The 115,343-nt window shown below is 64.3% G+C and carries 84 protein-coding genes (2 of these 84 cut by a window edge); 44 read left to right on the top strand and 40 right to left on the bottom strand.

Annotated features, from left to right (window positions below; genetic code table 11):
- The 3 genes from AB8717_RS20055 to AB8717_RS20045 all read right to left on the bottom strand — a co-directional run.
- Nucleotides 1-72 carry the start of a hypothetical protein gene (locus AB8717_RS20055; protein ID WP_443751294.1) on the bottom strand. Its footprint begins 213 nt before the window's first position, so only the first 72 of its 285 coding nucleotides appear in the window; it begins with the start codon at nucleotides 70-72; the stop codon falls past the left edge of the window.
- 87 nt (nucleotides 73-159) lie between these two features.
- Nucleotides 160-888, bottom strand: a complete 729-nt coding sequence (locus AB8717_RS20050) for an SDR family oxidoreductase (RefSeq protein ID WP_443751293.1) — start codon at nucleotides 886-888, stop codon at nucleotides 160-162.
- Between the two features lie 93 nt (nucleotides 889-981).
- Nucleotides 982-3,156, bottom strand: coding sequence for a hypothetical protein (locus tag AB8717_RS20045; RefSeq protein WP_443751292.1), 2,175 nt, complete (start codon nucleotides 3,154-3,156; stop codon nucleotides 982-984).
- A 327-nt stretch (nucleotides 3,157-3,483) separates the two neighbouring features.
- Between AB8717_RS20045 and cyoA the strand changes: the two genes are divergently transcribed.
- From cyoA to AB8717_RS20020, 5 genes are all read left to right on the top strand, one after another.
- Nucleotides 3,484-4,314 (top strand): ubiquinol oxidase subunit II, encoded by an 831-nt coding sequence (cyoA, locus tag AB8717_RS20040; protein ID WP_443751291.1) that lies wholly within the window; start codon nucleotides 3,484-3,486, stop codon nucleotides 4,312-4,314.
- 2 nt (nucleotides 4,315-4,316) lie between these two features.
- A complete protein-coding gene (locus tag AB8717_RS20035; RefSeq protein WP_443751290.1) occupies nucleotides 4,317-6,329 on the top strand; it encodes a cbb3-type cytochrome c oxidase subunit I in 2,013 nt (670 codons plus the stop codon).
- Nucleotides 6,326-7,018: a cytochrome c oxidase subunit 3 gene (locus AB8717_RS20030; RefSeq protein WP_443751289.1), complete on the top strand. Its 693-nt coding sequence runs from the start codon at nucleotides 6,326-6,328 to the stop codon at nucleotides 7,016-7,018. The genes AB8717_RS20035 and AB8717_RS20030 overlap by 4 nt, the downstream gene beginning before the upstream one ends.
- Nucleotides 7,015-7,404 carry a cytochrome o ubiquinol oxidase subunit IV gene (gene cyoD, locus AB8717_RS20025; protein WP_443751288.1) on the top strand — a complete coding sequence of 130 codons (390 nt, stop codon included), beginning with the start codon at nucleotides 7,015-7,017 and terminating at the stop codon, nucleotides 7,402-7,404. The genes AB8717_RS20030 and cyoD overlap by 4 nt, the downstream gene beginning before the upstream one ends.
- A 115-nt stretch (nucleotides 7,405-7,519) precedes the next feature.
- On the top strand, nucleotides 7,520-9,910 hold the full coding sequence (locus AB8717_RS20020) for a membrane-bound PQQ-dependent dehydrogenase, glucose/quinate/shikimate family (protein WP_443751287.1): 2,391 nt from the start codon (nucleotides 7,520-7,522) through the stop codon (nucleotides 9,908-9,910).
- Here AB8717_RS20020 and AB8717_RS20015 read toward each other — a convergent pair whose 3' ends face one another.
- Together AB8717_RS20015 and AB8717_RS20010 are read right to left on the bottom strand one after the other, a co-directional pair.
- Complete coding sequence (locus tag AB8717_RS20015; RefSeq protein WP_443751286.1) at nucleotides 9,911-10,384, bottom strand: VOC family protein; 474 nt, start codon at nucleotides 10,382-10,384, stop codon at nucleotides 9,911-9,913.
- 11 nt (nucleotides 10,385-10,395) lie between these two features.
- Nucleotides 10,396-11,007, bottom strand: coding sequence for a peptidylprolyl isomerase (locus tag AB8717_RS20010; protein ID WP_443751285.1), 612 nt, complete (start codon nucleotides 11,005-11,007; stop codon nucleotides 10,396-10,398).
- Nucleotides 11,008-11,137: 130 nt separating this feature from the next.
- Between AB8717_RS20010 and AB8717_RS20005 the strand changes: the two genes are divergently transcribed.
- The 5 genes from AB8717_RS20005 (at nucleotide 11,138) to AB8717_RS19985 (ending at nucleotide 19,426) form a co-directional block, all read left to right on the top strand.
- Nucleotides 11,138-11,845: a DUF4197 domain-containing protein gene (locus AB8717_RS20005; RefSeq protein ID WP_443751284.1), complete on the top strand. Its 708-nt coding sequence runs from the start codon at nucleotides 11,138-11,140 to the stop codon at nucleotides 11,843-11,845.
- Between the two features lie 123 nt (nucleotides 11,846-11,968).
- A complete protein-coding gene (locus AB8717_RS20000; protein WP_443751283.1) occupies nucleotides 11,969-14,308 on the top strand; it encodes a glycoside hydrolase family 95 protein in 2,340 nt (779 codons plus the stop codon).
- A gap of 121 nt (nucleotides 14,309-14,429) precedes the next feature.
- Nucleotides 14,430-15,392, top strand: coding sequence for a pectinesterase family protein (locus AB8717_RS19995; RefSeq protein WP_443751282.1), 963 nt, complete (start codon nucleotides 14,430-14,432; stop codon nucleotides 15,390-15,392).
- Nucleotides 15,389-16,318 carry a rhamnogalacturonan acetylesterase gene (locus tag AB8717_RS19990; protein WP_443751281.1) on the top strand — a complete coding sequence of 310 codons (930 nt, stop codon included), beginning with the start codon at nucleotides 15,389-15,391 and terminating at the stop codon, nucleotides 16,316-16,318. Before AB8717_RS19995 ends, AB8717_RS19990 begins: the two co-directional genes overlap by 4 nt.
- A gap of 12 nt (nucleotides 16,319-16,330) precedes the next feature.
- The gene (locus tag AB8717_RS19985) at nucleotides 16,331-19,426 is read left to right on the top strand and encodes a sugar-binding domain-containing protein (RefSeq protein WP_443751280.1); all 3,096 of its coding nucleotides are present in this window, start codon (nucleotides 16,331-16,333) and stop codon (nucleotides 19,424-19,426) included.
- Between the two features lie 95 nt (nucleotides 19,427-19,521).
- Here AB8717_RS19985 and AB8717_RS19980 read toward each other — a convergent pair whose 3' ends face one another.
- The 4 genes from AB8717_RS19980 to AB8717_RS19965 all read right to left on the bottom strand — a co-directional run bounded on the left by AB8717_RS19980 (nucleotide 19,522) and on the right by AB8717_RS19965 (nucleotide 24,109).
- Nucleotides 19,522-21,078 carry an alpha-N-arabinofuranosidase gene (locus AB8717_RS19980; protein ID WP_443751279.1) on the bottom strand — a complete coding sequence of 519 codons (1,557 nt, stop codon included), beginning with the start codon at nucleotides 21,076-21,078 and terminating at the stop codon, nucleotides 19,522-19,524.
- A 114-nt stretch (nucleotides 21,079-21,192) separates the two neighbouring features.
- On the bottom strand, nucleotides 21,193-22,023 hold the full coding sequence (rutD, locus tag AB8717_RS19975) for a pyrimidine utilization protein D (protein ID WP_443751278.1): 831 nt from the start codon (nucleotides 22,021-22,023) through the stop codon (nucleotides 21,193-21,195).
- The gene (locus AB8717_RS19970; RefSeq protein ID WP_443751277.1) at nucleotides 22,023-22,379 is read right to left on the bottom strand and encodes a nuclear transport factor 2 family protein; all 357 of its coding nucleotides are present in this window, start codon (nucleotides 22,377-22,379) and stop codon (nucleotides 22,023-22,025) included. Before AB8717_RS19970 ends, rutD begins: the two co-directional genes overlap by 1 nt.
- 320 nt (nucleotides 22,380-22,699) lie before the next feature.
- Entirely contained in the window at nucleotides 22,700-24,109 is a 1,410-nt protein-coding gene (locus tag AB8717_RS19965) for a helix-turn-helix domain-containing protein (protein WP_443751276.1), read from the bottom strand.
- A gap of 224 nt (nucleotides 24,110-24,333) precedes the next feature.
- On the opposite strand from AB8717_RS19965, the gene aceA reads away from it, so the two are divergent.
- The 8 genes from aceA (at nucleotide 24,334) to AB8717_RS19925 (ending at nucleotide 38,274) form a co-directional block, all read left to right on the top strand.
- Entirely contained in the window at nucleotides 24,334-25,620 is a 1,287-nt protein-coding gene (gene aceA / locus AB8717_RS19960; RefSeq protein WP_443751275.1) for an isocitrate lyase, read from the top strand.
- Nucleotides 25,621-25,643: 23 nt separating this feature from the next.
- On the top strand, nucleotides 25,644-25,853 hold the full coding sequence (locus AB8717_RS19955) for a hypothetical protein (protein WP_443751274.1): 210 nt from the start codon (nucleotides 25,644-25,646) through the stop codon (nucleotides 25,851-25,853).
- Nucleotides 25,854-26,173: 320 nt separating this feature from the next.
- Nucleotides 26,174-27,751, top strand: coding sequence for a malate synthase A (gene aceB / locus AB8717_RS19950; RefSeq protein WP_443751273.1), 1,578 nt, complete (start codon nucleotides 26,174-26,176; stop codon nucleotides 27,749-27,751).
- Between the two features lie 244 nt (nucleotides 27,752-27,995).
- The gene (locus AB8717_RS19945) at nucleotides 27,996-29,111 is read left to right on the top strand and encodes an acyltransferase family protein (protein WP_443751272.1); all 1,116 of its coding nucleotides are present in this window, start codon (nucleotides 27,996-27,998) and stop codon (nucleotides 29,109-29,111) included.
- Nucleotides 29,112-29,118: 7 nt separating this feature from the next.
- Entirely contained in the window at nucleotides 29,119-29,895 is a 777-nt protein-coding gene (locus AB8717_RS19940) for a GntR family transcriptional regulator (RefSeq protein WP_443751271.1), read from the top strand.
- 8 nt (nucleotides 29,896-29,903) lie between these two features.
- On the top strand, nucleotides 29,904-32,150 hold the full coding sequence (locus AB8717_RS19935; RefSeq protein ID WP_443751270.1) for an alpha-N-acetylglucosaminidase: 2,247 nt from the start codon (nucleotides 29,904-29,906) through the stop codon (nucleotides 32,148-32,150).
- Nucleotides 32,151-32,168: 18 nt separating this feature from the next.
- On the top strand, nucleotides 32,169-34,640 hold the full coding sequence (gene galA, locus AB8717_RS19930) for a beta-galactosidase GalA (protein ID WP_443751269.1): 2,472 nt from the start codon (nucleotides 32,169-32,171) through the stop codon (nucleotides 34,638-34,640).
- 559 nt (nucleotides 34,641-35,199) lie between these two features.
- Entirely contained in the window at nucleotides 35,200-38,274 is a 3,075-nt protein-coding gene (locus AB8717_RS19925) for a TonB-dependent receptor (protein ID WP_443751268.1), read from the top strand.
- A 141-nt stretch (nucleotides 38,275-38,415) separates the two neighbouring features.
- Here the strand turns inward: AB8717_RS19925 and iolB are convergent, their stop codons facing one another.
- The 5 genes from iolB to AB8717_RS19900 all read right to left on the bottom strand — a co-directional run bounded on the left by iolB (nucleotide 38,416) and on the right by AB8717_RS19900 (nucleotide 44,895).
- Nucleotides 38,416-39,219 carry a 5-deoxy-glucuronate isomerase gene (gene iolB / locus AB8717_RS19920; RefSeq protein WP_443751267.1) on the bottom strand — a complete coding sequence of 268 codons (804 nt, stop codon included), beginning with the start codon at nucleotides 39,217-39,219 and terminating at the stop codon, nucleotides 38,416-38,418.
- Nucleotides 39,216-40,121, bottom strand: coding sequence for a myo-inosose-2 dehydratase (gene iolE, locus AB8717_RS19915; RefSeq protein WP_443751266.1), 906 nt, complete (start codon nucleotides 40,119-40,121; stop codon nucleotides 39,216-39,218). Before iolE ends, iolB begins: the two co-directional genes overlap by 4 nt.
- Nucleotides 40,118-41,953, bottom strand: a complete 1,836-nt coding sequence (gene iolD, locus AB8717_RS19910) for a 3D-(3,5/4)-trihydroxycyclohexane-1,2-dione acylhydrolase (decyclizing) (RefSeq protein ID WP_443751265.1) — start codon at nucleotides 41,951-41,953, stop codon at nucleotides 40,118-40,120. The genes iolE and iolD overlap by 4 nt, the downstream gene beginning before the upstream one ends.
- 12 nt (nucleotides 41,954-41,965) lie before the next feature.
- On the bottom strand, nucleotides 41,966-43,927 hold the full coding sequence (locus tag AB8717_RS19905) for a bifunctional 5-dehydro-2-deoxygluconokinase/5-dehydro-2-deoxyphosphogluconate aldolase (RefSeq protein WP_443751264.1): 1,962 nt from the start codon (nucleotides 43,925-43,927) through the stop codon (nucleotides 41,966-41,968).
- Nucleotides 43,928-44,025: 98 nt separating this feature from the next.
- Entirely contained in the window at nucleotides 44,026-44,895 is an 870-nt protein-coding gene (locus tag AB8717_RS19900) for a MurR/RpiR family transcriptional regulator (protein WP_443751263.1), read from the bottom strand.
- A gap of 193 nt (nucleotides 44,896-45,088) precedes the next feature.
- On the opposite strand from AB8717_RS19900, the gene iolG reads away from it, so the two are divergent.
- Nucleotides 45,089-46,072 (top strand): inositol 2-dehydrogenase, encoded by a 984-nt coding sequence (iolG, locus tag AB8717_RS19895; protein WP_443751262.1) that lies wholly within the window; start codon nucleotides 45,089-45,091, stop codon nucleotides 46,070-46,072.
- Between the two features lie 56 nt (nucleotides 46,073-46,128).
- Here iolG and AB8717_RS19890 read toward each other — a convergent pair whose 3' ends face one another.
- The 6 genes from AB8717_RS19890 to AB8717_RS19865 form a co-directional block, all read right to left on the bottom strand.
- Nucleotides 46,129-48,312 carry a GH92 family glycosyl hydrolase gene (locus tag AB8717_RS19890; RefSeq protein ID WP_443751261.1) on the bottom strand — a complete coding sequence of 728 codons (2,184 nt, stop codon included), beginning with the start codon at nucleotides 48,310-48,312 and terminating at the stop codon, nucleotides 46,129-46,131.
- Nucleotides 48,312-50,549, bottom strand: a complete 2,238-nt coding sequence (locus tag AB8717_RS19885) for a GH92 family glycosyl hydrolase (protein WP_443751260.1) — start codon at nucleotides 50,547-50,549, stop codon at nucleotides 48,312-48,314. Before AB8717_RS19885 ends, AB8717_RS19890 begins: the two co-directional genes overlap by 1 nt.
- A gap of 2 nt (nucleotides 50,550-50,551) precedes the next feature.
- Entirely contained in the window at nucleotides 50,552-51,532 is a 981-nt protein-coding gene (locus tag AB8717_RS19880; protein ID WP_443751259.1) for an ABC transporter permease, read from the bottom strand.
- 7 nt (nucleotides 51,533-51,539) lie between these two features.
- Nucleotides 51,540-53,057 carry a sugar ABC transporter ATP-binding protein gene (locus tag AB8717_RS19875; protein WP_443751258.1) on the bottom strand — a complete coding sequence of 506 codons (1,518 nt, stop codon included), beginning with the start codon at nucleotides 53,055-53,057 and terminating at the stop codon, nucleotides 51,540-51,542.
- A 14-nt stretch (nucleotides 53,058-53,071) separates the two neighbouring features.
- Nucleotides 53,072-54,025: a substrate-binding domain-containing protein gene (locus AB8717_RS19870; protein ID WP_443751257.1), complete on the bottom strand. Its 954-nt coding sequence runs from the start codon at nucleotides 54,023-54,025 to the stop codon at nucleotides 53,072-53,074.
- A 111-nt stretch (nucleotides 54,026-54,136) separates the two neighbouring features.
- Nucleotides 54,137-55,645 (bottom strand): CoA-acylating methylmalonate-semialdehyde dehydrogenase, encoded by a 1,509-nt coding sequence (locus tag AB8717_RS19865; RefSeq protein ID WP_443751256.1) that lies wholly within the window; start codon nucleotides 55,643-55,645, stop codon nucleotides 54,137-54,139.
- A 186-nt stretch (nucleotides 55,646-55,831) separates the two neighbouring features.
- On the opposite strand from AB8717_RS19865, the gene AB8717_RS19860 reads away from it, so the two are divergent.
- From AB8717_RS19860 to AB8717_RS19845, 4 genes are all read left to right on the top strand, one after another.
- Nucleotides 55,832-58,597 carry a glycosyl hydrolase 115 family protein gene (locus AB8717_RS19860; protein ID WP_443751255.1) on the top strand — a complete coding sequence of 922 codons (2,766 nt, stop codon included), beginning with the start codon at nucleotides 55,832-55,834 and terminating at the stop codon, nucleotides 58,595-58,597.
- On the top strand, nucleotides 58,594-60,087 hold the full coding sequence (locus AB8717_RS19855; protein WP_443751254.1) for an alkaline phosphatase: 1,494 nt from the start codon (nucleotides 58,594-58,596) through the stop codon (nucleotides 60,085-60,087). The genes AB8717_RS19860 and AB8717_RS19855 overlap by 4 nt, the downstream gene beginning before the upstream one ends.
- Nucleotides 60,077-60,829, top strand: a complete 753-nt coding sequence (locus AB8717_RS19850) for an FCD domain-containing protein (RefSeq protein WP_443751253.1) — start codon at nucleotides 60,077-60,079, stop codon at nucleotides 60,827-60,829. The genes AB8717_RS19855 and AB8717_RS19850 overlap by 11 nt, the downstream gene beginning before the upstream one ends.
- 61 nt (nucleotides 60,830-60,890) lie before the next feature.
- Nucleotides 60,891-61,691, top strand: coding sequence for a hypothetical protein (locus AB8717_RS19845; protein ID WP_443751252.1), 801 nt, complete (start codon nucleotides 60,891-60,893; stop codon nucleotides 61,689-61,691).
- A gap of 2 nt (nucleotides 61,692-61,693) precedes the next feature.
- Here the strand turns inward: AB8717_RS19845 and AB8717_RS19840 are convergent, their stop codons facing one another.
- The 6 genes from AB8717_RS19840 to AB8717_RS19815 all read right to left on the bottom strand — a co-directional run bounded on the left by AB8717_RS19840 (nucleotide 61,694) and on the right by AB8717_RS19815 (nucleotide 69,632).
- Nucleotides 61,694-62,383 carry a response regulator gene (locus AB8717_RS19840; RefSeq protein ID WP_443751251.1) on the bottom strand — a complete coding sequence of 230 codons (690 nt, stop codon included), beginning with the start codon at nucleotides 62,381-62,383 and terminating at the stop codon, nucleotides 61,694-61,696.
- Complete coding sequence (locus AB8717_RS19835; RefSeq protein WP_443751250.1) at nucleotides 62,380-65,043, bottom strand: DUF4118 domain-containing protein; 2,664 nt, start codon at nucleotides 65,041-65,043, stop codon at nucleotides 62,380-62,382. The genes AB8717_RS19840 and AB8717_RS19835 overlap by 4 nt, the downstream gene beginning before the upstream one ends.
- Nucleotides 65,040-65,624 carry a potassium-transporting ATPase subunit KdpC gene (gene kdpC, locus AB8717_RS19830; RefSeq protein ID WP_443751249.1) on the bottom strand — a complete coding sequence of 195 codons (585 nt, stop codon included), beginning with the start codon at nucleotides 65,622-65,624 and terminating at the stop codon, nucleotides 65,040-65,042. The genes AB8717_RS19835 and kdpC overlap by 4 nt, the downstream gene beginning before the upstream one ends.
- Before the next feature lie 76 nt (nucleotides 65,625-65,700).
- A complete protein-coding gene (gene kdpB, locus AB8717_RS19825) occupies nucleotides 65,701-67,788 on the bottom strand; it encodes a potassium-transporting ATPase subunit KdpB (RefSeq protein WP_443751248.1) in 2,088 nt (695 codons plus the stop codon).
- 5 nt (nucleotides 67,789-67,793) lie between these two features.
- Nucleotides 67,794-69,512, bottom strand: a complete 1,719-nt coding sequence (gene kdpA / locus AB8717_RS19820; protein WP_443751418.1) for a potassium-transporting ATPase subunit KdpA — start codon at nucleotides 69,510-69,512, stop codon at nucleotides 67,794-67,796.
- A gap of 27 nt (nucleotides 69,513-69,539) precedes the next feature.
- Entirely contained in the window at nucleotides 69,540-69,632 is a 93-nt protein-coding gene (locus AB8717_RS19815) for a potassium-transporting ATPase subunit F (RefSeq protein ID WP_443751247.1), read from the bottom strand.
- Nucleotides 69,633-70,248: 616 nt separating this feature from the next.
- Between AB8717_RS19815 and AB8717_RS19810 the strand changes: the two genes are divergently transcribed.
- From AB8717_RS19810 to AB8717_RS19790, 5 genes are all read left to right on the top strand, one after another.
- The gene (locus AB8717_RS19810) at nucleotides 70,249-71,355 is read left to right on the top strand and encodes a potassium-transporting ATPase subunit KdpA (protein ID WP_443751246.1); all 1,107 of its coding nucleotides are present in this window, start codon (nucleotides 70,249-70,251) and stop codon (nucleotides 71,353-71,355) included.
- A gap of 5 nt (nucleotides 71,356-71,360) precedes the next feature.
- Complete coding sequence (locus tag AB8717_RS19805; protein ID WP_443751417.1) at nucleotides 71,361-71,921, top strand: potassium-transporting ATPase subunit C; 561 nt, start codon at nucleotides 71,361-71,363, stop codon at nucleotides 71,919-71,921.
- Nucleotides 71,922-71,965: 44 nt separating this feature from the next.
- Nucleotides 71,966-73,933: a potassium transporter Kup gene (locus AB8717_RS19800; protein ID WP_443751245.1), complete on the top strand. Its 1,968-nt coding sequence runs from the start codon at nucleotides 71,966-71,968 to the stop codon at nucleotides 73,931-73,933.
- Nucleotides 73,934-74,008: 75 nt separating this feature from the next.
- The gene (locus tag AB8717_RS19795) at nucleotides 74,009-74,194 is read left to right on the top strand and encodes an addiction module protein (protein WP_443751244.1); all 186 of its coding nucleotides are present in this window, start codon (nucleotides 74,009-74,011) and stop codon (nucleotides 74,192-74,194) included.
- Complete coding sequence (locus AB8717_RS19790) at nucleotides 74,194-74,487, top strand: type II toxin-antitoxin system RelE/ParE family toxin (RefSeq protein ID WP_443751243.1); 294 nt, start codon at nucleotides 74,194-74,196, stop codon at nucleotides 74,485-74,487. The genes AB8717_RS19795 and AB8717_RS19790 overlap by 1 nt, the downstream gene beginning before the upstream one ends.
- Before the next feature lies 1 nt (nucleotide 74,488).
- Here AB8717_RS19790 and AB8717_RS19785 read toward each other — a convergent pair whose 3' ends face one another.
- The 5 genes from AB8717_RS19785 to AB8717_RS19765 all read right to left on the bottom strand — a co-directional run bounded on the left by AB8717_RS19785 (nucleotide 74,489) and on the right by AB8717_RS19765 (nucleotide 82,344).
- Entirely contained in the window at nucleotides 74,489-75,844 is a 1,356-nt protein-coding gene (locus AB8717_RS19785; RefSeq protein ID WP_443751242.1) for a BNR repeat-containing protein, read from the bottom strand.
- Nucleotides 75,845-75,947: 103 nt separating this feature from the next.
- A complete protein-coding gene (locus tag AB8717_RS19780; protein ID WP_443751241.1) occupies nucleotides 75,948-79,085 on the bottom strand; it encodes a TonB-dependent receptor in 3,138 nt (1,045 codons plus the stop codon).
- Between the two features lie 183 nt (nucleotides 79,086-79,268).
- The gene (locus AB8717_RS19775) at nucleotides 79,269-79,838 is read right to left on the bottom strand and encodes an RNA polymerase sigma factor (protein ID WP_443751240.1); all 570 of its coding nucleotides are present in this window, start codon (nucleotides 79,836-79,838) and stop codon (nucleotides 79,269-79,271) included.
- A gap of 173 nt (nucleotides 79,839-80,011) precedes the next feature.
- Nucleotides 80,012-80,944: a DUF4861 family protein gene (locus tag AB8717_RS19770; protein ID WP_443751239.1), complete on the bottom strand. Its 933-nt coding sequence runs from the start codon at nucleotides 80,942-80,944 to the stop codon at nucleotides 80,012-80,014.
- Nucleotides 80,941-82,344 (bottom strand): glycoside hydrolase family 88/105 protein, encoded by a 1,404-nt coding sequence (locus tag AB8717_RS19765; protein WP_443751238.1) that lies wholly within the window; start codon nucleotides 82,342-82,344, stop codon nucleotides 80,941-80,943. The genes AB8717_RS19770 and AB8717_RS19765 overlap by 4 nt, the downstream gene beginning before the upstream one ends.
- Before the next feature lie 188 nt (nucleotides 82,345-82,532).
- On the opposite strand from AB8717_RS19765, the gene AB8717_RS19760 reads away from it, so the two are divergent.
- The 5 genes from AB8717_RS19760 (at nucleotide 82,533) to AB8717_RS19740 (ending at nucleotide 90,768) form a co-directional block, all read left to right on the top strand.
- A complete protein-coding gene (locus tag AB8717_RS19760; protein ID WP_443751237.1) occupies nucleotides 82,533-84,131 on the top strand; it encodes a rhamnogalacturonidase in 1,599 nt (532 codons plus the stop codon).
- Complete coding sequence (locus AB8717_RS19755) at nucleotides 84,131-86,638, top strand: glycosyl hydrolase (RefSeq protein WP_443751236.1); 2,508 nt, start codon at nucleotides 84,131-84,133, stop codon at nucleotides 86,636-86,638. The genes AB8717_RS19760 and AB8717_RS19755 overlap by 1 nt, the downstream gene beginning before the upstream one ends.
- Nucleotides 86,635-88,035, top strand: a complete 1,401-nt coding sequence (locus AB8717_RS19750; protein WP_443751235.1) for a glycoside hydrolase family 28 protein — start codon at nucleotides 86,635-86,637, stop codon at nucleotides 88,033-88,035. Before AB8717_RS19755 ends, AB8717_RS19750 begins: the two co-directional genes overlap by 4 nt.
- Nucleotides 88,032-89,288, top strand: a complete 1,257-nt coding sequence (locus AB8717_RS19745; protein WP_443751234.1) for a rhamnogalacturonan acetylesterase — start codon at nucleotides 88,032-88,034, stop codon at nucleotides 89,286-89,288. Before AB8717_RS19750 ends, AB8717_RS19745 begins: the two co-directional genes overlap by 4 nt.
- A 103-nt stretch (nucleotides 89,289-89,391) precedes the next feature.
- A complete protein-coding gene (locus tag AB8717_RS19740; RefSeq protein WP_443751233.1) occupies nucleotides 89,392-90,768 on the top strand; it encodes an amidohydrolase family protein in 1,377 nt (458 codons plus the stop codon).
- Here AB8717_RS19740 and AB8717_RS19735 read toward each other — a convergent pair.
- The 5 genes from AB8717_RS19735 to AB8717_RS19715 form a co-directional block, all read right to left on the bottom strand.
- Nucleotides 90,762-92,360, bottom strand: a complete 1,599-nt coding sequence (locus tag AB8717_RS19735; RefSeq protein WP_443751232.1) for a glycerol-3-phosphate dehydrogenase/oxidase — start codon at nucleotides 92,358-92,360, stop codon at nucleotides 90,762-90,764. The two genes, AB8717_RS19740 and AB8717_RS19735, sit on opposite strands and share 7 nt — an antisense overlap.
- Nucleotides 92,315-93,808 carry a glycerol kinase GlpK gene (gene glpK / locus AB8717_RS19730; protein WP_443751231.1) on the bottom strand — a complete coding sequence of 498 codons (1,494 nt, stop codon included), beginning with the start codon at nucleotides 93,806-93,808 and terminating at the stop codon, nucleotides 92,315-92,317. The genes AB8717_RS19735 and glpK overlap by 46 nt, the downstream gene beginning before the upstream one ends.
- An 18-nt stretch (nucleotides 93,809-93,826) precedes the next feature.
- Nucleotides 93,827-95,455, bottom strand: a complete 1,629-nt coding sequence (locus AB8717_RS19725) for an ATP-binding protein (RefSeq protein ID WP_443751230.1) — start codon at nucleotides 95,453-95,455, stop codon at nucleotides 93,827-93,829.
- Nucleotides 95,452-96,936, bottom strand: a complete 1,485-nt coding sequence (locus AB8717_RS19720; RefSeq protein WP_443751229.1) for an ATPase domain-containing protein — start codon at nucleotides 96,934-96,936, stop codon at nucleotides 95,452-95,454. The genes AB8717_RS19725 and AB8717_RS19720 overlap by 4 nt, the downstream gene beginning before the upstream one ends.
- A gap of 134 nt (nucleotides 96,937-97,070) precedes the next feature.
- Entirely contained in the window at nucleotides 97,071-97,421 is a 351-nt protein-coding gene (locus AB8717_RS19715; protein WP_443751228.1) for an L-rhamnose mutarotase, read from the bottom strand.
- A 132-nt stretch (nucleotides 97,422-97,553) separates the two neighbouring features.
- On the opposite strand from AB8717_RS19715, the gene fucP reads away from it, so the two are divergent.
- From fucP to AB8717_RS19675, 8 genes are all read left to right on the top strand, one after another.
- Nucleotides 97,554-98,834 carry an L-fucose:H+ symporter permease gene (gene fucP / locus AB8717_RS19710; protein WP_443751227.1) on the top strand — a complete coding sequence of 427 codons (1,281 nt, stop codon included), beginning with the start codon at nucleotides 97,554-97,556 and terminating at the stop codon, nucleotides 98,832-98,834.
- Nucleotides 98,831-99,658 carry an amidohydrolase family protein gene (locus AB8717_RS19705; RefSeq protein WP_443751226.1) on the top strand — a complete coding sequence of 276 codons (828 nt, stop codon included), beginning with the start codon at nucleotides 98,831-98,833 and terminating at the stop codon, nucleotides 99,656-99,658. Before fucP ends, AB8717_RS19705 begins: the two co-directional genes overlap by 4 nt.
- 24 nt (nucleotides 99,659-99,682) lie before the next feature.
- On the top strand, nucleotides 99,683-100,480 hold the full coding sequence (locus AB8717_RS19700) for an IclR family transcriptional regulator (protein WP_443751225.1): 798 nt from the start codon (nucleotides 99,683-99,685) through the stop codon (nucleotides 100,478-100,480).
- 66 nt (nucleotides 100,481-100,546) lie between these two features.
- Nucleotides 100,547-101,569 (top strand): aldo/keto reductase, encoded by a 1,023-nt coding sequence (locus AB8717_RS19695; RefSeq protein WP_443751224.1) that lies wholly within the window; start codon nucleotides 100,547-100,549, stop codon nucleotides 101,567-101,569.
- On the top strand, nucleotides 101,566-101,865 hold the full coding sequence (locus AB8717_RS19690; protein WP_443751223.1) for a UxaA family hydrolase: 300 nt from the start codon (nucleotides 101,566-101,568) through the stop codon (nucleotides 101,863-101,865). The genes AB8717_RS19695 and AB8717_RS19690 overlap by 4 nt, the downstream gene beginning before the upstream one ends.
- Nucleotides 101,858-103,105: a UxaA family hydrolase gene (locus AB8717_RS19685; RefSeq protein ID WP_443751222.1), complete on the top strand. Its 1,248-nt coding sequence runs from the start codon at nucleotides 101,858-101,860 to the stop codon at nucleotides 103,103-103,105. Before AB8717_RS19690 ends, AB8717_RS19685 begins: the two co-directional genes overlap by 8 nt.
- Before the next feature lie 15 nt (nucleotides 103,106-103,120).
- The gene (locus tag AB8717_RS19680; RefSeq protein ID WP_443751221.1) at nucleotides 103,121-103,861 is read left to right on the top strand and encodes an SDR family oxidoreductase; all 741 of its coding nucleotides are present in this window, start codon (nucleotides 103,121-103,123) and stop codon (nucleotides 103,859-103,861) included.
- A gap of 95 nt (nucleotides 103,862-103,956) precedes the next feature.
- The gene (locus tag AB8717_RS19675; protein ID WP_443751416.1) at nucleotides 103,957-105,762 is read left to right on the top strand and encodes an amidohydrolase; all 1,806 of its coding nucleotides are present in this window, start codon (nucleotides 103,957-103,959) and stop codon (nucleotides 105,760-105,762) included.
- 207 nt (nucleotides 105,763-105,969) lie between these two features.
- On the opposite strand, the gene AB8717_RS19670 is transcribed toward AB8717_RS19675, so the two are convergent.
- A complete protein-coding gene (locus AB8717_RS19670) occupies nucleotides 105,970-108,690 on the bottom strand; it encodes a TonB-dependent receptor domain-containing protein (RefSeq protein WP_443751220.1) in 2,721 nt (906 codons plus the stop codon).
- A gap of 282 nt (nucleotides 108,691-108,972) precedes the next feature.
- Between AB8717_RS19670 and AB8717_RS19665 the strand changes: the two genes are divergently transcribed.
- The 3 genes from AB8717_RS19665 to AB8717_RS19655 all read left to right on the top strand — a co-directional run bounded on the left by AB8717_RS19665 (nucleotide 108,973) and on the right by AB8717_RS19655 (nucleotide 112,465).
- Nucleotides 108,973-110,901: an isoaspartyl peptidase/L-asparaginase gene (locus AB8717_RS19665; RefSeq protein ID WP_443751219.1), complete on the top strand. Its 1,929-nt coding sequence runs from the start codon at nucleotides 108,973-108,975 to the stop codon at nucleotides 110,899-110,901.
- 71 nt (nucleotides 110,902-110,972) lie between these two features.
- On the top strand, nucleotides 110,973-111,449 hold the full coding sequence (locus tag AB8717_RS19660; protein WP_443751218.1) for a hypothetical protein: 477 nt from the start codon (nucleotides 110,973-110,975) through the stop codon (nucleotides 111,447-111,449).
- A gap of 44 nt (nucleotides 111,450-111,493) precedes the next feature.
- A complete protein-coding gene (locus AB8717_RS19655; protein ID WP_443751217.1) occupies nucleotides 111,494-112,465 on the top strand; it encodes a hypothetical protein in 972 nt (323 codons plus the stop codon).
- A gap of 21 nt (nucleotides 112,466-112,486) precedes the next feature.
- Here the strand turns inward: AB8717_RS19655 and AB8717_RS19650 are convergent, their stop codons facing one another.
- The 3 genes from AB8717_RS19650 to AB8717_RS19640 all read right to left on the bottom strand — a co-directional run.
- Complete coding sequence (locus AB8717_RS19650; protein WP_443751216.1) at nucleotides 112,487-113,923, bottom strand: GH1 family beta-glucosidase; 1,437 nt, start codon at nucleotides 113,921-113,923, stop codon at nucleotides 112,487-112,489.
- 194 nt (nucleotides 113,924-114,117) lie between these two features.
- Complete coding sequence (locus tag AB8717_RS19645; protein WP_443751215.1) at nucleotides 114,118-114,360, bottom strand: hypothetical protein; 243 nt, start codon at nucleotides 114,358-114,360, stop codon at nucleotides 114,118-114,120.
- 370 nt (nucleotides 114,361-114,730) lie between these two features.
- Nucleotides 114,731-115,343: the 3' portion of a mannose-1-phosphate guanylyltransferase/mannose-6-phosphate isomerase gene (locus tag AB8717_RS19640; protein WP_443751214.1), read on the bottom strand. It continues 422 nt past the right edge of the window; only the last 613 of its 1,035 coding nucleotides appear in the window; its start codon lies off the right edge, out of view — the gene reads right to left on this strand; it ends in the stop codon at nucleotides 114,731-114,733.

Below are 115,343 nucleotides of genomic sequence, written 5' to 3'. Positions count from 1 at the left end.
CCGGTTACCGGTGATAACAAGCGCGGCGCCGGCATCGAGCTCGGTCCGCGACAGATAGGCCTGGTACTGCATGACCGCTTTATCGGACCCGCGAGCACGCCACGCAAGCCACGATCCGGTGAATTTCGCAATCGTGATGGCCGATCTGTCCTTCGCGGATCAGGCGTGTTGCAACCGCGGTTCGACACGAAGGGCAACGACGTCCGTGCGTGCAGAACGCGTCAGGCTGAAGAGAATGGCGTCGGCCAGTTCCTCGGCCAGCAGCATCCGGTCCTGCGCGATCTTTTCTTCCTGTTGCTCCGCCGAAAAGCCCTGCAGGTCGGCACGGACCAGGCCGGGCTCGATCAGCGTCACCTTGACATTCCTGTCCGCGACCTCCTTGCGCAACGTCTCGGCATAGGCGGCGATGCCGGCCTTGGTGGCGGCATAGGTGCTGGTGCCCGGCGACAGCTGGTCGGCGCTGACCGAACCGACGAAGACGATGTGGCCGCCCCTGTCCTTCATGCGTTCCAGCGCGGCGCGGGCGCAGGCGAGATATCCCAGGAAGTCGGTTTCGACGCCATAGCGCCAGTCTTCGTCGGACATGTCCTGCACCGGCTTGATGGCGACGCCGGCATTGTTGACCAGGATGTCGAGGCCGCCCAGCTTTTCGTCGACGGCGGCGAAGACCCTGGCCACGCCGCCGGCGGTCGCCACGTCGGCCGTCAGGCCCTGTATATCGCCCCGCGCGGCCTCGATCGATGCCTTCAGTTCAGCTTCGTGGCGCCCGAAGGTCAGGACACGCGCGCCCTGTTCGGCCAGCAGCGCCACGGTCGCCCGGCCTATGCCGGTCGTGCCGCCGGTCACCAGGATGCGCTTGCCCTTCAGGTCCGTCTTCTCGATCGTCATGATCCGTCCTCTTCGCAATGGGACAGCTTCGATACCGCCGGCGGCATCAGGATCAAATGGCGCATTGCAGCCTTCGGATAAGGCCTGGGTAAATCATGACCAGGCCACTGTAAAACCGGCGTCGGCCCTGGGCCTGTATTCCACGTGGGTTTCGCCGCCGCCGGAAGGCTCCAGGCCGCCGACGCGCACCTTCGGCGGTCCGGCCCTGTCGTCCAGGGCGATCAGCCGGACACGAGCCACGAGACCCTCTGGCCCTTTGAGCCTGACGGTCACGACCCCCTCGCCCGCCTCGACATGTGCGGGATAATCGCAAAACAGGCGAAACGGCGCGTCGCCGCACGGGAAAAACGCGCGCGACGCCAGGACAAAGGCGGCGCCGGCGCCATAGACTTCCTGACCGACCCGACCGGCAGGACTGCCGTCGCCATACACGTCTTCCAGCGGCAGCGACAGCGCCCGGTCGATATGGCCGTTGCGGCTTTCTGTCGCCAGGCTGCCGACCGGCAGGGCGTCGGGATAGAAGGACCATAGGACGTCGAGCGCATGACGGCGGTATTCGCACATCAGCAGCCGCAGCGGCGCCGGCAGATCGATGTCGCAGACCTTCAGGGCCTCGTCGAAGGCAGCGAACATTTCGAAGGCTTCGTACGCCGCCATGTACGGTCCGTCGTGCAGGCACGTGACGCCGAAGAAGCTGGCGTACGTACCGGCCCATTCGATGCGCGACCCCCACAGTTCGCAATTATGCATCAACCCGGCGATGAAGACGCAAGCCTGGTCGAGATAGCGCGCGTCGCGCTCCATCCGCCAAAGGCGCAGGCAGGCCAGCGCGCCCCAGGCGGTCAGGTTGGTCTGGTAGACCAGTTCGAAGCGCTTGTTTTCCAGTGCTTTCAGGGCTGCCCTGGCCTCGTCGACATAAGTCGTGTCGCGCGTCAGTTCGTGCGCCAGCAGCATGACATAGGCGTAGAAGCCGCCGACGTCGGTCTGTCCCAGGCCGTCGCCGCGATCCTTTTCGATGACCGAAAGGTCGGTCAGGTCGTACTGGATCGGCCATGTGTAGTGGAAATGATGGGCGGCGCGCACGGTAAAGGCGATCGATTTTCGGAACAGGACATCCGCCCAACCCTCGCCCTGCAAGGCCAGCCGCGCCAGGTTCATCAGCGGATGGTAGAGATACCAGGAATCGACGGCGTCGCGGTCCTTGTCCCCGCCGACATCGGGCAGGTAGCGGCGCAGCGTGCGCAGGTCTTCGTCGAAAAAGCCCTCCATGCCGATGGCCAGCTCGGTCGAGAACGGATCGGCCTTGCCGCGCCAGGCCTCGTATTCGCGGAGGGACTGCAGGACGGTCATCTGTACCATGCTGTCCGGCACCTCCGCGGCGACATAGGGCCTGACATAGCGTTTGCCGTCATGCCTTTCCGTGGCGTCGGGCGAGGTCTTGAGGTCGAGCAGCGTCTTGTCGGCGCGCCAGATCCAATCGCGGTACGACGGGTCCGGCCTGTCGAGGTAGGGATAGATGTCGGCCAGCATCTCGACAAAATGACGGGCGCTCTCGAACTCGGTGCCGCCGCAGGCCGGGCGCAGGCTGATCAACGCATCGGAAATCACGTATTCCTGGCCGCTCTTCAGCGGATTGACGGGCGGGGAAAAGCCGTTCGGCGCTGACGGCGGCTGATAGCCCAGCTCCGGCCATTCGCCGCCGACTACGCCGTCGGGCTTGGTCTTGGTGTCGACGAGGAACGGATTGAGAGCCGTCAGGTTCTGCATATAGAGCACCGTGCCAAAGGCCGGCTTGTCGAGGCAGAAGAAGCAGACGCCGGCATTGAGCCCGCGCTGGCCGGCCTCGACGCGGCCGCGTGCATTGCGCGGATCATCGTCGGTGTCGAGCACATAGAGGTCGCGCGGCCAGAAGACGACCAGCAGGTCGTGCGACGGCACAAGCCGCGAGGTCATGCGCAGCAGATTGTCGCCGAACAGGGTCAGGCTGATATGGTAGACGCCGGAATTGGTCTCGATCGTCCAGTCGCCGCCGTCGTCGCGCCGTGCCGCTTCGGCCACGACATTGCGCCCCATGACGGGAAAGGTGCGCAGGGCAATGCCGCCCTGTCCCGGCCTTCGCACCACGATCCACAAGGCGTCTCGGCCATGGAGCGGCGAGACGGTATAGACGCCCAGCCGCCACGGCGCCGCGATCTCGCGGGCGTTCTGCAATTCCCAATGAACGTTGAGCGTCTCGGGTGTAAAGCCCGGCACATCGGCGTGGGTCACGGCTGAAACCTCTCGCATTCGGCGGTAACGGGATGCGCCAATCTCAGGGCCGCGCGATCAAAATCAAATTCGGCGAAAGATGATATGCATAAGCTTCCCGTAGAGAGAGGACCGCTTCTTACAACCTCTTAACGGCCGCGGCCCCAAGCCTTACCGAAATTTTGCAGGGACTGTCCTATCGCTTGGCGGTGACCGCGTGCCGCCGCTTGCGACGAAGGGGCCACTTGCGACGAAGGGGATGGTGCGCATATGGATCCTCGCAGCGCGGCGCGACGCCGCCTTCTGATTTTTCCGATACTCCTCAGCCTATCGGGCTGCAGCCGAACCGTGCTCGATCCGGCAGGGCCCGTGGCGGCGGACGACGCCATCATCTTCATCGACGCCACCGTCATCATGCTGGCCATCGTCATCCCGACGATCCTGCTCGCCTTCTGGATGGCCTGGCGGTATCGCGCGTCGAATGCAAAGGCGCGGTACCTGCCGAACTGGGCCTATTCCGGGCGGATCGAGGCCGTCGTCTGGTCGATCCCCATCCTGACCATCATGTTCCTGGGCGGAGTGATATGGATCGGCTCCTACCGTGTCGATCCCTTCCGCCCGCTGCCGTCGAAGGAACCGCCGCTCGAGGTCCAGGTCGTGTCGCTCGACTGGAAATGGCTGTTCATCTATCCGCAGCAGGGCATAGCCACGGTCAACCAGCTGGTGGTTCCGGCCGGCCGGCCCGTCCATTTCTCGATCACCTCGGGCAGCGTGTTCAATGTCTTCTTCATCCCGCGCCTGGGCTCGATGGTCTACGCCATGCCGGGCATGGTGGCGCAGCTCCACCTGCAGGCCGACCGCCCGACCATCCTGTTCGGCCAGTCGTCGCAATTCAGCGGCGACGGCTTTTCGGACATGCAGTTCGAGGTAAAAAGCGTGCCCGCCGCCGATTTCGCCACCTGGACGCAAGGCGCACAGACCTCGGGCACCGTTCTCGACCAGGCCACCTACACGGCCCTGGCGCAGCAGAGCCAGAGGGTGGCGCCCGTCATCTATCGCGGGGTCGATCCTTCCCTGTTCCAGACGATCGCCGCGCAAAAGATCGCGCCCGGCCCCGGCCCGGAGCCGGAAAACCCGGCGCACGCCGGCCGCGAAGTCGCAACGGGAGGGAAACACTGAGCATGTTCGGCAAGCTTGACTGGTCGGCGGTTCCCCTGAGCCAGCCCATCCCGCTCATCACCTCGGCCGTGCTGATCCTGGTCATCCTGGGCACGCTGGGACTGGTCACGGTCAGGGGCTGGTGGCCATACCTGTGGCGCGAATGGATCACCAGCGTCGACCACAAACGCGTCGGCGTCATGTACTGCCTGCTGGGGATCGTGATGATGATCCGCGGCTTCGCCGACGCCATCATGATGCGTACCCAGCAGGCCGTGGCGGTCGATGCGCCGGGCTATTTGCCGCCGGAGCATTACGACCAGATTTTCTCGGCGCACGGCACCATCATGATCTTTTTCGCCGCCATGCCCATGGTCATCGGCTTCATGAACTTCGTGACGCCCTTGCAGCTGGGCGTGCGCGACGTCGCCTTTCCGACGCTGAATTCGGTCAGTTTCTGGCTGACGGCGTCGGGGGCGCTCCTGGTCAATATCTCGCTGTTCATCGGCGAGTTCGCCCGCACGGGCTGGCTGCCGTATCCGCCCCTCAGCGAACAGACCTATTCGCCGGGCGTCGGCGTCGACTACTACCTGTGGGCCGTGCAGATATCGGGCGTCGGCACGCTGATGACCGGGATAAACTTCGTCACGACCGTGCTCAAGATGCGCTGCCCGGGCATGAGCTACCTGCGCATGCCGATCTTCTGCTGGACGACCCTGGCCTCAAGCCTGCTGATCGTCGCCGTCTTCCCGATCCTGACGGCGACGCTGTTCATGCTGAGCCTCGACCGCGTCTTCGGCTGGCATTATTTCACCAATACGGCCGGCGGCAATCCGATGATGTTCGTCAACCTGATCTGGGCCTGGGGTCACCCGGAAGTCTATATCCTGGTCCTGCCGTCCTTCGGCATCTTTTCGGAAATCTTCCCGACCTTTTCGGGCAAGCCCCTGTTCGGTTACCGCTCCATGGTGGCGGCGACCCTGTTCATCTGCGTGGTGTCGCTGATGGTGTGGCTGCACCACTTCTTCACCATGGGCGCCGGGCCCGCGGTCAACACCTTCTTCGGCATCGCCTCGAGCATCATCGCGGTTGGAACCGGCGTGAAGATCTTCAACTGGATCTTCACCATGTACGGCGGCCGGGTCCGTTTTTCCGTGCCCATGCTGTGGTCGCTGGGCTTCATCTTCACCTTCTGCATCGGCGGGCTGACGGGCGTGCTGCTGGCCGTGCCGCCGGCCGACTTCATCACGCACAATTCGATGTTCCTGGTGGCGCACTTCCACAATGTCATCGTCGGCGGCGTGGTCTTCGCCCTGTTCGCGGGGCTCGACTACTGGTTCCCCAAGGCCTTCGGCTTCCGCCTGCATGAAGGCTGGGGCAAGGCCGCCTTCTGGTTCGCCTTCTTCGGCTTCTGGGTGACGTTTACGCCGCTCTACATCCTGGGCCTGCAGGGCATGACGCGCCGTTTGCAGCACGTCAACATCCCGGAATGGCAGCCCATGCTCTATGTCTCGCTGTTCGGCGTGGCCATCCTGATCGTCGGCGTCGTCTGTCAGGTGGTCATGCTGGTGGTCAGCATCATCGACCGCGACAAGCTTCGGGATGTCACGGGCGATCCATGGGACGGGCGTTCGCTGGAATGGGCGACACCGTCGCCGCCGCCCTTCTTCAACTATGCCGTCATGCCTAATGTCGAGGGTGAGGAAGCCTATTGGGGCATAAAACTAAAGGCGATCGAGACCCAGCAACTGGCGCCCGAGCCGGAATACCAGGCCATCGAAATGCCGATCAACAGCCCGGTCGGCTTCTTTACGGCGGCGTTTGCCAGCATCACCGGCTTCGCCCTGATCTGGCATATCTGGTGGTTGGCCGGTCTCGGCCTGATAGCGGCCTTTGCCGGCTTCGTCGTCTTTGCCTGGCGCGACGTGCATGAATTCCACGTGCCTGTCGAGCAGGTCGCCGAGGCCGAGCGTAAGCGCCGCGCCGCCCGCGAGGCCTTACTGCAACGCATCGCACAGCCGGGAGCGGCGTCGTGAGCGCCTCAGACCTGACCACGGCGCAGGAGGCCGTCCGCCGCGCCCGGGAAGACCCGCACCGGCTGGGCCACCACGGTCACGGCGGCGAACCGGTCGAAGGGGCGGGCCATGGCGAGACCGGCCCGGCCGACAAGCGCATTATCGTCGGCTACGGCTTCTGGATCTTCCTCCTCAGCGATATCGTCATGTTCGCCTGCTTCTTCGCGGCCTTCGCCGTGCAAAGCGGCGCCACCGCCGGCGGTCCGCGCATCTCCCAGATCGTCGAAATCCCGCGCGTGGCCATGGAAACCGGCGTGCTTCTGCTGTCGAGCTATACCTGCGGCCTGTCGTTCGCCGCCACCAATGCGCGCAGCAAGCTGTGGACGCAAGGCTTCCTGCTGGCCACGGGGCTTCTGGGCCTCGCCTTTGTCGGTATGGAATTGCAGGAATTCCTGTCGCTGGCGGCGAAGGGCATTACGCCCCAGCGCAGCGGGGCGCTGACCGCCTTCTTCGGCCTGGTCGGACTGCACGGCCTGCATGTGACGGTGGCCGGCCTGTGGCTTTTGACCATGATGGCCCAGGTCCAGGTCAAGGGCTTCCGCAAGGAGATTATCCACCGGCTGATCTGCTTCAACCTGTTCTGGCACGCCCTCGACATCGTCTGGATCGGCGTTTTCACGATCGTCTACCTGATGGGGACCCGCCTATGAGCCATATCGAACCCGATCCTCACGATCACGCGCCGGGCGACGAACCCGAGGAAAGCGCCGGCCACTGGATACGCAATTCCAATCTCGGCCTCGGCTTTTCGGTGATCCTGACCGTGGCCGCCTTCTGGGCGGTGGGCACGCACCTGATCTGGGCCCCCGCCGTACCCGTGGCGCTGGTCGTCCTGGCCATCGCCCAGATGGGCGTGCACCTGGTGTTCTTCCTTCACGTCACGACCGGGCCCGACAATACCAACAACGTCCTGGCCCTGGCCTTCGGCGTGCTGGTCGTCTTCCTGATCGTCGCCGGCTCGCTCTGGATCATGAACAACCTGAACCACAACATGATGCCCATGGATCCGGTTCACCTGATGCAGATGCAACCCTGAAAACGGCCAGGCCTTTATGACTTTCTGACAGACAGGCTTCAGACCCGCAGCCCCTTTTTGCGCGGGCCGCTCCTATACCGAAACCGGTGCACTTTCTTTTGCGGTGGAGATAGCCATGGCCCGGATCGGTTCGATGCTGTCGCAACAGGGTCAACCCAAACCCCTGCTCGGCGGCCTGCTGGCCCTTATCGGCCTGGTCCTCCTTATCGGCGGCGTGTGGCTGATCGCTGTCGGCGGCAGCTGGTATTACGGCCTCGCCGGACTGGCGTTGCTGGTCTCGGGCTGGCACATCGTCAAGGGCCGGGCTTCGGGCGCCTGGATCTATATCGCCACCTTCATCGTCACGGCATTATGGGCGTTCGCCGAATCGGGCCTCGACGGCTGGGCGCTGGTGCCGCGGCTGGCGGGGCCGTTCGTGCTGCTGGTCATCGTCGCCCTTTGCCTGCCCGGGTTGCAGCCTGACGACGGCGACAAGGCGCGGACGCAGGTCCTGGCCGGGGCGGCGGTCTTCGCCGTCATGCTCGGCATCGCCGTCTTTGCCGCCAGCCGGCCGAAGGTGCTGGAAACGGTGCCCGAAGCCCAGACCGCCCTCACCTACCAGTCGGATACCTACGCTGCCGGCCGCGGCGACTGGTCGGCCTATGGTTCCGGCACCGGCGGCCAGCGCTATGCCGATCTCAACCAGATCACGCCCGACACGGTCAAAAACCTGAAGGTCGCCTGGACCTTCCACACCGGCGACCTGCCCAAGAAGTTCGGGGTCGAGATGACACCGCTGAAAGTCGGCGACAGCCTTTACGGCTGTACGGCGATGAATACCCTGTTCGCCCTCGATCCGGCGACCGGAAAGGCGCGCTGGCGCTACGACCCGAAGGTCGGGCAGAAGTATATTCCTTACACGACCGCCTGCCGCAGCGTTGTCTACTATCGGGTGCCGACAGCCGCCGCCGGCACGCCGTGCGCCGAACGGATCTACGAGGGCACGCTCGACGCCCGGATCATCGCCGTCGACGCGCGCACTGGGACGCCCTGCCCGGGCTTCGGCCGGAACGGCCAGGTCAGCATCACCGAAGGCATGGGCAATGTCATCCCGTCCATGGTCGCCATCACCTCGCCCCCCGTCATCGTCCAGGGGGTCATCGTTACCGGCCACGAGGTGCTGGACGGCCAGTATCGCTGGGCGCCGTCGGGCGTGATCCTGGGTTACGACGCCGTCACCGGCGCCAAGCGCTTTGCCTGGGACGTCATGCGCCCCGACATATCGGTCGAGCCGCCCGCAGGTCAAACCTATACGCCGGGCACGCCGAACATGTGGACCTCGCCCACCGGCGACGAACAACTGGGCCTGGTCTACCTGCCCATGGGCAATTCCGGCGGCGACTATATGTCGTCCCTGCGCCGTCCGCTGGAAAAGACCGTGTCGTCGTCGCTGGTCGCACTCGATGTCCATACCGGCAAACCGCGCTGGGTCTTCCAGACGGTGAAGAACGACGTGTGGGACTACGACCTGGGCTCGCAGGCCTCGCTGGTCGAGTTCCCGTCGGGCGGCGCCATGGTCCCGGCCATTATCCTGCCCAGCAAGACCGGCGACATCTATGTGCTCGACCGCCGCACGGGCCAGCCCCTGACCCAGGTCGGCAATATCAAGGCGCCGCAGGGCGGAGTCGAACCGGCCGAACGCGCCCCCATCCAGATCCAGTCGCTGTACAACACCCTGCGCAAACCGCCGCTCAAGGAAAAGGACATGTGGGGCATGTCGCCGATCGACCAGATGATCTGCCGCATCCAGTTCCGCACCGCCGTCTATCAGGGCTATTTCACCCCGCCTGTCTACGGCAAGCGCTGGATTCAGTATCCAGGCTATAACGGCGGCTCGGACTGGGGCTCGGTCGCCATCGACCCGCGCCGCGGCGTCATCGTCGCCAACTACAATGACATGCCGAACTACAACAAGCTGCTGACGCGGAAAGAGGCCGACGCCGGCAATATCAAGCCGGTCGGCGCCCCTGGCGCGCCGGGCAAGGAAGGCAATGGCGAGGATCTGGGGCCGCAGACCGGCCTGCCCTATGCCGACGTGATCAATGCCGGCTGGCGCATGCCCTTCACCAAGATGCTGTGCAAGCAGCCTCCGTACGGCGGCATCCGCGCCATCGACCTGAAGACCGGTCACACCCTGTGGGATCATGCGTTCGGCGACGCCCGCCGCAACGGACCCTTCGGCCTGCCGTCCTTCCTGCCGCTGACCATCGGCACGCCGAACAATGGCGGCGCGGCGGTGACGGCGGGCGGCCTGATCTTCATCGCCGCCACGACCGACAACCAGTTCCGCGCCATCGATATCCGCACCGGCAAGACGGTCTGGCAGGTCACCCTGCCGGCCGGCGGCCAGGCGACGCCCATGGTCTATGAGCAGAACGGCAAGGAGTACGTCGTCATCATGGCCGGCGGCCACCACTTCATGGAGACGCCGGAAGGGGATTCGCTGATCGCCTATGCGCTGCCGTAATCAGCCTCGCACGGCGGCCTCGATGGCGGCCACGTCGATCTTGCCCATGTCCATCATGGCTTCGAAAGCGCGTTTGGCAACATCCCCGCCCTGGCTCAGGGCGTCGGTCAGGACGCGCGGCGTGATCTGCCACGACAGGCCCCACCGGTCCCTGCACCAGCCGCAGGCGCTTTCCTGCCCGCCATTGCCGACAATGGCGTCCCAGTAGCGGTCGGTCTCGGCCTGGTCGTCGGTAGCGATCTGGAACGAAAAGGCTTCGCTGTGGCGGAACATGTCGCCGCCGTTGAGCCCAAGGCACGGCACGCCGCACACGGTGAATTCGACCGTCAGGACCTGGCCTTCCTTGCCGCCCGGAAAGTCGGAAGGCGCCTTGTGCACGGCGACCACCCGGCTGTCGGGAAAGGTCTCGGCATAGAAGCGCGCGGCCTCTTCGGCGTCGTGGTTGTACCACAGGCAGATGGTGTTCTTGTTCATGGCTATTTCCCTTATACGCGGCGCGTGGTGACGATGGGCACGCGCGGCGACAGCATCTGGCCCTTCATGGCGCCCTCGCCTTCGGTCGCCGACACCGGCGCGGTGAAGATGGCGCGCACCACATCCATGCCGTCGACGACATGGCCGAAGGCGGCAAAGCCCTGATTGTCGCCGGTCCCGCCGCCGCCGGCATCCAGGAAGGTCATGTCGCCGACGCAGATGAAGAAGTCGCCGCGCCCGCTGGGCAGTTGCCCCCCGCGCACCAGCGAAATGGTACCGTCAATGTGGCTGAGGCCGGTCTGGCTGGTCGGCTCGTGCGCCACCGGGGCAAGGGCGCGCCGGCTGTCGCCGCCCTGGACCAGGCCGCGCGGATTGCCGTCGGCGCCGTTGCCATTGGGCATGGCGCGGTAGAAGACATTATTGTCGAGCTTCTTCAGGTCGACATAGCGCAGGAAGTTCTTGACGGTCAGGGGCGCGTGGAGGGCGTCGAGATCGAGGACGATGACACCCTTGCCCGTCGTCATTTTGATGCGCACAAGCCCGGCTGCCGTCTGTGCCCACGCCGGCAGGACCGTCACAGCCCCCAGGGCCAGTCCGGCGCCGATCATGTCCCTGCGTCTCATGGCTTTTCTCCCTGCGCACGATTTTACCCATCATGCGCAGACCGCGGCAGGAGTGCAAGGGTTCGACTTTCGACTCGACAACCGGCGCGCCCGAATGGTTAATGACACAGCAGCTTGGGAGGGCTTCTTCATGGACCGGCGGATTTTCCTGGCGCTTCTGGGCGCAAGCGGCATGGCGTGGAACGCGGACGCTACGGACCTGAAATCCCTTATCGAAAAGGCGACGGCCAAGGGCGGCTCCGGCAGCGACGCCGACGGCGCCCTGCGCGAAACCCTGACCGACGGAACGCTCAGCGCCGTGACACGGGTGTCGAAGCCCGACGGCTACTGGGGCGACAGTGCCATCCGCATTCCGCTTCCCAAGGCCCTGGCCGGCGTCCAGGCCATTGCCAAACCGCTCGGCATGTCCGGCGCGCTCGACGACGTCCATTTGCGCATGAACCGCGCGGCGGAAGCGGCGGCGCCGCTGGCCCGCGACCTGTTCCTCGACGCCATTCGCGGCATGACGATCAAGGACGCGGTCGGGATCATCAAGGGCGGTCCGACCTCGGGCACCGAATATCTGCAAAAGACGACGACGCCCCGCCTGACCTCGGCCTTTACGCCGCCCATGGAAGACGCCCTGCAAAGCACGGGCTGCGTGCAGTCGCTCGACGCGGCGGTCAAGCGCAACAAGCTCGGCGGCATCGTCCATGGTGACGCCAAAACCTATCTCAGCAAATACGCCGTCGGTTTGGCGCTGAACGGCCTGTTCCACTATATCGGCGTGGAAGAGACATCGATCCGTCATGATCCCGGCAAGACGGGTTCGAACCTGCTGAAGCGCGTTTTCGGCTAGCTTTCTCAGGGAAACAAACTTTCATATAAAAAACTTCGTCCTTGAGACCGGACGAAAATTTCGTCATGCTTGTCGGAAAGCGCTCCGCCGGAAGAGCGCCGGAAACGCAGCAAGGATGCCGAAATGCCTACTTTGAACCGCCGGGCCGCCCTGAAGGTGGCCGCCGCCGCCGGCCTTATCGGCGTGCCCGCCGCCGTCCGCGCCGAGACGCCGCCTTCACCCCTTACCCTGTGGTACAAGCAGCCGGCCAGCGTATGGACCGAAGCCCTGCCCATCGGCAACGGGCGGCTGGGGGCCATGGTCCATGGCGGCATCACGCGGGAGGAAATCCAGCTTAACGAAGACACCTTGTGGGCCGGCGGGCCGTACGATCCTGTACACAAGGGCGCGGTGCAGAACCTGGCCGAAGTCCGCCGGCTGATCTTCGCCGGCAAATATCCCGAGGCCGAAGCGCTGATCGAAAAAGGCATGATGGCCCAGCCCGAACGCCAGATGTCGTACCAGACGGTGGGCTCGCTCTGGCTGACCACGGGCGTGTCGTCCATGGTCGGCGGGTATCGCCGCGAACTCGACCTCGACCGCGCCGTCGCCACCACCACCTACAGCCAGAACGGCGCGACCTTCACGCGTGAAGCCTTCGTCTCGCCGGTCGACCAGGTTCTGGTCGTACGCCTTTCCGCCGACAAGCCGGGCCGCATCAACCTGCATTGCGAGTACGACACACCGCAGCGCGCCGGGACCGGGCTTGATGGCGGCCAGCTGCTGCTCAAGGGTTATAACTCGAGCCAGCAGGGCATAGACGCGGCCCTGACCTATGAGGCGCGGCTGATGACGCGTCGCAGCGGCGGCACCGAGACGTCGGGCCCCGGCGACATCGTCATCACCGGCGCCGATGAAGTCGTGCTGCTGGTCGCCATGGCGACCTCGTTCAAAAGCTGGAACGACGTGTCGGGCGACCCGGCAGCGCTGAATCGGGCCGTGCTGCAAAAGGCCGCCGCCAAGTCGTACGGCCAGCTGCTGGGCGACCACGTCGCAGAGCACCAGCGGCTGTTCCGGCGGGTGTCGGTCGATCTCGGCACCACGGACGCTGCAGCCGATCCGACCAATGAACGCATTTCGAAGTCGCAGACGCGCGACGACCCGGCGCTGACGGCCCTCTATTACCAGTTCGGCCGCTATCTTTTGATCTGCTGTTCGCGTCCCGGCACCCAGGCCGCCGGCCTGCAAGGCATATGGAACGACAAGCTCAACGCCCCGTGGGGCGGCAAGTACACGATCAATATCAATACCGAGATGAACTACTGGCTGGCCGAGCCCGCCAACCTGTCGGAATGCGTCCTGCCGCTGGTCGACCTGGTCAAGGACATCGCTAAACGGGGCGAGGAGACGGCGCGTGAACATTACGGCGCGCGCGGCTGGGTCTGCCACCACAATACAGACATCTGGCGCGCCACCGGCCCGATCGACGCGGCCAAGTACGGCACCTGGCCGATGGGCGGGGCCTGGCTCAGCACCCACCTGTGGGACCACTACCTCTACACCAACGATCCGGCCTACCTGGCCGAAATCTATCCGATCCTGAAGGGGGCGTCGCAATTCTATCTCGACTTCCTGACGCCGGAACCGAAGCACGGTTGGCTGGTCACCTGCCCGTCCATGTCGCCCGAACACACCCATCCGTTCGGGACCATGATCTGCGCGGGGCCCACCATGGACACGCAGCTTCTCAACGACCTGTTCGACATTACGGTCAAGGCGGCCGCCGCGCTGAAGACAGACAAGGCCTTCGTCAAGCAGGTCCAGGCCACGCGGGCGAAACTGCCCCCCATGCAGATCGGATCGCAAGGCCAGTTGCAGGAATGGCTGGAAGACTGGGATATGACGGCGGTCGACCTGAACCATCGCCACGTCAGCCACCTCTACGGCCTGTTCCCCAGCTACCAGATCAATGTCCGCGACACGCCGCAGCTTGCGGCGGCCGCCAAAAAATCACTCGAAATTCGCGGCGACCAGGCGACGGGTTGGGGCACCGCCTGGCGTATCAACCTGTGGGCGCGACTGGGCGACGGCGATCATGCGCATGAAATCATGCGCTTTCTGCTGGGTCCGGAACGCACCTACCCCAACATGTTCGACGCGCATCCGCCGTTCCAGATCGACGGCAATTTCGGCGGCGCCAACGCGGTGATGGAGATGCTGTTGCAAGCCTGGGACGGAAATCTGGCGGTTCTGCCGGCCCTGCCCTCGGCTTGGCCGGCGGGGTCGATTTCCGGCCTGCGCGTGCGCGGCGGCATCGGCGCCGACCTGGCGTGGCAAGGCGGCCAGCTGAAAAGCCTTAAGCTGACACCAGATCGCGATGGCAGCCTTTCGCTGCGCCATGGCAATGCGACGCTGAAGCTCGACCTCAAGGCCGGGCGCGCGGTAACGGTCGGCTATGCCGGGGGCCGTTTGCAAATCGTGTGAGGGCGCCCTTGAAGCGTGCTCCCGTTCGTGACAATGATACCGGTGTCAATGTTAGCGATAACGAAAAAAGACATGACGAGAGGAATGCCACATGTTGTCCCGAACCCTGCTTAGCGGGTTTATGCTTTTTGCAGCCATCGGTGCCCCGGCTTTGGCCGATACGCTCAAGGTCTCGCACGAGGCCGGCGCGCAATACGCCACGGTTCAGTCGGCGGTCGACGCCCTGCCCGACACCGGCGGCGATATCGACATCGCGCCCGGCACCTACCGCGAAAAGATCGTCATCGCCAAAAACGGCGTCCATCTGCACGGCACCGGCGCCAGGCCCGAGGACACGGTCCTCGTCTATGGCGACGGCGCCTCGAACGCCGGCGGCACCTTCAAGTCGTACAGCGTACTGGCCTCAGGCGATGACTTCCACGCCGATGACCTGACGATCCAGAACGACTACTGGCTCAACCCCGACAACAAGCCGTCGCAGGCCGTGGCGCTGAACCTGATCGGCGACCGCGCCGTGCTGACCCATGTGCGGCTGCTCGGACACCAGGATACGCTCTACGCCAACAAGGGCGCCGGCGGCCGCATGAGCCGCCAGTTCTTTTCCGACTGCTATATCGAAGGTCATGTCGACTTCATCTTCGGCAACGCAAAGGCCTACTTCCAGAACTGCCGCATCCACGGCCTGGCGCATTCGTCGGTCATGTATACGGCGCAGAGCAAGAACACACCGGCGGACGACAGCGCCTACGTCTTCGACCACTGCACCCTGACCGCCGAAGCCGGCGCGCAGGATATCGCGCTCGGCCGCGCCTGGCGGACCTATGCCACCGTCATCTTCCTCGATACCGACATGCAGGCCGATATCATCAAGGCCGGCTGGCGCGAGTGGACGCCCGGCAAGACCAATACCCTGCCGTTCGCCTATTACGCCGAATACAAGTCGACCGGCCCCGGCGCCAATCCGACGGGCCGTGAGCCCTACAGCCTGCAACTGACGGACACGCAGGCCGCCGCGTGGCGTCTGGATGCCTTCTACAAGGGCGATACCGCCTGGATCCCCCAAAACGTGAGGAACGCGAAATGAAAAAGGCTATTCTCATTCTGGCTGCCGGCCTGGCCGTAGCCCTGCCTGCGGCAGCGCAAATCCAGCCGACAATCGTTCCCGCGCCCGTCGTCGCGCAGCTTCCGGCCGTCACCGACGCCGCCCAGCGCGCCGCCATCAAGCGCATCGTCCCGAAGAAGATCATCCTCGTCGGCGATTCCACCACCCAGGTCGGCAGCGGCTGGGGCGGGTCGTTCTGCGCCAACCACCTGACCTCGTTCGTGTCTTGCGTGAACCTGGCGCGCGGCGGCCGCGGCACCTTCGACTACCGCGCCGAAGGCTCGTGGGACATCGCGCTCAGCGAAATGAAGGCGCCGGGCTACGCCCAGGTCTACGTCCTCATCCAGTTCGGCCACAACGACCAGCCGGGCAAACCCGGACGGTCGACCGACCTGGCCACCGAATATCCGGCCAACCTGAAGCGCTACGTCACCGAGGCCCGCGCCGCCGGCGCCATTCCCGTGCTGGTGACGCCGCTGACGCGCCGAGCCTTCAAGAACGGTTCCTTGCAGGACGACCTTCAGCCCTGGGCGGAGGCGGTCAAATCGGTGGCCAAGGAGATGGACGTGCCGCTGGTCGACCTGCACGCCCTGTCGGTCGCCGCCGTGCAACAGATGGGCCCGGTCGAAGCGATTACGCTTGCCGAAACCATGCCGCCGCAAGAGGTGATCGAGGCTGCGAAGACGGGCACGACGATCGGCGCGCCGAAAACCACGCCTGCCGCCCCGGCGGCCAGCACCGAGGTTCTGGAAAAGCCGCAGGGCCATCCGACCGTCGTCTTCGACTACACGCACCTCGGGCCCAAGGGCGCCGACTACGTCTCGAAGATGGTCACGGTCGAGCTGGCGCGCGTCGTGCCGGACCTGCGCCGCGACCTCGTCGAAGATCTCTATCCGCCGCATCAGTAACAGGCCACGCACATGTGGTTTTCCGTCAATCGCCGCGCCCTGCTCGGCGCCGCAACCGCCGCTGGCCTGAGCACGGGCCTGTCGGTACAAGCCGCCACAACGGCACCTGACCGTATCGCCATCCCCGACGACGGCTGGATGCTGTCGCTCGACCCCAAGGCGGCCTGGAAGGAAGACGACATCTTCCTGCCCGACGATGTGGTGCTGGCGTCCCTGCCCGTTCGTCCGCCGACGGACGGATGGCAATCGCTGAAGAGCGGTCTGGGCGTGACGCTGCCGGCGACGGTCGAACAGTTCTACTGGGGCCAGTTCGGCCTCAGGCCCTACACGGCCGATGAATACCGTTACGCTGACGACGACGCGATCCCGCAGAACGGCGCCTATGTCGGCGTGTCGTGGTGGACGAAGGCCATCGATATTCCGGCAACCGCTAAGGGCAAGCAGGTCTGGCTGCATATCCGCGGCGCGCGCATGCGGGCGGAAGTCTTTCTCAATGAACAGCTGGTCGGCTATTCGATCATGTCGGAACTGCCCATCGATTGCGACCTGACCAAGGCTATGAAGCCGGGCGAGCCCAACCGGCTGGCCATCCGCATCACCAATCCGGGCGGACGCTACGACTGGAAGGATTCCAACACCATGACCTGGGGGCACGCCAAGCTCTACCAGTCGCATGGCTTTGGCGGTATCGACCGGGGCCTGACGATCAGCATCCATCCGACGGCCGGCCGCATCGCGGACGCCTGGGTGCTCAATACGCCCGATCCGCGCGTCGTCACCGGCCATGTCGAGCTGGCGCTGAAGGACGCGCCCAATCTCGATGCGCTGAAAAAGCAGCTGAAGGCGGTGCTGACCGACACGTCAGGCGCGCCGGTCGCCGCCACCGTCACCCTCGAAGACATCGTGGCGAAGGACAAGCTCGTTACCGCCCGATTCAAGGTTTCGGCGCCGACCGCCAGGCTGTGGGACCTCGATACGCCTGTCCTCTATCGGCTGAATTTCGCGTGGGCCGGCAGTGAGAAAAACGTACGCTTCGGCTTCCGCTGGTACGGCCCCGAAGGCATCGGCACCAACGCCATGCTGCGGCTGAACGGCCGCCGCATCAAGGCCTATACCGCCATCTCGTGGGGCTACTGGGGGTATAACGGCCTGTGGCCGACGCCCGAGCTGGCCCGCCGCGAAGTGACCTCCGCCAAGGCTCTGGGCCTGAACAGCCTGTCCTTCCACCGCAATGTCGGCAAGGCCGAGGTCTTCGACGCCCAGGACGAGATGGGATTGCTGCGCAGCATGGAACCCGGCGCCGGCCGCCAGGCGATCGGCAAAGACCTGAAGCCCGGCGAGAGCCTGTCGGCAGGCGACCAATGGGTGCGCGCCTTCATGGTCGCCAAGTGCAAGGCCATGGTCCGCGCCTTCCGCTCGCACCCGTGCCTGGTGCATTACACGCTGCAGAACGAGGTCTCGGCCAAGCTGGAAAATCCCGATGTCGAAGCGGTATTGCGCGCCATGCACGACCTCGACCCCAGCCGCACCGTCATCCTCAACGACGGCTTTGTCGGGCGCGGGGCGGCGCAAGCCATGTTCCTGCCCTATGACGACCACCTCTATCGCTCGGACAAGGAGACGGCCGGCGGCTGGTGGGTCAACCACCAGGGCGCGGGCGACCAGTGGTACGACAAGTTCTATCAGGACAAGGACAATTTCATCCACCGCCAGACCATGCCCGAAGCGATCGTCGAGTTCGGTGAGATGGAGGGCTGCGCCGTCGCAGACAACCACGTCAAGATGGTCGCCGATAGTCTGCAGCACGGCGGCAAGAGCTACGATCTTCAGGACCACAAGGACATCGTGGCGGGGGCGGCGAGCTATCTCGACACGTGGGGCTTCCGTGGCGCCTTTCCGACGACCGAGGGATATTTCCTGTCGGTCGGAAAAAAGCAGTACGACAGCTGGCAGAACTATCTCGAAAACATCCGCATCTGCGACCAGGTCGACATGGCGGCGATCAGCGGCTGGGAATCGACGGCGATCGAGAATCATTCAGGCATTGTCGACAACCTGCGCTACTTCCATTCCGATCCGGAACTGTTGCGCATGAGCCTCCTGCCCGTGCGGCCGGTCGCCAAGCAGCGCAAGCTGGCCTATGCCGTGGGGGAAGCGGCCGAGGTCGATATCTGGCTGCTCAACGACACGGGCCAGACGGTGGCGGGCGAGCTGGCCCTCAGCCTGGTCGATCCATCCGGCCGCGTGGCCTCGGTTTCGCATTATGCCGCACCTGCGAACATCACAAACCAGTTCAGCTACCTGCTGGCGGAAAAGGTCGCCCTGCCCGCCTTTGCGGCGGAAGGCAAACACACCATCCGCCTGGAGCTGAGTGGCCGCCCCGACGTCGCTTTCAATCGGGAAGTCTGGGTGACGCGCATCGATATCAAGCCCGCCAAGCCGTTGCGCATCGCCGTGTCGGGCGTGGCGAAATCGTTCCGCGATCGCCTGGCGGCGCTGCCCGGCGTTACGGTCGAGGACTTCACGACGGGTGGGGCCTATACCGCCGTCATCGCCTCGGGCCTCAAGGCGGACGAGATTGCGAAGCGCCAGGTCGGCGACCAGACAGGCAACGAGGCGACACCGAAAAAAAGCGACAAGCCGAAGCTGGTCCTCGGCGAATTGCCGCCGGACGTGCTGGCAGCGGTCAAGGCCGGCCTGCCGTTGATGGCCGTCGTACCGGAAGATGGCCTGGCCGACGGCGTGGCCAGGCAACTGGCCGATCTCGGCCTGTTCACCTATGCTGGCCAGGTCGGAAACCTGCGCGCGCCCTGGATGGGCAACTGGAACATCCTGCGCAAGCACGCCCTGTTCGACGGTATTCCGTCCGACATGGCGGCGGGCGTTCTGCACCAGATCGAGGGTCAGCCGTCGAACGGCCTGATCATCGAGGGCGACGGCATCGAGGTCGTGGCCGCCTACAGCCGCGACCACGACCGCCGCATGGGTGCGTCAAGCTTCACGGTGAAAAAAGCCGGCATGAAGGCGCTGGTCCATCGCCTGCCCGACATGGCCGGGCCGCTGCAAACGCGCTTCCTGATCAATGCAATAGGATGGCTGGCGGCGTAGCGTGTGACTGCCGCCGAGGCCGAGGAGGTGGAAGAGGCTGCATCAGGCAGCGGATGACGGAAGGGGCATAACATCCCCTTCCGCATACTGCGGACCTATTCCAGCCCGATCACCGTCACCGAGGCCGGGGCCACGGTGATCGAAAGCTTGCCGTTGGCGATCTTGGCCGAAACCGCCTTGGGGGCGACGGTGTTGGGCTGTTCGAACGTATTGACGCTGTCGATCTTCGGGGCCGACAGGGTCTGGCCCGACGCCTTCGTCGCCTTGACGCCGTTGATCGCGACGCTGAAGGTCACGGGCGATTTCGGATCGACATTGGTGATGGCGATCCACACCTTGCCCGCCTTATCCTTGGCAGCGACCGCATCGACGCGCGGCAGGGTGATGCCGTTCGTCGTATATTGCCCGGCGTCGAAGGCCAGCGGGACGAAGGTCGCGTCCTGGAACGGCACGTACATGTGGAAGACGTGGTAGGTCGGGGTCAGCAGCATCTTGTCCTTGTCGGTCAGGATCATGGCCTGCAGGACGTTGATCATCTGCGCGATATTGGCCATGCGGACGCGGTCGGCGTGGCGCGCGAAGATGTTGATGTTGAGCGCGGCCAGGACGGCGTCGCGCTGGCTGTTCTGCTGCACCAGGAAGCCTTCGTGCGTCCCGGGCGTCGCCTGCAGCCAGGCGCCCCATTCGTCGACGACAAGGGCGACCTTCTTTTCAGGATCGTACTTGTCCATGATCGCCGAGTGCGTCGCGACCAGCTTTTCCATGCCGAGCGTTTCGTTGAGCAGGATGGCATAATCCTTCTCGTCGAAGCCGGTCGCCGGCAGGTGCGGCGGCCAGCCGCCCGTCGAATACGAGTGCAGCGACAGGCCTTCGATGTCCCACGCCCACGAATGGCCCTGCCACGCCTTCATGACGGCTTCGGTATAGCTGGTGTCGGCGACGTTCGGGCCGACGGCCACGCGCTTCATCGGCTGGGCGGGATTGTAGTTGTGCACGAAGCGGGCATAGCGCTTCATTTCGCTGACATAGAAGTCGGGCGTCATGGCGCCGCCGCAGTCCCACGACTCGTTGCCGAGGCCGAGGATCGCCACCTTGTACTGTTCCGGATGGCCGTTCCTGGCGCGCTCCTGGCCCATGGCGTCGTCGGTCGACGAGGTCATGTATTCGACCCATTCGGCCGCTTCCTGCGGCGTGCCCGAGCCGACATTGACCGAGACATAGGCCTCGGTGCCGATCTGCTGGGCGAAGTCCATGAACTCGTCGGTGCCGAAGGTGTTGGGCTCGACCACGCCGCCCCAGTTGGTGTTGACGGCGGCCTTGCGCTCCGGCCCGACGCCGCGTCGCCAGTTATATTCGTCGGCGAAACAACCGCCCGGCCAGCGCACATCCGGCACCTTCAGTGCCTTCAGCGCCGCCACGACGTCGTTGCGGATACCCCGTGTGTTGGGAATGGTCGAATCCTTGCCGACCCAGATGCCGCCATAGATGCCGCTGCCCAGATGCTCGGCGAACTGGCCGAAGATATGGCGGTCGATGACCGGCCCGGGCTTCGACGCATCCAGCGTCATCTGCACGGGCGTGTCGGCCGCCTCAGCGATGGCGGGTAAAATGAAGGCAGCCGCGATCGCGGCCACGGAGGTCAGAAGGCGCATGGATATCTCCCTTGAATCGGATTTCGGCGCCTGGTCCAGCGCACTTATATGTCTGAGTATTAGCAGATCATCAGCCAGCGTAAAGGGTGAAGACACGCGAAGGATGGCTGCCGCCTAAAGTTCCCGCAGGAATGTCAGCAGATAACGGTCGAACTCTTCCGGCACGGTGACATTGACGGCATGGCCGCCCCACGGCACGGCGACAAACTGCGGGTTGGACAGACCCTCGGCCAGGTTAGCCGAAGCGCGCACCGGCACCAGCATGTCGTCCAGACTGCCCATGACCAGTACAGGGCAGGCGATGTCGCCGAGGCGCTCCCGGATATCGAAGTCGGACAGCGCCTGGATGCGGGCGGCAAGGACCTGTGCGGACGGGAAGCCCGCCGCCTGGTGCGCGGCCAGCGCGTCGAGGTCGTCAAGATGATCGGCAATCCACTCGGCTGGAAAGAGGGCCATAGGCTGCGCCCTGAGCCAGGCTTCCGGTCCGCCCGCGCGGTAGATAGCCATGTAAATGTCGAGGCAGCGCGCGGTGTAGGGCTCGGTCGCCGCCCAGCCGTTGATCGCTGCAACGCTCAGGACACGCTCCGGCGCATCGAGCGCCAGTTGCAGCCCCGCCAGCGCGCCGGCGGCGTGACCGACGATGTGCGCCGCTTCGTAATCGAGCCCGTCGAGAATGGCGGCAATATCGCCGGCCATGTGCGACACACTGTACGGTTCAGGCAGGTCGGCATGGTCGCTGCCGCCCGTGCCGCGATGATCGTAGAGGATGACGCGGTAACGGTTCATCAGCGCCCGGACCTGCGGCCGCCAATAGGCGCCGTGGCCGTCGAGGCCCGGCGACAGGATGATCGGAATACCGGCGGGACGCCCGTACAGGCTGACCGCCAGACCGTCGATTGTAACCGTCTCGGGCTCTGGCAGTGGCGGGAGTTCGGCGTCCGGCATCAGGCGGGCGATCCGGCATAGGACGCGACGACACGAACGATCATGCCGTGGCCGTCATATTCATGCATTTCCGTGACCCAGGCGTCCGACTGGTTGCGGTAGACCATGGTGTGGCTGTCGGCGCTGATACAATTGACGACCGGTGTGAAATGCAGGTTCGGGATTTTGGACAGGCCGAGCGCGAAATAGCGCTCGAGGTCGAATTTCGTGGTCAGGGTGCCGTCGGCGGCGAATTCCAGCGTGCGCACATAGGGCGAGGTAAAGCGTACATCGTCGGCATAGAGCGCCATGATGGCGTCGAGGTCGCGGGCGTTCCATGCCGCGTACCAGGTCTCAGCCAGCCGATCGAAATCCATGTCGGAAACTCCCCGCAAATCCGGTCACAGGTTAGCGCGCGGATCGGGCCGCGAAAAGCGCTTTGTGATACTGGAAAAGGGAATGATGGGCACCGACGAGGGGGGGGGTGTAGGTGCCCATCTCATCGCCGCTGTTCGAGGGGGGGGATGAATAGCGGCGCGTGCTGTAACTATAGCAACGACAGTTAGCTTACGCAAACGGCAATTACGAGGCAATTGTCACGACTCTGTTACAAATTGCCCGCCATCCGCGCAATACTGGCCTTTATGGTAAATAGTATTGTTATACTCACACGCAATCAAGCCGTTACATGGCGGGATCAGAACGGAAACGCAGTGACCGCCTTGATCCACTCATCGACCTGAAGCGCCTTGACCGCCGGAGGCGCGGCGCGTTCGCGGCAGTTCGGCCGTTCGCACAGGCGGCACATGGGGCCGGTCTCGACGGCATTGGGGTGGCCAAGGTCGATGCCGCGGGCATAGATCAGCCTGTCGGCGTGCTTCAGCTCGCAGCCCAGCCCTACGGCCTGTTCCGACCAGGCCCCATCGGCATAGGCGCGCAGCCCCCTGTCGAGCGTGCGCGCCAGCGTAAAGAACCGCTGCCCGCCGGGCGTTTCGATGACCTGGGTGACAACGCGCCCGGGCGTCTGAAAGGCCTGGTGGATATTCCAGCGCGGGCAGGTGCCACCGTAACGGGAAAAGGGGAACGGTCCGGCGGAGAATCGTTTCGAAACGTTACCCGCGCTGTCGATGCGCACCAGGAAGAAGGGTACGCCGCGATGCCCCGGCCGCGACAGGGTGGTCAGGCGCTGCGCCGCCTGCTCGAACGACACTTCGAACGGCGCGCGCAGAAGCTCGATATCGTAGGCATTGCTCTCGGCGGCCTCCAGGAAGCGGCCATAGGGCATCAGCGTCGCTGCGGTCAGGTAGTTGATCAGCGCGATCTTGTAGAGCCGGGCGGACGCCAGGTCGGGCGCCCTCGCCTTTTCGGCCAGCGCCTTGATCTCGGCCCCGTATTCCGACAGGGCCAGTTGATAGACGACGGCGAAGCGCCGCGACGAGATGCCGAGCGTTTCCGAAATCATCAGCCGGCGGCGGTGCGGATCGAAGCGGCGCTGGTACATCATCATGACATTGGCCGGCATCAGGCGGATATCGATGCGGTGCTGTTCGCGCAGGCGGCGGCCGCCCGCCTCCTCAAGCGTATGCGGATCGGCGCCCAGAAGTTCGAACAGCTTTTCGCCGAGGTCATCGAGCTCGGGGAAGAAGTTATGGTGGCCCTGGATCTGGTCGCGCGCCCAGTCGGCGGGTGATTCGAGGTCGTCCTCGGGCGGCCGCGCTTCCAGGGCGTCGCGCTTCTTGCGTTCCGTATAGGCGCGGTAGAGCAGCGTCACCGCCTCGGCCGCCATGGGCGAGGTCGCGACCAGGTCGGCAATCTCGCGCCGTGGCAGTTTCAGGTCCTTGAACAGAGGATCGGCGAAGATTTCGGTCAGCGCGGCCTCGCCCGCCGGTTCCGTATCGTCGGTGAAGCTGCGCAGGTCGATATCGTAGGTCGAAGCCAGCTTGAGCAGGATCTGCGCCGTCACCGGGCGCTGGTTGCGTTCGAGATGGTTGAGGTAGGAGGCCGACACGCCCAAATCCTCGGCCATCTTCGTCTGGCTGAGATTGAAATCGTAACGCAGACGCTTGAGGCGCCCGCCGAGATAGAGCTTGCGTTCCAGGTCGGCCATTTTGTCATTCTGTCATAATTTTACAAAACTGCAAGTGTCGTCTTTTTCCTGATGACGCGGTTTCGCGGCGCACAAATATTTCCTTTCCAGCAAAACAAGCGCATTTCATGGATGTCGACCCGGACATGGGCGGCGGATGCGAAATGAAAATTTGTGACAAATTGACATTCGCCCGTCGTCCCGTCCGGCCCGAAATTTTTGTCCTCCCTGTTGAGAGCCCGATCATGACCACCTTCCAGGACCTCGTTCCTTCCGCCCCCGCCGGCCGTTTCGACGGCATACAGCGCCCCTACACTCCCGAAGACGTCCTGCGCCTGCGCGGCTCGTTCCCGATCAGCCATACCCTGGCCGAACGCGGCGCCAACCGCCTGTGGGCGCTGCTGCACACCGAGCCCTTCATCAACAGCCTCGGCGCCATGACCGGCAACCAGGCGATGCAGATGGTGCGCGCCGGCCTCAAGGCCATCTACCTCTCGGGCTGGCAGGTCGCCGCCGACAGCAATACGGCCTCAAGCATGTATCCCGACCAGTCGCTGTACCCGGCCAATGCCGCGCCGGAACTGTGCCGCCGCATCAACCGCACCCTGCAACGCGCCGACCAGATCGAGCATTCGGAAGGCGGCGCCAGGCGCGACTGGTTCGCCCCGATCGTCGCCGACGCCGAGGCCGGCTTCGGCGGCCCGCTCAACAGCTTCGAGATCATGAAGGCCTTTATCGAAGCCGGCGCCTCGGGCGTCCACTTCGAAGACCAGCTGGCCTCGGAAAAGAAGTGCGGCCACCTGGGCGGCAAGGTCCTGATCCCGACGCAGGCCCACGAACGCAACCTGATCTCGGCGCGCCTGGCGGCCGATGTCATGGGCGTGCCGACCCTGACCGTCGCGCGCACCGACGCCGAATCGGCGCAGCTGATCACGTCGGACGTCGATGAACGCGACCATCCGTTCATCGAGCGTGACGACCGCACCGTCGAAGGCTTCTACCGCCTGAAGCCGGGCACGGGCCTCGACCACTGCATCGCGCGCGGCCTGTCCTATGCCAAGTACGCCGACCTCCTGTGGTGGGAGACCTCGCACCCCGATCTCGACGACGCCCGCCGCTTCGCCGAGGCCGTGCACAAGGAGCATCCGGGGAAGCTCCTGGCCTACAACTGCTCGCCGTCCTTCAACTGGAAGGCCAAGCTCGACGAGGCCACGATCGCCAAATTCCAGCGCGAGCTGGGCGCCATGGGCTACAAGTTCCAGTTCGTGACTCTGGCCGGCTTCCATGCCTTGAACAACTCGATGTTCGAGCTGGCCGACGGCTACCGCGACCACGGCATGGCCGCCTATTCGGAGCTTCAGCAACGCGAATTCGGCAACGAAGCGCTGGGCTATACCGCCACCCGCCACCAGCGCGAAGTCGGCACCGGCTATTTCGACAAGGTCGCCGAGACCATCACCAACGGCCAGTCGTCGACGACGGCTATGAAAGAATCCACCGAGACCGCCCAATTCACCATCGCGGCGGAATAACTGAAGCCAAAAGGAGTTAAACCATGGAACCCATGACCCGTCCCCAGGCCATCATCGAATTCTGCCTGGCCCCACTCAAGCTCGATCCGCAGTCCGAAGCGACCCAGGAAGCGATGCGCCGCATGGAGCACGTGCTCAAGACCTACCAGGCGAAGATCGCCCAGCCCGTCCCGGTCGACTTCTCGAAGATGCCGTCGCTCGTCATCAACGAAGCTGCGTTCGGGTACGAGTGAAAGTAAGCAAACGACATCGGAACTCTTCCCTTCTCCCCACCTGAGGGGAGAAGGTGGCCCGAAGGGCCGGATGAGGGGTCTACCGCACGGTCAGCGCACGCATCTGCTGACGGTTACCCCTCACCCGGTAGCGTACCGCTCCCGTCCTCTCCCCTCAAGTGGGGAGAGGAAGATTCCCATACGGCGGCGATAACAATAAAGGCGCCCAGGAAACACGCCGGATAACAGCCGCCCAAGCGCCCTTCCGTCTCCCACCCCTCACCGGACGGAAGGGCGCACCCTTTTCATCATCGCCAAGCTCAGGTTAAGGAGAGGCTCTCATGCCGCTGGACACCACAATGCCCGCCACCGTCGACATCGCCGCTCCCGTCACCGGGCGCATGGGCGAAATTCTCACGCCGGAAGCCCTGACCTTTCTGGCGGAACTGCATCGCCGCTTCGAGCCGCGCCGCCAGGAACGCCTGATGGCACGCACGGTCCGCCAGGCGGAGTTCGACGCCGGCGCCCTGCCCGATTTCCTGGCCGAAACCGCCGACATCCGCAAAGCCAATTGGACCGTCGCGCCGATCCCGGCCGATCTTCAGGACCGCCGCGTCGAAATCACCGGCCCGGTCGACCGCAAGATGATCATCAATGCGCTCAATTCGGGCGCAAAGGTCTTCATGGCCGACTTCGAAGACGCCAATTCACCGACGTTTTCCAACTGCATCGACGGGCAACTGAACCTCAAGGACCGGTGGGCCGGCAAGCTGTCGTACGACGATCCCACGACAGGCAAGGCCTACCGCCTCAACGACGACGTCGCCGTTTTGAAAATCCGCCCGCGCGGCTGGAGGCTCGACGAGCGCCACGCCACGGTCGCGGGCCAGGTCATGTCAGGCGCCCTGTTCGACTTCGGGCTCTACATGTTCCACTGCGCCCGGGCAGCGATCGACCAAGGCTCCGGGCCCTACTTCTACCTGCCCAAGATGGAATCGCATCTGGAGGCGCGGCTGTGGAACGACGTCATCGTCTTCGCGCAGGATTACCTTGGCCTGCCGCAAGGCACCGTCAAGGTCACGGCCCTGATCGAGACCCTGCCGGCGGCCTTCGAAATGGACGAAATCCTCTACGAGCTGCGCGACCATATGGCGGGGCTCAACTGCGGGCGCTGGGACTATATTTTCAGCTTCATCAAGACCTTCGCCGAAAACCCGCGCTTCGTCACCCCCGACCGGTCGAAGATGGTCATGGGCAATGCGTTTCTCCGCGCCTATTCGGTCGAACTGATCAAAACCTGCCACCGACGCCGCGCCTTCGCCATGGGCGGCATGGCGGCCCAGATCCCGGTCAAGACCGATCCCGCCGCCAACGACGCTGCCTTTGCCCGCGTGCGCGCCGACAAGGAGCGCGAGGCCGGCGACGGCCACGACGGCACCTGGGTCGCCCACCCGGATCTTGTGCCGGTCGCCACGGCCGTCTTCGACCGCCTGATGCCGGGACCGAACCAGCTGTCGCGTCTGCGCGAAGAGATCGAAACCACGCGCGAGGACCTGCTCAAGGTCCACGACGGCACACGCACCGAACAGGGCCTGCGCGAAAATATCCGCGTCGGCATCCAGTATATCGAGGCCTGGCTGCGCGGCCGGGGTGCGGTGCCGCTCTATAACCTGATGGAAGACGCCGCCACCGCCGAGATTTCGCGCACCCAGGTGTGGCAGTGGATCCGGCATGGCGCTACGCTCGACGACGGCCGCGTTGTCACGCGGGAAAGGGTGCTGGACCTGATCGAGGCCGAGATGCGGCCATTCACGGACGGCCACTTTGCCGAGGCGCGGGCCCTGTTTACCGAACTGGCCACGGCCGCCCATTGCGCGGACTTCCTGACCGTTCCCGCCTACGCGGCATTGGACGGCTGACAGACCGCACATCGAGATGGCTTTATCGCGGTCCGGTTCCCGGGCCGCGATTTTGTTTGTCGTTCGTAAAATTGAAAATAAAATTTCATTTTATAATATTTTAGAATTGACGTACCAATTGATCGGACATATCCCTTATGTCCTGAGTTGGTCTCAAAATCCCTCCTGCCGCCAAGTGTTGTCCAGGCGGATTGGCCGCCGCGAGTTTCCCCTGGCGGCGGCCTTTTTTCTTTCAGGGCTCTTGATGGAAAAACCCCGTTTTAAATCGCTCGATGTCTTCCGTGGGCTGACGGTCTGCCTGATGATCGTGGTCAATACGTCGGGCGCCGGCGCCGATCCGTTTTCGCTGCTCAGCCACGCCAAATGGTTCGGCCTGACCCTCGCCGATCTTGTCTTTCCGGCTTTTCTGTTCGCCGTCGGCAATGCGATGAGCTTCGGCGATCCGAAGGCCGCCCCGGCGGGTGAGTTTTTCGCGAAAGTCAGCAAACGCGCCGCCATTATCTTCCTGCTCGGCTACCTGATGTACTGGTTTCCGTTCTTTCATCAGAACCCGGACGGAAGCTGGGCGTTCAATCCGATCGACCATACGCGTATCATGGGCGTGCTGCAGCGGATCGCCCTGTGCTTCCTGTTCGCCTCGATCGCCATCCGCTACCTGTCGTGGCGTGGACTGGCAGCCTTAAGCGCCGGCCTGCTGCTCGGCTACTGGGGCGCATTGATGGTCCTGGGCCCGCCAGGCGAACAGCTGACGCCCCTCGGCAATATCGCCGCGCAATTCGACCGCGCCGTACTTGGCGTCGACCATATGTACGTCAAAGGCCATGGCTATGATCCGGAAGGCCTGTTCAGCACCCTGCCCGCCATCGCCAATGTCATTGCAGGCTATCTTGCCGGCCGTTACATCGCGTCGCGGCCCGACCGCAAAAAAACCGTCCGTATGCTGCTGATCTCCGGGGCCGTGGCGCTTCTGGCCGGTTTTGCCTGGAGCCTCGCCTTTCCGCTGGCCAAGCGCCTGTGGACCAGTTCGTTCGCCCTGGTCAATATCGGCCTCGACCTGGCCTTGCTCGGCGGCCTGATCGCCTGGGTCGAGATCGCCAAGATCCGCTTCGGCCAGCGCTTCTGCGAGGTGTTCGGCCGCAATCCGCTGGCCATTTATCTCTTTTCGGAACTGTTCGTCACCGTACTACAACTGATCAAGGCGCCGGACGGCAAGGGCCTGTACGACTGGATCGGCCTCCATCTCTTCCAGGCCGTGGCGCCCGGCCCGGTCGGCGCGCTTCTATGCGCCATCGCCTATATGCTGGCCTGCTGGCTCTTCGGCTACGCCCTCGACCGCAACCGCATCCTCATCAAGATCTGAGCCTGACATGAGCGATCTTCGTCCCCCGCCCGCCCCCGCCACCCTTTCTTTCTCTGAGATCATCGGCCCCATCGACAAGCAGCGTGGCGCACCGCTGTATATGCAGTTGCAGCGGTCGTTACGCGACGCCATCCAGACCCAGGTGCTGACGCCGGACGACATGATCCCGCCGGAACGCGACCTGGCGGCCGAGCTCGGCGTGTCGCGCATCACCGTGCGCAACGCCATCGAGGGCCTGGTCGCCGAGGGCCTGCTGACCCGCAAACGGGGCGCCGGAACCTTCGTGGCGGCCCGCGTCAAAAAGGATTTCTCGCGTCTGACCTCGTTTTCCGAAGACATGGCGGCGCGCGGCCGGAAAACCCATTCGCAATGGTTGTCGAAAAGCGAGGGTGTGGTGACGCCGGAAGAAGCCCTGTCCTTCGGTCTGTCACCCGGCACGCGCGTCTATCGCTTTCGGCGCCTGCGCTATGCCGACGGCCTGATCATGGCCCTCGAACACTCGACCGTGCCCGGGCACTGCCTGCCGTCGCTCGACGCCGTGGACGCTTCGCTCTACGCCGCGCTGGAAACAACTGGTCATCGTCCGGTCCGCGCCCTGCAACGGTTACGCGCCCTGGCCTTCGATGCCGAACACGCCGGTCTTCTCGGTGTCGAGCCGGGCGCCCCCGGCCTGTTCATCGAACGCCGCGGCTTTGCGGCGGACGGACGGACCTGCGAGCTGACCCAATCCTGGTATCGCGGTGACGCCTACGACGTTGTCGCGGAACTCAACGACGTGCGATAAGGGCTGTCATGACTGGTCTATCCCGCCGTCAACTGGTGGCAGCGGCCGCCGCGCTCACACCCTTGCCTGCCCTGGCCAAAACGGCGCACGGCGACGCTGCCGCGCCCGTGCTGACGCGCCTGCTGGGCCGAAAGGCCGTCGGCTTCCGGCTGACGGTCGATTCGAAACCCGCCGCCGCGCCATGGTATGAAGTGACGGCCCAGGGCGGCCATGTCGCTGTCCACGGATCGTCGGCCGTCGCGGCCTTGCGCGGTGCCTATGCCTACCTGTCGACGACCGGCACGGCCCAGATGAACTGGGAAGGCGACCGCGTCGCGTCCGGCCCCCTGCCCGACTGTCGCAGCGGCCGTGTGACGACGCCGTTCCAGCATCGCGCCTATCTCAACACCTGCACCTTCGGCTACACCACGCCCTTCTGGGACTGGAAGCGCTGGCAACGCGAAATCGACTGGATGGCCCTGCACGGCATCGACATGCCGCTGGCCATGGAAGGCCAGGACTATGTCTGGCGGCAGTTGTGGCAAGAACAGGGGCTGAATACCGCCGAGCTCGACGCTTACTTCTCGGGACCAGCCTTCACGCCCTGGCAGCGCATGGGCAATGTCGAAGGTTATCAGGCGCCGCTGCCGGCGAACTGGATCCTGAAAAAACGCGACCTGCAAAAGCGAATCCTCGGCGCCATGCGGGCCTTGGGCATGGAGCCCATCTTGCCGGCGTTCGGCGGCTATGTGCCCAAGGCCTTTGCCGACAAACATCCCGAAGCGCGCATTTACAAGATGCGCGCCTGGGAGGGTTTTCACGAGACCTGGTGGCTCGACCCCGCCGATCCTTTGTTTGCGAAGCTGGCCGGACGATTCCTCGATCTCTACGAAGCAACTTACGGCAAGGGCCGGTATTGGCTGGCCGACTCGTTCAACGAAATGCTGCCGCCGATCGGCGACGGCGCAAACCTCAAGGGCGCCTATGGCGACTCGACGGCCAATGCCGTCAAGGACGCGGACGTCGACCCGAAGGTCAAGGCCGAACGGCTGGCGGCCTATGGCAAGCGTATCCACGACTCGATCCGGCAAAGCCGGCCGGACGCCGTGTGGGTGATGCAGGGCTGGCTGTTCGGCGCGGATCAAAAGTTCTGGACCGCCGGCGCCATCGCCGCCTTTCTCAAGGACGTGCCGGATGACGGGTTGATGGTGCTCGATATCGGCAATGACCGCTATGCCAACGTCCATGCGACCGCAGAGGCCTTCCACGGCAAACAGTGGATCTATGGCTATGTCCACAATTACGGCGGCTCGAACCCGGTCTATGGCGACCTCGACTATTACCGCCAGGATGTGCCCGCGATCGCCGCCGATCCTCGGCGCGGCAACCTCAAGGGTTTCGGCGTCTTCCCGGAAGGGCTCGACACCAATTCAGTCGTCTATGAATACCTTTATGAGCTGGGATGGTCGGGCACGCCGGGCGACCTCGGCGATTGGTTGACCAATTATACACGCGCCCGCTATGGCCGAACCTCGCCCGAACTGGTGGCGGCCTGGCTGAAGGTCTCGGATGGGGTCTTCCGCACGCGGTACTGGACGCCGCGCTGGTGGCACTCGACAGCCGGCGCCTATCTGCTGTGCAAGCGCCCGGATGTCGCCATGGCCGGGTATGAAGGCGCACCGGGCGACCGGGCGGCGCTGAAGGCCGGTTTGTCGCAACTGCTGACGCTTTCGCCGTACTTTGCGAAGGCGCCGCTCTTCCGGTTCGACGTCGTCGAATTCACCCGCCACGCCGTAAGCCTCGATCTCGACGACCGTATCAAGTCGGCGATCGCGTCTTACCAGTCCGGCAAGATCGCTGACGGCGACGCCGGCGTCGATACGATCAAGACCAGGGTCAATGCGCTCGACGACCTGATGGGCGCGCAGCCGTGGAGCCTGGCCACCTGGATCGCCGAGGCGCGCGCCTATGGCGATACGCCGGCCGAGCGCGACAATTATGAAAAGAACGCCCGCGCCCAGGTCACGGTCTGGGGCGGCATCGGCAATCTCCACGACTATGCCTCCAAGGCCTGGCAAGGCCTTTATCGTGATTTCTACCTGCCGCGCTGGACCATGCTGTTCGACGCCCTTCGCGCCCCCGGCACATTCGATCAGGCCGCGGCCACGACGAAAATCACCGCCTGGGAAAACGACTGGGTGGCGTCGCGCGCGCCGATCACACGCCGGGCGCCGGCAGACCCGATCGCAGCCGCCGCGAACCTGCTAAAACTATAAAAAACCTGAGGAAATGCCATGTTCAGTCCAAGCCGCCGTACGGTTCTCGCCACGACCGCCGGCCTCCTCGCCCTGCCTTGCGGCGCCACGGCGCAGACGGCATCGTATGAGAACCTGGCCCCACGCCAGCGCATCCTGTTCGACGCCGGCTGGCGGTTCGCGCTCGGCCACGCCGGCGATGTCGACCGCGACTTCGGCTGGGGCCGCGACCAGAAGACCTTCGCCAAGTCCGGCCATGTCAGCATCGCCGAACCGGCGGCGCTCGATTTCGACGACTCGACCTGGGCGGCCGTCGACCTGCCGCACGACTGGGCGATCGACCTGCCGTTCACAAAGAACGACCACTTCACGCCACCGAAGAACCCCGAGGATGGCGATCCCGGCGCAGGCCACGGTTACAAGGCGATCGGCCGCCGCTTTCCCGAACACAGCATCGGCTGGTACCGCAAGGTCTTCACGCTCGACAAGGGCGACGACACGAAGCGCCTGACGATCGAGTTCGACGGCGTGTTCCGCGACGCCGTCGTCATCCTCAACGGCTATGTGCTGACGCGTCACGACAGCGGCTATACGCCGTTCAGCGTCAATATCAGCGACTTCATCACGACCGACGGCAGCCCGAACGTGCTGGTCGTCCGCTGCGACGCGACCCTCGGCGAAGGCTGGTTCTACGAAGGCGCCGGCATCTATCGCCATGTCTGGCTGGTCAAGACCGGCCGGACCTACGTCCCGCAATTCGGCGTGTGGGCGCATGGCGAAACGTCCGGCCGCACGACGATCGAAACCCAGGTCGCCAATGACGGCGACGACGTGCAAACTCTGACCGTGGTGGCGCAGATCTTCGACGGCGTGGGCAAGGCCGTGGCCGAAACCCGGACGCTCGTAACGCTGGCCGCGCGCAGCGAAACGACTACCTCCCAAACCGTCACGATCCCCTCGCCGCGCCTGTGGTCGCTCGACGATCCGCACCTCTATACGGTGCGCACCGAGGTCCTGTCGGGCGACAGCGTGCTCGATGTCGCCGTCACCCGCTTCGGCCTGCGCGATATCCGCTTCGACGCCAGGGACGGCTTCTTCCTCAATGGCAAAAACATTAAGGTCCGCGGCACCAATAACCATCAGGACCACGCCGGTGTCGGTATAGCCATCCCCGACACCCTGCACGCCTGGCGCGTCAAGCAGCTCAAGGACATGGGCGCCAATGCCTGGCGTTGCTCGCACAATCCGCCGTCTCCAACCGTGCTCGATGCCTGCGACCGGCTGGGCGTGCTGGTCATCGACGAGACGCGCGCCATGACGTCGACGCCCGACGGCATCGCGGAACTTCAAACCATGATCCGCCGCGACCGCAATCATCCGTCGATCATGCTGTGGTCGATCGGCAATGAAGAAACCGCGCAGCAGGGCACGGCGAGAGGCTTGAAAGTCGCGCTCGACATGCGCCGCGCGGTCAAGGCCCTGGACACGACGCGGCCTGTGACCGCCGCCATGAACCATTATCAAGGCCAGGGCATCACGCCCGCGCTCGACGTCATGGGTTTCAACTATCATGAGAGCGACATAGAGCCCTTCCGCAAGCTCTATCCCGACATGCCGATCATCGGCACCGAGACGGCCAGCGCCGTATCGACGCGCGGCGAATACGTCCGCGACGAGACCAAGGGCTATGTCCGCGCCTACGACCTCGACGCGCCGACCTATGCGCTGACCGCCGAAAAGTGGTGGACGCTTTATAATTCAAAGCCCTACCTGTCGGGCGGGCTGGTGTGGACGGGCTTCGACTATCGCGGCGAACCGACGCCGTTCAACCGCTGGCCGGAAATCTCGTCGCACTTCGGTATCCTCGACACCTGCGGCTTCCCGAAAGACGTCTACTGGTACTACCGGTCGTGGTGGCAGGCGGAGCCCGTCCTGCACCTGTTGCCGCACTGGAACTGGGAGGGGAAGGAAGGCCAGGACATAGCGGTCTGGGCCTATTCCAACCTCGATGCGGTCGAGCTGTTCGTCAACGGCAAGAGTCAGGGCCGGAAAGCCATGCCCAGGGACAGCCACCTGGAATGGAGCGTGCCCTACGCGCCCGGCGACATCACCGCCTATGGCTACAAGGGCGGCAAGGTCGTGATGAAGGCGCAGCGACGTACGGCCGGGCCCGTGGCGAAGATCGCGCTGGGCGCCGAGGTGCTGGCGCCCGGCGAAGACGGCACGGTGCTGGCGCTGATCCGGGCCGAAGCGGTCGACAAGTCTGGAATATCCGTTCCACAAGCCGACACCCTGGTCCATTTCGCCGTCGATGGTCCGGCGGACCTGATCGGCGTCGGCAACGGCAATCCGACCAGCCTCGAATCGGACCACGCGCCGCAGCGCCGGCTGTTCAACGGCCTGGCGCAGGCGATCATCCGCGTTCGGAACGGTCAGGCCGGTCGCATTTCCGTGGCCGCCGTGGTGGACGGGCTGCCCCTGACAACGGTGTCGATCGCGTTGAAAGACTGACCCGTTGAGGCAAAATGTGACTTTTCCATCACAATCCAAACAAGATGAAAAAGATTATATTACCGCATATTCCGTTTCTGAAACGCGCCGCCAAAGCTTTGTAAAGTCATATATTTCACGCCAAAACCCCAGGCAAGGCCATACCTTCGCGCTGAGGACGGAAAAAACAGACCGAACAAAATTGAAATGAAAATATCATTTCTATCACGTCTCGGAATTGACATTCTGAAGCTTAACTCATACCATTTTCAGTGTCGCGGCGGCTTCTGAAAAAGGCCGTTTGAAACAATAAGAACTACAGCAGGGTCGTCACATGCCTGCTCCCCAAAACGGAGCAGGCGGGGGTCCACAGGCCTGAAACAGTTGAAGCGTACCGGAGGCATGGGTCCGGCCCGCCGTCACTTGCGCCAACCACGGCGCGACGCATGGCAGGAAATTGGTCGGCCAATTCTTCGATATCGCTGAGAATGGTTTTCAAAGTCCATGCGCCTTGCGCGACACGGCACGAAAAAAAGGCGTCCGGGGAGAACAACCGGACACAACCATTTGGAGGAAGAACATGGCTCAGCCATCGAGAGGCAAGTCGGGATTTAAATATGTGTTGCTGGGTGCGTCGATGCTGATGGGCAGCATCAGCGTCGCCCACGCCGAGGATGCCGCGCCCAAGGCCAAGAAGGCAGACAGCGACGTGGTCGTCGTCACCGGCTTCAAGAAGAGCTATGCCGACGCCGTCCGCGCCAAGAAGAACAACATCGAAATCACCGACGGCATTTCGTCCGACGGCCTGGGCCGCTTTCCCGACCTGAACGTCGGCGAAGCGCTGCAGCGCATTCCGGGTGTCCAGATCAACCGCGAAGCCGAAGGCCGCAACGCCACCATCGGTCTGCGCGGCATGCCAGGCTACTATGCCCGCACGACGTTGAACGGCCAGGCCTTCGCCGAACCGCCGGTCGTCACCACGACGGGCGGCGCCGACGGCACGCCCATGGGCGCGTTCAACTCGGATATCTTCACGGCGTTCGTCATCGAGAAGTCGCCCATGGCCAACGCCCAGTCGGGCGGCCTGTCGGGCAATATCGACATGCAGATCGCCCCGGCGCTGGGCCGCAAGGACGGCGGAAACTTCAAGGCCTCGTACGAACACGATACGCTGGGCGACCTCAACTCGCCGGCCTACACGATCGGCTACAACAAGCACTTCTCTTCGAACTTCGCCGTGTTCGGCACACTGGCCTACAAGAAGGAAAACTTCCGCCGCGATACCCTGCGCTACAACAGCTACAGCCGCCTGACGCTCCAGAACTCGGGCCTGACCGCCGCGCAGTTCGCGTCGAAGTACGGCGCCTATTACGGTGCCGGCAACACCGCCTGCAACACCAGCGCCAACGCCTTCTGCCAGTCGCTGTATTCAGCGCTCGGCACATCCGCCTACAATGACGCTTCGACCGGCACCAAGGGCCAGGACGGCGTCTATTATCTCGACTTCCTGCGCCAATATACGCGCACGAACGTCGGCCAGCTGTGGACGGGTTCGACCGGCCTGGAATGGAAGCCGAACGACAATACCAAGATCGGCCTTATCGGCTATTACAGCGACCGCAACATGCCGAACACGATGCAGTACTTCCTGCTCAATTCGGCCTTTGTCGGCGGCGCGGGCACCACCACGCCCCTGACCACTGTCACGCTCAACAGCACGCCGGAAATCATGGCGGACGGCCGTGCCCTGGCCGAGAACGTCACCTACACCAACTACGACGGCAAGTCGTCGGCCCGCCTCTATTCGCAGCACCAGCAGTCCAAGGGCCTGATGGCCAATTACGACTGGCATAACGAAAAGTGGCACGTCTGGGGCATTCTGACCTCGTCATCGGCGCTCAACTATTCGGTTGAAACCGAACTCGACATGCGCACCGTCCCGACCGCCGCCGGCAACGGGCTGAGCACGACGATCGACACCGGCTTCGGCAGCCTCGGCGGCTTCTCGCAGGTGTCGACGCCGAACCCGCAGCAGGCCATCTATGCCCTGCCCTTCTACGACGCGACCTCGACAGGCTACGTCGCCGGCAAGTGGAACTGGAAGAGCAGCGATCCGGAAAACCTCTATACCTATGACGGCAGCCACGTCCTGAACATCTCGGGTACCGAAAGCTTCGCCACAAACACCGTCAATGCCGCGCAGATCGACGCCGAACGCACGGTCGAGTGGGGCCCGATCACCAGCATCCAGGGCGGTATCCGCCTGGAAAACAACAAGTACGGCCGCCGTGGCTTCCGCAACATGGCCTACGGCGCCCAGACGTCGAACATCACACAGGCCATGCTGGTGTCGCCGCCTTCGGTCGGCAACTTCATGGAAGGCAAGGCCGCCATCACCGGCAACTGGCAGGTCATCGACCCGTACAGCTTCCTGAAGGCCATCACGCCCGTCACCTCGTATAACGGTTCCGGCCTGACCGGGGTCGGCCTCAACGTCTATTACAAGGACGGCGGCTACGCGACGGGCAACTACGACATCTTCAACAACCTCAGCGAAGCCTACGTCCAGGCCAAGTTCGAGACGCAGGTCCTGGGCCACCGTATCCGCGGCAATGTCGGCCTGCGCGATGAAAGCACGTCATACGAAGCCAAGCTGCTGAACATGACGACCGCTATCACCAACGGTGTCGGGTCGACGGCGAACTTCTCGTGGGAAGCCTACAAGAACAAGTACAGCCACTTGCTGCCGTCCGGTATCGCCGTGGTCGACCTGACCGACGACATGGTCCTGCGCGGCGCCTTCTACAAGACCTATGTCCGGCCCCTGCCGCAGAACAGCAACCCGGTCCAGTCGATCATTGCGTCCCAGGACACGGCCAATGCCAACATCACCGACCTCAATGTCGGCTTCTCGAACAGCCGTCTGAAGCCGTATACGGCCGACTCCTACGACCTGTCGTGGGAATGGTACAACCGCCCGAACGGCGTCATCGCGCTCGCCTACTTCACCAAGAAGCTGATGAACCGCGTCGAAAGCATCTCGGATCCGGCGATCCTGTGCCCGTCGGACGGCGGCGGCTGGGGTTACGGCACCCTGACCTGGGACGGCACCTATTGTACGGCCGCCCAGAAGGATGCCAGCGGCAACACGGTTCGCGTCTTCGCCTCGGGCTCGTACAATGTCGACAAGCCGACCTACGTCCATGGCCTGGAATTCAATATCCAGCAGAACCTCGACTTCCTGCCCGGCTTCTGGAAGAACTTCGGCGGCGACTTCAACTACGCCTTCATGCAGGCCAAGCAGACCGGCGCCAACGCCGCCGCCTCGCCCTTCCCGGGCATCTCGAAGTACACCTTCAATACGATCGTCTACTACGAAACGCCCAAGTACGGCATCCGCGCGGTCTACAACTGGCGCTCGGCCTATCCGCTGACGGCCGCCGGCACCTACACGGGTGCGGCCCGTATCGCCGCCGCCCGCGGCCAGCTCGACCTGTCGGCCTCGTACAACATCAACGATCGCGTCAGCGTATCGCTCGATGCGTACAACATGACGAACTCCTACCGTCAGGAATACGAAACCGATCCGCGTATGATCCGCTGGATCGACTACGACGGCCGGACCTACACCTTTACGGTCAAGGCTACCTTCTAAGTGTCGTGAGCGGGGCCTCTCGTCAGGAGGCTCCGCTTGTTTCCCCCGGCGCCGCCCAATCCACTCCCAGGACCGGCGCCTGCAACTGAAAAGCCCGGCACGTCATGTGCCGGGCTCTTTTTTATCGCGATATCAGGAGGTTCAGCTTTTGACGATCCATTCGTGAGCAGGATCGTTGCGGAAGATCCAGCGCCGTTCGGGGCCGGCCATCACGTTCAGGTAGTAGAGCGTATAGCCGTGCGGGGCGCCGACGGGGTGATAGCCCTCGGGCACCATGACGACGTCGCCGTCCTCGACGCACACCGTCTCGTCGAGGCTCCTGTCATCGGTATAAACGCGCTGGAAGGCAAAGCCCTGGGGCGGGTCGAGGCGGTGATAATAGGTCTCTTCCAGCGCCGTCTCCTCGCCGTCGGTGGCGGTATCGTGTTTGTGCGGCGGATAGCTCGACCAGTGGCCGGACGGCGTCACGACCTCGACGACCAGCAGGCTGTGGGCGGGCCGGTCCTGCGGCAATATATTGCGCACAAAACGCGTATTGGTATCGCGGCCGCGCACCTCGCGCGACATCTCGTCGGCCGGGATTTGACGGGGCACATAACCTTCGGCGCCAGGCGCTGTGCAGACGGCCAGTTCCACTGCGTCGTTCGCAACGACGCGCCAGGGCACGCCCGCTGGTACGTAGACTGCGCCAGGCGCCTTATCTTCGAACGGCGTCTTGCGGCCGCCGACATCGGCAAAAGTCTCGTCGCCCGCCGTGATATCGGCGGTTCCGGAGACCAGCACCAGGCAGGTTTCGCGCCCGGCATCGACGCCTTCAGCGACCTGTCCGGCCGCTCGGCGGATCACGGCAAAACCGACATGGTCCCAGCCTGCCGTTTCCGGGGTAATGTCGAGCACCTTGCCATCGGCAACAGGCGCGGACGGCCGGACGCGAAGGATGCTCACGCCGCGACCGCTTCGGCGAGGCCGGCGGCGCGCGCGGCGTCCTTCAGGGTCTTCAAGCCCAGCTCGGCGTACTGGCGCGGATCGGCCTTGGCCGGGTCCTGTTCGGCCTCGATGATGATCCAGCCCTTATAATCGATGCCCTTCAGGCCATGCATGATGCGGCCGAAGTCGATCGAGCCGTCGCCCGGTACGGTGAACATGCCGGCCAGCACGCCATTCAGGAAGCTGTCGTCGCGGCCCGCGGTCTCGTCGAACACCGCCTGGTGGACGTCTTTACAGTGGACGTGGGTCACGCGGCCCGGATGTTTGGCGATGACGGCGTGCGGATCGATCCCGCCCAGCACGGCGTGGCCGGTATCGAGCGTCACGCCGACATTGTCGCGCGTGTTGGCGAAGAAGGCGTCGAGATCGGCCTGGTCCTGGACGATGGTGCCGAGGTGATAGTGGTAGGCCAGCTTCAGGCCTTGCGCGTTGACATAGTCGGCGACGTCGCTCAGGCGCTCGCCGAACTCGGCCCAATCGCCGGCCGCAAGACGCGGGCGCGTCTTCATCGGGGTGTTGCGCTGGCCGTGGATGGCGTTGCTGGTTTCGCAGATGACGAAGACCTTTGACCCCAGGGCCTTCAGCAGGTTGAGGTGGTCCTGCATGGCGGCGATCTCGGCGCGGGCGTCGCGCAGCAAAAGCTCGCAGCTATACCAGCCGCCGACCAGGTCGAGATGAAACCGGCCAAGCGTGGCCTTCAGCGCATCGGGGCCTTTCGGGAAGGCGCCGCCGAGTTCCGTGCCGGCAAAGCCAACCTCGGCGATGTCTTTCAGGACGCTGTCGAGCGGGGTGTCGCCGCCCAGTTCCGGCATGTCGTCATTGATCCAGGCGATGGGGCTGACGCCAAAGGTGATGCTCATGCGGTTTGGTCCTTGATAGCGTTGAGTTTCTGATCGTAGACGGCGCGGGCCGCCTGGACACGGGGCGATGTCGAGACCTCCGGCACGGCGACGTCCCACCACGTGCCGCCGATGGCAGTGCCGGGCTCGGCCTCGGTATCGATGACGACGACATTGACGCCACCGCGCGTGCGCGCAGCCGTGATGGCGGCCTCAAACGCCGCTATATCTCCGGCCTTTTCGGCGTGCGCACCTAACGCGCGGGCGTGCAGCACGAAGTCGATATCGGGGAGCACCGTGTGGTGGCTGTCTTCCAGGCGGTTGTTGAAGCCCTCGCCACCCGTGGCGGTCTGCAGGCGGTGGATACAGCCGAAACCGCGATTGTCGATGACCACGATCGTCAGCCGCACGCCCATCATGACGGAGGTGGCGATCTCGGAATTCATCATCAGATAGCTGCCGTCACCGACCAGCACATAGACCTCACGGTCAGGCTCGGCCAAGGTGACGCCCAGCCCGCCGGCGATCTCATAGCCCATGCACGAATAGCCGTATTCCATGTGATAGCCGCCGGACGTTCGCACCCGCCAGATCTTGTGCATGTCGCCCGGCAGCCCGCCGGCGGCCGCCACGACGATGGCATTATCGGCGATCGTCCGCATCAGCGCGCCCAGCACCTTAGGCTCGCTGGCGCGACCGTCCGCGCCGATGGCCGCATCGACCTTGGCGTCCCAAAGTTTGCGCGTCGCCGCCAGATTCTCGGTCCATACCGGATCGGCCATGTAGTCGCCAAGGTCGAGCGCTTCGAGGACGGTGCGCGCGTCGCCGACCACGCCAAGGGCGCCGAATTTCAGCGCATCGAAAGGCTGGACATTGATCGCGGCGATGCGCGCGTCCGGATTGAACAGCCCGGCCGAACCCGTGGTGAAGTCCTGCAACCGCGTGCCAACCGCCAGGATCAGGTCGGCGTCCCGCACCGCGGCATTGGCGGCATCGGTGCCGGTGACACCGATCGCGCCGAGATTGCGCGGGTGGCTGTCGGGGATGACACCCTTCCCCGCTTGGGTTTCGCAGAGCGGAATGCCGTGGCGCGTGGCGAACCTGTCCAGCACGCATCCGGCCTTGGCGTAGGCGACGCCGCCGCCGGCGATGATGACGGGTTTGCGCGCTTCGAAGATCGCGGTTTCGAGCTCGGCCATATCGAGCGCGTCGGCGGGGTGGCGGCGGATGCGCCAGATTTTTTGCGCAAAAAAGCTTTCGGGATAGTCGAAGGCCTCGGCCTGGACGTCCTGACACAGGGCCAGGGTCACAGGCCCGCATTCGGCCGGATCAAGGAGCACGCTCATGGCGCGCGGCAGGGCCTTCAGGATCTGTTCGGGCCGCGTGATGCGGTCGAAATAGCGCGACACCGGGCGAAAGCAGTCGTTGGCCGAAACCGTGCCGTCGCCGAAATCCTCGATCTGCTGCAGCACCGGGTCAGGCCGCCGAGACGCATAGACGTCGCCCGGCAGCAGCAGGACCGGCAGGCGGTTGACGTGCGCCACGGCGGCGGCGGTCACCATATTGGTGGCACCCGGCCCGATCGAGGTCGTGCAGGCAAAGGCGCGTTGCCGGCGCATCTGCTTGGCATAGGCGATGGCCGCGTGCGCCATGGCCTGTTCGTTGTGCGCGCGGTAGGTCGGCAAGCTGTCACGCAGGCCCGACAGCGCCTCGCCCAGGCCCGCGACATTGCCGTGGCCGAAGATCGCCCACACGCCGGCGAAGAACGGCACGACCTCACCGTCGATGTCGATATGCTGCTGCGCCAGATAGCGCGTCAGCGCCTGCGCCATGGTCAGTCTGAGGTGGCTCACGCCTGAAATTCCTTACGCTTTGACCTTGACGGGTTGCGGCGCCTGCGTCCGGACCGTGGCGTGCATTTCCTTCCACGCATCGACCAGGCGCGACAGGCTGGCGGACATGAGGTCGACCGCGGTCGCGTCGTCCATGCCGCCCTTCAGCCATTGCGACGCGACATCATGGAAGATCGTCCGGCCGATAGCAAAGCCTTTGACGCACGAAAACTGTGCAGCAACGGCGAAAGCGCGCATCAGCTCGTCTTCCGGCGCCGACAGGCCCAGCACCACGACGCCGCGGCACAGGGGATCGTTGGCCGCGATGACTGCGTCGATATTGCGCCAAACGGCTTCATCGGCGACGGGCTCCAGCTTCCACCAGTCGGGACGAATGCCGAGGCCATACAGGCGCTGCATGGCACGCGACCTCGTCTGCGCGTCCGACGGCATGTCGGCCGGCAGGATCAGCTCCAGCAGCAGTTCGTGGCCCGAGCGGCGGCAGGCGTCGAACAGGGTGACCAGCTGGCGCTCCTGCTCGGCGCGAAGCGCTTCCCCGTCGTCGGGATGGTACAGCACCAGGCATTTGACGACGTGGTTGGCCGGCCAGGTATTGATATCGAGGCCGACATCGGCCCCGGCCTCGAAGACCAGCGGCCGGGATTTCGGCACCTCGACGGGCCGGCCGATCCAGTAGGTGGTGTGCGCCGCTTCGCTGAGCGCCTCGGCGCCGTAACGCCCGTCGAGCAGCACACCGAAGGCGGCATTACCTTCCGCCAGCGCGTCGACCGCGCGCAGCGCCAGCCGCTTGAATTCCGGCACGCGCGCCATATCGGCGCCGAGATCGGCCGCCAGCTCCTCGAACTGAAAACGGTGATCCATGGCCAGGACCATCAGCGACGGATAGTCGCGGTGGCGCGTCCGCGCCCAGTGGATATGGTCCAGCCGCTCGATATCGGCCGCGGACATCGGATGATGCATGCCGATAAAGGTCTGGAGCTCGTCGAAGGTCGGCATGGCGGGCGCGCAGCCGTGGCGCGTCACGACGATGGCGCCGCAGGCATTGCCCCAGCGGCCGCAGGTATAGAGGTCTTCTCCGCCCAGCCAGCCGCGCAGGAAGCCGGCGGAAAAGGCGTCGCCGGCGCCGAGCACGTTCATCACCTCGATGGCGAAACCCGGCACGACCAGGCCGTCCGTCACCTTTGCAGGGATGGCGCCGTCGAAAACGGCGCAGCCCTCGGCGCCCAGCTTGCACACCAGAACCGCGTCGGTGGCTGTCCGGATATTGCGCAAGGCCGCGACGACGTCGTCGGCGCCGCCGAGGATGCGGATTTCTTCCTCGGTGCCGATGATCAGGTCGCACAAGGGCGTCACGACCGACAGACGGCGCGTGACCTCGGCATTGGCGACGTAGCGCTGTTCGCCCATATCCCGAGCCGCCAGGCCCCACAGGACGGGGCGGTAGTCGATGTCGAAGACGATGCGCCCGCCGGCGGCCTTGACGGTCCTGACGGCCTCCAGGCTGGCACTATAGACATTGGCCTGCGACAAATGCGTCCCGTCGATGACCAGGGCGCGCGCCGAGGCCAGCCACTGCGTATCGACATCGGCCATGTCGATCGCCATGTCGGCGCAGTTTTCGCGATAGAAGATAAGCGGGAAGGTTTCCTTGTCGACGATCCCCAGGATGACCAGGGCGGTCAGGCGTTCGGGGTCGGTAACGACACCCGCCGTATCGACGCCTTCGCGACCCAGCGCCTCCAGGATGAAACGGCCCATATGGTCGGCGCCGACTCGCGTGATCAGGCCGGCCTTGAGCCCCAGCCGGGCGGCGCCGATGGCTGTATTGGTCGGGCTGCCGCCGACATATTTGGCGAAGGACGACATGTCTTCGAGACGGCCGCCGATCTGCTGGCCGTACAGGTCGACGCTGGACCGGCCAAGGGTAATGACGTCCGGGCCACTTTCCAGGCTTTTGGGCGCTTGGGCGTCCATGCACGCTTCCTCCTGATGGAACGCCTTGGTTCGCGTTCTCCATCTGGAATTTTTATTCCTCTATTTTCAAAAATGCAATTCGCATTTCATGAAAAAGACTATTCGGCGGTGCCCTGCGTTGCAAAAGCGTAGGCCACGACAAGGCTTTGCATCAGGCACATGGTCGCGGTCAGCGAGCGGAACGAGCGCACCTCGGCCTCTCGGACCAGCAGGACGTGCTGCGCGCCCTTAACCAGGGGCGACACGTTCGAATCGGTAATCGACAGGACGGTGGCCTTCTGATCGGTCGCGACCGTATGGCAGCGGACGGTCTCCTCGGCATAGGTGCGGAAACTGATGGCGATCAGCAGGTCGTCGCTGGTGATGCCGCGGATCTGGTTGGCCCACAGACCGCCCGTGCCGTCGATGAAACAGGTGCGCTTGCCCGCGCGCTGCAAGGCATAGGCAAGATAGGACGCTGCCGGGAAGGCCCGGCGGAAACCCGCGATATAGACAGTGCCCGATTCGGCGATGGCGGCCACGGCCTGCTCGATCTGCGCCGCCGTAATCGATTGCTTCATATGGCTGAGCGCCAGAATGTCGGCTTCGGCGTACTCATCCAGGATGGCGTTGCCCGACGACACACCCGAGGAGCCAGCGTTCTCATTGAACTGGCGCGCGCGTTCACCGTAGGCCAGGGTGATATGACTGGCCAACAGCTCGTCGCGGATGACCTTCTGCATCTGCGAGGCGCCGGGATAGCCCAGCGACTTGGCGAAGCGGACGATGGCCGAGGGCTGGACTCCGGCGCGATCGGCGACGACGGCCAGGGTTTCAAAGGCGACATCCTCGGGTTTGTCGAGCACGAAACTGGCGACCTGCTTCATGCGCCGCGACGCCATGTCGTACTGCCGCACGATTTCAGCCCGAAGCGCTTCCACCGTGTGCGGCGGCGTCGCGCCCGCCTCGATCTTTTCTTCTTTCGCCATGCCGGCTCCCCGTCCGGAACCCCCGCCCCTCACCGGCTGAAATTCCACGTTGACATCATTTGGAATTTTTGTTCCATGCTTGGCTGCAACCGAAATTCGGAATGACAGCGCCGTCACAGTAACGCATATCATTCTAAATTTGGAATAAAAATTTCGCGCCGAGAAATTTGGAACGGCGTGTTCGGAGGGTAACATGTTCAACGTCGCCGTTATCGGCGCCGGCCGCATCGGCCGCATCCACGCCAAAAATGCCGCCGGCCATTCGCGCCTGAGCCTCAAGGCTGTCGTCGATCCGATGGGCGACAGCGCCGCGACCCTGGCCGCCGAGACGGGCGCGGCCGTCAGCACCTTCGATGCGGTGCTGAGTGACCCGACGATCCACGGCATTGTCGTCGCCTCGCCGACCGACCAGCACCTCGACCAGACCTTGCGCGCCATCGCCGCCGGCAAGGCCGTGCTGTGCGAAAAGCCGATCGACCAGGATCTGGCCACGGCCAAGGGCGCGGCTGGTCAGCTGGGCGGGAAAAAGCCGTTGCTGCTCGGGTTCAACCGCCGTTTCGACCGCCATTTCGGTGCGCTGAAAAAGCAGCTCGACGCCGGCCGCGTGGGAAAGCTGGAAAGCTTGCTGATCGTCAGCCACGACCCGGCGCCGCCACCGGTTTCCTACGTCAAGGTGTCGGGCGGCCTGTTCAAGGACATGGCGATCCACGATTTCGACATGGCGCGCTTCCTGCTCGGCGAAGAGCCGGTCGAGGTCTTCGCCAGCGCCTCGTGCCTGGTCGATCCGGGCATAGGTGCGGCCGGCGACGTCGATACCGCCAAGACGGTGCTGAAGACCGCCTCGGGCAAGATCTGCGTCATCAGCAATTCCCGCCGTTCGGGCTATGGCTACGACCAGCGCGTCGAGGCTTACGGCGCCAACGGCCTCCTGAAAGCCGACAATGTGCTGGAATCCACCGTGGCGCACTGGGGCGCGGACGGTCCGGAACTCGACGCCTTCCAGAACTTCTTCCTCGACCGCTATGCCGAAGCCTATCGCGCCGAGGTCGACCACTTCGCTGCCGTCATGGCGGGGGAAGCCACCCCGCTGGTCGGCTTCGACGACGCCGTCAAGGCCCTGGAACTGGCCGAAGCCGCCGCGCTTTCGGTCAAAACGGGTCAGGTCGTGAAGCTTTAAGCGACGCCTGACACTGCGAAAAAGGGAAGCCGGCCTGCGCAGACGGGCCGGCTTTTTTATTGCGGCACGGCCTGCCCTATCCCCCAGGTCCCGGGCTTCTTGCCCATGACCAGTTCGAGCTTGCCGCCATTCACGATATCGGCCTGATGCAGGAAGGCCGCCGTCAACGGCTTGCCGTTCAGCGCCGCCTTCTGGATATAGATGGCGTCGGGTCCGGCAGTCTTCGCCACGATCTCGAATGACTTCCCGTTTTCCAGATGGATCACGGTCAGGGGCTGGCGTGGGCCGTGGAGATAGTAGAGATCGCTTCCGAGTTTTGGGAAGAATCCGATGCGGTTGAAGACGTAGTGCGAGCTCATGGCGCCATTGTCTTCGTCACCCGGATAGGCGTCGGCCGTGAATTTGCGGAAGATGGCGTCCGCCCAGAAGGCCGACAGGTCGGGCCGGCCGACGTTATGGAACAGCCATGGCGTGGTGAAGGACGGCTCGTTGGTAATGTCGATCAGGCCAGACGACAGGGCGTGCTGCAGGCGGTCGCGGAAGCGGTCCGGCCCGCCCATGGCCGCGATCATGCCGGGGATGTCGTGCAGCATGTCGTAGGAATAGACCCAGGCCGTGCCTTCGTAGAAGCCGACATTGTTATAAGTCTTGCCGTCCCAGCCGGTCTTTGGGTCGAGGTCCTGGAAATGTCCGTCGGCATATTTCGGGATGATGAAGCCCGAAAAGCCGTCGCTTTGGGCGTCCTTGCTCCACACCTTTTTCCAGTTTTCGGACCGCTTCATCAGCGCCGCGGCTTCGTCGGTGTGCCCGGCCTTCCCCGCGACCTTTGCCGCGAAATAGTCGTTGAGCGCATAGCCGACGGTCGACGAGCCCGACTTAGCGCGCTGGTTGTTCGATTCCGGACTCAGGTCCCCCACCGCGAAATAGCCGTCGATCAGGTAGCGCGGCCGGCGGCGCTCGAACGCGTTGAAGTGGGTGACGCGATATGCCTGCTGCCAGTCGATGCCGTCGACACCGCGAACCACCCCTTCGCCGATAATGTTGTCGACCTCGTCGCCACCCTGGCCGACATGGTAGTTGCGGCCGCCGATAAAGGCGGTGTCGGCGTAACCGAACTTGTCGAAGGTATGGACGATCGAGGCGACGTTGGCTGCGTACTCCTTCGGCGCGATCAACGACAGCAGCGGGAATTCGGTGCGGTAGGTATCCCACAGCGTATAGTAGTCATCCCAATAGGGCGCGTGCAGCTCGGAATCGGCCTGGTCGAGCGTGCGTTCACGCGGCTGGATCGCCGTGTGATAGAGCGCCGTGTAGAAACGCCTGAGGTCGGCATCGGGCACGCCCGAGATTTCGATGCGCGACAGTTCGGCATTCCACTGGGCTTGCGCGTTCGTCCGCACGGCGTCAAAATCCCAGCCGGGAATATCGTGGTCGAGCAGAAATTGCGCGCGCTCGGCCGAGGTCAGCGAGACGGCGACCTTCATCAGGACGGGCTGTTTGGCGGCGAACGACCACCAGGCGCCGAGGCGTTCGTCGGGGCCGCTTGTGCCGTGCGTCGCGCCCGTCTGTTTGTCGGTGCCCTTGAACACGCCCCAGGCGGTCGGTTTGACGTTGAGCTCGGCGACGAACCAGATGTCGAAGGCGGCCGGGTTCCAATAGCCCTTGGCCTTGACGCGGCCAATCAGCCGCCCAGTCGCCGGATCGAGCGTCACTTCCGCATTGTCGCTCGCGGTCACGCCCAGGATCTTGCGTGTGATGTCGACAATGATGTCGGGCTGGCCGGTTTCGGGAAAGGTAAAGCGGTACATCGCCGCATAGTGGGCTGGCGTGACTTCGGCCTTGATGTTGTAACGCGAGAGCGTCACCGCATAGAGGTCGGCGGCGGCGTGCTCATCGGCCTTGGGCGAGGTATGTTTGGCCTCGTCGAATTCGGGATCGCCGACCTGCGGCGAGACCAGAAATGTCCCGTAGGTCGTGATGCCGCCCGAGCCTTGCGTATGCAATTGCGCAAAGCCACTCAGCTCCGCCTTTGGGTCATAACCGGCATTGGAACCGGTCAGGGTCTCGGGGCTGGGATGGATCGAGCCGTGCGGCAGGGCTGGCCCGGGGACCGTGTCGCCCTGGTTGTCGTTGCCGACGCCGACCATGGGATCAACGTACGTGTAGAGCGGTTTGGGCGCAGCGGCATAGGCCGGCGCCGCGACAAGCAACGCCAGCGCAATAAACAGAGCGGTTTTCATCATTGGCCTCCGGTGGCCCACTTGGCGGGCTTGTCGCCCATATCGAGTTCGAGGACGCCGCCGGCCATCAGCTCGGCGTGCGTAAGCGTGGCGCGGTCGATCGGCTTGCCGTTCAGCCGCGCGGCGGTAACGTAAAGGTTGGTGGCGGAGGTCTTTGGCGCCGAGACGGTAAAGGTCTTGCCGCCTTCGAGGTGGATGACGCTGCGCGCGAAGACGGGCGAGCCGATATAGTAGAGCGGCTTGCCGGCGAGCGGGTACAGCCCCACGGCCGACCAGACGTACCAGGACGACATGGCGCCGGCGTCGTCATTGCCGGGCAGCCCTGCCCGTCCGGTGCCGTACTGGCTCGACAGGATATGGCGCACGCGCTCGGCGGTACGATCGGGACGGCCGGCATCGATATACATCCACGGCGCCAGGATGTCGGGCTCGTTGCCCTGGTTGTAATGACCGCCGTCGAACAGGCGGTCGAGCCAGGCGACGAAGGCCTGGCGCCCGCCGACCTTGTTGATCAGGCCCGGCACGTCCTGCGGGACATAGGTCGAATATTGCAGCGAATTGCCCTCGTAGAAGGGCGCTTCCCACCACGGCGTCGTCTTGTCGGGATAGTCGTAGGCACAGCTGAAATTCTCGAGGCCGCGGCCGTCGCCATAGCGCGGACGGATGCATCCGAGATCATTGTCCCACAGCTTTTCCCAGCCCTTCGACCGTTGGCGATAGGTCTCGGCGACGGCCTTGTCGCCTAGGTGGTCGGCGACTTCCGAAATGGCGAAGTCGTCGTAAGTGTATTCCAGCGTGCGCGACGCCGAGCGCGCCTGGCTGAGCGGCACGTAGCCGAGCGCCAGATAGTCTTTGAGCACGCGGCCCTGCAACAGCGGCTGGTCGGATTCGACCTCCCCGTCCTTGCGGATCGCTTCGTAAGCCGTGCGGATATCGAAGCCACCGAGGTTTTTCATGACCGCATCGGCCACCACGACGTCGCCGTTCGATCCGCCCTGCGTCATGCCGTTGGCGCCGGCGATGCGCGCATCGGGCAGCCAGCCGGTATGGCGGTAGGTATCGATCAGTGAACGGACCATTCCGCGCTGGGCGTCCGGCTGGATGACGGTCAACAGCGGATGCAGCGTCCGGAAGGTGTCCCACAGGGTGTAGAAGTCCTCAAAGTGCGGCTCGTTAGACGCCCACCACACGTTTTCGCCGGTCAGGTCGTGCGGCATGGTGTGGCTGCGGTAGAGCGCGGTGTAGAAGATGCGGCGCTGGTCGTCGCTGCCGCCCAACACTTCGATCTGGCCAAGCGCCTTGCGCCACTGCGTTTCGGCTTTTGCCTTCTGCGCGTCGAAATCCCAGCCCGGCATTTCGGCGTCGAGATTGGCGCGCGCCTTGTCAGCGCTGATGAAGGAGACGCCGAGCTTCAGTTCCACGACCGGATTTTGCGCAACGTCGAAACTGGCCCAAGCGCCGAGGCGGTTCGAAAACTCCTGGCGCGTGTCGTAGTCGACCATCAGGGCCGCCTTGTCGGCCGGTGTCTTGGCCTGGGGCTCGCCGTCGAGGCCGCCCTTGCCTGCCTGTTGCAAGAGTTTGCCCTGCGACGCTTTCCAGGCGCCGAAGCTGGTGCCCGGCCGATCGAGCACAGCGTAGAAATAGAGCTTGTAGGGCGCCGGGTTCCAGCCGCCTTCAAAGCTGGCCCAGCCGGAGACCGTGTGGTCGTCGATGATGTCGACATGGGCGCCGGTGGCGCGCTGGCCTTCGCCGCGCAGGGTGACGACCGAGGTGGCGTCGAGGATCAGATTGCCGGGCGTCGCGCCCTTCGGGAAGGTGACGCGCATCAGGCCGGTCAGGCGTGACGCTGTCAGTTCGGTACGGACACCGTTCAGCGTGACGGCGTAATAGCCGGGCGATGCAATCTCACCCGTCTTGGCGAAGGCGAGATTGTTGACGCCAACCGCGCCCGTCGTCGGCGTGACTTTAAAATTGCCGTACTTGCTCTTTCCCCCGGTGCCCGTGACGTGGGTGAAGCTGAAGCCGGTGATGGCGCTTTGCGAGTCGTAGCCGTTGGTTTCGCCATTGGCCGTGTCGGGGCTGAGCGACACGAAGCCGAAGGGCACGCCCGCGCCCGGCACCGTATTGCCGCCGCCGTCGGCGCCGACGAACGGGTCGGCCAGTTTCAGCGGGTCGATCTGTGCATGTGCCGCGACCGGCGCAGTCAACAGACACAAGGCAAGGACGAAAACCTTCATGTTCAGACCTTTCCGCGATGCGACTTGGTGTAGGAATCGAAGGCGACGGCAGCAACGATGATCAGGCCGATCACCACCTGCTGGAAATAGGACGAGACGTGCATGATGACGAGGCCGTTCGACAGCACGCCGATCAGCAGCGCCCCGATCAGCGTGCCGCGGATGCTGCCCGAGCCCCCCGCCAGGCTGGCTCCGCCGATGACGACCGAGGCGATGACGCGCAGCTCGTAATTGACCCCGGCGACGGCCTCGGACGAACCCAGCCGCGCCGACAGCAAAAACCCCGACAGCCCCGCCAGGAAGCCGACAATGGCGTAGACACTGACGATGATTGCCTTGACATTGATGCCCGACAGGCGCGCCGCCTCGGCATTGCCGCCGACGGCATAGACCTGGCGGCCGTAACGCGTATGGCGCAAGGTGATGTGTCCGATCAACGCCACGACGGCGAATATGACGACCGGCACGGGGATGCCCACGATAGCGCCCGTCCCCCACCAGCGATAGCCATCGTCGAAGCCCGAGATCGGCCCGCCGTCATTGAGGATCAGCGTCGCCCCGCGCCACACCGTCATGCCGCCCAGCGTTACGATAAAGGCTGGCACGCTGAGCAAGGTGATCGCCTTGCCATGGAGATACCCGGCGCCGAGCCCAATCAACGACGCTACGCTCAAGGCGACCAGCCACTGCGGCACACCCGGCGCCAGATGCTGCACCGTCCACGCCGCCGCGATCGAGGCAAAGGCCAAAAGCGAGCCCACGGCCAGGTCGACGCCGGCGGTCAGGATGACGAAGGTCATGCCGACCGCGATGACGCCGTAGATCGACACCTCGGTCAGGATGTTGGTAGCGTTGCGCAACGACAGGAAGCGCGGGTTCTGCGCGGCAAACACCGCCACCAGCAACAGCAGGAACAGGGTGGTCCCCCAGGTGCGCAAAAAGCCCACCGTGTCGAAGGGCCGCTTTTCGGAAATGGCGTTCATGGTTTCCCTACGCAGCTACTGAGCTGGTCATCAGCCCCATCAGGGTCTCTTCATCGACCCCTTTATTTTCAAGCACGCCGGTAATCCGGCCTTCGCGGAAGACGACGATGCGGTCGCTGACCGCCATGACTTCCGGCAATTCCGACGAAATGACGATGACGGCGACGCCGGTGGCCGCCAGGTCGAACAGGACCTGGTGGACGTCGGCCTTGGCGCCGACATCGACGCCGCGCGTCGGTTCGTCGACGATCAGAACCTTTGGCGACAGCGCCATGCAGCGCGCCAAGAGCACCTTCTGCTGGTTGCCGCCCGACAGCGTCCCGATGGCGACGCCGTCATTGGCCATCCTGATATTGAGCTTTGCGCGATAGTCCTCGACCAGGCGCTTTTCCGCGCCTTCGTCGACGAACACGCCCCAGCGCGACAGGCGTTCCAGGCTCGGCAGGGTCAGGTTATGGCGGATCGAATGGCCGAGGAAACAACCCTGCTGCTTGCGGTCCTCGGGCACCAGCGCAATGCCGGCGGCCAGAGCGTCGCACGGCGAGGTCGCCTTCAGTTCCTTGCCATCGAGCCAGATGGCCCCGCTGTCCTTGCCCTCTGCCCCGAAGAGTATGCGCGCCAGCTCGGTCCGCCCTGCCCCCACCAGCCCGGCCAGGCCGACGATTTCGCCGGCGCGGACCTCGAAGCCGACATCCGAAAGCGTCGTGCCGCGCGCCTCGTTGCTGCCGCGCTTGCGGCCGATGCCTTCGAGCTTGAGCACTACATCACCTGGCGCCTTGTGGGCAGGCCGCCTGAGGAATTCGACGTCGCGTCCGACCATCAGCCGCACCATGCCGTCGATTTCGATATCGGCAACGCGGCCGGTGGCGACGAACCTGCCGTCGCGCAGGACGGTGTAGCCGTCGCACACGGCCTTGACCTCGCGCAGGCGGTGCGTGACGTAGATAACGGCGACCTTGCGATCCTTCAGGGTACGGATGATACGATGAAGGATATCGACCTCGCGGTTGCTGAGCGCCGCGGTCGGTTCGTCCATGATGATCAGCTTCGCGTTCAGCGTCATGGCGCGCGCGATCTCGACCATCTGCTGTTCGGCGATGCTTAAGCGCCGGACCTCGGTATCGGGATCGAGATCGAGCCCGAGGCTTTCCAGCACGCCGCGCGCGTCGCGGCGCAGACGCGCCCAGTCGATCAGGCCGAGGCGCAGCGGTTCGCGGCCGAGATACATGTTCTCGGCGACCGACAGATAGGGCTGGAGGTTGAACTCCTGGTAGATGGTGACGATGCCGGCGTCCTGGCGGCGCACCGGCGTATCGCGCGGATCGAGCTCCGTTCCCCCAAAGGTCAACCGCCCGGCGTCGCAGGGTTGCGCGCCCGACAGGATCTTCAACAGGGTCGACTTGCCCGCACCGTTTTCGCCCAAAAGAGCGTGCACCTCCCCGGCCTCGACCGAGAGCCTGGCTCCATCGAGCGCGATAACACCGGGGAAGCGCTTGGTGATGTCGGCTATGTCCAGCAACGCCATGCGCTTGAGGCCCCTTACTTTACCTCGGAGATCCGAGACGCCTGGTTGAGGTTGTCCCTGGTGATCAGGACCGGGGTCAGACTCTGCGACGCGATCGCCTTCTTGTCGCGCAGGGCGCCGACGACTTGACGCAAGGCTGTGCGGATCTGCTCGCCCGGGTTCTGCTCGACGGTCGCGGCCATATCGCCGGCCTGGATGCGTTTCAACGCCTCCGGGATGGCGTCAAAGCCCAGCACGCGGATCTGCTGCGGCGTGAAGCCCGCGCCGTGGATGGCTTCCAGCGCGCCCATGGCCATGTCGTCGTTGAGGCACAGGATGACGTCGGGGTGCTGGCCACCCATCGAGGTCAGGATGTTCTGCGTCACGGTCAGCGCCTGGTCGCGCTTGGAATTGGCGGTCTGTTCCGCGACAATGACATAGGCCGAACCACCCGTGGCGAAGCCTTCGTGCACGCCCTTGACGCGCTCGATCGACGACGAAGAGCCGGGGTCGTTGGTGATGACGACGACCTTCGCCCCTTTGGGATAGGTCTTGACGACCCATTCGGCCATGGCGCGGCCGCCGGCGACGTTATCGGCGCCGAAATGCGGCACGGGGTGCTTGGCGTTTTCGATATGGCGGTCGACCGAGACGACGATGACGCCGTCGTCGGCCAGCTTGTCGGTCGCCGAGGCCAGCGCCTTGGAATCGGTCGGCGCAATGATCACGGCGCCGACGCCCTGCACGCTGGCGGCATCGAGATCGGACACCTGCTTCGACGAATTGTTCTGGCCGTCCAGCACCTGGACCTTGACGCCCAGCTTCTGCGCCTCGTCTTCCAGGTCGCGGCGCATGGCGACGAAAAAGGGCTGCGACAGATCGCTGAAGCTGACGACGATGTCCTGGGACGACGACGCGCCCTTCGAACAGGCGGCTAGTCCAGCTAGGGCGAGACCCGAGGCCAGCAGGGCCCGACGATTGAGTGACATGCATTCCTCCTTTACCCGTTTTTCGGGACCCGCTTTTGGGCATGATCTTTTTTATTTTGTTATACTTGGAATATTTTTTCCCGGTCAACGCGGGACTGCCAAAAACGCATACTAATTCATCGTCGGGATAACGAAGCTCTGATCCGGGGTTGCAGCGGCACCCGCCACGCTTGCCGGCCAGCGCTGGGTGACGGTCTTGACCTTGGTGTAGAAGCGCACGCCGTCCTCGCCGTACTGGTTGAGATCGCCGAAACCCGAGCGCTTCCAGCCGCCGAAGCTGTGATAGGCGACGGGCACGGGGATGGGGACGTTGATGCCGACCATACCGACGTCGACGCGGTCGGCGAACTGGCGCGCATAGTCGCCGTTGCGCGTGAAGATGGCAACGCCGTTGCCATAGGCGTGGCGGCTGGGCAGCTCCAGCGCCGCCTCGAACGAGCCAGCGCGGACCATCTGCAGCACGGGGCCGAAGATTTCGTCCTGGTAGGATTTCATCACGGGCGTCACGCGGTCGAACAGGGTCGGGCCGAGGAAATAACCGTTCTCATGACCTTGCAGCGAGAAGCCGCGGCCATCGCGCACCAGTTCCGCGCCCTCGTCGACGCCCATCTGGATATAGGATTCGATACGCGCCTTGTGCGCCGCCGATACGACGGAGCCGTACTGGGCTTCGGCATCGGTCGAGACGCCGACGCGTAAGCCGTCGATGGCGCTGAGCAGGCGCCCACGCAACGCATCCGCCGTCTTGTCGCCGACGGGCACGACGACTGGCAACGCCATGCAGCGCTCGCCCGCCGAGCCATAGGCCGCCCCCATAATGTCGTTGACCGCCTGGTCGAGATCGGCGTCGGGCAGGACGATGCCGTGGTTCTTGGCCCCGCCCATGCACTGCATGCGCTTGCCGTTTTGCGCACCGCGTCCATAAACGTACTGCGCGATATCGGACGAGCCGACGAAGCTGACGGCCTTGATGTCAGAATGGTCGAGGATGGCGTCGACGACGGTCTTGTCGCCCTGGATCACATTGAGCACGCCCGCCGGCAGGCCGGCCTCGATCAAAAGCTCGGCCAGGCGCACGGGCACGGACGGGTCGCGCTCGGATGGCTTGAGGATAAAGGCGTTGCCGCAGGCCAGCGCCGGAGCGAACATCCACATGGGGATCATGGCGGGGAAGTTGAACGGCGTAATGCCGGCGACCACACCCAGTGCCTGGCGCATCGAATAGACGTCGATGCCGGGCCCCGCGCCTTGCGTATAGTCGCCCTTCAACAGATGTGGGATGCCGCAGGCGAATTCGACGACTTCCAGCCCGCGCTGGATATCGCCCTTCGCATCGGCGATGACCTTGCCGTGTTCCGACGACAACAGATAAGCTAGCGAATCCATATCGCGTTCGAGCAGGCGTTTGAATTCGAAAAGGACACGGGCGCGGCGCTGCGGATTTGTGGCGGCCCAGCCGATTTGCGCGGCCGCGGCGTTACGCACGGCCGCATCGACCAGCGCCGCGTTGCCCAGGCCGACGACCGCCTGGACCAGGCCGGTATTGGGGTCGTAGACATCCGACGTCCGCGCCGCCGCGCTTGAATATTGCCCGCCGATAAAGTGGCCGATCGTCCGCATTCCATCCTCGTCCACGGGCCAGCACCGGCCCGTCATTTTCATTTTGGGAATAAATATTTCATTCTGTTGTCATTTGCAATGTTCGTTTTATAGTGTGCGCACTTCAGGCTAGGACGCTCCTGAAAAAATGCGTTTATAAAGGCGAGCGGCGACGCCGGACCGCTGCCGATTCTGGGACGAAATGCCATGAGGATCTTCAACTGCGCGACTTTTGCGCTCTGCGTCCTGTCGATCGCCCTGCCCGCGCGTGCGGCGGAAACCGTCCTGTTCGACGGCCATACGATCGCGGGCGTCGTCCACGACGACCATGGCGCCGGCAAGACACTGTCGCTGGCGGCTGATCTGTTGTCGCGCGACCTGACGGCCCTGAGCGGTCAAACGCCTGGCGCCTGCACCAAGGTCTGCATCGTCGTCGGGCTCTACGACTCGTCTATCATTAGAAAATTCGCAAAAATCGGAAACTTAGACCTGTCGGACCTCAAGGGCCAGTGGGAGGTCTATCGCCGCGCCGTCGTCAAAACCGGCGACAAGACCTATGTCCTGATCGCCGGCTCGGACCGCCGCGGCGCGGTCTTCGGCACGGTCGACCTGTCGCGGCAACTGGGGGTATCGCCATGGGAATGGTGGGCCGACGTGACGCCGCGCCGCCACGACCGGCTTGTTATCGACGACGCCACCGTCACCTCGAAATCGCCGTCGGTCAAATATCGCGGCATCTTCATCAATGACGAGGACTGGGGGCTGGAACCCTGGGCGGCAAAGACCTTCGATCCCAAGACCGGCAATATCGGCCCCAAGACCTATGCCAAGGTGTTCGAGCTGATGTGGCGGCTGAAGGCCAACACGCTGTGGCCGGCCATGCATTCGGTCTCGACACCGTTTTACGGCAATCCCGGCAATGCGCCGCTGGCGGCCGACTATGCCGTCATCGTCGGCACCTCGCATGCCGAGCCGATGATGCGCAACAATCTGCGCGAATGGGACGAATCCAAGAAGGGCCCGTTCGACTTTACGCGCAACAAGGCCGCCATCCTCGACTACTGGCGCCAGCGCGTAGACCAGGTGAAGGGCTACGACAACATCTATACGGTCGGCCTGCGCGGCATTCACGACGGCCCGATGCAGGGCGCCTCGACCATGGAAGAGCGCAAGGCCATTCTGCAAAACGTCATCGGGCTGCAGCGCGATATCCTTTCCCAGGTCTACAAGAAACCCGCCTCCGAAGTGCCGCAGGTCTATGTCGCCTATCATGAACTCCAGGAAGCGTACGATGCCGGGCTGAAGGTGCCCGACGACGTGACGCTGATGTGGGCCGACGACAATTACGGCTATATCCGCCGCTTCGGCGACGCGGCCGAGCAGACACGCGCGGGCGGGTCGGGCGTCTATTACCACCTGTCTTACTGGGGCCGGCCGCACGACTATCTGTGGCTCGGCACCACGCACCCGGCGCTGATCCATGAGGAGATGGGCCGCGCCTGGGATCTCAATGCGCGCCGCATCTGGATCACCAATTCCGGCGACATCAAGCCGATCGAATACCTGACGCAGTACTTCCTCGACCTCGCCTTCGACGCCGACACCTTCAAGGAAACACCGCGCGAGCACCTGAAGGGCTTTATGGCCGAGACCTTCGGGCCCGAGCACGCCGACGAACTGGCCGGGCTGATGCTGCGCTATTACGACCTGGCGTTTGCGCGCCGGCCGGAATTCATGGGCTTCGGCCAGACCGAGTGGGTGACGCAGAACCGCCATACCGACTTCGTACAGTCCGACGGCGAGGAGGCGCAGAGCCGCATCAAGGCCTATCAGGACATCCAGGCCGAGGCAGAAGCCATCGCCGCCGACATCCCCGCCGACCGCCGTGACGCCTTCTACGAGCTGGTCCTCTATCCCGCCCGCGCCAGCGCGGAACTCAATACGCGCATTTTGAAACTCGACCTCGCCGACCTCTATGCCGGCCAGCAACGCGCATCGGCCAATGCTTATGTCGATCAGGCAAAGGCCGCGCACGACGGTCTGGTGCGCGACACCGCCGCTTTCAACGCCCTGCAAAACGGCAAGTGGCAGGGCATGATGGATATGCAGCCGCGCCGCCTGCCTGTCTTCGACGAGCCCGTCTGGCCGCATTGGACCGACTCGAAGAAGGACGGATGCGACACCGCTCTGTTCGGCCAGTGGTTCAACGACCACAATACCCTGCCGTTTGTCGAAGGCCGGCCGGAGACGCGAACCCTGACCCTTTACGGCTATCGCACGACCGGCCAGACCTGGAAGCTTTCCCAAGGCGCGCAAGGCTTTGCCCTGTCGCAGACCTCGGGCACGCTCGACGCCGGGAACGCCTACGAACAGCGTTTGACGCTCCATTACGACGGCCGCGAATCATCGGGGGATCACACACTCAGCCTCGATTGCGGTGGCCAGTCCCTGCCCGTCTACGTCCGCGTCCTGCCGGCACTGCCGCAAGCCACGGCGGTCGAGGACAACCGCATCGTCACCCTGCCCGCCGCAGCAATTGATCCGGGTACGGATTGGCAGAAAATCGACGGCCTGGGCTCTACCGGCGCAGTCCTCCGGGCACGGTTGAACTTAGCTGGCCAAGGCGCTCCGGCGGTTTACAGCTTCGCCACCTCGACCGAAGTCGGCGGCACGCTGAAGGTCATCGCCCTGCCGACCCACCCGCTCGATCCGGCCAAGGGCGTGCGCGTCGGCGTCTCGCTCGACGGTGCGCCCATGCAGGTGCTCGACCTGTCGACGCTCGGCCGCAGCGACGCCTGGCGGCAGAACGTGCTGACCAATACGGCCGTCGCCGCCCTGCCTCTGCGCCTGCTCAAGGCCGGATCGCACGAACTGAAAGTCTATCCGCTCGATCCCGGCGTGACGCTCGACCGCATCGAGATCGATCTCGATCGCGCCCCCGGCCATTACACTGCGATGGAGGCGCAGCCATGAAAGCCTTTCTCCTCCTGCTGGCGCTCCTGCCCGCCACGGCCGTCGCGGCGGACGCCACAAAGAACCCGCAGTTCACGGCGGGTCAGAAGGCCCTGCAAGCGGCGCTCGACCGGCCGCAACCCAAGCGAAAGGCGCGCAACATCATCCTGTTCATCGGCGACGGCATGGGCATCAATTCGGTGACCGCCGGACGCATCTTCGCCGGCCAGGCGCGCGGGCTCGACGGCGCCAGCTATAAATTATCCTTCGAAACCCTGCCCTATGGCGGCTTCTCCAAGACCTATTCCGCCGACAAGCTGGTCACCGACTCGGCCAACGGCATCTCGGCGATCATGACCGGGGTCAAGACGATCAATGCCGCCATCGGCGTCGACGACTCCGTCAAGAGCAAGGACTGCCAAAGCGCGCTCGGCGCCCGCATCGACACCCTGGCCGAACAGGCCAAGCGCTCGGGCCGCGCCGCCGGAGTCGTCACGACCGCCGGCATCACCGACGCAACGCCCGCCGGCGCCTATGGCCACGTGCCGTTCCGCAACTGGCGCGCCGATGTCGATCTGCCGGCCGACGCCGCCAAGGCCGGCTGCGTCGACCTGGCGCGGCAACTGGTCGAAGCGCCCGACGATGTGCGCATGGATGTCGCCTTCGGCGGCGACTTGCAGGACTTCGTGCCCACCGGCACCGGCCCGGGAAAACGCGCCGACGGCCGCGACCTGACGAAAACCTGGGTGTCACGGCCCGGCGCGCGCTATGTCACCGACGCGGCCGGGCTTTCCGCGCTCGACACGAAAGGCGGCCCGGTGCTGGGGATTTTCGCCGATGGCGACCTGCCCTCGCCGGTCGATACCGAGCTGCACAGAAACGTGCCCACGCTCAGCGACATGACCGCCAAAGCGATCGATATCCTGGCGGCGAAGAAGAGCGGCTATTTCCTGCTGGTCGAAAGCGCCTCGATCGACAAATGGCACCATGCCAACAACGCCTATCGCGCCCTGACCGACGTCGACGAACTGTCCAAGGCCGTCCGGATCGCCATGGACCGGACAGACCCGAACGACACGTTGATTATCGTCACCGCCGACCACAGCCACGGCCTGGTCATTTCGGCGGGTTCGTCGCGCGAGGAGCCGATCACCGGTCTGGTGCGCAACCACGGCGTCAACCTGACCGACGGCAATAACCAGCCGCGCCTGACCCTGTCCTACGCCACCGGGCCCGGTGGCCCCAAGGCCGGCGCTGTTGTCCCCATCCCCGACGAGGCCACAGCGACCTCACCCGACTTCCATCAGCCGGCCCTGGTCTACATGGCCAGCGCCCAGCACGCCGGTGAGGACGTCCCCGTCTATTCGCGCGGCCCCGATTCCGACCTGCTGACGGGAACCTTCGAGTCGAGCTATATCTACCAGGTGATGGCGCATGCCTTTTCACTCACTGGTCCCAAAGTTGCAAAGCCGGTTGCGAAACACAGGCGGAGGCATGTCCATGGACGATAATCCGGCAAAGCCCGTACAGGTCGCGCGCGACCGCCGCGCCTATCAGGACATCGGCAACCACCTGATCGGCCGCATCCGCTCGGGCGAGTTCGGCGCCACCGGCCGCCTGCCGCCCGAACGCGACCTGGCCCTGTGGTACGATGTCGGCCGCACGGTCATCCGCGATGCCCTGGTCATGCTCGAGGTCAAGGGCCTGGTCGAGCCGCGCCAGGGCTCGGGCATCTACATCACCCGCCAAGCCTACGACACGGTCATCTCCGAAGACGTTCGCGTGGAACGCCTGCCACCGGCCGGTCCGTTCGAACTGCTCCAGGCGCGGCAATGGCTGGAAAGCCATATCGCCCGACTGGCGGCGCACAACGCGACCGACGACGATATGGAGACTATCGAAAGAGCGTACGAAGACCATCGCCGCGCCCATTACGGGGAGCCCAAGGAAAATTACGACATCCGCTTCCACCTGGCGATCGCCCAGGCGACGCAGAACACCGAGCTTGCCCTGCTGGTTAACCAGCTCTGGCACCGCCGCGACAACAACCCTCTGTGGAAACGCCTGCAGGAGCACATCCCCGATCCGCGCTACCGCGACAAGTGGGTGCACGACCACGACCGCATCGTCGAAGCGTTACGCCGCCGCGACGGCGACGGGGCGTTTGTGGCCATGTGGAACCACATCGAAAACGTGAAATCGTTCCTGCTGCAGTCAAACGCTTTTGGTGAGGACGCTGCCGCCAAGGGCTGAGGCGCGTCCTCTTGCCAAGCTGCGCCCGCGTCCTTAAACCTTGGACTTTGGGGGCGCTATCATGACATTTCCGATCAGGGCCGTTTTCGGACTCACGGGCAAGCTGTTGCGCAAGGGCGCCGTGCCGTTGGCGCTAGTGACGGTGTTGCTGTGTTACCTGCCGCAACAGGCGCTGCACTATGGGATTGCTTCGCTCGCCTACACAGAAGTGGGCAGGATAATTCTTTCCGCTCCCGTGATCACGGGCTGGGTACTTCTCGCTGTCAACCAGTTCATCCTGGCGTTTCATCTGGCCGCCATCTCTGAAATCGCATTGCGGATAGCCGCTGGAAAATCTCTCCGCCCCAGCAAACTGTTGATCAACGCTTTGGTCAACGCCATTCCGCTCATGGTGACACAGTTCGCTCTTCAGACCGCCACCCTTGTTGGTGTTCTGCTTCTCGTGATCCCGGGTGTGTTCGTCGGCGTCGCCCTGTCGGTCGTCGTGCCGACCTATGTCTGCGAAGGCAAGGGCATTATCGAATCCTTCCGCCGGGCCTTCCAGCTGACCAAAGGCCGGCGCTGGGGGATTTTCGGCATATGGCTTTCGATCAGGATTATATCCTTTGTCGCCTTTCCAAACACCATTTTGTCGCCAGTCAACGCGGTTTTTGCCTTGGCGCGCCGCCTGGCACCGACGCTTCCGTTGCCGGATCTTCCTCTTGGCATTCAATATGGCCCCGCCACCACAACGGCGCTCGGCTTTATCATCACCCTGATCACGACGCTCACCATCGTCCTGAACACGGCCGTCTACTTGACCCTGCGCTTTCATAGCCCCGACCAGGGCAATAATACCCGTGTCGCGGACGTCTTCGAATAATCCTACGGCTTCAACCGGTAGCCGATGCCCGGCTCGGTGACGATAAAGCGCGGATTGAGCGCATCGTCCTTGAGCTTCTCGCGCAGGTGCTGGGTGTGGATGCGCAAATAGGTCTGGTTGTCGGGCACATGGCGGCCCCAGACGGCGTTCAGCAGGAAAGAATGCGTCAGCACCTTGCCGGAATTGCGCGCCAGCACGATCAGCAGCTTGTATTCGATCGGCGTCAGATGAACGTCCTCGTCGTCCAGCCGCACGCGGCGCGACGCCGTGTCGATGACCAGATTGTCGTAGTCGTAGGTAAAGGGCTGGTCGCCCGGCGGGCGGTGGGCGTGGCGCAGCGCCACCCGGATGCGCGCGATCAGCTCGCCTGCCGCGAACGGCTTGGTGAGATAGTCGTCGGCGCCGAGTTCAAGCGCTTCGATCTTGTCGCGCTCCTGGCCGCGCGCCGAAATGACGATGATCGGCGTGCGCGTCCATTCTCGGATCTGGCGGATGATGTCCATGCCATCCATGTCGGGCAGGCCTAGATCGAGCAGGATGACGTCCGGATTGTCGGTCGTGACCTTTTGCAGGCCCTCCTTGCCGGTCGCCGCCTCGATCACCGTCATGGCATTGGCGCCTAGCGTCGAGCGCAGGAACTTGCGGATATCGGCCTCGTCTTCGATCGACAGGATACGCGTGGTCTCGGTCATGACATGTCTTTAGCTACGGGCAGGGTGAAAATAAAGCTGGCGCCGGTGGCCGGGGCCCGGTTGTTGCGGGCATAGATCATGCCGCCGTGCGCCTGGACGATGCCGCGGCAGATGGCCAGGCCCAGCCCCGTGCCGCCCGAGCGGTCGGAACTGACCGTCTGGCCGGTCTGGAACTGTTCGAAGATGCGGTTTTCGTCGCCGTCGCGCAGGCCGTCGCCATTGTCCGACACGGCGACCCGCAGGGTGTCGGCGTCCTTTTCGACTCTGACGACGATATCGCCATCAGCCGCCGTATGCTGGTAAGCATTTTCGATCAGATTGACGAATACCTGTTCGATCAGGGCGCCATCGATCATCACCATGGGCAGGGCGCCGGTAATCTGTGTACGGAGGGTCCGCTGTTCGCGGCCGGCCTGGACATGCGCCAGGGCCGCGCCGATGATCTCCTGGACCATATAGGGCTGAAGGTTCAGCTTCATCCGGCCAGACGTCAGGGCCGCCATGTCGAGCAGGTTGCCGACGAATTTCTGCAATCTCGTCAGCTGGTTCCACACGCCGGTCAGTTCATCGAGCGCCTTGCGCGGCAGCTCCTTCCGCATACGGAGGAGCGAGCTGACCGAGCCATTCATCACGGTTAGCGGCGTTCGCAGATCGTGCGACAGCGACGACAGCAGCACGTTGCGCAGCTTTTCGTTCTCGCTATCGACACGTGAGCTTTCGGCCTCGTCGGCGCGGCGGGCGCGCTGCAGGGCGCCGGCGATCAGGCTGGCGAACGTTTCGAACTGAAGAATCTCGGCGCCGGTGAAACTGCGATGGCCGTCGCGCGGGGTAAGGCCCAGCACGCCCAGCATCTCGTTTTCCGCCAGAAGCGGCAGGTACAATCCGGCCGCCGACGGCAGGGTGTCGGTGCCACGCCCGGCCATGCGGTGATTGGCCGTGACCCATTCGACCGCGCCCATCTCCTTCATATCGGTACGCAAGGTCGCATCGGGCCAGACGTCGCCCCCGGCAAAGACCGTGACATCGAGGTCGAACGGTACGCTCAGATGCTGGATCGCCACGGCGCACATGCGATCGACGCCGCGCACCGCCGACAGGGCCCGCGTCAGGCCGTAGAGGATCTGCGTCTCGCGCTCGCGGTTGCTGACCAGGCGGACGTGGCGCGACAGCCGGGCCGTCAGCGAGCCCACGACCAGCGACGTCACCAGCATGAATGTGAAGGTGACGTAGTAGTAGGTGTCGTAGAAGTTGAAGGTGTAATAGGGTTGGGTGAAGAAGAAGTTGAACGCCGGGATGATCAGGACCGAAGCCAGGACCGAGGGACCCAGGCCCAGCCGTGCCGCTACGATGACCACGCCTGTCAGGTAGATCATGGCCAGGTTGTTGGACGGGGTAAGACCGCGGAACGGAAAGGCGATGGCGGTGCACAGGGCCACGCCGGCCGCCGCCAGCGCGTAATCGGACGGACGCGCCACGAAGGCGGCCAGCCGCGAGGTCAGGGGCTGCGGTCGAGTGTCGTCCGATCGGTCGCCGTGGATCACGGTGACTTCAAGGCCATCGCCGCGCTCGATCAGCTGCTGCGACAGGGGCACGCGGAAGTGTTGCCACCACGGCGGACGGCGGTGACCGACGACGATGCGGCTGAAACCGTTGCGCCGGGCGTAGGCGACAAGGTCGGCGGCGGGCTGACCGCCGGTCAGGCGCACGATCTCCGCCCCCAGGTTTTCGGCCAGGCGCAGATAGTGCTCGACGCGCCCTCTCGCCTTTTCGTCCAGCTGTTCGTGACGATCGCTTTGCAAATAGACGGCGAACCACGGCGAGCGGCCGCGCGCCGCCATGCGCTTGGCGTGGCGGATCAGCCGCGCCGACAGGGGATCCGGTCCTATGAGCAGCATGATCTTGTGGCCGATCTGTGCCTCGTTCTGTCCCATGGCGGCGCTGAGCTCGTCGCTTTGGGCATCCACCCGTTCGGCCGTGCGGCGCAGAGCGAGCTCACGCAAGGCCAAAAGGTTGCTCTTCTTGAAGAAGTTCTGGGCGGCGCGCGTATTGGCGCCTTCGGCGACATAGACCTTGCCCTCGGCCAGCCGCTTCAGCAGTTCGTCGGACGGAATATCGATCAGGGCGATCTCGTCGGCGGATTCGAAGATGGTGTCGGGCACGGTCTCGCGCACCCAGACGCCAGTCAGCCGCGCCACCTGGTCGGTGAGGCTTTCCAGGTGCTGGACATTGAGCGTCGTATAGACGTCGATACCGTTGTCGAGCAGCTCCTCGACGTCCTGCCAGCGCTTGGGGTGGCGCGATCCCGGCGCATTGGTGTGGGCGAATTCGTCGACCAGGATCAGGCCGGGGCGGCGGGCGAGCGCGCCGTCGAGGTCGAATTCCCTGACCGTGACGCCGCGATGGTCGATGTCGAGCAAGGGCAGGACGGACAGGCCTTCGATCAGGGCGGCCGTTTCCTGGCGGCCGTGGTGTTCGATAACGCCGGTCACGACGTCGACGCCTTCGCGCTGGCGGGCGCGCGCCTCGTTCAGCATGGCGAACGTCTTGCCGACGCCGGCCGACGATCCGAAGAAGATCTTCAGCTTGCCGCGCGCAGCTTCGCCCTCGTCGTTGCCGACGAGGGCGAGCAGCTTGTCCGGGTCTGGCCGGGTTTCGTTCACTTAAGCTTTCCGTCGAGGCGCAGATTGACCTCAAGGACATTTACACGCGGTTCGCCCAGGACGCCAAGGTCCCGTCCGCGCGTCGAGCGGGTAATCGCCGCGCGAACAACGTCTTCGGCCACATGGCGGGCCGTGGCGATGCGGTGGACCTGGTAGGCCGCCGCCGCCGGGCTGATCTCGGGGTCGAGGCCCGAGCCCGAGGCCGTCACCAGATCGACCGGTATAGCCGCGGTGTTGGAAGGGTCAGCGTCCTTCAGGGCCTTGATGCGGCCTTTGACCGCGTCGATCAGCGCCGGATTGTTGACGCCGAGGTTCGAGCCCGACGAGGCGCCGGCATTGTAGGGCGCGGTGGCGGTCGCCGACAGCCGGCCCCAGAGGTATTCCGGCTTGTCGAAAGTCTGGCCGATCAGGGTCGAGCCGATGACGTGGCCGTGGTCGCGGATAAGGCTGCCTTCGGCCTGGTGCGGGAAGCCGACCTTGAGGATCAAGGTGGTCAGGGCCGGATAGACGCCGCCGAGCAGCAGGGTCAGCAAAAGCGTGCTGACAATGGCGGGACGGAGGGAGGAAACGAGGGTTTTCATGGCAAAATTCCTTACGCCAGGCCGACCGCGCTCAAGTAGCGAAGCGGTAGCGCAACTAAAATGAAGTGGGGATCGCTCATGCGAGCCCCACGGCGGCCAGGCCCATATCGATCAGCTTGATACCGATAAACGGGGCGACGATGCCGCCGAGGCCGTAGACGAACATGTTGCGCGACAGCATTTTCGCCGCCGGTTCGGCGCGGTATTTGACGCCCTTCAGGGCCAGCGGGATCAGCGCGATGATGATCAGGGCGTTGAAGATGACCGCCGCCAAGATGGCGCTTTGCGGCGATTTCAATCCCATGATGTTGAGCGCACCCAGCACCGGATAGGTCGAGGCGAAGGCCGCCGGGATGATGGCGAAGTACTTGGCCAGGTCGTTGGCGATGCTGAAGGTGGTCAGCGCGCCGCGTGTCATCAGGAGCTGTTTGCCGATCTCGACGATCTCGATCAGCTTGGTCGGGTCGCTATCGAGGTCGACCATGTTGCCGGCCTCCTTGGCGGCTTGCGTCCCCGAATTCATGGCGACCGCCACGTCGGATTGGGCCAGGGCCGGCGCGTCGTTGGTGCCGTCGCCGACCATGGCGACCAGCTCGCCGCCTTCTTGCTGCTTGCGGATATATTTCAACTTGGTCTCGGGCGTGGCCTGCGCGAGGAAGTCGTCGACCCCGGCCTCCGACGCGATGGCGGCAGCCGTCAGCGGGTTGTCGCCGGTGATCATGATGCTCTTGATGCCCATCTTGCGCAGTTCGGCCAGGCGCGCCTTGATGTCGGGCTTGACGATGTCCTTGAGGTACACGACGCCCAGCACCTGGCTGTTTTCCGCCACCATCAGCGGCGTGCCGCCCTTGCGCGCGATATCGTCCACACTCGTCTGCACCTCGGCTGGGACCTTGCCACCCTTCTGCCCGATCAGCTTCGCGATGGCGTCGCCGGCGCCCTTCATGATGTGACGGTCGCCGACCACTATTCCTGAAGCGCGCTGTTCGGCGCTGAACGGAATGAAGGTAGCGTCGAGTGCCTTCGGATCGCGTTCCGGCAGGTGGAACAGCTTGCGCGCCAGGACGACGATCGAGCGGCCTTCCGGGGTCTCGTCGGCTAACGACGAAAGTTCGGCGGCCTCGGCCAACTGATGTTGCGTCACGCCCGGCGCAGGAAAAAACTCCGTGGCCTGACGATTGCCGAAGGTGATGGTGCCGGTCTTGTCTAGCAGCAGGATATTGACGTCGCCGGCGGCTTCGACGGCGCGGCCGGACGTCGCGATGACGTTGGCGCGGATCAGGCGTTGCATGCCCGAAATGCCGATGGCCGACAGAAGGCCGCCAATCGTCGTGGGGATCAGACACACCAGCAGCGCAATCAGCACGGTGATGGTGATGACCGTGCCCGAACCGGCGCGGCCGACGCTGAACAGCGAGTATGGCAGAAGCGTCGCACAGACAAGCAGGAAGATAATGGTCAGGGCCGCCAGCAGGATCGACAGGGCAATTTCGTTGGGCGTCTTCTGACGCTTGGCCGACTCGACCAGGCCGATCATGCGGTCGAGGAAGCTTTCGCCGGGATCGGACGTGACGCGCACCACGATCCAGTCGGAAAGCACGCGCGTGCCGCCGGTCACCGCGTCGCGGTCGCCGCCCGACTCGCGGATGACCGGGGCGCTTTCCCCCGTCACCGCGCTTTCGTCGACCGAGGCGACGCCTTCGATGACCTGGCCGTCGGCGGGGACAAAATCACCGGCTTCGACAACGATGATATCGCCCTTGCGGAGGCTGTTGGCCGGGACCGCCAGGAACTTCGTCCGGTCGCTCACCTTGTTCAGTTTCTTGGCCGATACGTCGCGGCGCGCCTTCTTGAGGCTGTCGGCCTGCGCCTTGCCCTTGCCCTCGGCGATGGCCTCGGCGAAGTTGGCGAACAGCAGCGTGAACCACAGCCAGAAGGTGACGAGGCCGATGAACCAAACGGGCTGGCCGCCGCCGACCACGGACTTCGGATCGATCAGCATGACGCAGAAGATGCCCGTGGTGATGACCGAGCCGACGAAGACCAGGAACATGACCGGGTTGCGCAGTTGGTAGATCGGGCTGAGCCGCAGGACGGTATTTTTGAGCACGGAGCCCATATCGGCCCCGTCAAACAGGCCGGCTTTTTGAGTGTGAGTGGCCATGGGCGTTAGCCTTTGATCATGTTGAAGTGCTCGACGACCGGCCCCAGGGCCAGCGTCGGCGCGTAGTTGAGGACACCGACCAGGACGACGACACCGACCAGCACGGCCACGAAGAGCGCATTGTGCGTCGGCAGCGTCCCGGCGGACGTCGGCACGGTCTTCTTGGCGGCCAGCGAACCCGCCAAGGCGAGGACCGGCACGATGATGAAGAAACGGCCGAACAGCATGCAGACACCCAGCAGGAGATTGTAGAAGGGCGTGTTGGCGCTGAGGCCGGCAAAGGCCGAGCCGTTGTTGTTGCTGGCCGAGGTGACGGCATAGAGGACTTCGGAGAACCCTTGAGCGCCCGGATTATAGATGCCCGCCTGCCCGTCCTTCATCATCACGGCGATTGCCGTGCCGACCAGAACCAGGATGCCGGGAACCAGGGTCCCGATCGACGCCATCTTGATCTCGAAGGCCTGGATCTTCTTGCCGAGATATTCCGGCGTGCGGCCGACCATCAGGCCTGAAATAAAGACGGCGATGACGACGAAGATCAACATACCGTAGAGCCCCGAGCCGACACCGCCATAGATGACTTCGCCGAACTTCATCAGGATCAGCGGCACCAGACCGCCGATCGGCGTGAAGCTGTCGTGCATGGCATTGACGCTGCCGTTCGATGCGGCGGTCGTGGCCGAGGCCCAAAGCGCCGAATTGACGATGCCGAAGCGCGTCTCCTTGCCTTCCATATTGCCGCCGGCCTGGAGGGGACTGGCGATCTGGTCGACGTGCAGCGCCATCAGGTGCGGATTGCCCGATTGCTCCATGACGGTGCACAGCAGAAGCAGCGGCACGAAGATGACCGTCATGGCGGCAAAGATCGCCCAGCCCTGGCGGCGATCGCCGACCATGACGCCAAAAGTATAGCAGCAGGCGGCCGGGATGATCAGGATCGCCAGGACTTCGAGGAAGTTGGTGAACGGCGTCGGGTTTTCGAACGGGTGCGCCGAATTGGTGTTGAAGAAGCCGCCGCCATTGGTGCCGAGCATCTTGATGGCTTCCTGGCTCGCTACAGGTCCCAAGGCAATCGTCTGGTCGGCACCCTGCAGGGTGTGGGCTGTGACGTAAGGGCTGAAGGTCTGGATGACGCCCTGCGCGCCCAACGCGACGGCCATGACCAGCGATACCGGCAGCAGCACGTAGAGATTGGCGCGGATCATATCGACCCAGAAATTGCCGATCTCGCGTGTTTCCTTACGGGTCAGGCCGCGGATCAGGGCCACCATGACGGCCAGCCCCACGGCGGGCGTGACGAAGTTCTGTACCGTCAGCCCGACCATCTGGCTGAAATAGCTCATGGTCGTTTCGCCGGCATAGGATTGCCAGTTGGTATTGGTGACGAAGCTGACCGCCGTATTGAACGACAGGTCGGGCGTCAGGCCCGGCAGCTTTTGCGGATTGAGCGGAATATAATTCTGAAAAATTAGAATTATATACAGAACGACGAAGCTGACCGCCGAAAAGACGAGCGTCGCGGCTGCGTAGCCGGTCCAGTTCATTTCTTTCTTCGGATCGATACCACTCGCCTTGTAGATCAGGCTTTCCAGCCAGCCCATGGCTGGCGACATAAAGGTGCGCCGGCCTTGAAAGACGCGCGCCATATAGGCGCCCAGCGGTATGGCGCAGGCGGTGAGCACGGCCATATAGAGGGCGAGCTGCAACCAGGCATTACCCGTGATCAGGGGAAACATCGGACCCTCGGAATTTTATGGAAACATTTCGGGTTTGACGAGCGCGGCGATGAGGTAGCCGAGCAGAAGCGCGACGACGACGCCCGCGCCGAGATAGAGCTCGGTCACTGCCCGCTCTCCCGCAGGCGCTCGCAAAGGCTGACAAGCCCGGCGGACACGGCGAAAAAGGCCAGCCCGAGGAGGCCATAGAGGATGATCATGGGGATACGCTCCATTGTGAATGGCAGCGTATTACGCCTCTGCCCGTATGGGCGGCGTATAAAGGCAGGGCGGCAGCGTATAGCTTTCGTATAGCCCTGAACAAGAGCCTCCCCTCCTTGTACCTCCCCGTTTTTCGCAGAAAAATGGGGTTTGGCGCCAGCGAAAGTATAGCTTTCGAAAGCCATCGGACCGCACGGCTGAACCGATGCGTGAGCATCGGTGAAGGAGATGTGGTGGTGGGGTTTCTTGCTTTCTTGCCTCATCGGTGCCTGAAAAAGTAAGCAAGAATCCCCTCCACCACATCTCGTCGCCTAAAGGCTCCTCGTGCGGTCCCCCTCCCCATCGCTTCGCGACGGGGAGATACAAGAAGTGTACGATCCAAGGTTCTGATCCGCGCCTATACAAAAATTATACAGCAATTATACGCCGCCTATACGCCGAAAAGATTATTGCACTGCGGTCAACATTACCGCGAGTAGGGCCGCGCCGCCGGGGTGCATCCATTACCCGCAAGGCTTGTCACATGGTGCCGCTTTCCGGGAGCCCGGGCTGGATCGAACAGGGCTTGAACCTCGCCATTCTGGCCGCGCTGGTCCTGCCGTTCGGCGCCTATATGGCGGACGTCTTCCGCAATCGTAAGACCGCCCTCTCCTTCGCGCTCGATCCGGTGGAGCGCGCAGCCCTCGGCCTGGCCGGCGTCAAGGCCGACCGCAGCATGGACTGGCGGACCTACGCCCTGTCGGCGCTCAGCTTCTCGTCGCTCGTTTTTCTGGCGCTTTATATTGCACTGGCGTGCACTGGACTGCCGGCTGAGCGGGCCTTCATCCTCGCCGTGCAACTGGCCGCCGATCCCGCGCACGCCCCGGCCGGTCCCATGGCCGCCGCGACCGCCGCCGGTTTCGTCTCGACCGGGACGGGGCTTGCCGTCTTCATGGCCACGGTGCGCGGCCTGTCGGGCCTGCGCGTCGGCAACTTCTGGGCGGATCTTGTGCGCGCGGAACTGCGTGTCGTCCTGCCCGTGTCGATCGCCTTCGCGGCGCTGGTCGCCACGGCCGGCGCGGGTGAAGCGCTGGAAGCCTTTGGCCGGGCGCACGTCGCCGACACCGTCCCGCACCTGCCGTCGATCGCCGATGAGGCGCGGCATCTCTTCACCACCCCCTCGGGCGCTGTGGTCAACGCCGCCGCGGTCCAGTTCGCCGCCACGCCATCGACCCGGTTGCTGGCGCTGCTGTCGGGCGCGCTCATTCCGCTCGGCCTCGGTTACAGCTTCGGCCTGCTGACCGGCGACCGCCTCCAGGGTGCGTTGATGCTGGGCGCGACGGCGCTGGTGCTGATGAGTGGCCACGCCGCCGGACCCGCCGTATCGTGCGGTCTGGTTGCCGTCTTCATGCTGGTGACCGCCGTGATCAGCCGCCTGCGTACAGGCCAGGCCACCTATCTCAACCGGCGCCTCGGGCGCTATGAGGTGTCGATGGCCATGGCCTGCCTGGGTCTGATCGTCGTTGCGCCGCTGACCGCGCTCGTCCCCGCCCTCAGCCTCATCGCCCTGCCCGCCCGCCTGTGGACGCTGATCCCGGCGCTGGCCTTCGCGGGTTCGCTATCGAACCGGCCTGCCGGAGCGCAAGGGTGAAGACAATGCCCGTCATCGTGCAAAGTCTCAGGCCCGGCCTGGTGCTGCTGGCGCTTCTCGCCGCAGCGGCCGGAGGCCTTTACCCCCTGCTCGTCCGCGCCCTGACCGAGAACGGGCTCAACGCCCAGCTCGATCCGGCGGTGTTGCGCGACCGCTCAGGGCACATCGCCGCCACCTCGCTCAGCGGCGCCATGGACGAAGCGCCCGGCCATGTCTGGGGCCGCATCCGCACGCCGGCCACGGTCGATTGCGACAGGATCCGCGACACCCCGGCCTGCGCGGCCGCCGTCACGGCGCGCCAGCAGGCGCTGAAACGGGCCGATCCGTCGGCCGGTCCGGTTCCATCAGAGCTCTTAAGCTTCGACGGCGCCGGACTCGATCCCGCCATCGGCATCAACGCGGCCCATTACCAGGCCCCGCGCATCGCCCGCGCCCGGCACCTGAGCGAAATGCAGGTCAATGCCCTGATCGACGCGGCGGCGCGCAACGCCATCTACAACACGACGCGGGGCGTCACCGTCAACCGTCTCGATATCAACCGCCGGCTGGATGAACAGCATCCATGACCCCGGACACACCAGCCGCCGGAGACCCCGGCCGGAGCGTAAACATGACTGCGCATTCTTCCGTCACCGCCGCCGACATCCCGGCCGAGGCTTCCGCGGAACCCGTTCTTACCCCCACCGAAGCGGAGGCCGTCATAAGCCACGGCCACGGCAAGGAGGGTTTCGTGGCGCTGACCGTCGGCGCCATCGGCGTCGTCTTCGGCGATATCGGGACCTCGCCGCTCTACGCCATGAAGGAGGCGCTGCACCACACGCGCGCCGGCACGGATCCGCACCTGGCGACCTTCGGCGTCATCTCGCTGGTTTTCTGGGCGCTGTTGCTGCTGGTCACGGTCAAGTACGTCATCTTCCTGATGCGGGCGGACAACAAGGGCGAAGGCGGGACCCTGGCCTTGATGGCCCTGGCACAGAAGGCGCTCGGCAAATATTCGCCGATGATCTTCTTTCTCGGCATCTGCGGTGCGGCCCTGTTCTACGGCGACAGCCTGATCACGCCGGCCCTGACGGTCATGGGCGCGATCGAAGGCTTCAAGGACGCGCCGCATGTCGGTCACAGCCTGGACAGTTTCGTCGTGCCTGTGTCGATCGTCATTCTTGTCGCGCTCTTCCTGGTCCAGTCGAAGGGTACGGAAAAGGTCGCCCGCCTGTTCGGACCCGTCATGCTGCTGTGGTTCGCCGTCATCGCGGCGCTGGGTGTGTTCTACATCGTCCAGCGCCCGGCCATCCTGATGTCGCTCAGCCCGCACTACGGCATCCAGTTCCTGCTGGCCAACGGCTTTACCGGCTTTGTCATCCTGGGCAGCATCTTCCTTGTGGTGACCGGCGCCGAAGCCCTCTACGCCGACATGGGCCATTTCGGCCGCAAGCCGATCAATACGGCCTGGCTGTTCGTCGCCTTCCCGGCGCTGGTTCTCAACTATCTCGGCCAGGGCGCCCTGACCATTCTGCACCCCGAAGCCGCCGCCAACCCGTTCTGGCGCATGGTGCCGCACCTCTTCTACTGGCCGATCATGGTGCTGGCCGCCATGGCCGCGGTCATCGCCAGCCAGGCCGTCATCACCGGCGCCTTTTCCATGACGCAACAGGCGGTGCAGCTTGGCCTCCTGCCGCGCATCGACATCCAGCGCACCTCGGAAACCCAGGCCGGCCAGATCTACGTGCCGCAGGTCAACACCATGCTGATGGTCGGCGTGCTGGTGCTGATCGTGCTCTTCCAAAGCTCTGACAACCTGACCTCGGCCTACGGCATCGCTGTCACCGGCACCATGTTCATCAGTACGGTCATGGCCTATGTCGTCCTGCGCCGGCAATGGCTGTGGTCTCGCGCCCGGACCCTGGCCCTGCTGGTGCCGCTGGGCGCCATCGAAGCCATCTTCATGGCGTCGAACCTGACCAAGTTCTTCAGCGGCGCCTGGATGCCGCTGGCCTTCGGCGCCACCATGATCCTGATCATGGTGACATGGACGAAGGGCACGCACACCCTGACCGACAAGGCGCGCCGCGACTCGGTTATGCTGGCCGACCTGATCGAGATGCTGAAAAAGCGCCCGCCCCACCGCGTCGCCGGCACCGCCATTTTCCTGACGTCCGACGCCGATATTGCGCCAGTCGCCCTGATGCACAACCTCAAGCACAACAAGGTGCTGCATGACAAGAACGTGGTGCTGACCGTGCGCACGACCAATACGCCGCGCGTGACCGAGGGCGAACGCATCTCAATCGAGGTCCTGAACGACGACTTCAAGAAGGTAACGCTCAACTACGGCTTCATGGAAAGCCCGAACCTGCCGAAGGCCCTGGGCCTGTGCCGGAAACTCGGCCTGAAGTTCGACATCATGTCGACCAGCTTCTTCGTCGGCCGCCGAACGGTCGTGCCCTCGGCCAATTCCGGCATGCCGGTGTGGCAGGACAAGCTGTTCATCTTCCTGATGAAAAACGCCACCAACCCGACCGAGTTCTTCCATATCCCGCCGGGACGGGTGGTTGAGCTGGGGACGCAGGTAACGGTGTAGGGTTGGCTTGTTTCAAAGATGAGGCGGTTGTATATTCTGGATATGGCCGCCTTATCTCACAATGATATCCTCAGCATGTCCGTATCCGATCGGCTGGCGCTTATCGGCGAACTCTGGGACAGTATTCCTGACGCGCAACTGCCGGTTCCGGCGTCGCATCGCGCCGAACTTGAAAAGCGTCTGGCAACGTTCGAGGACGACATAAAGGATGGCGTCAGCTGGGAAACGCTTAAGGCGGAACTGACGCCCCCTCGTCGCTGATGACCAATGTCATCTTTACGCCGGCCGCCCGAAGGGAGGTCTGCGATGCTTATGCGTGGTACGAAAAGGAACAGGACGGGCTGGGCGATAGCTTCATGGTCCATCTGTCGGGCCTGATTGAGCGTATCACCACTCATCCGCATCATTTCCCGTATGCCATTGCCGATGTCCGCCGCAGTCGGATCACGAGGTTTCCGTACGAAATCTATTTCCGAGAACGCCAGGAGACAATCTATGTGATTGCCTGCTTCCATAGCAGCCGCAATCCGACAAGCTGGCAAAGACGGGTCTAAGCTACTTCTTCAACGTAATGAACAGCAACGTCGTCGGATCGGGAATATCGGGCGACGGCTGGTCGCGGTGCGGCGGGCGCGCGGCCCAGGCCAGGGCATAGAGCGTGTCGCCGTCTCCGGCCGCGTCGACGACGTTCAACTGCATGCCGTCGGGCACCTTGACCGTGGCTTTCAGCCGGTCGGCCAGCGAGACCACAGGCTTTTCAGCGACCGTCTCGAGCGTATCCGAGCGCACGATAAAGTCGATCGACTGGCCGAGGCGGATCACCGGCACGCGCAACAGCCCCTTGCCCGCCGGTTCGGCGCCCGACACGAACAGCTCGGCGTTCAACGACCCGCCGCCGCCGAAGTCCCAGCGGTAATTCGTCCAGTGGCTGACCTGGGCGATATGCCAGCCTTTTGCCTCATGGCGCGCGACATAGATCTGCGTGTTCCCGGCCGCATCGAATTTGTGATAGGTGATCATGGGCTGGCCGCGATCGTCGAAGCCCAGCACCGTATTGTTGTTGATCATTCCGCCCTTGACCGGCACCGGATCGACGATCTCGGCCTTCGACAGACGGATCGGCAGCTCCAGCGGCGTCCCGTCCGAACGGAACCAGTGCACCAGGTCGGGGCTTTGGGCATAGCTGAGGTCGTGATTGGTCTCGGCCATCGGGCTTTCGCGCCATACCCAGGCGATGTGAAACTGCTTGTCGGGTCCAAGCACCGGCCCCATGAAGTAGGCGTTACGGTGGCCTTCTCCGTCGGTCAGCGGCGTGGTCAGCAGGTGCGACCAGGTGCCCTTCGCCGCATCGAGCACGTCATAAACCTCGTTACCATTGCCGCTGCGGCCATCGCGGTATTTCAGGATCAGGCGCCCTTCGCGGTCATGCAGATAAACCGGATAGGTCATGGAGCGTTCGGCGGCTTCCTCGACCAGCATGGGTACGCGCTTCAGCGTGCGCACATCGCCCGACGCATCCGACACGAAGGCCGTCAGCGGGCTGGCGTGCATGTTGGCGGTGACGTGGATACGGCCGGCGCTGTCGGCTGCGAGCGCGATATAGTTATGGCTGTCCCAGTCGTTCCAGGTGTCGAGCTTCTGGTAGACCCACCCGCCGCCGGCCTTCAGCCGCGAGGCAATCGTGAGCTGCCGGTTGGCGTCGTAATAGCCGATATAGATGGTCTTGTCGGTCGTGATCAGGGCGAAGCGCACGGAATGCCCCGACCAGACGCGATCGATCGCCTCGGTCGACTGGACCTCGGCCGCGACCGACGGCGACGCCCCGGGAGAGGTCGCCGCGGTCTGGGCGAAGACCGGGCCCGCGGCCAGGAGCAAGGCAAGGACTAAGGTCGAAAAGGCGATCTTGTTCATGGCACCGATCATGTCCGCGTGACACGCTGAATCAAAGAAAAAAGCGAAGCCGGGTGGGAGTTGCACACCGGCTTCGCGAGGCACTGACCAAGGGAGTATGCGGTCAGAAGGTTCCGTGCAGGCTCAGCGTATAGGTCCGGCCGTCATAGTCGTTGGCGCGCGGCATCAGTTCCTCGTTCTGATACTGGGTGCGCCGCGCGTCGGTCAGGTTGAACGCATCGAGGCTGAGGCTGAAGCGCGCGTTGATATTGTACGAGGCCGAGATATCGAGCTGGCCGCGCGCGCCGACGATGCTGGGACCGCCCGAGAAGGTTGAGCCACCCGACAGGATATATTCGTCGCGATAGTTGTAGACCGCGCGGATGCCGAATTTCGGCGTCTCGTAGAAGGCGATGAAGTTGTAATTGTTCTTCGATACGCCCGGCAGGATGGCCTTCGACCCGTCCGGATTGCCGCCGGCGATGGTCGTATAGGAGTAGTTGAAGGCGCCGCCGAAATTCTTCCAGAAGCCCGGCAGGAAGTCGAGGTTCTGCTGGACGTTGAACTCGATCCCCGAGACGCGCAGCGGCCGCGGGCTGTTGTAATTGCCGCTGACCGCGACAGTGGCGGGCGTGCCGGTCGTCGTCGTCAGGTCGCTGACGCAGGCCGTGCCGTTCCACGACAGGTGACCCAGGCCCCACGCCGTGGCATCTGACGGGCAGATGGTGCTCTTGTCGGTCACCGCCGTGATGATGCCCTGGACATCCTTGCGGAAGAAGTCGATCGAGATCACGCCGTTCGGGCGGTTATACCATTCCAGCGAGAGGTCGTAGGAATTGGCGCGGTAAGGGTTGAGGCCCAGATTGCCCAGCGACACCGTAAAGCCCGTATTGGCCGAGCCCGACACGATGGTCGCCGGCGACACCTGGCGGGGCGACGGCCGCACAAAGGTAGCGTAGGCGGCGCCGCGCAGGACCAGGTCGTCGGTCAGATCCGCCGACAGCAGCAGCGACGGCAACAGGTTATGATAGCTGCGCTTGTGCACCGTGTTGACGAAGACGCCGGCCGAGTTCTTGTCGAGCGAGGTGATGGTGTTGTCGGTCTGCTCATAGCGCACGCCGGTATTGCCGCGCACGCGGATGCCGAAGAGATCGAACTTCAGCTTGGCCATGGTGTAGGCCGAGAAGATATCGTTGGCGTTGGTGAAGTTGTTGGAGAAGAACGAGCCGTTGGTCGGGTCGTTGATCCAGCCGGTGTCGGTCAGGGTTGCGCCCGCGGGCACGGTGACCGGCTGCAGCTTGGAGACCGCCGTATCGTAGTTGATGGTCTGCCAGTTGGTCAGGTAGCCGCCCGCCACGCCGCCGAAGAAGTCGCCGGCATAGTCGCTCTGGCGGACGAAGCTGTTGTCGATGTTCTGGTACTGCACACCCACGGCGCTGGTGCGATAGCCGTGCGAAAGGTACTTGTCCTGCTCGACGCGGGCGCCGAACTGCACGCTCGACACCCAGCCATAGTTGGCGAGATAGCGTTCGAGATCGACCTGGGCGGCGTTCAGCGTATTCTTCGCCGTACCCTGGCTGCCGGCGACGATGAAGATGTCGCCGTTGGGCGCGGTCAGCGACGGACCCGACGACACGCCCGACGTAAATTCGCCCGACGTGAAGGCGACCGCCGGATTCGGCGCGGTCAGCGACAGGGCGTAGTTTTCGATATTGTCGCCGCCCGAGAAGAAGCTGCCTGCCGTGCCGTTTCCGGCCGCTTTCGGCATGTTGCGGCCATCGAGCTGGGTCTGGTGGCTGTCGTTCTCGGCCTGCGACGCCGTCAGCACCGCCGACAGGCGCCAGTCGTCGCTCTTCCAGTCGGCGTTGGCGTTCAGGCCCCAGGTCTTTTCGACCAGTGGCTCCGAGCGGAACGAGTCGTATACGCTGGTGTTCGAGAAGGTGTACTGGTTGACGTAGTAGTTGCCATCCGCCAGCTTGAAGGGCGCCGACGTCGGGTTGATCACCGTCAGCGCGTTGCGCATGTCGATATCGATGATGTCGGTATAGTTCTTCTTCAGGTCGCGCTCGGTCAGGAAGCCGCTGACGCCCAGCTTGAGATTGTCGTTGGGCTTGTATTCGACGCCGCCCGCAGCGGTTACCAGCGTGCCTTCGTTATATTTGACGACCTGGCGGACGTCGGTCGGGGCAAACACGCCCGCCTTGGACAAAAGCCCTGTGCCACCGGTCGTGCACTGCTGGCCCGACGGGCAGGAGGCTGCCGCCGGCGCGTAATAGTCGGCATAGCGGCTTAGGAAGTTCGGCGTCGTGTTGGGGTTCAGCGCCGTATATTGCGGGAAGTTGATCGAGTCGCGGCGGAACTTCTCGTCCTTGAAGGCCACCACGCCGAACACGGCCAGGTCCGGACTGAAGTGCTTGTTGTAGCCGAGCGTAAAGGCCGGGCTGGAAAGCTTGCCGAGCGTGTCATATTCGTTCGACAGCTTGAAGAAGCCGCCGTCCTTGCGGCCCAGCGCCGGCGCGATCTGCAGGTCGACATTGCCGGACAGCCCACCCGGCTGATCGGCCGCCGACGGCGACTTGATGATCGAAATGGCCGAGAAGATATCGGAATTGAAAGCGCCGAGCGGCGTCGAGGAATCGAGAATCGGTTCGGCGAAAGCCAGGCCGTTCAGCGTCGTGCGCGCATAGGTGCCCGGCAGGCCGCGCAGGTTGATGGTGGCGTCGCGCGACCCGGCTTCGCGGTTGATCTGCACGCCCGGAATGCGCTGCACGGCTTCGCCGACATTGAGGTCGGGAAAGCGGCCGAGGCCGTCCGAAGAGATGGAGTCGGTGATGCCGACCGCGCTGCGCTTCATGCGCACGGCGTCGGCATAACTCTTCTTGAAGCCGGTGACGACGACGACCTGGTCGGAGGCAGGAACAGCGGGCGCTTCCGCGGACGCCGCGGTGCCGCCAGCCGCCTGGGCGCGGGCATTGATCACCAGCATGGCGCCGTTCGCGTCGGTGCGGATTTCCAGGCCCTTGCCGTCGACCAGGCGCTGGAGGGCATCGCGCGGCTGGAAGCTGCCGGTGACGGCGTTCGTCGTGACACCATTGAGATCGGCGCTGGCAGCCAGGACCGGCTGTCCCGACTGGCGCGCGAAGTCCTTCAGCGCCGCGGCGGCCGGCTCGGCTGGAATGTTGAAACTCTTTTCCGCGCCTTGCGCGGAGGCGGTGCCGGCCGTGACGGCCAGGACGCTGACGGCGGCCATCAGGCCACCCATGAACATACCCCTATGCTTCGCATGCATGCGGCGTTTCCTCTCTTACCCGGTTCAGAGTTTTTTATGATGCGGGGCGGTTTGATCGCCCTCGGGTAAGGAAACACGCGCGGAGAGATTTTCCGCCATTCGGTGATAAGAAAAATTCACATTTATTATTAGACCGGCATCATGCTGCCGCGGGGACTATCCCGCGCGCTTCGCCTTGGCCTTGCGTACGGCGGCATAGTCGGCGATGCCGACCCGGGCGACCGTTTCGGAAATCAGGCTGAGGCCGCGCATCGTCTCTTTTTCGACGACGTTTTCGCTGACGCTGAGCGCTTTCGCCGTCTCGGCCTGCGACAAGCCGTAGACCTTGCGCAGGCGGAAGACTTCCTTGCAGCGTTCGGGCAGGTTGGCGATCAGGCCCAGCACCCATTTCAGCTCGGCGCGCGCCACGGTCACCTGTTCCGGCGACGGGCCGGCGTCGAAACCCGCCACCTCATCCATGTTCTGCACGGTGTCGATGCGCACGATGGCACGGCGGCGCAGGCGGTTGATGATGAGGCTGCGCGCCACCTGGTAAAGATAGGCGCGCGGTTCGCCGATATGGGCGACCGACGACAGGTTCAGCATGCGGCAATAGATGTCCTGGACAAGGTCGTCGACCTCATGCGCGTCGTTCAGCACGTTGCGCAGCCAGCCACGCAACTCCGCCTCGAACGGCAGAACGTTCGAGCTGACCCAGGCGACGATATCGGAAGTCCCGTCCTCCATAGCCTACCCCTGATTCCCGGTCCCCGGCCTTTTTATCATGCCGGCTGTTATGGCAACAGGATTAACCGTATCGTGGGATGCCGTCCATATATCCGGAACAAAGAACCGATAATCAGAACGAATATGTGGTACTTATATCGCGGTTTTGGCCGTACATCCCAGCATGTGGTAGGTTACGGCTTGAAGTCGGGCGTCTGCGCCCGGACATAGGCCAGCCAGTCGGCCTGGGTGCGGAAATCGAGCCCCTTGTCCCAGGCAGCGCCGGCATAATAGACGAACGGCTTGCCGGGCGTGACGGTGATCAGCACCAGGAAGTTGTCGGCGTCTTCCTTGACGTCCGCGATCATGGCCGGATCGACCATGACGGCGGTCGCCATCGTGCCCTTTTCCGGATCCGTCGGGCCCCACCAGATGAAGCGGCCCGTGGCGCGGTCGGCGGTGAAGGTGCCTTTTGTCTGGCCGGCGATCGGCTTCTTTTCGATGCCTATGCCGACGATCAGCGGCGCCTGGCTGTCCGAGCTGATGGTCGAGACCATGCGCGTGAAATTGGTGCCGACCGGCAGACTGAAACGGCGCGTTTCCCAGACCTTGCGGCTGACATCGACCGGCCACGGCGCGTAATCGACTTCGAAACTGGCTTCCTTGGGGCCGGGATTGAGGATGCGCGCCTTGATATAGTTGCGCGAGGTCCAAAGCTTGTTGTCGTACCAGATACCGAGCCCGCCCATGCCGCGCGTCGTGCCGACATCGTAGAAGTCGAGGCCTTCGCCGTGATAGTCATGCTGCTGGCCGGTATGCAGCTGGCGCTCCATGAAGGGCCAGCGGACATTCTTGCCCCAGGCGTCGAGGCCCGAACCGGACGGCGGCTCATAGGCTTCGAGCGCATGGCCATAAAGACGGTGGGCGATACGGTCGTTTTCCCACAGCACGTCGTCGTAACGGTAGGGCGCGATGCCGGCGAAGGCAGCCGGCGCCTTGGCGGCTTCGGTCGCTGGGGGCTCGACCGGCTTGACGATCTTCGGCATCGGCACCGGCTCAACCGCAAACGCCGGGGCAGCGAGACACAGGAATGCGGACGCAACAAGAAACTTGGGCAAAATGGTCATTTCACGTTTCCCTGTTTTTTGACCTTTGTACCCATATTATAGACGGGTGTATAGTCCGGATCGTCGCTGAGGGGGTCGTAGGCCAAGGCCTTGATCGCCTCGCGCTCCAGGACCTTGCGCTGTGCTTCCTTTTCCTCGGCCGGCGTCGACGGGGCGCGCGACGGCCCGATATCGGACGCCACCTGGGTCATGGCGGCGGGCGGCGTCACGGCCAGCGGCAGAGGCGACACGGGGTCGCTCAGCTTCGCCACTTCCGAGCCCGCCAGCAGATAGGCGCCGCTGGCATATAGTCCGATTGTTTCCCGCCTCGTCGGCACCGGCTGGTCGCCGCCGGTCTGCACCTGGCCGAGGATTCCGCCCGGCAGGATATAGTCGTGCAGGCCCGCCCAGGCGCGCGTCACATGCGGAAGGTAGGTCGCGCGGTCGAGCAGCCCGTGATTGATGCCGAAGGCGAGCGCAAAGGTGTCGAGCGCCGTGCCCGAAGTCTCGGCTTCCGGAAAGGCGCTGGTGTTGAGCAGGCTGGTGCGCCACAGGCCGTCGGGCTGCTGAAGGGTAATGATGCGCGCCGCCATCTGCTGGTAGACCTTCACATAGCGCGGGCGCGACGGAAAGTCGGCCGGCATGGCTTCGAGCAGCCGCGCCAGGCCCGCCAGCACCCAGCCTTCGCCGCGCGACCAGAAAATCTTCCTGCCCGACTCGTCCAGGCGCGTGACGAAGCGCTCATCGCGGGCGAACAGGTGTTCCTTGTCGTCCCACAGGCGGTCGTAGGTGCGCCACCACTGCACGTCCATGGCCTCGATATATTTGGGATCGCCGGTGATTTGCGACATGCGGGCATAGACGGCCGGCGCCATGAACAACGCGTCGCACCACCACCAGACAAGGCGCTTCGGCTGCGGGTCCTTGCGCAGGTACGGCACGGTGTAGTCGAGGCGCTGCTGCGTCGGCATCAGCACGCCCGGCAGGCCCTGGCGCAGGTAGAGGTCTTCATAGACGTCGCCCAGCGCCTGGTCGTCGGCATTGATCAGGTTGACGGGCGCCCCGCCGGTACGCAGGGCGAAGTTGTAGCGCTGCGCCACCTTCAGCGTATAATCCTGGACGTCGGGGGCGTCGGCCATGCGCGCCAGCCGGTTGGCGCCGATGAGAAATGTCGCCGACACCCAGTTGGGGCTGATCGCGCCGCCGCGTTCGCGCGCCGTGTCGGGCGCGGCGTCTATGGCCTTGAGGCGCGCCACTTCGGCGGAGGCCTCGCGCTTCATGGCGGCGATGACGTCGGCTGCGGGCGGGACGGTGTTCGGATCGAAGTGCGGCGGCGGCGTATCAAGGGCCTGGGCGTTGGCGGACGCCGCGAAAAAAAGCGCGGCGCCGGCCATTGCCAGGGTCGATTTCAGTTTGGACATGCGTTTCCTCTCCAGCCCCTTGAACGGCCTTTGTTTCAGATCATTTTCAATCACAATAACGCAAAATTTTGCATGTGTCCGCGCCGGACACCGCACTTTTTCACGTGCAATCGTCAACGGGCCGTCGCAGAATACGCCTATTCTTCGCAAAAAATAGACACGCCATATTAAAAATAGGGATTGGAAACATGCTGGATCGCCGCCGTCTGCTCGTGGCCGGAACCGGGCTGCTGAGCCTTGCTGCAACGGGTGCGCTTGCCAGGCCCCCGGCCAAATCGGCACCGCCCCTGCTGTCGCCGGGCCTGATCAATATCCGTGACTTCGGGGCGAAGGGCGACGGGGCCACAATCGATTCTCCGGCCATCGACCGCGCTATCGCAGCCGCTTCGGCGCGCGGCGGCGGGACCGTCTATTTCCCCGCCGGCACCTATGCCAGCTACACCATCCACCTCAAAAGCAGCGTCACACTCTACCTCGATCGCGGCGCGGTCCTGCTGGCGGCTTCTGTGCCGCTCGAAGGCACGACCAGCGGCGGCTACGACATGGCCGAGCCGCAGGACCCCGCCATCGAACCCTTCCAGGACTATGGTCATAACCATTGGAAGAATTCGCTGATCTACGGGGAAGGCCTGCACGACATCGCCATCCTCGGCGACGGCCTGATCTGGGGCAAGGGTCTCTCCCGCGGGCACAAGACCGACAAGGACCTGCCGCAAGCCGAACTGCCGGGTGTCGGCAACAAGGCGATCGCGCTCAAGAACTGCCACAACGTCCAGCTTCGCGATTTCTCGATCCTGAAGGGCGGGCATTTCGCGCTTCTGGCCACCGGCGTTGACAACATGACGATCGACAACCTGGTCGTCGATACCGACCGCGACGGCTTCGACATCGACTGCTGCCGCAACGTTCACGTCAGCAACTGCACGGTCAATTCGCCCCACGACGACGGCATCTGCCCCAAGTCGAGCTTTGCGCTGGGCTACGCCCGCACCACCGAGAACGTCACCATCGCCAACTGCTACGTCACCGGCAGTTACGAGGTCGGCTCTGTCATCGACGGCACGTTCAGGCTGTTCGACGAAAAGAACGGCGCCTGGCGGCTGGGGCGCATCAAGTGCGGCACGGAATCGAACGGCGGCTTCAAGAATATCGCCATCAGCAACTGCATCTTCGAAAAGTGCTGGGGCCTGGCGCTGGAAACCATGGACGGCGCGATCCTGGAAGACATCGCCGTCAGCAACGTCACCATGCGCGGCCTGGTCAGCGCGCCGATCTTCCTGCGTTTGGGCCGCCGCATGCGCGGACCGAAGGACGTCCCCATCGGCACGCTCAAGCGCGTCACCATCGACAACGTGACCTGCACGAGCAATTCCCCCTTCCCCATGATCCTGGCGGGCGTCGACGGCCACAGTGTCGAGGACGTCAGGATCAGCAATGTCTTCTTCGACCAGCCGGGCGGCGGCGACGCGGCCATGGCGGCGCTCCTGCCGCCCGACAACGAGGACAAGTATCCCGACCCGAACATGTTCGGTCCTCTGCCGGCGACGGGGCTGTTCGCGCGCCATGCCAGGAATGTCGAGCTGAGCCACGTCGAGGTGACGGTGCGCGCCCCCGACGCCCGGCCGGCCGTGTGGCTGAAGGACGTCGATGGCTTCGACGCCACCTTCGTCAAGTTCCCGTCGGGCGCGCCCAACTTCGCCTTCGACGGCGTCAGGGGCTTCCGCACCTTCGGCAGCCGCAATGTGCCGGACAAGACGATCGACAGCATCGACAAGGGTGGGTTCTGATGCGGGCGGCGTGGCTCGCGCTCCTGCTGGCCGTGGCGGCACCGGCCGGCGCCGGAACGCTGGCTGACGGTTTCGCCAGCCCGCCGCCCGAGGCGCGACCGTTGGTGCGCTGGTGGTGGTTCGGCGGTCACGTCGAATCGAGCGAGATCGTCCGCGAAATCAAGGCGATGAAGGCCGGCGGTTTCGGCGGTTTCGAGCTGCAACCCGTCTATCCGTTGAGCGTGGAGGGCAATACGCCCTATCTGTCGGATGATTTCCTGAAGGCCGTGCGGCTGGCCAACGATACAGGCCGTGCCGAAGGCCTGCGCGTTGACCTGACGCTCGGCTCGGGCTGGCCCTATGGCGGGCCGCATATCACGCCGGACCTCGCTTCGGCGCATATCCGCATGGTCAGCCTTACGAATGACACCGGTGACGTAGCCCTGCCCGCGCTGACCGCCGGCGAGCAAAGGGTCGCGGCGTTTGCCGGCGCCGACCTTGCCTCGGCACAGCCTGTCGCCATCACTGGCGACCACGTCACTGCGGCGAAGGGCACCACCGTCTTCCTGTTCGTCCAGTCGCCCACCGGCCAGCAAGTCAAGCGCCCGACAGTCGGCGCCGAAGGCTATGTCCTCGACCACATGAATGCCGAGGCCGTGCAGACGCATCTGCACGCCGTCGCCGACCGGCTGATGACCGCCTTCGCCGAGCCGCCGGCCGCCGTCTTCAGCGACAGCCTGGAGGTCTACGGCGCCGACTGGACGGGCGACCTGTTGGCCGAGTTCAAAAAGCGCCGGGGCTACGATCTTGCGCCCCTGCTCCCGGCCCTGTTCACCAACCGCCCCGACAGCGCCAATGTCCGCCGCGACTGGGGCCTGACGCTACAGGAGCTGGTCGAGGATCGCTACCTCAAGCCCGTTGAGGCGTGGGCGAAGGCGCACGACACGAAATTCCGCGCCCAAATCTATGGCTTCCCGCCGGTCGCCCTGTCGTCGCAGCGCCTGATCGACCTGCCGGAAGGCGAAGGCGCCGACTGGCGGCGCTTCACCACCACGCGCTGGGCGTCGTCGGCCAACCACGCTTATGGCAATCCGGTGACCTCGGCGGAAAGCTGGACCTGGCTGCACGCCGGCGCGTTTCGGGCCACGCCGCTCGATATCAAGGCCGAGGCCGACACGCTGATGCTGGAGGGCGTCAACCAGTTCGTCGCCCACGGCTGGCCCTATTCGCCACCAGAGGCGGGCGAGCCGGGTTGGGCGTTTTACGCCGCCGCCGTGTTCAACGACCATAATCCGTGGTGGGGCGTCATGCCCGATGTCACCCGTTATCTCACCCGCATGAGCTACCTGCTGCGCCAGGGCGAACCCGTCGCCGATGTTGCGATCTTCCTTCCGGAAGACGATGCGCTGGCCCATATCACGCCCGACAAGGCGACGATCAATGGCCAGATGGACGCCTATGTCACGCCCGGGCTGACGGCGCAGATTCTCGATGCCGGATATAATTTCGACTATGTCGATACGGCTTCGATCGCCGCCAAGGGCATCGGCCATCGCGTGCTGATCCTGCCGAAGGTCACGCGCCTCGATGCCGACAGCCAGAAGGCCATCGCCGATTTCGCGCAAAAAGGCGGGATCGTGCTCAGCGTGGATAGCGGGACCACCGGCCGTCAGATCGCCGAGGCAAAGGTCGGCGAGACGTTGAAATCTTTGACGCCGCCCGATGTATCGGGCGCCCCGCAAGGCGTGGGCTTCGTGCACAGGAAGCTGGCCGACGGCGATCTCTACTTTGTTGCCAACACAAGCAATCAGACCGTGACGATGACGCCGGCATTCCGCGCCGCCACTCCGGTCGCGCAACAATGGGACGCGCGCACCGGAACGGTCCGCCGTTGGACGCCCGGGCAAAACGTGACGCTGGCGCCATACGAATCGCGCGTCTTCGTCTTTGGTGCGGCGGCGTCCGCGCCTGCGACCAGGACCGCCGCCGTCAAGGCGCAGCACAAGGTCCTGGCCGGCGGCTGGACGATCGCCCTTGCCGATAACCCCGCGCATCCCGTCACGGCATTGTCGTCGTGGACGGACAATTCCGACACGGCGCACTATTCCGGTACAGCAATTTACAGCCGTGATGTCGTGCTTTCGCGCAACGATATTGCGGCGGGCCTGACGGCGCTCGATTTCGGTTCGGGCACGGTGGTCGTCCCCCAGGGTAAGGTCCCGGGCACGCAAGCCTTCCTCGATTCGCCCGTACGCGAAATCGCAGAGGTCTTTGTAGATGGCAAGCGGGCCGGATCGGTATGGAGCGCCCCCTTCACCGTCAGCCTGAAAGGCCTGGTCCATCCGGGGACCAACCACATTGAGATCCGCGTATCAAACACCGCGATCAACGAACTGGCCGGCCGCCCCAAGGCCGACTATTCGGCGCTCAAGGCGAAGTACGGCGAGCGCTTTACGGCGCAGGGCATGGACAATCTCCAGCCCCTGCCGTCGGGTCTGCTCAGTGCCCCTGCCCTGGTGACCGAATGAAATACGTTTCCCTTCTTCTGGCGCTCACCTTCGCCCTGCCCGCGCACGCCGAAGTCAATCCCGCCGCGCCGCACGGCATATCCGCCGCCACCGTCAACGCCCGCGATTTCGGCGCCAAGGGCGACGGCACGACCGACGACACCGCAGCGCTCCAGGCCGCTATCGACGCCACCGCCGCCAAACAAGGCACGCTCAACATTCCCGCAGGCACCTATCTGACGGGCTCGCTGTTTCTGAAATCGGGCATGGAGCTCCACCTCGACAAGGGCGCTACCCTGACCGGCCGCCAGACGCTCGACGCCTATCCGCGCCTGCCGACCCGGATCGCCGGGATCGAGATGACGTGGCCGGCAGCGCTGATCAATGTCTACGGCCAAAGCGATGTGCGCATTTCCGGCGAAGGCACGATCGACGGCAACGGCAAGATGTTCTGGGACGGCTACCGCACCCTGCGCCAGGGCTATGAGCCCAAGGGCCTGCGCTGGGCGTCGGACTACGACGCCGAACGGCCGCGCCTGATCCAGGTCTACAATTCGGCCCGCGTCGATCTGGGTGGCGGCCTGAATCTGATCCGTTCTGGCTTCTGGACGGTGCAGCTTGTCTATTCGCACGACGTGCACGTATCGGGCGTGACGATCCGCAACAATATCGACGGCAAAGGGCCTTCGACCGACGGTATCGATATCGATTCCTCGCACGACGTCCTGGTCGAAAACGCCGATATCGACGTCAACGACGACGCCCTGTGCCTCAAGGCCGGGCGCGATTCCGACGGCCTGCGCGTCAACCGCCCGACCGAGCACGTCGTGGTGCGCAATTCGACGATCCGTGCTGCGGCGGCCGGCATCACCTTCGGCAGCGAGACGTCCGGCAGCATCCGCGACGTCGAGGTCTATGGCCTGAAGGTGCTGGGTCCCGTCGGCAGCGGCATCTGGTTCAAGTCGGCGCATACGCGCGGCGGCACGGTATCCAACATCCGTATCCACGATCTCGATATCGCAGGCGCCCGCGCCGCCGTGCGCGTCGAACTCAACTGGAACCCGTCCTACAGCTACGCCACCATCCCCGCCGGCACCGATCCCGTGCCTCCGCACTGGCAGGCGCTGGCGACGCCGGTCCCCGCCGACAAGGGCATGCCGCACGTCCACGATATCGATATCCGCAATGTGAAAGCGGTGGCCCAGACCGCCTTCAGCATCGAGGCCTATGCCGGGGCACCGCTCGAAAACCTGCGCCTCGACCACGTCGAGATCACCGCCGATACCGCCGGGTCGATCAGCCATGTGCGCGGCATGGTGCTGACCAATTCCAAGGTCGTCGTCCGCGATCCGAAACCCGTCGCGCTCGACGATGCCCAGATCACCGGCCTTACCCTCACCCCGGAAATGAAACCATGAAGCCCCTCTATCTGTCCGCCGCCCTTGTGTTTCTGGCCTCGCCGGCTTTTGCCCAGTCGCATCGCGACTTCGTCTTCGGCACGGATGCCGAGCTGCCCGCCGGCGCGGCCCGCGTCGATAACGCTTACGACACAGCGCATGGCTACGGCTTCGAAGGCGACGCCCCGGCGATTGGCGCGACCAGCGCCGGGGGCAACCCCTTCTTCTTCAGTTTCGATGCGCCCGAAGGCAATTACCGCGTGACGGTGGCGCTGGGCGGCGACCAGGCCTCCGACACCACCGTCAAGGCCGAGCTGCGCCGGCTGATGCTCGAGACCGTCGCGGTGCCCGCCAATGGCAAGACGACGCAAAGCTTTGTCGTCAATGTGCGCACACCGCTTATGCCCGACGGCACGAGCGTCAAGCTGAAAGCGCCGCGCGAAAGCGAGACCGAAGGCCGCGCCTGGGACAGCCGCATCACGCTCGAATTCGACGGCAATCCAGCGGTTCGTGAAGTGAGCGTCGAACCCGTCACCGTGCCGACCATATATCTTCTCGGCGACTCGACGGTCTGCGATCAGTCGGGCGAGCCCTATGCCAGTTGGGGCCAGATGCTGCCGCGCTTTTTCAAGCCGGTTGTGGCGATCGCCAATCACGGCGAATCGGGCGAGAGCGTATCGTCCAGCATCGGCCGCGGCCGCTTCGACAAGATCCTGTCGCTGATCAAGCCGGGCGACGTCTTTATCGTCCAGTTCGGCCATAACGACATGAAGGAAAAGGCCAAGGACCCGGACGCCGCGCAAAAATACAAGGCCGGGCTGATCGACTGGGCGACGAAGGTCAAGGCGAAGGGTGCTACCGCCGTCATCGTCACGCCGATGAACCGCCACACGTTCGAGAACGGCATCGTGGTCAACAGCCTCGAGGACTATCCGCAGATGGCGCGCGAAGCCGCGCAGGCCAGCGGCGCCGTGCTGATCGATCTCAATGCCGAGAGCAAGGTGCTGTACGAGGCGCTCGGCGAAAAGCCGTCCCTGGCCCTGTTCGAGCATACGTCCGACTACGCCAAGGTCGACATGACGCACCACAGCCCCTATGGCGCCTACGAGCTGGCCAAGATCGTCGTCGAGGGCCTGCGCGCCAATCATCTCAGGGTGGCCGAAGCGGTGACAGATGGCCTGCCGCATTTCGATCCCGCACACCCTGATCCGGAAAGCAGCTTCAAGGTCCCGCCGAGTGTGACCTTTGCGGCGGCCAAGCCGTTCGGGAGCTGACACAGGCCTTGACAGGCGGTCGTTACTATCGTCACCGTATCGCTGGAAACGGGTATTCTTCCACCTGACCCGCACCATTCCAGATCCAGTGCCGGAGACTTCCATGCGCGTATCACCCGTGGGTCCGCTGACGGGCCTGACGATCCTGGTCCTTGCTTTCGTCGCAGGGTCTGCCTTGGCGGCGCCCCCCGCGCCCGAACGCGTCCTTTACCGCGACGCCACCCTGATCGATCCGGCAACGGCCACGGCGCTGCCGCACATGGACGTGCTGGTCGATGGTGAGCGAATTACCGCAGTGTTTTCCGACAGCGCCCTCGCCACGGAAAAAGCCAAGGCCCGTGTCGTGGACCTGTCCGGTCGCTACCTGATGCCCGGCCTTATCGACTCGCACGTCCATCTGGCCACGCCGCCCAACCAACGCCAGGCCCAGGCCGTGCTGCGGCGTGACCTCTATGGTGGCGTGACGGCGGTGCGGGACATGGCGGACGACCTGCGTCCGGTCGGCGAATTGACCCGCGAGGCGCTTGTCGGTGACATCCCCGCGCCCGACATCTATTACGCCGCGCTGATGGCCGGCCCCGCCTTCTTCACCGATCCGCGCACGGCCGAAACCTCGGTCGGCGGCGTCAACGGCACCCTGCCGTGGATGCAGTCGGTCACGCCCGAAACCGACCTGCCGCTGGCCGTGGCGCGGGCCCGCGGCACCAATGCCACGGCAATCAAGCTCTATGCGGCGCTGACGCCCGCCCTGGCACAACGCATTACAGCCGAAGCCCATCGGCAGGGCCTCAAGGTCTGGGCGCACGCCACCCTCTACCCGGCCAAACCCTCCGAAGTCGTCGTCGCCGGTGTCGATGCCGTCTCCCATGCCTGTCTGCTGGTGCGTGAACCCGACGCAACCGTGCCGGCGTTCGGCCAGCCCAGGCAACCGGCCAACCTCGACCGCGTCCGCCACGGCGACAATCCGGCGTTGGCGCGCCTGTTTGCGACGATGAAGCAGCGCGGCACCATTCTCGACGCGACGCTGTGGACCTATGCCCCGCCTCCGCCCGGCGCCGCGCAAGCTGCGGACATGCCGCCGCTGACACCCGGCAGCTGCGACGACGTCGTGGGTGGCGCGATTGCCGGCCAGGCCTTCCGCGCTGGCGTAGCGATATCGGCGGGCACGGACAATATCGCACCGTGGACCGACCCCTGGCCCGATCTGTTTCATGAGCTTGACGACCTTCATACGAAGGCCGACATGCCGATCGCCGCCGTGCTATCGTCTGCGACGGCCGTCAGTGCCCATGCTGCCGGACAGGATAAGGAGATGGGTGAAATCGTACCCGGCAAGCTGGCCAACATGATCGTGCTGACAGCCAATCCGCTCGACGATCTCGGTAACCTCAAAAGCCTGATCCTGACGATCAAGCGCGGCCGCGCCTATCCACGGCAGGACTTCGTCCCGCTTGGCAAGGACGACATCACCGACTACTGAGGCGCGACCAGATACCCCTTCGCCAGTTCCCTAAACGCCACCACCTGCGCCGCCTGCCAACCGGCGTCGCGGTCCAGCGCTTCGGCCATCAGTTCAGCGACGCGGGGTGCCATGGTGACGGCGGCATGAGCATCGAGCAACAGCGCGCGCAACCGTCGTGCCAGCACGTCCTCGACCGTGCGCGCCTGTTCGTAACGCACGGCCCAGCGGACCTCGGCCTCGACATAGGGCAGGTCGGGATGCAGCACTCGATCGCTGCCCGGCAGATCGCATACGGCGTGCGCATCCGAACCATAGACGCGCCAATGGTCATCCGACGCAGCGGCATCGTGGCCATGCAGATGGAGTGCCTCGGTGACGGATGGCGCGGTGTGTAATCCCCCGACGATTGCGGCGCGGTCAACCACGTCCTGCCCCATGCGGCGATAGGTCGTCCACTTGCCGCCAGTCAGCGTCACAAGCCCGCTGTCCGACACGCGGATCAGGTGATCGCGCGACAGCTTTTTCGTGTCTTCGCCGGGCGCCGCCTTGACCAGCGGCCGGAGGCCCGCGAACACGCTCAGGATATCGGCGCGTGTCGGCGCGGGGTCGAGATACGCCGCCGCCGTCCGCAGGATAAAGTCGATTTCCTGGTCCAGCGCGCGCGGCTCGACGGCGATATCGGGCACGGGCGTGTCGGTCGTGCCAAGCAGCGTCCGGCCATGCCACGGCACCGCGAACAGCACACGGCCATCCTCGGTTCTCGGCACCATCAGGGCCGTGTCGCCCGGCAGGAAGCGCCGGGGCACGACAAGGTGCACACCCTGGCTGGGCGACAGCAGCGGCTCGGCTGTCGGATCGTCGAGATGGCGCACACCGTCAGCGAAGATGCCGGTGGCGTTGATGACGACGCGGCCATGCGCGGTAAAGCGTTCGCCTGTTTCGCCGTCGCGCGCCTCGACGCCCGTCACGCGCCCGGCGCTCTTGGTCAGGCCGGTCACGGCGGCGGCATTCAACGCCACCCCGCCATGGTCTTCGAAGGTGCGCAACAAGGCCATGGCCAGGCGCGCATCGTCGAACTGGCCATCGAAATAAAGGACGCCGCCCTTAAGCCCCGCCCGCTTCAAGGTCGCCACCTGATCAAGCGCCTGCCTGCTCGACAAAAGCCGGCTGGGTTTCAGGTTCAACCGCCCGGCCAGGGCGTCATAGACCTTGAGGCCCGCGCCGTAGAAGGGCAGCCGCCAGCCCTGATAGGCCGCGACCAGGAACCCGAGGTCGTGCACCAGATGCGGCGCGTTGCGCTTCAACAGCCCGCGTTCGTGCAGCGATTCGTGCACCAGATGGATATTGCCCTGGGCGAGATAACGCACACCGCCGTGGATCAGCTTGGTCGAGCGGCTGCTGGTGCCCTTGGCGTAATCGTGCGCCTCCAGAAGCAGGGTGGAATAGCCGCGTGTGACGGCATCGACCGCCGCCCCGAGACCTGACGCGCCGCCGCCGATGATGATGACATCCCACACGCGGTCGGCGCGCGCAGCCTTCACAATGGCCCGGCGCGGATCGTCCATCAGGCGTCCGCCCAGTTCTGGCTGCGCGACACGGCCTTGCGCCATAGCGCCAGACGGCTTTCCCGGGCATCGGCGGAAATGGCCGGTTCGAAAACGCGATCGACCCGCCATTGCCCGCGCAGGTCGTCGGCGCTTGTCCACACACCGGTCGCCAGACCCGCCAGACAGGCTGCGCCCAGCGCCGTCGTTTCGGTGACCCTGGGCCGCACCACCGGCACCCCCAGCAGGTCGGCCTGGATCTGCATCAGCAGGTCGTTGCTGGCCGCGCCGCCGTCGACGCGCAGTTCATGACACGCAACCCCGCTGTCGGCCCGCATGGCGTCAAGTAGTTCCGCCGACTGGCACGCTATGGCCTCAAGTACGGCGCGCGCGATATGCGCTTTCGTCGTCCCGCGCGTCAGCCCGACGATCGTGCCGCGCGCATAGGCGTCCCACTGCGGCGCGCCCAGCCCGGTAAAGGCCGGCACGAAAACCACACCGCCGGTATCGGGCACCGACGCCGCCAGGGGCCCGACCTCGTCGCTCGACCGGATAATGCCAAGGCCGTCGCGCAGCCACTGCACGGCGGCGCCGGCGACAAAGACCGAGCCTTCGAGTGCATAGGTGCGTTTCCCGTCCACCTGCCAGGCCAGGGTGGTCAGGAGCCGGTTGCGGCTTTCTTTCGCTTCGCTTCCCGTATTCATCAGCAGGAAGCAGCCCGTGCCATAGGTGTTCTTGGCCATGCCGGGCTCAAGGCACGCCTGGCCGAAGGTCGCCGCCTGCTGGTCGCCCGCCATGCCGGCGATGGCGATGCGCGCGCCGAACAGGCCCTGCGCCGTCTCGCCATAGATCTCCGAATTACCGCGCACCACGGGCAGAAGCGCGCGCGGAATATTCAGAATACGGAGCAATTCGTCGTCCCACTGGCCGGTATGGATATCGAACATCAGGGTACGGCTGGCATTGCTGGCGTCGGTGACGTGCAATTCGCCGCCGCTCAGCCGGTTCAGCAGCCAGCAATCGACAGTGCCGAAGGCCAGGTCTCCCCGCTCCGCCCGCGCGCGGGCGCCATCGACGTGGTCGAGAATCCAGGCAAGCTTGGTGCCGCTGAAATAGGGATCGAGCAGCAGGCCGGTCTTTTTGCGAAACGTGTCTTCATAGCCGGCGGCACGTAAGTCGTCGCACATTCCCGCCGTGCGCCGATCCTGCCAGACGATGGCGTTGTGGATCGGCTTGCCCGTGGCGCGCTCCCATACCACCGTTGTTTCACGCTGGTTGGCGATGCCGATGGCGGCGATATCGCCCGCGACAAGACCGGCCGCCGCAATTGCCTCCTGCGACACGCCGATCTGCGTGCTCCAGATTTCATTGGCGTCGTGTTCGACCCGGCCGGGCTCGGGGAATATCTGGTTGAACGGCTTCTGCGCGACGGCCTTCACGGCGCCCGCAGCGTCGAAGACGATGGCGCGGCTCGACGTCGTGCCCTGGTCGAGCGCCAGGATATGGCTTTTCATGGGGGTCTTTCCCGCGATTCAGGCGTCGACGCTAATCCCGCCCGGCGCATTGAGCAACCGGGTGATCTTCGCCTGCAGGTCGCCCGGCGAGAACGGCTTCGAGATATAGTCGTCCATGCCGGCTTCGATGCAGCGGTCGCGCGCGCCGTCGAGCGCGTGCGCCGTCATGCCGATGATCGGGATGCGCTTAAGCCCGTGGCCCCGCTCATAGTCGCGGATGGCGCGCGTCGCCTGCAGACCGTCCATGGTCGGCATCTGCACGTCCATCAGTATCAGCACGTAGCGTCCCGTGCGCCACATGCCGACCGCCTGGCGGCCGTCTTCCGCGACATCGACCGTATAGCCGAACATCTCGGCGAAGGTCCGCGCCACCAGGACATTGGGCGCGTGGTCCTCGGCCAGCAGCAGGCAGCCAAGATGCGCCCGCGGTTCGATAACGCTTTCGGGCACGGAACCGGCCTTCCCGTCGGGCCCCGGCACCTCGACCCAAGGCAGGGTGACGGTAAAGGTCGCGCCCTCGCCCGCCCGGCTTTCGGCGACGATCGCGCCGCCCATCAACTCGGTCAGCCCCTTGCAGATAGCGAGCCCAAGGCCCGTCCCGCCGTACTGCCGCGTAATCGTGCTGTCGGCCTGGGTAAACTTCTGGAAGATGCGGTTGATTTTGCCGGCGTCGATGCCGACGCCTGTGTCCTTGACCGCCACGACGATACCGTCGCCGTCGCGGCGGGCGCGGATCAACACGCTGCCCGCCTGGGTAAACTTGACGGCGTTGCTGGCGAGGTTGGTGACGATCTGGCGCAACCTCGTCGGATCGCCGGCGAACCAGCGCCCGGCGACGTCCACGGCATCGACCGACAGGACCAGGGTTTTTTCCGACGCCTTGACCGACAGCATCGACGCGACTTCCGTCAGCAGCCGGTCGAGCTGAAAGGGAATGGTCTCGATCTCGATGCCGCCGGCCTCGATCTTGGCGACATCGAGCAGGTCGTTGATCAGCATCAGCAGGCTTTCGCCGCTGGTCTGCAGGGTGTCGATATACTTCTTCTGGTTGGCGCTCAGCGGCGAACTGCGCGCAAGGATGTGCGACAGGCCGATGATGGCGTTCATCGGCGTGCGGATCTCATGGCTGACATTGGCCAGGAATTCGCTCTTGGCCTGGTTGCCGGCATTGGCGCGCTCGACCGCTTCCTTCAGCGCCTCGGCCTGGCGGTTGCGTTCCGCGAGGTAGTCGCGGATGCCGTACTGCCGTTCGCGGTCGCGCAGGGCCGAGCGGATCGTGGTGACAAAGTTCGCCAGTTGCACCGGCCGCTTGATCAGCGTCATATGGCCGATCTCGGCCAGGCGGTCGATCGTCGTGGCCGTATCGGGGCCCGGCGGCGTCAACAGGATGACGGCGACGTCCGACCACTGCGGCTGGCGGCGCAGCACGTCGCGCAGGTTTGCGCCGCCGCCGGACAGGACATGTTCCTGCGACAACAGGACGGCGCCGGCGCCCGCCTCCAGTTCGCGGCACACCTGCGGAAGCGAATCGCAGATTTCGCAGACAATGCCGTTGCTGCGCAGGAGACGCACCGTCATGTCGCCGTCCTTGCGGGTCGGCGGCAGGATGAGGACACGGCGTTCGTACGTCTCCGCGGCGTCTGTCATTGGCTTGCCAGGTCGACCTTGTACGGCGTGCCGGTCAGCACGCCCTGGAAGTTCGACAACGGCTGGCCGATCGCAAAACCGGTGTCGCCGATCGAGAATTCGCGCAAGGTCCGCTCGTGCCTGCCGCTGCGCTTCTTGACCACCGAGATCAGTTGCTTGACCGCGCCTTCGGATTCGAAATAGCGGAACAGGATGACGTTGTCCGCCAGGTAGCTGGTGTCGATCGACGACATCATGGCGTTGCCGAGCAGGCCGAACTGCGCGACCACCAGGAAGGTCGTGACGCCGAGGTGGCCGAGATAGGTCAAAAGCTCGTGCAGTTGCACTGTCAGGAAGCGTTCTTCCGGCATGGCGTTGAGATAGCCGTTCAAGCTGTCGATGACGACGATCCTGGCCCTCCGCTGGCCGTCGCTGCCTTCGACCGCCTGCCTGAGGCGATGGCCGAATTCGCCCGGCGACAGTTCGGCCGGATCGACCGTGCGGATATCGATCAGCCCCGCGTCCAGGCCGCCGCGCAGGCCGATGCCGATGCCGTCGGCGCGCCGCAGCATGGTGTCGAGGCGTTCGTCGAACGAGAAGATGATGCTGCGCTCACCCTTGCGCGCCGCCTCGACGACGTACTGGAAGGACAGGGACGACTTGCCGACCCCGGCGGGGCCCAGCAGAAGCGTGCTGGTGCCGCGGTCGAGGCCGCCGCCCAGCAAGGCATCGACCTCGCCTATGCCGCTTGTGACGATGTCGGCTTCGACATCGCTCTTGTGCTCGGCGGCGACGATGCGCGGATAGACCTCAAGCCCCCCGCGGATAATGGTGAAATCGTGATAACCGCCGCGGTACTTCTGGCCGCGGAACTTGGAAATCTTCAGCCTGCGGCGCTCGGCGCCGTATTCGGGCGACAGCTGCTCCAGGCTGATGACGCCGTGGGCGATGCTTTCGACCTGCAGGTCGTCGTCGCCGGACGTCTTGTCGTCGAGGAAGAAGACGGTGCAGTCGCGGCCGGTGAAGAACTGCTTGAGCGCCAGGGTCTGGCGGCGGAAGCGCAACGCGCTTTGCGCGATCAGCTTGATCTCCGACAGCGAGTCGATAATGACGCGCGACGGATTGAATGTCTCGATCGCATCCATGATCGCCTTGGCCGTGACGGTCAGCTCGATTTCCGAAGGCTGGTACATGGTGTACTGACTGTCGGGATCGAGATCGCTGTCCTCTGCGATCAACTCGACGATCTCGACGCCGTCGAGGCTGAAGCCGTGCGAGGCAGCGGCCGAGATCAGCTCCTGGCGGGTTTCGGACAGGGTTACGTAAAGGACTTTTTCGCCCACCTTGACGCCTTCCAGCAGGAACTGCAGCGACAGGGTGGTCTTGCCGGAGCCGGGCTTGCCGTGCAGCAGGTAGACCCGGTTCGCCCGCAGTCCCCCGCCCAAAATATCATCCAGCTCCGCTATGCCGGTCTTGATCGTTTTGCTTTTCAGATCGTCCATATGTCCGCATCGTAAGGTTGCGCGGCCGCCTCCTAACCGCGACCTGTTCATGCACAGTTACAATGCTGGGCGCGGGCATAAAAATGCGATATGGTCGTCGATGTAGACGTACCAAGTCCTTATGCTGCCTCGGTTTAAGGCTGCTCCGACAGGGCGTAGATCTTCTCCATCCCGACCCACTTCTGGCCGGGCTTTGCGAACGGCAAGGCCTGTTGGAAATCCCACATCAGCTTTTCCCACGCCTGGACGTCGGCGCTTGCCGCGTCGGCTTCGGCCTTCTTCACCGAATCGAAATCCGGTCCCGGCGTCAGCAGCATGACCAGCCGGTTGCCCGCCAGGAAGATTTCCAGCGCTTCGATTCCGGCGTCGCGAATCGAGCGGTTGATGGCTGCGGGCACGGCGCCCGGCGCGTGCCATTTGCGGTAGCCGGCGATCGTTTCGGGGTCGTCCTTCAGGTCGAGGCAGTAGATCAGCGGTGCAGGCATGTTTCCTCCGTTTTGAGCAACAGTTTTTCACAATTCCCCGGTCGAGTAAATTTCATATTTGACGACCCTGTTCATATGTGATGTCCTCCCTGGCAAAAGCGGTGAAACGGCCGCGCGAGGAGACAAACGGATATGGCGTCATCGAACTCATCGGCGGGCGAAAAGTCTGGCCTGTGGCCGGTTATCCTGATCACGGCCCTGTTCTTTTTCTGGGGCATGGCCAACAACCTCAACGACATCCTGATCCCGCAGTTCAAGAAGGCGTTTTCGCTGACGAACTTCGAATCGTCGCTGGTCCAGTCGGCCTTCTATATGGGCTATTTCATCATGGCCTTGCCGGCCGGCTTCCTGATGCGGAAGTTCGGCTACAAGGCCGCTGTCGTCACCGGCCTGATCCTGTTCGCGACCGGCGCCTTCCTGTTCTTCCCGGCCGCCGAAATCCGCAAATACGCCTGGTTCCTGGGCGCGCTGTTCGTCATCGCGTCCGGCCTGGCCTTCCTGGAAACCTCGGCCAATCCGCTGATGACGATCCTGGGCGACCCGAAGCGCGCCGCCTTTCGCCTCAACCTGGCGCAGTCCTTCAACCCGCTGGGCTCGCTCGTCGGCATCTGGGTCGGCAAGACCTTCATCCTGTCGGGCATCGAAAAGCTGAACTCGACCGCCGACTTCGTGCGCGAAGCCAAGGCCGTGCAGGTGCCTTACCTTATAATCGGCTGCGTCATCATCGCCTGGGCCGTGCTGGTCGCCTTCAGCAAGTTCCCCAAGGCCGCGACCACCGACGTCCACGCGGCCGACGATGCGAAACTGGGCGCCTTCCAGGCCATCGGCGGCCTGTTCAGGCATGGCCATTTCCTGGTCGGCGTGCTGGCGCAGTTCTTCTATGTCGGCGCGCAGGTCGGCGTGTGGAGCTACACCATCAAGTACGCCCAGGCCGAGATCGGCCTGACCGACAAGGCTGCGGCCGACTACGTCTTCGCCTCGCTGGTCCTGTTCTGGATTGGCCGCGTCGTCGGCACGGCGCTGCTGCGCTTCCTGCCGGCCAGCCGCGTGCTGGGCGTCTTCGCCCTGATCAATATCGCCCTGACGGCGGTGGCGGCCACGATGGGCGGGCAGAACGGCCTCTACTGCATGGTTGCCGCGTCCTTCTTCATGTCGATCATGTTCCCGACCATCTTCGCGACTTCGGTGCGCGGCCTGGGCCCGCTGACCAAGACCGGCTCGTCCTTCCTGGTCATGAGCATTGTCGGCGGCTTCGTGCTGACCAATGCCATGGGCTGGATCGCCGACCTGGAAAGCATCAGGACGGCCATCTTCGTGCCGGTCGTGTGCTTCGTGGTCATCGCGCTCTATGGATTGCTCAGCAAGAAGACGGCTGAAGACGGCGGCGTAGCGCTCCCGGTTGGTGGCCATTGATTGTCGATTCGCACCAGCATCTGTGGCGGATCGGTCAAAACGGCCATGAGTGGCCGACGTCCGATCTGCCCGCCATCCACCGCGACTTCGTCACGGCCGATCTTGTGGCCGAAGCGGGCGCGGCAGGGGTCGACGCCACCGTGCTGGTGCAATCGCAGCCATCGGATGCCGACACCGACTGGATGCTCGATATCGCCGACGGCTCGCCGCTCATCCAGGGCGTGGTCGGCTGGGCCGACCTGGCCGCGCCGGACGCGCCTCAGCGGCTGGCGACCCTGGCGAAGCGGCCCAGACTCAAAGGCATCCGGCCGATGTTGCAGGGCCTGGCCGACGACCAATGGATTTTAAGCGATGCCGTCAGGCCGGGACTGGAAGCGCTTCTCAAGCTTGGTCTGCGCTTCGATGCGCTCGTGTTCACACGCCATCTGGCGGCGATCGACCGGCTGGCGAAAACCTTTCCGGACCTGCCGATCATTATCGACCACTGCGCCAAGCCGCCGATCGCATCGGACGACCTTCAGGGATGGCGCGAAGCCATCGCGCGGGTCGCCGACAACGCCAATGTCACGTGCAAGCTGTCCGGCCTGTTCACTGAAATGCGAGCCGGTCAAAACCCCGAGGATGCAACGCCTGTCGCCGATCACGTCTTGTCGGTCTTCGGAGCCGAGCGCCTGATGTGGGGCTCGGACTGGCCGGTCGTCCTGCTGCGCCGGCCCTACGGCGCCTGGCTCGACTGGACAAAGGCGTGGCTCGGCGGCAAAACAGCCGATATCCATACCGCCGTCCTGGGCAAGACAGCCCGACGCGTCTACGCTCTCCCCTGATTTCGACTCTTCTTGAGAAACACCATGTCCGCAGATACCGCTTCCACCGAAAAGGCTTCCGACAAGGCGCTTAATGACAAGGCGGGGAAATACCGCGCGCCGGCGCTGGAAAAAGGCCTCGATGTCCTGGAACTGCTGGCGTCGGCCCGCACGCCCCTGACCTTGTCGCAAATCTCGGCCCGGCTCGACCGCTCGGTCAGCGAGCTGTTCCGCATGGTCCAGGTGCTTGAGGCGCGCGGTTACGTGGCGGCCTCGACGCGCGCCGAAGGCTTCGAGCTGACCAACAAGCTGTTCTCGCTCGGCCTGTCGCGCGGCCCCAACCAGAACCTGCTGCTCAACGCTCTGCCGATCATGCAGCAGTTGAGCGAAGAGACGCGCCAGGCCTGCCACCTGGCCATCGCGTCGGACGACCGCATGGTTGTGGTGGCGCGCGTCGAGGCGCCCGGCGACCTCGGCTTTTCGGTCCGCGTCGGCTATCAGCGCCACCTCTGCCGCTCGACCTCGGGCCTGGTCATCTACGCCTTCCAGAAGCCCGACGTACGCCGCAAATGGAGCGAAACCCTGCGCCCGGCCCTGGCGCCCGACGAATGGTCAGCCTTCGAAACGCGCGCGGCCGACACGGTGGCCAAGGGCTATGTCGCGGCGAAGAGCGGCTATGCCGAAGGCATCACCGACATCTCCTGCCCGATCCGCAACGACGTCGCCGTCGTGGCGGCGCTGACCATGCCCTTCATCCAGTCGAGCGAGAGCGCGGGCATGGACGAGACCCTGGCCCACCTCAAGGCCGCCGCCGAAGCACTCAGCCGCGCACTGGGCGGATAGATTGCCAATAAAAAAGCCATCCAAGGCTTTGCACGAACTATAGATTTTATATATAAGAACTTTTTCATGATGACCTCACCGCCGCCCGATTCCGCTGTTAAGAACGCCACGCATTTGCGGGGTCAGCTGGGCTTTGGGACAGCGAGCCTGGGCAACCTTTACCGCGCCATCGATGATGAGACGGCGCACGCCACGGTCGCGGCGGCGCTCGATGCCGGCATCACCCACTTCGACACGGCGCCGCATTACGGCCAGGGCCTGAGCGAACGCCGGGTGGCCGACGCGCTTCTGGCGTCTGGCAAGCCCTTTATCCTGTCGACCAAGGTCGGCCGGCGCCTTGTCCCTATCGATGCCCCGGTCCCCGGCACCGAGCGCCACGGCTTTGTCGATGGCGATCCGTTCGAGCCCGAATTCGACTATAGCTACGACGGCGTCATGGCGGCGTTCGAGGACAGCCGGAAGCGCCTGAAAGGCGCGCGTGTCAGCGTGCTGCTGGCCCACGATATCGGCCGCGTCACCCATGGCGACGACCACGCGCGCCACCTGAAAGACTTCCTCGACGGCGGCTACCGCGCCATGCGCGCGCTGAAAGACCAGGGCGTAATCGATACCATCGGCCTGGGTGTCAACGAGTGGCAGATCTGCGAAGAGATCCTGGCGCACGCCGACCTCGACGTCGTGCTGCTGGCCGGGCGCTATACGCTGCTGGAACAGACGGCGCTCGACAGCTTCCTGCCGCTGTGCGTGCGCCGCAAGGTTTCGGTGCTGGCGGCCGGGCCGTTCAATTCCGGGATTCTCACGGGCGGCGACGCCTATAATTACAGCCCGGCGCCCGAGGCGATCCGCGCCAAGGTCAAGGCTCTGAAGACCGTGTGCGAAGCGCATGGCGTGTCGATTCCCGCCGCCGCCCTGCAATTCCCCCTGGCCCACCCCGCCGTGACGCGCGTCGTCGCCGGCATGGCGTCGCCGGCGGAGGTCGCGGCCAATGCCAGCCTGTTCGCCACGGTTATCCCGCCCGAACTGTGGGACGACCTGAAATCGCAAGGCTTGCTGCGCGCCGACGCCGTCGTGCCGGAGGCCGTCGCATGACCATGTCTCCGTTTATCCTTCTGCATCCCGACGACAACGTCCTGGTCTGCCGCGCCCGCGCGGAAGCCGGCCTCAGCGTCATCATCGATGGCGACGCAGTCGCCCTGCCGAAAACGATCGAGGTCGGCCACAAGATCGCGCGCACCGCGCTCAATGCCGGCGACAAGATCGTCAAGTACGGCGCGCCGATCGGTTCGATGATCGCGCAGGCTTCGCGCGGCGACCATGTCCACATGCACAATATGAAAAGCGATTACATCAAGAGCCACACCCGCGAGGCCACCGGCCATGGATAGCGCGCATCCTGCTTCCCGCCTGCCCGATCTTGGCACCCACACCTTCCCGGCGTGGCTGCGCAGCGACGGCCGCAAAGGCATCCGCAACATCGTCGCCGTCGCCTATCTGGTCGAATGCGCCCACCACGTGGCGCGCCGTATCGTACAGCAATCCGGCCGCGACGACGTCCACCTGATCGGCTTCCCGGGTTGCTACCCGAACGCCTACGCGCTGACCATGATGCAGGCCCTGTGCACCCACCCCAATATCGGCGGCGTCGTCCTGGTGTCGCTGGGCTGCGAAAGCTTCAACCGCGAGGCCCTGGCGGCGCACATCCGCGCGTCCGGGCGCAGCGTCGAGACCTTCGTCATCCAGAACGAGGGCGGCACGGCCGAGACCATCCGCAAGGGCGCCGAAGCCGTCGCGCGCATCCGCGCCGACGCAGACAAAACCCCGCGCGGCGACATGCACGTGTCGGAGCTGGTCATCGGCACGATCTGCGGCGGTTCGGACGGCACGTCCGGCATCACCGCCAATCCGGCGGTCGGCCGCTGCTTCGACGCGCTGGGCGCGGCGGGGGCAGCGTGCATTTTCGAAGAGACCGGCGAGCTGGTCGGCTGCGAGAAGATCATGGCGTCGCGCGCCATCACCCCGGAACTGGGCGCGGAACTCGAAGCCTGCGTACAAAAGGCCGAGGCCTATTACACCGTCATGGGCTTCGGCTCGTTTGCCCCCGGCAATGCCGAGGGCGGGCTGACCACCCAGGAAGAAAAGTCGATGGGCGCCTATTCCAAGTCGGGATCGGCGCCCATCAAGGGCATCCTGAAACCGGGCGACCTGCCGCCGACCGGCGGGCTGTACCTGCTCGACGTCGTGCCGGACGGCGAACCGCGCTTCGGCTTCCCGAACATTTCCGATAATGCGGAAATCATCGAACTGATCGCCTGCGGGGCGCACGTGACGCTGTTCACCACCGGCCGTGGCAGCGTCGTCGGCTCGGCCATCTCGCCCGTCATCAAGGTGTGCGCCAACCCCGAGACCTATCGCCGTCTGAGCGGCGACATGGATATCGACGCCGGCCGCATCATGGAAGGCCGCGCCACGCTCGACGAGGTCGGCGAGGAAATCACGGCCCTGGTGCTCAAGGTCGCCGAAGGCGGGCAAAGCCTGTCCGAGGCCATGGGCCACCAGGAATTCATTCTGACCTACAAGGCCTTCGATCCGACGGGTCCGGCCTGCCTGCCCCTTCGCCGGGCCTAAATTTCGGAGATCGATATGCGACTGAAGGGAAAAACCGCCCTGATCACGGCGGCCGGGCAAGGTATCGGCCGCGCCACGGCGGAGGCGTACCTGCGCGAAGGCGCCACGGTCATAGCTGCAGACATCAACGAAGAGGCGGTTGCCTCGATCGAAGGCGCCATTGCCCGCCGGCTCGACGTCACCGACAAGGACGCGGTCGCCGCCATCGCTTCTGAATTTCCGGAAGTAACCGTGCTCTACAACTGCGCCGGCACGGTGCATGCGGGCACGATTCTGGACTGCGACGAAGATGCGTGGAATTTCTCCATCGGACTGAACGTCACGGCCATGTACCGCACGATCCGCGCGTTTCTTCCCGGAATGTTGAAACACCACGAGGCGACAGGCCAGCAAAGCTCGATCATCAACATGTCGTCGATCGCCTCTTCGATCAAGGGCATTCCCAACCGCTTCGCCTACTGCGCCACCAAGGCGGCCGTCATCGGCCTGACCAAATCGGTGGCGGCGGACTTCGTAACGAAGGGCATCCGCTGCAACGCCATCTGCCCGGGCACGGTCGAGACGCCGTCGCTGCTGCAACGCCTGCGCGACACGGGCGACTTCGACAAGGCCTATGGCGAATTCACCGCCCGCCAGGCCATGGGCCGCTTCGGCAAGACCGACGAACTGGCGGCGCTGGCCGTCTATCTCGGTTCGGACGAGTCGAGCTTCACCACCGGCCAGCCGCACATCATCGACGGCGGCTGGGTGAACTGATCTCCCCCGGCTTCCCATAGGACATAGACGCCACGATTAAATCCGCATACCTCTTGTCGGCATTGTGCCGGTCGTGGAGGCTTGCCGTGAAATCGATGGTCGCCCTTTTGATATCGGCCTGCCTGGCCATCGGCTCATCCGCCGAGGCAAAGGACCGGCGGGCGGATACCGTCTTCGTCAACGGCACCATCTATACGGGTGACGCAAACGGCACGGTCGCCGAGGCCCTGGCGTTACGCGGCGGCGTCATCACCTATGTCGGCGCCAATGTCGGCGCCAAAACCGCTATAGGCCGCAAAACCCTCGTCATCGACCTCAAGGGCCGCATGGTCATGGCCGGACTGATCGACGGTCACATGCACCCGCAATCGGGCGGCCTGCGCATGCTCGACTGCAATCTGAATTACGAAGCGCTGACGGTGGCGCAGTTCCAGGCCAGGATCCAGGCCTGCGTCGACGCCGACACCAAGGCCGGCCCCGACGACTGGCTGAACGTCATCAACTGGTTCGAGCAGAACATGCAGCCGGCCGGCACGGTGCTCGACCACACCGCGCTCGACGGTGTCAGGACCACGCGGCCGATCCGCGTCCATTCGTCGTACGGCCACACCGACCTGGTCAATGCCCGGGCGCTCAGCCTGGCGCATATCACACGCGATACGCCCGACCCCAAGGACGGCGTCATCGTGCGTTTCGCCGACGGCAGCCCCACTGGCCTGCTCGAAGACGCCGCCAAGGACCTCGTCACCAACCTGATGCCGCAGCCTTCGCTCGAGAAGAACTACCAGGCGACGCAGAAGGCGCTGGCGGTCATGCGGGCGCAGGGCATCACCACCTTCCTCGACGCCTATACCGACATCGACACCCTGACCACCTACCGCAAGGTCCAGGCCGAGGGCTCCCTTACGGCGCGCGCCCATTTTGCCGTGTTGATCGACTCCGTGCCGAACTACGATCCGGACAGCGCGATCGCCGAGGTCCTGCGCGAGAAGGCGCAGTTCGACCAGGGCCCGCTGTCACCGGCTCCGTCGATGCAGCTGCGGACAGCAAAGCTGTTCCTCGACGGCGTCTATGGCGCGCCGTCCTTGACCGGCATCATGATCGATCCTTATTTCGAAAATCGCGGCACGGCTGAAAAGCCCGACTGGCGCCCCGGCACGAACCACGGCGTCAGGCCCTACTTCACCCAGGAACAGCTCGACACGACGCTGATCAAGCTGGCGGCGGCGGGGCTCGATGCCCACATGCACGCCGACAGTGACGGCGCGGTGCGGGAGGCGCTCAATGCCATAGAGGCCATGCGCAAGGTCCATCCGGGCGAGGATATCCGGCCCGCCGTGGCGCACGACGAGATCGTGGCGCCCGAGGACTTCCACCGCTTTGCCGAGCTTCACGCCCTGCCCGTCCTGTCTTTCCAGTGGGAAAAGCCGGCGGTCGACCTGAACGCCGCCAATTCCGGCTATCTCGGCCCCATACGGTGGGCGTTGATGGAACCGGCAGGGTTCCTGAAACTCTATGGCGCGCGTATCGTCTTCGGCAGCGACTGGCCGGTCGACCCGCTTGACGAATGGCTGGCCATGCAGGTCGCCGTGACGCGCTCCGCGGTCGGCGAGGACGCGCAGAAATATCCCGGCCGGCTGGGTATCGATCCCGGCCTAAGCGTCGCCGACGCCATCCGCGCCATGACGCTCGACGCCGCCTACAGCCTGCATCAGGACACAGTCACCGGTTCGCTCGAAGCCGGAAAGTACGCCGACCTGATCGTGCTCGACCGCAACCTGTTCCAGGTCCCGGCGACCGACATTGCCGGCACCCGGGTGCTGATGACCATGGTCGGCGGCAAGATCGTCTATAGCGACGGTTCGCTGACCGTCTCCGCCAGAAAAAAGGCCGGCTTGTAGCCGTATGAAGTGGCGCTGACGGCAAAGACGGCCTCCCCCCATCCGTCACTCGCTCCGCTCGCGCCACCTTCCCCGTAAACGGGGAAGGTGGCTGGATCGGCGCCAAGCCGGGCCAGACGGAAGGGGGAAGCGCGTCGTTATCGCAAGTCACACTACTTCAAGCGAAAACGCGAATCCCGCCCGTCCATCTCGACAAGCCAAGTTTGCCTACTTGAACTTATAGGTCAGTTGCAGGAAGCCCGACCGGCCGACGCCATCGTACCAGTTGGCATTGTAATAGGGATAGCTGACCCAGGTGTTGTCGTGCGGCGGCGCCGTATCGAGCAGGTTGTCGATGGCCAGCGAAATGCGCAGCTTCTCATTGATGTCGTAGCTGATCGACGCATTATAGGTGATGTAGGGCTTGACCCACGCGTCTTCGTCGTAGTTCGGCAGCCGGCCGGTATAGTTGCCGTCGATATTGAACGTCCAGGCCTTGTGTTTGAGATTGACGCTGAACGAGGCCTTGTCGCGCGGGATGTAGTAGTCGGAATCGTAGGCCAGCTTGTCGAGTTCGGCGTCGCCGGTATAGCGGATATAGGTGTGGTCGAAGGCGTGGGTATAGGACCCGGTCAGCGACACCTGACCGATCGGCGTCGGGATGCGGACGTGGGCGGACAAGTCGAGGCCCGATGTCGCTTCCTTTGAGACGTTGATCGGGTTGATGACGACGTAGCGGATGTCGCCGCTGCCGTTGCGCACGACGCGCGCGATGGCGTCCTGGCAGGTCGGGCTGCTGATGGTCTGCGTACCCAGGCGGCATTCGGCCTCGTCGCGCAGGATCGGATCGACGTCCAGGTCTTCGACCTCACCCGCCATGTCGATCTTGAAGTAGTCGATCGAGATGTCGAAGGCGCGCGACGGCGACCAGACGATGCCGGTGTTGAACGACCGGCTGGTCTCGGGCCGCAGGGCCTTGGAGCCGCTGGTCTGGACCTGGAAGCGCACATCGTCGCAATCGCTGGGATCAGCCGACGGATCGGCACTGAGGCATTGATAGTAGTCGGGATCGCTGCCTTCGACATAGCCCACGCCCTTGTAGACATAGTTGAGGTCGGGCGCGCGGAAGCCGGTGCCGTAGGCGGCGCGCAGCAGCAGGGTCGAGAACGGCCGGTATTCGAGGCCGAGATTGTAGGTGCCGGCACCGACATCGTGGCCGGCATAGTTGAAGTGGTCGTAGCGCCCGGCGAGGCTGGCCTCGACCTGCGACAGGACCGGAATGCTGAACTCCACGCCGGTCGCCCAGTGCGTGCGGTGGCCCTTGCCCGGAGAGTCGATCCAGCTGAAATAGTAGGGCGTCGTCGCCTTGGGATCGGTGCCGAGGTCGTAGTCCTGGCGGCCCATCTCGACGACGGCGGCGAAGCCGACGGGACCGGCCGGCAGGGTGAACAGGTTGGCCGTCTCGACCTGGGCCGACAGGGTGCCGACCGCGCTCTTCGGTTTGTAGATGCTGTCCTCGGCGATCGACGCATACTGCGCGGGCGTCAGCGGCGTATAGAAGCGCGTCGGATCGGCGTCGAAGACCGGCAGGCCGGTGTCGTCATCCACGCCCTGCTGGGCGCCCAGGAACAGGGCGTTGGCCTTGCGGAAGTTGATCAGCGGGAAGGTGACCCTGGAATCGTAGAGGCTGTAGTTGAACGAGGCCTCGTACTTCCACTTGTCGTCGGCGCCGAAGGTCCCGCGAATGCCGGGGGTCAGGGTCAGGGTCGTCGAATCGACATGGCGCATGGCCTTGTCGAGCCCGCCCATCTCCTCCGGCGTGAAGATGCGGTACCAGTTGTCGCCGATGCCGTCGTGGCTGTTCCAGAAGCTGCCGGTATCGTCGCCGCTCTCGTCCTCATAGCTCCACGAGGTCGGGCGCTTGAGCAGCTCGACCTTCGAGCGGCCGAACTGGATGTCGGTGAACAGGTGCGTCGTGTCGCTGAGATCGAAGGTAAAGGACCCGACCAGGTTGATGGCGTCGTGCCGCGACTGGATGGTCCGGTAGCCGACGGCGCTTTCGCTGCCGCAATAGGCGCCGGCAATCGTATCGCCGTCACCGTAATAGTCGTCGACCGCGTAATGGGTGGTGCCGCCGTTGGTGCCCGTGGTCAGGGCGCACTGCGCCTGCGTGGCGTCGTTGGCGTAATAGAGGTCCTGGTCGAGCCGCTGCCAGTTGGTGACCGGCACCTGATATCCGGAATCGGCCGGGGCATCGAGCGTCGAGTCCTGGCGCTTGCGCTGGTAGCCGTAGATCGGGTCCTGCTTGAGGATTTCACCGCCGACGACGCCATGGAAGCGGCCGAGGTCGAAACCGGTCGATCCCGACAGCTTGTGCGACATGCCGCCGCCATGGTCGGTCCAGCCGTAGCGATAGTCGATCGTCGAGCCGTCCGGATGGTCCTTGAGCCTGAAGTTGACGACGCCGGCCAGGGCGTCGGACCCGTAGATGGCCGAGGCCGAACCCGACAGGATTTCCACGCGCTCGATCATGCCGATCGGCAGGTTCGAGATATCGGTGAAGTTGGCCGATCCGTTGTACGGCATCGGATAGTCGGCGACGCGGCGGCCATTGACCATGACGAGCGTATGGTTGGGGCCGAGACCGCGCAGGTCGACAGCCTGGGCGCCGGGCGAAAAGTCCGCCGCGTCTCCCGACTGCTGCGACTGGGTTTCGCCGGAATTCTGGCTGACCGTCCGCATGACGTCCGGAACGCTGGCATAGCCGCCTTCGCGAATCTGTTCCGAGGTAATCGTCGTGACGGGCGCCGGGCCTTCCTTGCGCGACCGTGGAATGCGTGATCCCAATACGGTCACGACCGGCGTGTCGGCCTGTTCGGTCGTGGGCGCCGCCGGCTGCGACTGGGCATGGGCCGTGCCGCACAGGCCGATGAGGCTGCATCCGGTCAACAGGGTTAATTTGAAAAGACGGCGAAATGCATAAGGTTTCATTGCGCAACTCCTTGATGGCACGGGGGGCTGGTACGCGGGCTGAAATAGAATTCGCGGCGTGAGCGACAAATTGCTTTGAGCGCTTGCCAAATTGAATCAATTTTGGTGAATTGTGATCACAAAGTGGCGGCAAATTCAAACGAAAGGCCTCGCCTTGCGTCAAGTTTTCGTCACAATCCCGGCGGCTGTGTCTTTTTGCCCACGCAAGATATTACCGCTCTCCTGTCGAGGAAAATTTCCATGCGCGCATCCCTGTCGACCCTGCTCATCGCGGCCGCCCTGCTTGCGCCCGTGGCGGCTCATGCCGCCGGAGACTGGAAGGGCGGACCGGGCTACCGCACCTTCGTCATTGGCGACGAGACCACGCCCACGCCAGATCCGGTGAAGGGCGGCTTTTTGCTGTCGGGCGGCGGCGACTGGAATTACGACGCCTTCCGCTGGTTCACCGCCCATGCCGGCCACGGCCACCTGGTGGTGCTGCGGGCATCGGGCACCACGGAGTCGCAGGACGAATTCTATAACCAGGTCAAGGGCCTGGCGTCGGTGCGTACCTTCCTGTTCACCGCTCGCCGCGCCGCGTCCGACCCGAGGCTCGTCGACGCGGTTAAACATGCCGACGCCATCTTCATCGCCGGCGGCGACCAGTCGAACTATGTGCGCATGTGGCGCGGCACGCCGCTGAACGACGCCATCGATGCCGCCGTCGCGGCCAATAAGCCTATAGGCGGCACCAGCGCGGGCCTGGCCGTGCAGGGCAGCTGGCTGTACGGCGCCATGGACGGCGGCAGCATCACGTCCGACGAAGCGCTCAAGGACCCGCTGGGCAAGGCGGTGACGGTCGAAGGCGACTTCCTGCATTCGCCGCAACTGGCGCACGTCTTTACCGACAGCCATTTCGACGTCCGCGGGCGACTGGGGCGGCTGGTCGCCTTCGTCGCCAAGACCTCGACGCTGTCACCGGCGACGAAGCTGGCCGGCCTCGGTATCGACGAGGCCTCGGCCATGACGGTCGAGGCCGACGGCACGGCGCGCTTCTACGCCACCGACCCGAAAAAGCATGCCTGGCTGGTCCTGCCGGGCACGGTGAAAACGCTGGAAGCCGGTAAGCCGCTGGAAGAAAGCGGCGTGAAGGTCATCGGGCTCAACGCCGGTTCGCAGTTCAACATCGTCACGCAAACCGTCGATCGCCCGGCCTTCACGCGCACCTATGACGCGTCGGGTGGCGCGCTCAAGCAGCGCATGACGTGGTCGCTGGCCATCCACGGCGGCGCCGGCGTCATCGACCGCGGCGACCTGACGCCGGAACGCGACGCCGCCTATCGCGGTGCGCTGAACCAGGCGCTGGCTGCCGGCCAGGCCGTGCTGGAAAAGGGCGGATCGGCGCTCGACGCCGACGAGGCCGCCATAGAGGTGCTGGAAGACAACCCCCTGTTCAACGCCGGCAAGGGCGCGGCCATCGCCGCCGACGGCAAGGTCTATCTCGACGCCGCCATCATGGACGGGGGCACGCAGCGCGCCGGCGCGGTCGCGGCCCTGACCACGACGAAGAACCCGATCCTGGCGGCGCGCGCCGTCATGGAGCATTCGCGACACGTCTTCCTGGCCGGCGACGGGGCGGACGCCTTTGCCCGCGCGCAGGGCCTGACCCAGGTCGACCCGTCCTACTTCCACACGCCGGAGCGCGAAAAGATGCTGGAAGAGTGGCGCAAGGACCAGCACGCCGCGCTCGATCCGACCCACATGTACGGCACGGTCGGCGCGGTCGCGCTCGATGCCGATGGCCATCTGGCGGCCGCGACCTCGACCGGCGGCCTGACGGGCAAGGAATGGGGCCGCATCGGAGACTCGCCGGTCATCGGCGCGGGCACCTATGCGCGCGACGGCGACTGCGCCGTGTCGGCGACTGGGACGGGCGAATATTTCATCCGCGATTCGGCGGCGCGCCAGGTGTGCGACCGCGTGCGCTGGAACCATGAGGACATCGACAAGGCGGCCTACGACACCATCATGTCGGTCGGCGCCATCGGCGGCGACGGCGGGCTGATCGCCATGGACGCCCAGGGCAAGCCCAGCTTCGCCATCAACGATCTCGGCATGTATCGCGGCGCGGTGTCGTCGTCGTCGCCCGCACCAAGGACGGCCATCTACCAGGACGAGACGCTGAAATAGCCGATGGCGGCGCCCCGGCGGAACATGGCTTTGCCATTTTGCGCTGGTACCAGGATTGCGGAGGGGGACGCATGAACACCAGGACATCAAAACAAGGGTCACCGGAGCTGTGGCTGACGCCGCTTATCGGTCTCTGTCTGCTGGGGCCGCTGATCTGGCACTGGCGGATGCGGTTGCTGATCGGGCCGTTTGCCCGCGGCTGGCATGCTGAGCTGAAGGCAAATATCCTCCTCGACATCCTGATTGGCCTGGCGCCCTTGCTGGTCACCGCGGGCGTACAGCGCCTGTTGCGGATTCCGAAATGGCCGACCTGGGCGCAGGGTCTTTCGGTGGGCGTGCTGGGCGCTGTGATCGTCGGGACCTTTTATTATTATGCCCTTTACCCGCTGGCGAATTGGGCACTGGCTTCCGACGAAAGCTGGGGCAACGACCTTATCATGTATGCGGATGACGCGTTCAGCTTGGGCATTGCCGCAGGGTTTGGCGTGTTCGCGTCGGCTTTCGCGATAAACGCCCTTGTGCGGCGGCGCGCTTTGACGGCGGATTAACGCAACTGCGGTAAGGTCGGCGCCAATTCAAGGGGAGCCCTTCCATGACCGCCACCGCGCTTGCCGATCTGACGTCTACCCTGACAAACCGCGCCCGCATCAGTGCCGAAGACGTGCTGGGATTACGCCGCCTCGTCTGGGCCGACGCCTCGGTCAGCCGCGAGGAAGCCGACGCCCTGATGGCGCTCAACACCGCCTGCCCCGTCCAGGCGCCCGAATGGATCGACTACTTCGTCGAGGTCATGACCGACTATCTCGTCCGCCAGCAGCAGCCGGAAGGCTATGTCGACGCCGCCAAGGCAGAATGGCTGATGCAGTGGATCGACAGGGACGGCCGGGTCGACAGCCGCGGCGAGCTGGAGTTGCTGGTCAAGGTGGTCGAGACCGCCGCCTCGGTACCGCTGAACCTGCGCGCCTATACATTGAAACAGATCGAGGCTGCCGTGCTGACCGGTTCCGGTCCGACGCGCCGCGAGCGCGTCGATGGCAACGGGACGCTGGATGCTGGCTCGATCAACACCACCGAGGTCGAACTGCTCAAGCGCGTCATCTATGCCCAGGGCGGCGCGGACGGCTGGATCGTCTCGACCGAGGAAGCCGACATGCTGTTCCGTATCAAGGACGCGACCCTGGGCGCGCCCAATGCCGAGGGCTGGCCGGACCTGTTCGTGCATGCCGTCGCCAACCATCTGATGGCACACCGCAATTACCAGACCCTGTCGCGCGAAGACCAGATGCGCATCGACGCCTATGCCGCCGATACGGACATCCATATCGGGCGCTTCTTCCGCCGCATGGTCGGCCTGGAAAAGTCCACGCTGCCGGGGACGGTCCTCAACATTCCGGACGAAATCGCCGACGAACAGGCCGCCAAGGCCGATCGCAGGCTGACGGCGTCCGAAATCCGCTGGACGATCGGCCATATCCGCGAGGACGGCCGCTACGACAAGATGGAAAAGGCGTTGGTCGCCTTCCTCCGCAATGAAGGCGTCGTGCCGAAAACGGCCGGGATTTAACCCCCGGCCGCCTTACACGCGTTAAACGATCCGGTTCTGGCGGATGACTTCGCGGTACCAGGCCGCGCTCAGCTTGGGCGTGCGCTTCTGGGTGGCGAAGTCGACATAATGGATGCCGAAGCGCTTGGTGTAGCCGTCGGCCCACTCGAAATTGTCCATCAGCGACCACAGGAAGTAGCCCTTGAGCGGGTAACCTTCGGCGATGGCGCGGTGGAACTGGCCGATATAGTTGCGCAGGTACATGACGCGGTCGACGTCGTCGATATGGCCGTTGACGACCGGATCGTCGGCCGAGGCGCCGTTTTCCGAAATGTAGAGGGTCTTGGGGCCCCACATTTCGCTGACGTGACGTACACCCCAGTAGGCGACTTCCGGACCGACGATCAGCCACGGCGACGCCATGCGCGGCGACGAACCGATATGCGGGATGGTGACATAACCCTTGGCATTGTCTTCGGCCCGTGCCCATTCCGGCGCGTAGATATTGAGCGAGACGAAGTCCAGCGCGCTGCCGATGGCGGCCATGTCGCCGGCCTGGACCTTGGGGGCGTTGGCGCCCTGCTCCGTCAGGTATTCGTCGATATAACGGCCTTCCATGATGGCCGTCAGGAACATGGCGTTGTTTTCGCGCGTCGCCTTCTTCGCCGCGGCGATATGCTCAGGCGTTTCCATGACCGGCACGTAGAAGACGGTGTTGTCGGCGATGCCGACCTGCGTTCCGGCCTTGGCCTGGGCGCGGATGGCCTGAACGCCGAGGCCGTGGGCCAGCACGCCATGGTGGCGGACCTGGTTCACCTCGGCCGGCGACAGCTTGAGGCCGGGCGCGTGAATGCCGACCTGGTGGCCGAGATCGGTGAAGCAGCGCAGTTCGTTGACCGTCATGAACTTGTGGATGCGGTCCGACAGCTTGCCTGCCATGAAGCCGGCATAGTCGGCATAGGCCTTGGCCGTGTCGCGGTTCTGCCATCCGCCCGGCAGGGCCTGAGGCAGGTCCCAGTGGAACAGGGTGACATAGGGCTCGATGCCCTGAGCCAGCAGACCGTCGATGACCTTGTTATAGTAGTCGATGCCCTTCTGGTTCGGCTTGCCCGTGCCGTCCGGAAAGATGCGCGACCAGGCGATCGACATGCGGTAGGTCGAGACGCCGAGGTTTTTCAGCAGCTGCGTGTCTTCGGCATAGCGGTGATAGCTGTCGCAGGCCACGTCGCCCGTGTCGCCGTTGGCGACCTTGCCCGGCGTATGACAGAAGACATCCCAGTTGGTCTGGCCGCGGCCGTCTTCCTTGACGGCGCCTTCGACCTGGTAAGCCGCGGTGGCGCAGCCCCATTTGAAATCCTTGGGGAAGCTGAGATCGATGGGCGTCGCGGCAGAGGCCTTGCCCGCCAGCCCGCCCAGCGTCAGGGCCGAGCCCGCGGCGCCCAGCATCTTGCCGAGATCCCGGCGATTGAAGTTCGTCATAAGGTCGCTCCCTTTGAATTTTATAGTTATTCATCAGGTCTGCGCGGCCGGCGGGTCATAGTCCGCCTTGAAATCCGTTTCACAAACCTGCGATGCCGGCAAATACCGCCGTCGCGGCGCCATAGCATCGCAGATTGGAAGGGATTTCAAGCCCCCTCGCGACAATTTAGGTAAACGCTGTCAGCGGCCCCGCCTCAAGCCGCCTGGAGCAGTTCGTCGTCCTCGACGGCGAAGCACACCATGCCGCCGCAGCCCGGATGAATGCAGCGGGTCTGCCATTCCAGCAGATCGACGAACTGCGCGCCCACCCGCTCCTTTTCGACGAGGTCGCGCACCGATTGCCGCCACAGGCGCTTGCACGACCGGCAGCTGATATCGATATAGCCGTCGCGTGGCAGGTCCTTGACCTGGGGTGGGATGGTCCAGCCTTTGAACATGTGCGGTCTCCATATCCAGCGACGCCCCGCTTCGTCATGTTCACATTTTGTTCCTTATCCACAGGCGAGTCAAGCCGCAAATTACGCCCGGCGCAAATCGACGAAAATAACGGGAAAAAGGGGAAACCGCCGGAACTTGCGCACGTTCCGCCGTGCCCCCCAAAGGCCGCGGACAGAACGATCACCACACGCCTAGACACCGCCCCCCGGCGGGCATGTATCGCGCGGCGTGCGCAAGTCACCACCTAACGGCGGTAGGACTACCCTAACGCACTTCCGCGAGACTGGCAATGGATACCCTACGCCAAGTTGCGGAAAACGCTGTCAAAAACATTCCGCACCGCAGCATTTGCAACCTTGGTGGTCTGTCCTATTGCGCCAGCAATTTGGCGGCTTCGGCGGCCTTCTTGACGTCCTGGGCGCGGTCGAGCGGACAGACCAGCACGCCCGACGGCGTCGAGATGACCATGATATTGCTGAGCCCGATAATGGCGATCGCCGGGCCGTCATGGTTATGCACCAGGTTGTTTTCGGCATCGATCAGGATCGAGGTTCCCTTGGCATGGTTGCCGGCGGCGTCCTTGTCGCCCAGGCGCCACAGCTCGGCAAACCCGCCGACATCGGCCCAGCCGATATCGCACGGCACCACGGCCGAACGCTTGGTCTTTTCCATGACGGCGTAGTCGACCGAGATCGACGGTACGGTGGCGAAGGCGTCCTTGTCGAGAAGGAGGGTGACGCCGTCGCGGCCGCCCTTTTCGAAGGCCTGGCGGGTCGCCGCCAACACTTCGGGCGCATGGACAGCCAGTTCATCGAGCATGACGCGCGGCGAGAACAGGAAGATGCCGGCGTTCCATTCGTGGCGCCCGCCCTCGACATATTCGGTGGCCTTTTGCAGGTCGGGCTTTTCCAGGAAGCGTTCGATCTCGTAGACGCCGTCGGCCAGCTGACCGCCGTGTTCGATATAGCCGTAACCGGTTTCG

Origin of the sequence: Asticcacaulis solisilvae, assembly GCF_052327315.1 — a bacterium.
GTDB lineage: Bacteria > Pseudomonadota > Alphaproteobacteria > Caulobacterales > Caulobacteraceae > Asticcacaulis > Asticcacaulis solisilvae_B.
Note: the sequence above shows the minus strand (reverse complement) of the source record. Positions and strands in the feature narration are given on the sequence as shown.

What these genes read in the sequence shown, in the direction of transcription:
- AB8717_RS20050 (WP_443751293.1), bottom strand. Translation starts at nt 888, where the DNA reads ATGACGATCGAGAAGACGGACCTGAAGGGCAAGCGCATCCTGGTGACC.
- AB8717_RS20035 (WP_443751290.1), top strand. Translation starts at nt 4,317, where the DNA reads ATGTTCGGCAAGCTTGACTGGTCGGCGGTTCCCCTGAGCCAGCCCATC.
- cyoD (WP_443751288.1), top strand. Translation starts at nt 7,015, where the DNA reads ATGAGCCATATCGAACCCGATCCTCACGATCACGCGCCGGGCGACGAA.
- AB8717_RS20020 (WP_443751287.1), top strand. Translation starts at nt 7,520, where the DNA reads ATGGCCCGGATCGGTTCGATGCTGTCGCAACAGGGTCAACCCAAACCC.
- AB8717_RS20015 (WP_443751286.1), bottom strand. Translation starts at nt 10,384, where the DNA reads ATGAACAAGAACACCATCTGCCTGTGGTACAACCACGACGCCGAAGAG.
- AB8717_RS20010 (WP_443751285.1), bottom strand. Translation starts at nt 11,007, where the DNA reads ATGAGACGCAGGGACATGATCGGCGCCGGACTGGCCCTGGGGGCTGTG.
- AB8717_RS20005 (WP_443751284.1), top strand. Translation starts at nt 11,138, where the DNA reads ATGGACCGGCGGATTTTCCTGGCGCTTCTGGGCGCAAGCGGCATGGCG.
- AB8717_RS20000 (WP_443751283.1), top strand. Translation starts at nt 11,969, where the DNA reads ATGCCTACTTTGAACCGCCGGGCCGCCCTGAAGGTGGCCGCCGCCGCC.
- AB8717_RS19995 (WP_443751282.1), top strand. Translation starts at nt 14,430, where the DNA reads ATGCTTTTTGCAGCCATCGGTGCCCCGGCTTTGGCCGATACGCTCAAG.
- AB8717_RS19990 (WP_443751281.1), top strand. Translation starts at nt 15,389, where the DNA reads ATGAAAAAGGCTATTCTCATTCTGGCTGCCGGCCTGGCCGTAGCCCTG.
- AB8717_RS19985 (WP_443751280.1), top strand. Translation starts at nt 16,331, where the DNA reads ATGTGGTTTTCCGTCAATCGCCGCGCCCTGCTCGGCGCCGCAACCGCC.
- AB8717_RS19980 (WP_443751279.1), bottom strand. Translation starts at nt 21,078, where the DNA reads ATGCGCCTTCTGACCTCCGTGGCCGCGATCGCGGCTGCCTTCATTTTA.
- rutD (WP_443751278.1), bottom strand. Translation starts at nt 22,023, where the DNA reads ATGCCGGACGCCGAACTCCCGCCACTGCCAGAGCCCGAGACGGTTACA.
- AB8717_RS19970 (WP_443751277.1), bottom strand. Translation starts at nt 22,379, where the DNA reads ATGGATTTCGATCGGCTGGCTGAGACCTGGTACGCGGCATGGAACGCC.
- AB8717_RS19965 (WP_443751276.1), bottom strand. Translation starts at nt 24,109, where the DNA reads ATGGCCGACCTGGAACGCAAGCTCTATCTCGGCGGGCGCCTCAAGCGT.
- aceA (WP_443751275.1), top strand. Translation starts at nt 24,334, where the DNA reads ATGACCACCTTCCAGGACCTCGTTCCTTCCGCCCCCGCCGGCCGTTTC.
- AB8717_RS19955 (WP_443751274.1), top strand. Translation starts at nt 25,644, where the DNA reads ATGGAACCCATGACCCGTCCCCAGGCCATCATCGAATTCTGCCTGGCC.
- aceB (WP_443751273.1), top strand. Translation starts at nt 26,174, where the DNA reads ATGCCGCTGGACACCACAATGCCCGCCACCGTCGACATCGCCGCTCCC.
- AB8717_RS19945 (WP_443751272.1), top strand. Translation starts at nt 27,996, where the DNA reads ATGGAAAAACCCCGTTTTAAATCGCTCGATGTCTTCCGTGGGCTGACG.
- AB8717_RS19940 (WP_443751271.1), top strand. Translation starts at nt 29,119, where the DNA reads ATGAGCGATCTTCGTCCCCCGCCCGCCCCCGCCACCCTTTCTTTCTCT.
- AB8717_RS19935 (WP_443751270.1), top strand. Translation starts at nt 29,904, where the DNA reads ATGACTGGTCTATCCCGCCGTCAACTGGTGGCAGCGGCCGCCGCGCTC.
- galA (WP_443751269.1), top strand. Translation starts at nt 32,169, where the DNA reads ATGTTCAGTCCAAGCCGCCGTACGGTTCTCGCCACGACCGCCGGCCTC.
- AB8717_RS19925 (WP_443751268.1), top strand. Translation starts at nt 35,200, where the DNA reads ATGGCTCAGCCATCGAGAGGCAAGTCGGGATTTAAATATGTGTTGCTG.
- iolE (WP_443751266.1), bottom strand. Translation starts at nt 40,121, where the DNA reads ATGAGCATCACCTTTGGCGTCAGCCCCATCGCCTGGATCAATGACGAC.
- AB8717_RS19905 (WP_443751264.1), bottom strand. Translation starts at nt 43,927, where the DNA reads ATGGACGCCCAAGCGCCCAAAAGCCTGGAAAGTGGCCCGGACGTCATT.
- AB8717_RS19900 (WP_443751263.1), bottom strand. Translation starts at nt 44,895, where the DNA reads ATGGCGAAAGAAGAAAAGATCGAGGCGGGCGCGACGCCGCCGCACACG.
- iolG (WP_443751262.1), top strand. Translation starts at nt 45,089, where the DNA reads ATGTTCAACGTCGCCGTTATCGGCGCCGGCCGCATCGGCCGCATCCAC.
- AB8717_RS19890 (WP_443751261.1), bottom strand. Translation starts at nt 48,312, where the DNA reads ATGAAAACCGCTCTGTTTATTGCGCTGGCGTTGCTTGTCGCGGCGCCG.
- AB8717_RS19885 (WP_443751260.1), bottom strand. Translation starts at nt 50,549, where the DNA reads ATGAAGGTTTTCGTCCTTGCCTTGTGTCTGTTGACTGCGCCGGTCGCG.
- AB8717_RS19880 (WP_443751259.1), bottom strand. Translation starts at nt 51,532, where the DNA reads ATGAACGCCATTTCCGAAAAGCGGCCCTTCGACACGGTGGGCTTTTTG.
- AB8717_RS19875 (WP_443751258.1), bottom strand. Translation starts at nt 53,057, where the DNA reads ATGGCGTTGCTGGACATAGCCGACATCACCAAGCGCTTCCCCGGTGTT.
- AB8717_RS19870 (WP_443751257.1), bottom strand. Translation starts at nt 54,025, where the DNA reads ATGTCACTCAATCGTCGGGCCCTGCTGGCCTCGGGTCTCGCCCTAGCT.
- AB8717_RS19865 (WP_443751256.1), bottom strand. Translation starts at nt 55,645, where the DNA reads ATGCGGACGATCGGCCACTTTATCGGCGGGCAATATTCAAGCGCGGCG.
- AB8717_RS19860 (WP_443751255.1), top strand. Translation starts at nt 55,832, where the DNA reads ATGAGGATCTTCAACTGCGCGACTTTTGCGCTCTGCGTCCTGTCGATC.
- AB8717_RS19855 (WP_443751254.1), top strand. Translation starts at nt 58,594, where the DNA reads ATGAAAGCCTTTCTCCTCCTGCTGGCGCTCCTGCCCGCCACGGCCGTC.
- AB8717_RS19850 (WP_443751253.1), top strand. Translation starts at nt 60,077, where the DNA reads ATGGACGATAATCCGGCAAAGCCCGTACAGGTCGCGCGCGACCGCCGC.
- AB8717_RS19845 (WP_443751252.1), top strand. Translation starts at nt 60,891, where the DNA reads ATGACATTTCCGATCAGGGCCGTTTTCGGACTCACGGGCAAGCTGTTG.
- AB8717_RS19840 (WP_443751251.1), bottom strand. Translation starts at nt 62,383, where the DNA reads ATGACCGAGACCACGCGTATCCTGTCGATCGAAGACGAGGCCGATATC.
- kdpC (WP_443751249.1), bottom strand. Translation starts at nt 65,624, where the DNA reads ATGAAAACCCTCGTTTCCTCCCTCCGTCCCGCCATTGTCAGCACGCTT.
- kdpB (WP_443751248.1), bottom strand. Translation starts at nt 67,788, where the DNA reads ATGGCCACTCACACTCAAAAAGCCGGCCTGTTTGACGGGGCCGATATG.
- AB8717_RS19810 (WP_443751246.1), top strand. Translation starts at nt 70,249, where the DNA reads ATGGTGCCGCTTTCCGGGAGCCCGGGCTGGATCGAACAGGGCTTGAAC.
- AB8717_RS19805 (WP_443751417.1), top strand. Translation starts at nt 71,361, where the DNA reads ATGCCCGTCATCGTGCAAAGTCTCAGGCCCGGCCTGGTGCTGCTGGCG.
- AB8717_RS19800 (WP_443751245.1), top strand. Translation starts at nt 71,966, where the DNA reads ATGACTGCGCATTCTTCCGTCACCGCCGCCGACATCCCGGCCGAGGCT.
- AB8717_RS19795 (WP_443751244.1), top strand. Translation starts at nt 74,009, where the DNA reads ATGTCCGTATCCGATCGGCTGGCGCTTATCGGCGAACTCTGGGACAGT.
- AB8717_RS19790 (WP_443751243.1), top strand. Translation starts at nt 74,194, where the DNA reads ATGACCAATGTCATCTTTACGCCGGCCGCCCGAAGGGAGGTCTGCGAT.
- AB8717_RS19785 (WP_443751242.1), bottom strand. Translation starts at nt 75,844, where the DNA reads ATGAACAAGATCGCCTTTTCGACCTTAGTCCTTGCCTTGCTCCTGGCC.
- AB8717_RS19780 (WP_443751241.1), bottom strand. Translation starts at nt 79,085, where the DNA reads ATGGGTGGCCTGATGGCCGCCGTCAGCGTCCTGGCCGTCACGGCCGGC.
- AB8717_RS19775 (WP_443751240.1), bottom strand. Translation starts at nt 79,838, where the DNA reads ATGGAGGACGGGACTTCCGATATCGTCGCCTGGGTCAGCTCGAACGTT.
- AB8717_RS19770 (WP_443751239.1), bottom strand. Translation starts at nt 80,944, where the DNA reads ATGACCATTTTGCCCAAGTTTCTTGTTGCGTCCGCATTCCTGTGTCTC.
- AB8717_RS19765 (WP_443751238.1), bottom strand. Translation starts at nt 82,344, where the DNA reads ATGTCCAAACTGAAATCGACCCTGGCAATGGCCGGCGCCGCGCTTTTT.
- AB8717_RS19760 (WP_443751237.1), top strand. Translation starts at nt 82,533, where the DNA reads ATGCTGGATCGCCGCCGTCTGCTCGTGGCCGGAACCGGGCTGCTGAGC.
- AB8717_RS19755 (WP_443751236.1), top strand. Translation starts at nt 84,131, where the DNA reads ATGCGGGCGGCGTGGCTCGCGCTCCTGCTGGCCGTGGCGGCACCGGCC.
- AB8717_RS19750 (WP_443751235.1), top strand. Translation starts at nt 86,635, where the DNA reads ATGAAATACGTTTCCCTTCTTCTGGCGCTCACCTTCGCCCTGCCCGCG.
- AB8717_RS19745 (WP_443751234.1), top strand. Translation starts at nt 88,032, where the DNA reads ATGAAGCCCCTCTATCTGTCCGCCGCCCTTGTGTTTCTGGCCTCGCCG.
- AB8717_RS19740 (WP_443751233.1), top strand. Translation starts at nt 89,392, where the DNA reads ATGCGCGTATCACCCGTGGGTCCGCTGACGGGCCTGACGATCCTGGTC.
- AB8717_RS19735 (WP_443751232.1), bottom strand. Translation starts at nt 92,360, where the DNA reads ATGGCGCAAGGCCGTGTCGCGCAGCCAGAACTGGGCGGACGCCTGATG.
- glpK (WP_443751231.1), bottom strand. Translation starts at nt 93,808, where the DNA reads ATGAAAAGCCATATCCTGGCGCTCGACCAGGGCACGACGTCGAGCCGC.
- AB8717_RS19725 (WP_443751230.1), bottom strand. Translation starts at nt 95,455, where the DNA reads ATGACAGACGCCGCGGAGACGTACGAACGCCGTGTCCTCATCCTGCCG.
- AB8717_RS19720 (WP_443751229.1), bottom strand. Translation starts at nt 96,936, where the DNA reads ATGGACGATCTGAAAAGCAAAACGATCAAGACCGGCATAGCGGAGCTG.
- AB8717_RS19715 (WP_443751228.1), bottom strand. Translation starts at nt 97,421, where the DNA reads ATGCCTGCACCGCTGATCTACTGCCTCGACCTGAAGGACGACCCCGAA.
- fucP (WP_443751227.1), top strand. Translation starts at nt 97,554, where the DNA reads ATGGCGTCATCGAACTCATCGGCGGGCGAAAAGTCTGGCCTGTGGCCG.
- AB8717_RS19700 (WP_443751225.1), top strand. Translation starts at nt 99,683, where the DNA reads ATGTCCGCAGATACCGCTTCCACCGAAAAGGCTTCCGACAAGGCGCTT.
- AB8717_RS19695 (WP_443751224.1), top strand. Translation starts at nt 100,547, where the DNA reads ATGATGACCTCACCGCCGCCCGATTCCGCTGTTAAGAACGCCACGCAT.
- AB8717_RS19690 (WP_443751223.1), top strand. Translation starts at nt 101,566, where the DNA reads ATGACCATGTCTCCGTTTATCCTTCTGCATCCCGACGACAACGTCCTG.
- AB8717_RS19685 (WP_443751222.1), top strand. Translation starts at nt 101,858, where the DNA reads ATGGATAGCGCGCATCCTGCTTCCCGCCTGCCCGATCTTGGCACCCAC.
- AB8717_RS19680 (WP_443751221.1), top strand. Translation starts at nt 103,121, where the DNA reads ATGCGACTGAAGGGAAAAACCGCCCTGATCACGGCGGCCGGGCAAGGT.
- AB8717_RS19675 (WP_443751416.1), top strand. Translation starts at nt 103,957, where the DNA reads ATGGTCGCCCTTTTGATATCGGCCTGCCTGGCCATCGGCTCATCCGCC.
- AB8717_RS19665 (WP_443751219.1), top strand. Translation starts at nt 108,973, where the DNA reads ATGCGCGCATCCCTGTCGACCCTGCTCATCGCGGCCGCCCTGCTTGCG.
- AB8717_RS19660 (WP_443751218.1), top strand. Translation starts at nt 110,973, where the DNA reads ATGAACACCAGGACATCAAAACAAGGGTCACCGGAGCTGTGGCTGACG.
- AB8717_RS19655 (WP_443751217.1), top strand. Translation starts at nt 111,494, where the DNA reads ATGACCGCCACCGCGCTTGCCGATCTGACGTCTACCCTGACAAACCGC.
- AB8717_RS19650 (WP_443751216.1), bottom strand. Translation starts at nt 113,923, where the DNA reads ATGACGAACTTCAATCGCCGGGATCTCGGCAAGATGCTGGGCGCCGCG.
- AB8717_RS19645 (WP_443751215.1), bottom strand. Translation starts at nt 114,360, where the DNA reads ATGTTCAAAGGCTGGACCATCCCACCCCAGGTCAAGGACCTGCCACGC.